General features: G+C 51.6%; 99 protein-coding genes, 7 tRNA genes and 1 other RNA gene (1 of these 107 running past the window's edge). 72 read left to right on the top strand and 35 right to left on the bottom strand.

Annotated elements, in window-relative coordinates:
* Positions 1–1,005, top strand: partial view of a glycosyltransferase family 9 protein gene (locus tag FJ146_02090; GenBank protein MBM4250740.1) — the 3' portion only. The gene continues 306 nt to the left of window position 1, outside the view; 1,005 of the gene's 1,311 nt are visible here — the last part of the coding sequence; its start codon lies beyond the left edge, outside the window; it ends in the stop codon at positions 1,003–1,005.
* Positions 995–1,669 (top strand): hypothetical protein, encoded by a 675-nt coding sequence (locus FJ146_02085; GenBank protein ID MBM4250739.1) that lies wholly within the window; start codon positions 995–997, stop codon positions 1,667–1,669. Before FJ146_02090 ends, FJ146_02085 begins: the two co-directional genes overlap by 11 nt.
* 22 nt (positions 1,670–1,691) lie before the next feature.
* On the opposite strand, the gene FJ146_02080 is transcribed toward FJ146_02085, so the two are convergent.
* From FJ146_02080 to FJ146_02070, 3 genes are read right to left on the bottom strand one after another with little or no spacing between them, the layout of a single operon-like run.
* Positions 1,692–2,264: a DUF962 domain-containing protein gene (locus tag FJ146_02080; protein ID MBM4250738.1), complete on the bottom strand. Its 573-nt coding sequence runs from the start codon at positions 2,262–2,264 to the stop codon at positions 1,692–1,694.
* The gene (locus tag FJ146_02075; protein ID MBM4250737.1) at positions 2,137–2,760 is read right to left on the bottom strand and encodes an elongation factor P hydroxylase; all 624 of its coding nucleotides are present in this window, start codon (positions 2,758–2,760) and stop codon (positions 2,137–2,139) included. The genes FJ146_02080 and FJ146_02075 overlap by 128 nt, the downstream gene beginning before the upstream one ends.
* 30 nt (positions 2,761–2,790) lie before the next feature.
* Positions 2,791–4,092 (bottom strand): mannanase, encoded by a 1,302-nt coding sequence (locus FJ146_02070; protein MBM4250736.1) that lies wholly within the window; start codon positions 4,090–4,092, stop codon positions 2,791–2,793.
* 195 nt (positions 4,093–4,287) lie between these two features.
* On the opposite strand from FJ146_02070, the gene FJ146_02065 reads away from it, so the two are divergent.
* Positions 4,288–6,792, top strand: a complete 2,505-nt coding sequence (locus FJ146_02065; protein ID MBM4250735.1) for a DUF4968 domain-containing protein — start codon at positions 4,288–4,290, stop codon at positions 6,790–6,792.
* On the top strand, positions 6,767–7,774 hold the full coding sequence (locus tag FJ146_02060) for a galactose mutarotase (protein ID MBM4250734.1): 1,008 nt from the start codon (positions 6,767–6,769) through the stop codon (positions 7,772–7,774). The genes FJ146_02065 and FJ146_02060 overlap by 26 nt, the downstream gene beginning before the upstream one ends.
* A 23-nt stretch (positions 7,775–7,797) precedes the next feature.
* Here the strand turns inward: FJ146_02060 and FJ146_02055 are convergent, their stop codons facing one another.
* Both FJ146_02055 and FJ146_02050 read right to left on the bottom strand, forming a co-directional pair.
* Entirely contained in the window at positions 7,798–9,498 is a 1,701-nt protein-coding gene (locus FJ146_02055; protein MBM4250733.1) for a hypothetical protein, read from the bottom strand.
* Positions 9,499–9,774: 276 nt separating this feature from the next.
* Positions 9,775–9,975, bottom strand: coding sequence for a hypothetical protein (locus FJ146_02050; GenBank protein MBM4250732.1), 201 nt, complete (start codon positions 9,973–9,975; stop codon positions 9,775–9,777).
* 249 nt (positions 9,976–10,224) lie between these two features.
* Here FJ146_02050 and FJ146_02045 point away from each other — a divergent pair, with 249 nt between their 5' ends.
* The 3 genes from FJ146_02045 (at position 10,225) to FJ146_02035 (ending at position 12,975) form a co-directional block, all read left to right on the top strand.
* Entirely contained in the window at positions 10,225–11,157 is a 933-nt protein-coding gene (locus FJ146_02045) for a hypothetical protein (protein MBM4250731.1), read from the top strand.
* Positions 11,158–11,352: 195 nt separating this feature from the next.
* On the top strand, positions 11,353–12,189 hold the full coding sequence (locus FJ146_02040; protein MBM4250730.1) for a S1 family peptidase: 837 nt from the start codon (positions 11,353–11,355) through the stop codon (positions 12,187–12,189).
* Between the two features lie 78 nt (positions 12,190–12,267).
* The gene (locus FJ146_02035; protein MBM4250729.1) at positions 12,268–12,975 is read left to right on the top strand and encodes a reverse transcriptase-like protein; all 708 of its coding nucleotides are present in this window, start codon (positions 12,268–12,270) and stop codon (positions 12,973–12,975) included.
* On the opposite strand, the gene FJ146_02030 is transcribed toward FJ146_02035, so the two are convergent.
* The gene (locus FJ146_02030) at positions 12,972–13,631 is read right to left on the bottom strand and encodes an NAAT family transporter (protein MBM4250728.1); all 660 of its coding nucleotides are present in this window, start codon (positions 13,629–13,631) and stop codon (positions 12,972–12,974) included. The two genes, FJ146_02035 and FJ146_02030, sit on opposite strands and share 4 nt — an antisense overlap.
* Positions 13,632–13,776: 145 nt before the next feature.
* On the opposite strand from FJ146_02030, the gene ffs reads away from it, so the two are divergent.
* The 8 genes from ffs (at position 13,777) to ald (ending at position 21,155) form a co-directional block, all read left to right on the top strand.
* Positions 13,777–13,873: signal recognition particle sRNA small type (ffs, locus tag FJ146_02025), an RNA gene on the top strand.
* A 34-nt stretch (positions 13,874–13,907) separates the two neighbouring features.
* A complete protein-coding gene (gene dnaX / locus FJ146_02020) occupies positions 13,908–15,689 on the top strand; it encodes a DNA polymerase III subunit gamma/tau (GenBank protein ID MBM4250727.1) in 1,782 nt (593 codons plus the stop codon).
* 33 nt (positions 15,690–15,722) lie between these two features.
* Entirely contained in the window at positions 15,723–16,304 is a 582-nt protein-coding gene (locus tag FJ146_02015) for a gliding-motility protein MglA (protein MBM4250726.1), read from the top strand.
* The gene (locus tag FJ146_02010) at positions 16,301–16,771 is read left to right on the top strand and encodes a hypothetical protein (GenBank protein ID MBM4250725.1); all 471 of its coding nucleotides are present in this window, start codon (positions 16,301–16,303) and stop codon (positions 16,769–16,771) included. The genes FJ146_02015 and FJ146_02010 overlap by 4 nt, the downstream gene beginning before the upstream one ends.
* A gap of 1 nt (position 16,772) precedes the next feature.
* A complete protein-coding gene (locus FJ146_02005) occupies positions 16,773–17,639 on the top strand; it encodes a hypothetical protein (protein MBM4250724.1) in 867 nt (288 codons plus the stop codon).
* A 54-nt stretch (positions 17,640–17,693) separates the two neighbouring features.
* On the top strand, positions 17,694–19,184 hold the full coding sequence (locus FJ146_02000; protein ID MBM4250723.1) for an ATP-dependent DNA helicase RecQ: 1,491 nt from the start codon (positions 17,694–17,696) through the stop codon (positions 19,182–19,184).
* Entirely contained in the window at positions 19,129–19,965 is an 837-nt protein-coding gene (locus FJ146_01995) for an MBL fold metallo-hydrolase (protein ID MBM4250722.1), read from the top strand. The genes FJ146_02000 and FJ146_01995 overlap by 56 nt, the downstream gene beginning before the upstream one ends.
* 86 nt (positions 19,966–20,051) lie before the next feature.
* Entirely contained in the window at positions 20,052–21,155 is a 1,104-nt protein-coding gene (ald, locus tag FJ146_01990) for an alanine dehydrogenase (protein MBM4250721.1), read from the top strand.
* Positions 21,156–21,206: 51 nt separating this feature from the next.
* Here ald and lgt read toward each other — a convergent pair whose 3' ends face one another.
* Positions 21,207–22,007 (bottom strand): prolipoprotein diacylglyceryl transferase, encoded by an 801-nt coding sequence (lgt, locus tag FJ146_01985; GenBank protein MBM4250720.1) that lies wholly within the window; start codon positions 22,005–22,007, stop codon positions 21,207–21,209.
* Positions 22,008–22,059: 52 nt separating this feature from the next.
* Positions 22,060–25,497 (bottom strand): PAS domain S-box protein, encoded by a 3,438-nt coding sequence (locus FJ146_01980; protein MBM4250719.1) that lies wholly within the window; start codon positions 25,495–25,497, stop codon positions 22,060–22,062.
* Between the two features lie 81 nt (positions 25,498–25,578).
* Here FJ146_01980 and FJ146_01975 point away from each other — a divergent pair, with 81 nt between their 5' ends.
* Positions 25,579–25,923, top strand: a complete 345-nt coding sequence (locus FJ146_01975; protein ID MBM4250718.1) for a DMT family protein — start codon at positions 25,579–25,581, stop codon at positions 25,921–25,923.
* A gap of 19 nt (positions 25,924–25,942) precedes the next feature.
* Here the strand turns inward: FJ146_01975 and FJ146_01970 are convergent, their stop codons facing one another.
* Positions 25,943–26,245, bottom strand: coding sequence for a helix-turn-helix transcriptional regulator (locus tag FJ146_01970; GenBank protein ID MBM4250717.1), 303 nt, complete (start codon positions 26,243–26,245; stop codon positions 25,943–25,945).
* A 189-nt stretch (positions 26,246–26,434) separates the two neighbouring features.
* On the opposite strand from FJ146_01970, the gene FJ146_01965 reads away from it, so the two are divergent.
* Both FJ146_01965 and FJ146_01960 read left to right on the top strand, forming a co-directional pair.
* Complete coding sequence (locus FJ146_01965) at positions 26,435–26,722, top strand: hypothetical protein (protein MBM4250716.1); 288 nt, start codon at positions 26,435–26,437, stop codon at positions 26,720–26,722.
* A 111-nt stretch (positions 26,723–26,833) separates the two neighbouring features.
* Positions 26,834–27,352 carry a hypothetical protein gene (locus tag FJ146_01960; protein ID MBM4250715.1) on the top strand — a complete coding sequence of 173 codons (519 nt, stop codon included), beginning with the start codon at positions 26,834–26,836 and terminating at the stop codon, positions 27,350–27,352.
* Positions 27,353–27,372: 20 nt separating this feature from the next.
* On the opposite strand, the gene FJ146_01955 is transcribed toward FJ146_01960, so the two are convergent.
* Together FJ146_01955 and FJ146_01950 are read right to left on the bottom strand one after the other, a co-directional pair.
* A complete protein-coding gene (locus FJ146_01955; GenBank protein ID MBM4250714.1) occupies positions 27,373–28,158 on the bottom strand; it encodes a hypothetical protein in 786 nt (261 codons plus the stop codon).
* A gap of 1 nt (position 28,159) precedes the next feature.
* The gene (locus FJ146_01950) at positions 28,160–29,122 is read right to left on the bottom strand and encodes a nitronate monooxygenase (protein ID MBM4250713.1); all 963 of its coding nucleotides are present in this window, start codon (positions 29,120–29,122) and stop codon (positions 28,160–28,162) included.
* 114 nt (positions 29,123–29,236) lie between these two features.
* Here FJ146_01950 and FJ146_01945 point away from each other — a divergent pair, with 114 nt between their 5' ends.
* Positions 29,237–30,109, top strand: coding sequence for an SAM-dependent methyltransferase (locus FJ146_01945; protein MBM4250712.1), 873 nt, complete (start codon positions 29,237–29,239; stop codon positions 30,107–30,109).
* Entirely contained in the window at positions 30,079–30,915 is an 837-nt protein-coding gene (locus FJ146_01940; GenBank protein ID MBM4250711.1) for an RNA methyltransferase, read from the top strand. The genes FJ146_01945 and FJ146_01940 overlap by 31 nt, the downstream gene beginning before the upstream one ends.
* Here FJ146_01940 and FJ146_01935 read toward each other — a convergent pair.
* From FJ146_01935 to FJ146_01910, 6 genes are all read right to left on the bottom strand, one after another.
* A complete protein-coding gene (locus tag FJ146_01935; GenBank protein ID MBM4250710.1) occupies positions 30,901–31,899 on the bottom strand; it encodes a trypsin-like serine protease in 999 nt (332 codons plus the stop codon). The two genes, FJ146_01940 and FJ146_01935, sit on opposite strands and share 15 nt — an antisense overlap.
* A 124-nt stretch (positions 31,900–32,023) precedes the next feature.
* Positions 32,024–32,626 (bottom strand): hypothetical protein, encoded by a 603-nt coding sequence (locus FJ146_01930; GenBank protein MBM4250709.1) that lies wholly within the window; start codon positions 32,624–32,626, stop codon positions 32,024–32,026.
* A gap of 63 nt (positions 32,627–32,689) precedes the next feature.
* On the bottom strand, positions 32,690–33,886 hold the full coding sequence (locus tag FJ146_01925) for a class I SAM-dependent RNA methyltransferase (GenBank protein MBM4250708.1): 1,197 nt from the start codon (positions 33,884–33,886) through the stop codon (positions 32,690–32,692).
* Positions 33,883–34,635, bottom strand: coding sequence for an FKBP-type peptidyl-prolyl cis-trans isomerase (locus FJ146_01920; GenBank protein ID MBM4250707.1), 753 nt, complete (start codon positions 34,633–34,635; stop codon positions 33,883–33,885). Before FJ146_01920 ends, FJ146_01925 begins: the two co-directional genes overlap by 4 nt.
* 116 nt (positions 34,636–34,751) lie before the next feature.
* Positions 34,752–35,636: a PKD domain-containing protein gene (locus FJ146_01915; protein MBM4250706.1), complete on the bottom strand. Its 885-nt coding sequence runs from the start codon at positions 35,634–35,636 to the stop codon at positions 34,752–34,754.
* Positions 35,637–35,651: 15 nt separating this feature from the next.
* The gene (locus FJ146_01910) at positions 35,652–37,127 is read right to left on the bottom strand and encodes an OmpA family protein (GenBank protein MBM4250705.1); all 1,476 of its coding nucleotides are present in this window, start codon (positions 37,125–37,127) and stop codon (positions 35,652–35,654) included.
* 437 nt (positions 37,128–37,564) lie between these two features.
* Between FJ146_01910 and FJ146_01905 the strand changes: the two genes are divergently transcribed.
* The 4 genes from FJ146_01905 to FJ146_01890 all read left to right on the top strand — a co-directional run bounded on the left by FJ146_01905 (position 37,565) and on the right by FJ146_01890 (position 42,393).
* Positions 37,565–38,701 carry a class I SAM-dependent methyltransferase gene (locus FJ146_01905; GenBank protein ID MBM4250704.1) on the top strand — a complete coding sequence of 379 codons (1,137 nt, stop codon included), beginning with the start codon at positions 37,565–37,567 and terminating at the stop codon, positions 38,699–38,701.
* A gap of 9 nt (positions 38,702–38,710) precedes the next feature.
* Positions 38,711–39,250: a peptidylprolyl isomerase gene (locus FJ146_01900; GenBank protein ID MBM4250703.1), complete on the top strand. Its 540-nt coding sequence runs from the start codon at positions 38,711–38,713 to the stop codon at positions 39,248–39,250.
* Between the two features lie 167 nt (positions 39,251–39,417).
* Positions 39,418–41,886: an acyl-CoA dehydrogenase gene (locus tag FJ146_01895; protein ID MBM4250702.1), complete on the top strand. Its 2,469-nt coding sequence runs from the start codon at positions 39,418–39,420 to the stop codon at positions 41,884–41,886.
* A gap of 57 nt (positions 41,887–41,943) precedes the next feature.
* Positions 41,944–42,393 carry a hypothetical protein gene (locus tag FJ146_01890; protein MBM4250701.1) on the top strand — a complete coding sequence of 150 codons (450 nt, stop codon included), beginning with the start codon at positions 41,944–41,946 and terminating at the stop codon, positions 42,391–42,393.
* Between the two features lie 21 nt (positions 42,394–42,414).
* Here the strand turns inward: FJ146_01890 and FJ146_01885 are convergent, their stop codons facing one another.
* Both FJ146_01885 and FJ146_01880 read right to left on the bottom strand, forming a co-directional pair.
* Positions 42,415–42,843 (bottom strand): nucleoside deaminase, encoded by a 429-nt coding sequence (locus tag FJ146_01885; GenBank protein ID MBM4250700.1) that lies wholly within the window; start codon positions 42,841–42,843, stop codon positions 42,415–42,417.
* Positions 42,844–42,886: 43 nt separating this feature from the next.
* On the bottom strand, positions 42,887–43,795 hold the full coding sequence (locus tag FJ146_01880; GenBank protein ID MBM4250699.1) for a hypothetical protein: 909 nt from the start codon (positions 43,793–43,795) through the stop codon (positions 42,887–42,889).
* 143 nt (positions 43,796–43,938) lie between these two features.
* Here FJ146_01880 and FJ146_01875 point away from each other — a divergent pair, with 143 nt between their 5' ends.
* From FJ146_01875 to FJ146_01760, 24 genes are all read left to right on the top strand, one after another.
* Entirely contained in the window at positions 43,939–44,598 is a 660-nt protein-coding gene (locus FJ146_01875; protein ID MBM4250698.1) for a hypothetical protein, read from the top strand.
* A 7-nt stretch (positions 44,599–44,605) separates the two neighbouring features.
* The gene (locus tag FJ146_01870) at positions 44,606–46,861 is read left to right on the top strand and encodes a HAMP domain-containing protein (GenBank protein MBM4250697.1); all 2,256 of its coding nucleotides are present in this window, start codon (positions 44,606–44,608) and stop codon (positions 46,859–46,861) included.
* A gap of 31 nt (positions 46,862–46,892) precedes the next feature.
* A complete protein-coding gene (locus FJ146_01865) occupies positions 46,893–48,131 on the top strand; it encodes a DUF4388 domain-containing protein (GenBank protein ID MBM4250696.1) in 1,239 nt (412 codons plus the stop codon).
* A complete protein-coding gene (locus FJ146_01860) occupies positions 48,128–48,958 on the top strand; it encodes an RNA methyltransferase (GenBank protein MBM4250695.1) in 831 nt (276 codons plus the stop codon). Before FJ146_01865 ends, FJ146_01860 begins: the two co-directional genes overlap by 4 nt.
* Before the next feature lie 144 nt (positions 48,959–49,102).
* Positions 49,103–49,178: transfer RNA gene (locus FJ146_01855), tRNA-Thr, on the top strand.
* Positions 49,179–49,214: 36 nt separating this feature from the next.
* A tRNA-Tyr gene (locus FJ146_01850) sits at positions 49,215–49,300 on the top strand.
* 118 nt (positions 49,301–49,418) lie between these two features.
* Positions 49,419–49,495: transfer RNA gene (locus FJ146_01845), tRNA-Gly, on the top strand.
* Positions 49,496–49,541: 46 nt separating this feature from the next.
* Positions 49,542–49,616, top strand: a tRNA-Thr gene (locus tag FJ146_01840).
* Between the two features lie 89 nt (positions 49,617–49,705).
* Positions 49,706–50,902 carry an elongation factor Tu gene (gene tuf / locus FJ146_01835; protein MBM4250694.1) on the top strand — a complete coding sequence of 399 codons (1,197 nt, stop codon included), beginning with the start codon at positions 49,706–49,708 and terminating at the stop codon, positions 50,900–50,902.
* Positions 50,903–50,959: 57 nt separating this feature from the next.
* Positions 50,960–51,035: transfer RNA gene (locus FJ146_01830), tRNA-Trp, on the top strand.
* Positions 51,003–51,440 (top strand): preprotein translocase subunit SecE, encoded by a 438-nt coding sequence (gene secE / locus FJ146_01825; protein ID MBM4250693.1) that lies wholly within the window; start codon positions 51,003–51,005, stop codon positions 51,438–51,440. The genes FJ146_01830 and secE overlap by 33 nt, the downstream gene beginning before the upstream one ends.
* Before the next feature lie 62 nt (positions 51,441–51,502).
* On the top strand, positions 51,503–52,093 hold the full coding sequence (gene nusG / locus FJ146_01820) for a transcription termination/antitermination protein NusG (protein ID MBM4250692.1): 591 nt from the start codon (positions 51,503–51,505) through the stop codon (positions 52,091–52,093).
* A gap of 111 nt (positions 52,094–52,204) precedes the next feature.
* A complete protein-coding gene (gene rplK, locus FJ146_01815; protein ID MBM4250691.1) occupies positions 52,205–52,630 on the top strand; it encodes a 50S ribosomal protein L11 in 426 nt (141 codons plus the stop codon).
* A gap of 106 nt (positions 52,631–52,736) precedes the next feature.
* Entirely contained in the window at positions 52,737–53,432 is a 696-nt protein-coding gene (locus FJ146_01810) for a 50S ribosomal protein L1 (GenBank protein MBM4250690.1), read from the top strand.
* A 38-nt stretch (positions 53,433–53,470) separates the two neighbouring features.
* Positions 53,471–54,001: a 50S ribosomal protein L10 gene (locus FJ146_01805; GenBank protein MBM4250689.1), complete on the top strand. Its 531-nt coding sequence runs from the start codon at positions 53,471–53,473 to the stop codon at positions 53,999–54,001.
* Positions 54,002–54,062: 61 nt separating this feature from the next.
* Positions 54,063–54,440: a 50S ribosomal protein L7/L12 gene (locus FJ146_01800; GenBank protein MBM4250688.1), complete on the top strand. Its 378-nt coding sequence runs from the start codon at positions 54,063–54,065 to the stop codon at positions 54,438–54,440.
* Positions 54,441–54,732: 292 nt separating this feature from the next.
* A complete protein-coding gene (gene rpoB / locus FJ146_01795) occupies positions 54,733–58,878 on the top strand; it encodes a DNA-directed RNA polymerase subunit beta (GenBank protein MBM4250687.1) in 4,146 nt (1,381 codons plus the stop codon).
* Positions 58,879–58,926: 48 nt separating this feature from the next.
* Positions 58,927–63,075, top strand: coding sequence for a DNA-directed RNA polymerase subunit beta' (rpoC, locus tag FJ146_01790; protein ID MBM4250686.1), 4,149 nt, complete (start codon positions 58,927–58,929; stop codon positions 63,073–63,075).
* A gap of 149 nt (positions 63,076–63,224) precedes the next feature.
* Positions 63,225–63,599 (top strand): 30S ribosomal protein S12, encoded by a 375-nt coding sequence (locus FJ146_01785; protein ID MBM4250685.1) that lies wholly within the window; start codon positions 63,225–63,227, stop codon positions 63,597–63,599.
* Positions 63,600–63,615: 16 nt separating this feature from the next.
* Positions 63,616–64,104, top strand: a complete 489-nt coding sequence (gene rpsG / locus FJ146_01780) for a 30S ribosomal protein S7 (protein ID MBM4250684.1) — start codon at positions 63,616–63,618, stop codon at positions 64,102–64,104.
* A 99-nt stretch (positions 64,105–64,203) separates the two neighbouring features.
* On the top strand, positions 64,204–66,303 hold the full coding sequence (gene fusA, locus FJ146_01775; GenBank protein MBM4250683.1) for an elongation factor G: 2,100 nt from the start codon (positions 64,204–64,206) through the stop codon (positions 66,301–66,303).
* A gap of 65 nt (positions 66,304–66,368) precedes the next feature.
* Positions 66,369–66,445, top strand: a tRNA-Val gene (locus FJ146_01770).
* Positions 66,446–66,566: 121 nt separating this feature from the next.
* Positions 66,567–67,775 (top strand): glycosyltransferase, encoded by a 1,209-nt coding sequence (locus FJ146_01765; GenBank protein ID MBM4250682.1) that lies wholly within the window; start codon positions 66,567–66,569, stop codon positions 67,773–67,775.
* Between the two features lie 14 nt (positions 67,776–67,789).
* Entirely contained in the window at positions 67,790–69,274 is a 1,485-nt protein-coding gene (locus FJ146_01760) for a hypothetical protein (GenBank protein MBM4250681.1), read from the top strand.
* On the opposite strand, the gene FJ146_01755 is transcribed toward FJ146_01760, so the two are convergent.
* The 10 genes from FJ146_01755 to FJ146_01710 all read right to left on the bottom strand — a co-directional run bounded on the left by FJ146_01755 (position 69,271) and on the right by FJ146_01710 (position 80,591).
* Complete coding sequence (locus tag FJ146_01755; protein ID MBM4250680.1) at positions 69,271–70,890, bottom strand: hypothetical protein; 1,620 nt, start codon at positions 70,888–70,890, stop codon at positions 69,271–69,273. The two genes, FJ146_01760 and FJ146_01755, sit on opposite strands and share 4 nt — an antisense overlap.
* Positions 70,887–71,294 carry a GNAT family N-acetyltransferase gene (locus tag FJ146_01750; GenBank protein MBM4250679.1) on the bottom strand — a complete coding sequence of 136 codons (408 nt, stop codon included), beginning with the start codon at positions 71,292–71,294 and terminating at the stop codon, positions 70,887–70,889. The genes FJ146_01755 and FJ146_01750 overlap by 4 nt, the downstream gene beginning before the upstream one ends.
* A gap of 4 nt (positions 71,295–71,298) precedes the next feature.
* The gene (locus FJ146_01745) at positions 71,299–73,125 is read right to left on the bottom strand and encodes an alpha/beta fold hydrolase (protein ID MBM4250678.1); all 1,827 of its coding nucleotides are present in this window, start codon (positions 73,123–73,125) and stop codon (positions 71,299–71,301) included.
* Between the two features lie 7 nt (positions 73,126–73,132).
* Positions 73,133–75,658 carry a glycoside hydrolase family 2 protein gene (locus tag FJ146_01740; protein MBM4250677.1) on the bottom strand — a complete coding sequence of 842 codons (2,526 nt, stop codon included), beginning with the start codon at positions 75,656–75,658 and terminating at the stop codon, positions 73,133–73,135.
* Positions 75,655–76,638: a DUF1839 family protein gene (locus tag FJ146_01735; GenBank protein MBM4250676.1), complete on the bottom strand. Its 984-nt coding sequence runs from the start codon at positions 76,636–76,638 to the stop codon at positions 75,655–75,657. The genes FJ146_01740 and FJ146_01735 overlap by 4 nt, the downstream gene beginning before the upstream one ends.
* On the bottom strand, positions 76,635–77,546 hold the full coding sequence (locus tag FJ146_01730; GenBank protein MBM4250675.1) for an amino acid--[acyl-carrier-protein] ligase: 912 nt from the start codon (positions 77,544–77,546) through the stop codon (positions 76,635–76,637). The genes FJ146_01735 and FJ146_01730 overlap by 4 nt, the downstream gene beginning before the upstream one ends.
* A 16-nt stretch (positions 77,547–77,562) precedes the next feature.
* The gene (locus FJ146_01725; protein ID MBM4250674.1) at positions 77,563–78,822 is read right to left on the bottom strand and encodes an acyl-CoA dehydrogenase; all 1,260 of its coding nucleotides are present in this window, start codon (positions 78,820–78,822) and stop codon (positions 77,563–77,565) included.
* Positions 78,767–79,003 carry an acyl carrier protein gene (locus FJ146_01720; GenBank protein MBM4250673.1) on the bottom strand — a complete coding sequence of 79 codons (237 nt, stop codon included), beginning with the start codon at positions 79,001–79,003 and terminating at the stop codon, positions 78,767–78,769. The genes FJ146_01725 and FJ146_01720 overlap by 56 nt, the downstream gene beginning before the upstream one ends.
* Before the next feature lie 47 nt (positions 79,004–79,050).
* Positions 79,051–79,479 (bottom strand): holo-ACP synthase, encoded by a 429-nt coding sequence (locus FJ146_01715; GenBank protein MBM4250672.1) that lies wholly within the window; start codon positions 79,477–79,479, stop codon positions 79,051–79,053.
* A 68-nt stretch (positions 79,480–79,547) separates the two neighbouring features.
* The gene (locus FJ146_01710) at positions 79,548–80,591 is read right to left on the bottom strand and encodes a hypothetical protein (GenBank protein ID MBM4250671.1); all 1,044 of its coding nucleotides are present in this window, start codon (positions 80,589–80,591) and stop codon (positions 79,548–79,550) included.
* 28 nt (positions 80,592–80,619) lie between these two features.
* Here FJ146_01710 and FJ146_01705 point away from each other — a divergent pair, with 28 nt between their 5' ends.
* The 15 genes from FJ146_01705 to FJ146_01635 all read left to right on the top strand — a co-directional run bounded on the left by FJ146_01705 (position 80,620) and on the right by FJ146_01635 (position 101,693).
* Complete coding sequence (locus FJ146_01705) at positions 80,620–81,600, top strand: WecB/TagA/CpsF family glycosyltransferase (protein ID MBM4250670.1); 981 nt, start codon at positions 80,620–80,622, stop codon at positions 81,598–81,600.
* A gap of 71 nt (positions 81,601–81,671) precedes the next feature.
* Complete coding sequence (locus FJ146_01700) at positions 81,672–83,024, top strand: 4Fe-4S dicluster domain-containing protein (protein ID MBM4250669.1); 1,353 nt, start codon at positions 81,672–81,674, stop codon at positions 83,022–83,024.
* Positions 83,021–83,413, top strand: a complete 393-nt coding sequence (locus FJ146_01695; protein MBM4250668.1) for a hypothetical protein — start codon at positions 83,021–83,023, stop codon at positions 83,411–83,413. The genes FJ146_01700 and FJ146_01695 overlap by 4 nt, the downstream gene beginning before the upstream one ends.
* 43 nt (positions 83,414–83,456) lie before the next feature.
* Positions 83,457–84,878 (top strand): hypothetical protein, encoded by a 1,422-nt coding sequence (locus tag FJ146_01690; GenBank protein MBM4250667.1) that lies wholly within the window; start codon positions 83,457–83,459, stop codon positions 84,876–84,878.
* A complete protein-coding gene (locus FJ146_01685) occupies positions 84,875–87,892 on the top strand; it encodes a hypothetical protein (protein MBM4250666.1) in 3,018 nt (1,005 codons plus the stop codon). The genes FJ146_01690 and FJ146_01685 overlap by 4 nt, the downstream gene beginning before the upstream one ends.
* A gap of 123 nt (positions 87,893–88,015) precedes the next feature.
* A complete protein-coding gene (locus tag FJ146_01680) occupies positions 88,016–88,993 on the top strand; it encodes an alpha/beta hydrolase (GenBank protein MBM4250665.1) in 978 nt (325 codons plus the stop codon).
* A 25-nt stretch (positions 88,994–89,018) separates the two neighbouring features.
* The gene (locus tag FJ146_01675; GenBank protein MBM4250664.1) at positions 89,019–91,445 is read left to right on the top strand and encodes a hypothetical protein; all 2,427 of its coding nucleotides are present in this window, start codon (positions 89,019–89,021) and stop codon (positions 91,443–91,445) included.
* A gap of 18 nt (positions 91,446–91,463) precedes the next feature.
* Positions 91,464–91,784: a hypothetical protein gene (locus FJ146_01670; GenBank protein ID MBM4250663.1), complete on the top strand. Its 321-nt coding sequence runs from the start codon at positions 91,464–91,466 to the stop codon at positions 91,782–91,784.
* Positions 91,699–93,903: a (Fe-S)-binding protein gene (locus tag FJ146_01665; protein ID MBM4250662.1), complete on the top strand. Its 2,205-nt coding sequence runs from the start codon at positions 91,699–91,701 to the stop codon at positions 93,901–93,903. Before FJ146_01670 ends, FJ146_01665 begins: the two co-directional genes overlap by 86 nt.
* A gap of 36 nt (positions 93,904–93,939) precedes the next feature.
* Positions 93,940–95,337: an insulinase family protein gene (locus tag FJ146_01660; GenBank protein MBM4250661.1), complete on the top strand. Its 1,398-nt coding sequence runs from the start codon at positions 93,940–93,942 to the stop codon at positions 95,335–95,337.
* A complete protein-coding gene (locus tag FJ146_01655; protein MBM4250660.1) occupies positions 95,327–96,748 on the top strand; it encodes an insulinase family protein in 1,422 nt (473 codons plus the stop codon). Before FJ146_01660 ends, FJ146_01655 begins: the two co-directional genes overlap by 11 nt.
* A gap of 14 nt (positions 96,749–96,762) precedes the next feature.
* On the top strand, positions 96,763–97,452 hold the full coding sequence (locus FJ146_01650; GenBank protein MBM4250659.1) for an ABC transporter ATP-binding protein: 690 nt from the start codon (positions 96,763–96,765) through the stop codon (positions 97,450–97,452).
* Positions 97,449–99,563 carry an ABC transporter permease gene (locus FJ146_01645; protein ID MBM4250658.1) on the top strand — a complete coding sequence of 705 codons (2,115 nt, stop codon included), beginning with the start codon at positions 97,449–97,451 and terminating at the stop codon, positions 99,561–99,563. The genes FJ146_01650 and FJ146_01645 overlap by 4 nt, the downstream gene beginning before the upstream one ends.
* The gene (locus FJ146_01640) at positions 99,563–100,900 is read left to right on the top strand and encodes an ABC transporter permease (protein MBM4250657.1); all 1,338 of its coding nucleotides are present in this window, start codon (positions 99,563–99,565) and stop codon (positions 100,898–100,900) included. The genes FJ146_01645 and FJ146_01640 overlap by 1 nt, the downstream gene beginning before the upstream one ends.
* Positions 100,901–100,916: 16 nt before the next feature.
* Positions 100,917–101,693, top strand: coding sequence for an outer membrane lipoprotein-sorting protein (locus tag FJ146_01635; protein ID MBM4250656.1), 777 nt, complete (start codon positions 100,917–100,919; stop codon positions 101,691–101,693).
* A gap of 1 nt (position 101,694) precedes the next feature.
* On the opposite strand, the gene FJ146_01630 is transcribed toward FJ146_01635, so the two are convergent.
* A complete protein-coding gene (locus tag FJ146_01630) occupies positions 101,695–103,398 on the bottom strand; it encodes a M20/M25/M40 family metallo-hydrolase (protein ID MBM4250655.1) in 1,704 nt (567 codons plus the stop codon).
* Positions 103,395–103,574 carry a hypothetical protein gene (locus FJ146_01625; GenBank protein MBM4250654.1) on the bottom strand — a complete coding sequence of 60 codons (180 nt, stop codon included), beginning with the start codon at positions 103,572–103,574 and terminating at the stop codon, positions 103,395–103,397. The genes FJ146_01630 and FJ146_01625 overlap by 4 nt, the downstream gene beginning before the upstream one ends.
* 107 nt (positions 103,575–103,681) lie before the next feature.
* Here FJ146_01625 and FJ146_01620 point away from each other — a divergent pair, with 107 nt between their 5' ends.
* Positions 103,682–105,094, top strand: a complete 1,413-nt coding sequence (locus FJ146_01620) for a hypothetical protein (protein ID MBM4250653.1) — start codon at positions 103,682–103,684, stop codon at positions 105,092–105,094.
* A 5-nt stretch (positions 105,095–105,099) separates the two neighbouring features.
* On the opposite strand, the gene FJ146_01615 is transcribed toward FJ146_01620, so the two are convergent.
* A complete protein-coding gene (locus FJ146_01615) occupies positions 105,100–106,017 on the bottom strand; it encodes a hypothetical protein (protein ID MBM4250652.1) in 918 nt (305 codons plus the stop codon).
* Positions 106,018–106,274: 257 nt separating this feature from the next.
* Here FJ146_01615 and FJ146_01610 point away from each other — a divergent pair.
* The 4 genes from FJ146_01610 to FJ146_01595 all read left to right on the top strand — a co-directional run bounded on the left by FJ146_01610 (position 106,275) and on the right by FJ146_01595 (position 109,243).
* Positions 106,275–106,364, top strand: a tRNA-Leu gene (locus FJ146_01610).
* 98 nt (positions 106,365–106,462) lie between these two features.
* A complete protein-coding gene (locus tag FJ146_01605) occupies positions 106,463–106,894 on the top strand; it encodes a hypothetical protein (GenBank protein MBM4250651.1) in 432 nt (143 codons plus the stop codon).
* A 9-nt stretch (positions 106,895–106,903) separates the two neighbouring features.
* Complete coding sequence (locus FJ146_01600; protein ID MBM4250650.1) at positions 106,904–108,646, top strand: response regulator; 1,743 nt, start codon at positions 106,904–106,906, stop codon at positions 108,644–108,646.
* Between the two features lie 99 nt (positions 108,647–108,745).
* The gene (locus FJ146_01595) at positions 108,746–109,243 is read left to right on the top strand and encodes a CBS domain-containing protein (GenBank protein MBM4250649.1); all 498 of its coding nucleotides are present in this window, start codon (positions 108,746–108,748) and stop codon (positions 109,241–109,243) included.
* A 32-nt stretch (positions 109,244–109,275) separates the two neighbouring features.
* Here FJ146_01595 and FJ146_01590 read toward each other — a convergent pair whose 3' ends face one another.
* Positions 109,276–110,253 (bottom strand): hypothetical protein, encoded by a 978-nt coding sequence (locus FJ146_01590; GenBank protein ID MBM4250648.1) that lies wholly within the window; start codon positions 110,251–110,253, stop codon positions 109,276–109,278.
* Between the two features lie 101 nt (positions 110,254–110,354).
* Positions 110,355–111,275: a DUF2279 domain-containing protein gene (locus tag FJ146_01585; protein ID MBM4250647.1), complete on the bottom strand. Its 921-nt coding sequence runs from the start codon at positions 111,273–111,275 to the stop codon at positions 110,355–110,357.
* Positions 111,276–112,016: 741 nt separating this feature from the next.
* Here FJ146_01585 and FJ146_01580 point away from each other — a divergent pair.
* The 3 genes from FJ146_01580 to FJ146_01570 all read left to right on the top strand — a co-directional run bounded on the left by FJ146_01580 (position 112,017) and on the right by FJ146_01570 (position 113,278).
* On the top strand, positions 112,017–112,358 hold the full coding sequence (locus FJ146_01580; protein MBM4250646.1) for a hypothetical protein: 342 nt from the start codon (positions 112,017–112,019) through the stop codon (positions 112,356–112,358).
* On the top strand, positions 112,359–112,637 hold the full coding sequence (locus FJ146_01575; GenBank protein ID MBM4250645.1) for a hypothetical protein: 279 nt from the start codon (positions 112,359–112,361) through the stop codon (positions 112,635–112,637). It abuts the gene before it with no gap.
* Between the two features lie 173 nt (positions 112,638–112,810).
* Positions 112,811–113,278 (top strand): hypothetical protein, encoded by a 468-nt coding sequence (locus FJ146_01570; protein ID MBM4250644.1) that lies wholly within the window; start codon positions 112,811–112,813, stop codon positions 113,276–113,278.
* Here FJ146_01570 and FJ146_01565 read toward each other — a convergent pair.
* The gene (locus FJ146_01565) at positions 113,255–114,034 is read right to left on the bottom strand and encodes a sulfite exporter TauE/SafE family protein (protein MBM4250643.1); all 780 of its coding nucleotides are present in this window, start codon (positions 114,032–114,034) and stop codon (positions 113,255–113,257) included. The genes FJ146_01570 and FJ146_01565 overlap by 24 nt on opposite strands.
* Before the next feature lie 145 nt (positions 114,035–114,179).
* Here FJ146_01565 and FJ146_01560 point away from each other — a divergent pair, with 145 nt between their 5' ends.
* Positions 114,180–115,211: a hypothetical protein gene (locus FJ146_01560; GenBank protein MBM4250642.1), complete on the top strand. Its 1,032-nt coding sequence runs from the start codon at positions 114,180–114,182 to the stop codon at positions 115,209–115,211.
* Positions 115,212–115,343: the final 132 nt, after the last annotated feature.

Here is a 115,343-nt window from a genome sequence, read left to right as displayed (position 1 = left end):
GTCTTTGCCATCGATCTTGTGAAAATGCTCTGGCGTGCGCGTCGCCTCGGTATCACTGCTACCGTAGATCTCGAGTTTTTTTCCCGTGGCTCAGCCATTATTTCCTATCTAACAGGTGCAAGATATCGCGTCGGGATGCATAGGTACACGATGGATGGCCCCTATCGCGGCGATTTGATGACACATCGCATCTCATACAATCCCTACTTACACACGGCGGTTACTTACCGAGCTATGGTTGAGGCATTAAGTCACCCGGTAGGTGAGATACCCTGCAACAAACTGGTAGTAACCCCAGAATCAACCAAAAAAGCCATATTTAAGCCTGATCCAGTTGAGATTGCAGAGGTAGAATCACTCCTTGCGGCTAGGATTAGTGAAGGGAGCGGGGTCGGTGGTCCTCGTATCATTTTAAACCCAAACGCTAGCGACCTCATGCCTCTCAGAAAATGGCCGACAGATAGATTCAAAAAATTGGCAGAGCTCATTCTGGAAGATTATCCGGATGCATTGGTCATTTTAACTGGTGCTCCGCGTGAGGCCGCTGCAGCAGAAAAAATCCGCGATGATCTCGGCTCAAAGCGTGTTGTCTCTGTGGCTGGGGCCACGACTATGCGTCAATTGATCACCTTGTTTGCCCTCAGCGATGTACTTGTGACCAACGATAGTGGTCCGGCTCATTTCGCATCAATGACCAAGATTAAAAACATCGTTCTATTTGGTCCAGAAACACCGAAACTATACGGCCCAATTGACGGTAATCCTATGCCCATTTGGGCTGGTTTAGCATGTAGTCCGTGCATCAATGCTCTGAATCATCGCCTCTCACCGTGTAACAATAATACCTGTATGCAGGTGATCTCCGTTGAGGAGGTCATGCAAAAAGTAAGGCAAAGTCTCCACGGCCGTCAGCAACGGGGAGTATCTGTTCACCACGAACCGTCTCTACCCACGGAGCGTTATATTGCTCAGTCAAATCTAGGAGGAAATGCACATGTACTCTAAGTTGTGGCGCGGCACGATAGTTGGATTGGCTTTATGGTCCTGCACTACCCCAGGTAAGGTTCAGGATATAGAAACAAAAGGGTTTCAGGCCAAGGGCAATGCCAGTAGCGGTAAGATCGGCATCAATGAAAAAGACCAGGTCGTCATTCGCGAAAATACATCGGCGCAGGATGACCTAGCGGTCCTCGACATTGCCAATACACACTTGCGTGATGAAGTTGAGCGGGATTTGCACGATCTCAAGGCCTGCGAGGCCCAGCTAAATGACCCCAGACTCGGTGGTAACGGGCAGGCTACAGCCAGTCATGATATCGAGGCTCTCAAGAACGACCCTGAAATTAGCCAAAAAATGGGGCGCGATGAGGACGGTGAACTAAGGGTGGTTCGTGAGCAATCGTTTGACGAGCGACTTAAGTCCGAGAAGAAATATCAAGCAACGCTTAAGCGCATGAAAAAGTTAGCGACCGAGCAGAAAGACTCTTGCCAGAGTCGGCTTGCGGTAGCGCGGGAAAAGCACGGCTTACCCGGTAAGCCGTACAAAGCGGGCGGTTATTTCACCAAGGATGGCACCTGGGTTGAGACGCAGCGGGGCGAAACGAGTCTAGATGATGCGTTTGAGATTCGCGCTAAAGCTAAATCAAAGGGCGCCGCCGCTGAGGACTGAAATAATACCAGTCATTGCTCTTTTAGATTGTGGGTTCGGCATCCACGGCTTGCCGCAGGTCGTTGCGCCAACCGAAAGCGAAGGCAAGCTCCATTGCCAGAAAGAGCGGAGCATTGAATACCTGCATGATGTTGTCAAACAGTGCAGGTTTTTTGCCTTCAAAGTAATGTCCGACGAATTGAATGGCCCATCCGCTGACAAACGTAATCAAAAAGATCCATAAAGCCTCAGCCGCGGGAACCAGGTTTGCCGTGTAATTAGCTAGGTAAAGTGGCAGGGCACTAAATGGAAGTTGCAACACAGCGAGTCCAACATCTAGGCGCAAATAGTACATCATACAGATGCCAAAACCCACTGTGGCCGCTGTAACCGGTACCGGCGATTGCTCAGTGCCAGCCAATTGCCCGATGCTTAGTAATAGGAAAAGTGCATAAACGATCACAGGCACTCCAATAAAGTGAGTAGCCTTATTGCGCCGATCGCGATGATAGTGGGCGTATGATTTCATTAGTTCGGTGATCGGTTTCATGAGGGTAGCTCCAATGATCGTCCAGCTGATAGTTAGTGGGATCCCGCCACTTATTCCCAGTACCATAAAACTCTGCCAGGGTGCTCGCTAGAATCTCTGCGCGCGGCGGGAGACCCATTGCGGCATAGCGACGTGCGGCTGCCATAACATCTTGCTGAAATCGTCGCCAACTCTCATCGACGACGCTGCCACCAAGGGCTAAGTTATCGGCACTGAAATTAAAGATACAACCACTTGCGACGGAAAAGACCCACTCTAGAGCCTGAGGCTTGATTTCTACCCTTGCGAATTCCGACTGTTTTTCTGCCGATCTACCGTCGGGTTCATACCAATAGCCGTAGTCGACTAATGTACGGCGATAGCTACCAGCGATACACCAATGTGCAATTTCATGGAGGGCGCTGGAGAAATACCCATGGGCGAAAATAATTTCGGCTCGGTGCTGCTCACTGGCCGCCGGTTTATAAATCGGTTCATTGTCACCGGCTCTGAGCACGGTGCTCTCAGTCACGGCGAATAACGCGTCAAAGATACTTATCAGATCGGAATAACGATGATGCACTACTGACCGGTCCAGAGGTAAAATTGCGAATCAATGAGTAAGGGAAATGCTAGCTGCATAACTTTTAATGATGGCGATAGTCGTGAGGTCTCTGTCGTAGACGGAGTACCATCCTTGCGGTTCGTGAGGTGGGTCACCGGTGTAAGGTGTCCCAGGACGCCAGAGCCCACCTGGCTCGACGGGACGAGCTTCGCCACTCCAAGCCCAAAAATTTACGCCACTAAGTGCATGGTCTTGCCGGATGTGCTGCAGGGTGGCGTCAAACATAGTTTGGTAATACCGATCGCGCGTTTCCGTGCTGGCAGTTGGCGTGAAGTCGCCAAGGTCGCGTGCAATGCCAAATTCCTCAAATACGGCTGGCTTACCCAGTTTTGCAGCGAGTTCTACATGGTAATCCACATAATCAAGGGCCTTCTTAATCGCACCCTCGTACGACGCGGGATTGCGGGGGTCATACCAACCAAAATTTTGAATCCAAATATGGAAGGTGAGGTAATCGATGCCTGTAATCGCATGAACAATCTCTGGCTTGGTCCTTGTGGTATCTGGGCTGGCTGTTAATCCCTCACTCCCAGTAGTGACGAGATGGTGCGGATCCAGATGTTTAATTCTTGATGCGGTGCGGGTCACCCAACGAACGTAGGCCTCGTAGTGATTCTGTCCACGGGGCTCGTTGGCAAGTTCCCAAGACATAATTGTCGGGTCAAGAGAATAGGGAACGAGAGTTAGGGAATTAATCCTCGATACGATGAGGTCGACGGCGCCGTTATAGAGAGCTACTGCCCGGGGATTCGCATAAAAACGCGCCGCGTAATTCTCAAAGGTGCTCCAGCCAAATTGCTCTGGATAAGGGATTGCTGAGCCCTCGACCCAAGAAACATACTGAGCGAACCCACCGGACCACTGCCAGAAATTACCAAGACACATAATGGCGCGCATGTCGCGCTTGGCCATTTCGACCAGCAGGAAATCCAAACCGGCCAGGAGATTGGGATCGAAAACACCTGGCATGGGTTGTAGTGCGGGAAGCATGCGGAAGGGGGCATTGTTCGGACCTTCACTAGCGGCCATCACGCGGAGATTTTTGACCCCCATGGCTGCCAGGCGATCTAATTCGCGAACTAATCGCGGCCGATCACCGCTAGGACCTGGGCTACCTAGATTGATGCCGTACCACAAATTTGTCCCGAGAAATTGATAGGGCCGGTCACCAACGACAAAATCAGTGCCATTAGTTTTGACAAATTGGGCGGAGGATTTTGCCTGGGTCGGAATTGCCGTGGTTACAAGCACGATTGCAAAAAGAGCCGAGAATAATTGGCTTAGATTCATAGCGCCCCCTTTCTACTAGTGGCAATATGCTAGCAGACTCGGGCTCGTGCTTGCCATGACTTAGTGCCATCAGTTAAAATTCTAAAGATCATCTGATAAATCTCTATTTGCTAAACGCTCTCAGATAGTTACCCTACTAGAATAAACTCGGAAGCCATCACTAAGTTTGTTACCATCAGTCAGGAGGCATGGCCTATGCTAGCGCGACTTAATTATTTCATTGGCGCGGCAGTTTTGGTCAGTGGGGTGCTGGCAGCTCGAGCTGGTACCTCGGAGTTGCCCCGCGAGGCGCAGAACCTCCGGCATCTGGACGTAAGTGGTTACGAACTGAACGGTAGCACGCTGACGATCGCTACTTCCGGTAGCCTCAAAATCCAATTGACTGCAGTTCACGACGACGTCGTCCGCGTTTGGGTCGACCAACACGGCCGCTTTACCAAAGAACCATCGCTCGCTTTGGTGCAGGAGTCTTGGCCTGATCAGCCCATAAAGGTCATTGATCGCGGCACTTATTTGCAGCTACTGACCGCAAAGGTGTCCGTACGCATTCAGAAGAAAGCGATTGGCGTCGATTTTTACCGAGCTGATGATGTCACGCCAATTACGCTTGATGACTCAAGCAAAAGCTTCGAATGGGGTCTAGGGTCGACGCTGTCGATGTATCGTCGGATGGAGCCAAGTGAACACATTTATGGCCTTGGTCAGGACAATACAGAGCATATGGGTACGCTAGATCGTCGGGGCACACGTCGTGACCTGTGGACGGGTCAAAGAATCAATCGCGGCAAAGTAACGGCGGATGTGCCGATTCCCTTCATGCTGAGCACAGGCGGCCAGGGTGGTGGTTACGGTCTCTTTTTTGACAATACCTACCGGACACTTTTTGATTTAGGCAAAACCAATACGGAGCTTTACTCGTGGCAGGCTGCGGGCGGTGAGGCTATCTATTATTTTATATACGGACCGGCCTTTCCTCACATTGTCGACCGCTACACAGAGCTAACAGGTCGTCCCTCGCTACCAAACTTGTGGACACTTGGCTATATGCAGAGCAAGTGCACATTTTACACCTGGGATGAAATTGACGACGCTATGCGGACGCTTAGATCCCGCGAGATTCCTGTAGATAGCATGGCCATCGATTTTGACTGGCCCGAACACCTGCAGAACTTTCGTTGGGCATCTCGTTGGAATGGTGAAAGTACCTGGCGCATCCGTGATTACGGACGTATGGGCGTAAAATTCATGATCTCCCAGTCAGGCCCGATGATTCGCAAGGACAGTAGTAATTATCAAGATGGTCTCCGTAATAATATCTTTGCAACGGATGGCAATGGGCAGACCGTGACCTGTGGCTACTACGGCGGTGATCTCATGGATTTCACGGCGCCAAATATGAAGTCTTGGCTTTGGCCGCAGATTAGCCACTTGCATCGAGACGGAATAAAAGGTTGGTGGCTCGACTTAACAGAGCCCGAGGGGGAACCGGCTGAGACGGTTTATCAAGGTGGTCCGGCAGCTAAGATACATAACGCTTTCTCCATGATCACAAGTAAGACCTACTTCGATATGCTGAAGGCTGCTGATCCCGATACGCGGGTTTTTATCCTGACGCGAACAGGCTCGGCTGGGATTCAGCGATATGGTACGGCCATCTGGACTGGCGATATCTACTCGGATTACGAGACCTTTGCGGCACAGGTGCCTGCGCTCATGAACATGGGCTTGTCCGGAATGCCGCTTTGGTCGAATGATTCCGGTGGATTTTTAGAGGGATACTACAGAAATAGTTTGGAGGCGCACGGCAAGTTATATCAGCGTTGGATGGAATTCTCTGCGTTCGTTCCCATGCCGCGTGCCCACCATGTAGGGCTGTCTTTACCCACGGACTTTGGTCCTGAGGTTGAGGCTAGTAGTAGGCACTACCTCCAGATGCGTTATCGCTTGATGCCGTATTTTTATTCCTATACGTGGGAGGCTCACCGTACCGGTGCACCGATGATTCGGCCTCTCGTCTTCCAATATCAGAACGATCCAAACGTCTATAACCTCAAGGATGAGTTTTTATTTGGGAGAGACCTCCTTGTTGCCCCAGTCGTTACAGAAAACACTAACACGCGTAGCGTATACCTGCCGCACGGCAACTGGTTTGGTTACGAGGATGGCCATGATTACAAAGGCGGTCAATTCTACGAAATAAATGCTCCAGCTGGCAAAATCCCCCTATTTGTCAGATCAGGCGCAATCATTCCGATGGCACCGCCCATGTTGAGTACCGATGAGCGGTCGTGGGATCCTTTGACGATTGACGTCTACCCGGATGGAGAATCAACTTTTACACTTTATGCCGATGACGGTAAGTCAGAAGCCTTTGCGCGACGGAGTGATTTTACCGAGACCTATATTCACAGCGTGTTAAAACCCATGCGTGAAGTTGTGCTTACGATCCAAAATAGCAATACGCGGTTTGTGCCCCACACGTATCTCTCTCAGATACACCTTTGGTCTAGCCCTGGTGGTGTTTCCATTGATCGCTTTCCTCTAGCCCTATTGCCAAGTGCGGATGAGCTAAGCAAGGCCGAACAAGGGGCCTATTGGGCGGAGGCATCGAGAACATTGTACGTTAAATTTAAGCGTGAAGGTGCCCTGCAACATCAGGTTAGAGTGACGTTAAATGGCGAAGATCTCCGACGACGTTAAAGTTTATACATTAAAGCATCCATCCGGGCTTAGGGCGCAAGTCAGCAATCTCGGCGGCATCGTGATGTCACTTCTTGCTCCTGATCGCCACGGCCATTTTGGAAATGTGGTGCTCGGTTATGACAGGATTGAGCATTACGCGGAAAATCCGTGTTATTTAGGTGCAATCTGTGGTCGTTATGCAAATCGCATAGCCAACGGGACATTCACCCTTGAGGGACGTCGTTTTAGATTGGCCACTCACAATCATGGTCATCACCTTCATGGCGGAAATCGAGGCTTCGATCGCATAGTGTGGTTGGTCCAGAAACGTTTAAGTGATACAAAAATTTCGTTTACATATCGAAGTGCTGACGGCGAAGAAGGCTATCCAGGACAACTCACGACCATGGTTAGCTATACACTCACGGATGATTGTGGTTTACAGATTGATTACGAAGCGCGAACAACTGCTACAACAATCGTCAATTTGACTAGCCATTGTTATTTTAACCTCGCAGCTGATCTTATCGCTTGTCCTCAGATTCTTGATCATGAACTTAAAATATACGCTGATAAATTTACCCCGGTTGATGCCACTATGATACCTACCGGGGATATCCAAGAGGTCCGTGGCACGCCCCTAGATTTTCGTGAATTCAAGCCCATCGGACGGAATATTGATGACAATTATCCGCAGCTAACCATGGGAAGTGGCTATGATCACAATTACGTCATACAAGGTGAGTATGGCGTCTTTAGGCTCGCTGCAGAGGTGATCGATCCCCACAGTGGACGCAAGATGCAGATGTGGACGACTGAACCAGGCTTACAGTTTTATAGCGGTAATTTTCTAGACGATGCTTCATTTGGGAAGCACTCCGGATTTTGTTTAGAGGCGCAGCGCTTCCCCGATTCTCCCAATAAACCTCAGTTTCCATCTACCGTCCTGATGCCAGATCAAGTCTACCGCCAGTCCACTTTGTATCGCTTTTCGATTTAATAGTCCTCAAATCAGTATCGATCTTACCATTCTTTGATTGCTTTTAAGTTAGGGCAAACATTTGGGTCAAAAGGTTGATGACCCAAATGTTTCATAACTAGAGGCATGAATCCTACAACATCAGAATTCGAGGGGTCGGCTAGCTGCGCGCGGCAGATGTAGGGTAGGCTTTGCTCTATTTGATCAAGCCTAATATGCGCATAAGCAATCATCATGTAGTAGATGGACACACTTGGCGCTGAGACAGGACTATCAACGATGATGCTTCTCGCTGGCAATACGCGACCTAATTCTGTGATCACATCTTCATAGCGACCGAGCTCATTAAGTACTAGCCCCTTGTTAGCAAGTAAATCCACTTTATCTGGATCAATCCTCTGCGCTGACTGTAAATACTGCAAGGCGTCGAGTCGCCTCTTGTCTTTCATGGCGATAGCAGCCATGCCCGTATAACCGGCGTAGCTATTAGGGTTGGCGGCAACCATGGCCGGAAACATTGCGGAATCGGATTGCCAGCGCGGCAACTGTTTAAGATCAAGAAATACATAGCTTATCAGCACCATGACAGAGCAAATGTTTAATAGATTTGAGTTCACGGAGCTGATCAGCAAACCAGAGGCTATAGAAATACCGGCAGCACAAAGATAGAAGTAGTGATCCGTGACAGTTGATGTGTGTTGGAATGGGAAAGTCACAATGCCTGATGTGGGCAGTGCCATCGCCGCCGCGAACATGCACCACGATAGAAAAGGCCCTCCTAATTTTTTGCGAAAAATCATCAGGACAATTAAGAGAGCAACTATCAAAAGACAACTAAAGATCAATTGCGGATCAGCTAGGGCTACGCTCGGCTTGCGTCCATAATCGTTGGTAAGTCCAATGGGGAGAGCCCACTTTTTGATATAAAAAGCATAGGAATCGAGTGTGACTAGGATGCGTTGCCAAAAGTTTATCTGCGCGAGTTCTCGGTCGGCGATCTCCGTCTGTGCTGCGGTCGTTACGAGAATGGTAGGTACGATCGATAAGAACCAAGGGAACAGGCGGCCGACTCTGGCCCAGGTTATGCCGCCGTTTTGCATCCAAATTAGTCCAAATAAAGCGGCTGGAAAGGCTACGGTCGAGGGCTTGCACAGCATGGCGAAGATAAAGGCGAGCCATGAAGCAATTACGAACCGCCAGCGTCCCGCAGCTTGTAAGTAGAGGGACGTGGCTACCAAAATACCAAAGCCACCGAGTAGATCTCTTAGTCCTGTGATCCATGTCACAGCTTCGATTTGGATAGGGTGGAGTGCGAAGATGAGAGTAGCCAGCGTGGCTGCAATCAAGACACGCCTCTCCGGGTGATCTGCGTGGGCACTTCGCGTGCGGAGACGGCAAGATATCGCGAATTTAGCGATAAAAAATACGATTACACTGTTGACCGTGTGTATCATTACGTTAAGCGCATGAAAATAAATGGGGTAGGGTTTGTCGTCGAGTCGTGTGAGTGCATACCATATAGAGTAAACAGGCGGTAAATACATGCAGAGATAAGGCTTGAGCCAGAACTGCCACCAAAGACCGGGGTGTAACCATCGGTTGTTGACTACATTTTGGTCGTCGTCCCAAGAGAGGAAATCAAAGTTCAGAGTCTCGCCGTAAATTGCCCAAATAGCGCCGCAGATGAACAAAAGGCAGACTAGATTTAAATTCCGAGAGTTTTGCTTTAATGCATCCAGGCTCATCAGGACTCTTCGCTGTATTAAGTAAGAACACAGAGCCAAACAGTTAAGCCTAGTTTAAATCATTTTCGGTGATTTTCGTGGTCTGACTTGCAGTATCAGAGACCGAAGATCCGACAGAGTTAGGCCAAAAGGCAATACGACGCACGCCGTAAATGACATGCCCAAGGCAGAGGCCTGACCGGATGGGACTAATTGACCAACGCGACTACCGAGCGCGATATAGGCTGCCCATGCGGCAGCAGTACCGAGCCTCCGTGCTGGCGACCGCAAGAGGATTCAAGCGTTCTTGATACGGGCAACCCAACTGTAGTTTAGGTCGTGGATCACATCGCTGTCGCTGACAAGTTGAAAGCGGTCTAAGTCCACTTTAATAATCCGCCCAGTCATGACTTCCTGGCCGTTTTTGAGCCGAACTTGGACACGAATTTTGAATGAACTTAGGCTGTTGCAATAATCACGCATCTCTTCGGCGGACATGGCTCCCCCCTTACGAATTCGGTTTGTGTGGCTGGTTTTATAATATTTTTTTAAAATATTCAATTTTTTAATAAATAAATAAATTTTAAAACATAAGCGAATTAAAATTATTTTAATCAATTGAATTGAACGCTGTATAATTATCTAAAAATAATGGGTATTTTGGTCTTTGTATTAATTGCCTAAATATTTTGTGAGCTTTGCCGATACGGCCTGTAATTGGAGGAAAAACGTGATTGGGAGGGGCCTATGATCGGGCTGCGTAACGTCTTAATGGTCAGTATTCTCGGTTTTTTAGGAGCCGTAGGGTGTAGCACCGAGCCCGAATCGGGCGGCGGAGCACCCAAGTCATCAGGTGCCAAGAAGATCGCTAAAAAGACCGACGCTGCCGCAGGCGACGCCACGAAAGAGGCGAAAGATAGTCCGTTCGAGCTAGGCGGCAACACAGGATCGGGCAGCGGGTCCAAGCTCGCAGCTACTCCCAACAGTTGGTGCGCAGCTGCAGGTAAGACGGCGATCGTGAAGAACCCAAAACATGCCGAGCAGTACGCTCAGCTTTGCACAGCGAGTGGAACAGCGACGCAGCGGTTCGTAGATTTACTGAGCCAGCCATACGCTGGCGGTGGCGCTCCGGTCCCAGTGGAACTAACACCGATGGTAACGACAAAAGGCCAGGTGGCGGCCTTTTTTGGTGGTGCACTCAAGATGCCTGTAACGGCAGAAAAGCACTACACGACCCTGGCCCCGAAAGAGGGGGACCTCGAGAACCAGCGCGCCATGGCTAGTTTTCAGGGGCAAACTCCTGGCAACATCGTCATCACGGCGCTGCCCGCAAATGCCGACAGTGGCTGGGATAGGGGCTGGCGTATTGATAAGGATGGCAGCCAAAAGGTCTCAGTCATGACCATTCGAACCACCTATTCAGAGAACGCTGAACACTACAACCTTGGTAACGGGCATTACATGTACGTATCCACTTTGGTTGAGACCAAAAGCACGATCAAGGATTACCAGGTTTTGACCGCGATGATCGACGTAGGCGGGAAGGCGCACACTGTGTCCATTGCTAGCGTGGTCGTCGATGACTACGGGGTACCGGCCACGGCAAAAACTTCGCTCACCGGCACTTTTGCCCGCACGATTCAGTTTCTCTACAACGGGGCGGTTAACGCAGCTAGGTAGTTTGCCGCAGCCATCCCAAAGAAATACTTGTGATCGGCTCGTGGTTTCCGTCTTTTTGGCGGGAGCCTTCGAGCCTCTTGTAATTTTTGGTAGTTTTTGCTTAATTTAGCGAAAAGTAGGAATCGAATCACATTTAACTAGCCAGCCAGCCAAAAGTAGGGTAAAGGGCAGCCGAGAATCCTGGGAGAGCGATCGATGAACAACAATCTGCTTCAGCTCCTTGCCCTAACCTTAGTCGCAGCTTTATACGGTTGCGGGGGGCCAACCGCATCTAAATCAAATGTGAAGGTGACCAACGGTATCAATGCCACTGGAGCTTTTCCGGCTGTCGTGGCTTTGCGCGTCGAGTATGGTCGGATCTCTGGAACCTGTACCGGTACCTTTGTTAATGCGAGTCAGGTGGTAACGGCGGCTCATTGTGTTTACGACCTGGCCACTATGGATGCCCCGGCGTCCGCAGTTAAATTTGTTCGTGAAAAAGCGGACGGCACGGCGGAAGAAGTCGATGCCACAGGTTTTGTGCATCATCCCGATTTCGTCAACAACCCAGCTGTTTTGAACAATCACGATATTGCCGTTATCACGTTCCCCGCTGACGCTGCTCCAGGCGTGGTGTCGTTTCACACTAAACGTCCGATCGTGGGCCAGCAGTTCACAATAGTCGGCTACGGGCTTAACGATTACGATCGTGATCGCTATGGGAATCAGGTCGGATCCGGTGGTGGCATCAAGAGGATGGGGACCAACAAAATCGAGCGCATCAAGAACGGCATGATTGAATTTACCGGTGTGCCGACAGCGAGTGACCTAGAGGTGCCTCAAGGCGAGCACGTGGCCAGTGGATCCGGAGATTCTGGTGGCCCGATGCTGATTGATGGCAAGCTTGTGGCGACGACCTCGGGCGGTGGCTTAGTGTCCCTGCCGAAAGACGGTAAGTTTCGCACTGTCAAAGCCTCGAGCTACGTGGATCTGACCTTGCCGACGAACCACGATTTCTTGAAAGAGTCGTTGACCTCAGCGGCTGGCTGGTGAAACTTTAGGCGCTCGGTAGTTTACCTTTTGGCGACTGGGGGCGCTCCTTTGGATGCACTAAAGCGGGATCTTGAGGGCATCGTCATCTTCACCGACGGGGCATGTTCCGGCAATCCGGGGCCCGGAGGCTGGGCAACTATCGTCGTTTTCCCCGAGGGGCAGGTGGTCGAGCTTGGTGGTGGTGACCACATGACCACTAACAACCAAATGGAGTTGTTAGCAGTGATTCGTGGTCTGGAGTCCGCAAGGGCGACGACACATCCGGTGATTATCTACACCGACTCGACCTACGTCATTCGCGGTATCACGCAGTGGGTGTGGGGCTGGCGTCAGCGTGGGTGGTTAACGGCGGAGGGTCAACCAGTTGCCAATCGTGACCATTGGGAAGAGCTTGTCCGCCTGAGCTCAGCACGTTCTAAGTCGGGTGGAATAGACTGGCGTTATGTCCGAGGACACACAGGAGTTCCAGGCAACGAGCGCGTAGATGAGATCGCAGTTGCTTACACGAAGGGTCAGCGCGTGAATCTCTACCGGGGTCCTCTACTAAAATACGCAGTGGCAATCCATGATGTGCCTGACAACTTTGCATTGCCTGAAATGCGCCCCAAGCAGGCCAAGCAGGCAGCGCACTGTTACCTAAGTTTGGTGGACGGCGTACCGATGCGGCACACCAATTGGGCTGATTGTGAGCGTCGCGTCAAAGGTAAGTCGGGGGCTCGGTTTAAAAAGGCACTCTCCGAAGCCGAAGCAGCGGATATTTTGCGCAGCTGGGGCGTTAGACTCTAGCCACCGCTCCCGGCTACTAGTAGCGGTAGAATGTCCCTAGCTCCGTTGATGACAAACTGGACTCCCATCGCAGTCAGTAGCAGGCCCATGATCCTCGATAGCAGGTTTAGTCCCGTGTTGCCGAGGAGTTTGAACAGATACTTTGCTGCGCGTAGGGTCAAATAAGCTAGAGCTATGCAGGCCGTTATTGCGAGCACTAGTTCCACTTTGCGCATGAGGCCGCTAGCTTTGGTGGCCATCAGGATGACTGTTGAAATGGCGCCTGGTCCAGCGAGTAGAGGCATGGCTAGAGGAAAGACCGTAATATCGTCCTTCTCCAAGCTTTCGTCCTCTTCGTTGGGACTCACTTTACTACGGACTTCATTGACCTGAGCAATACCAACGATCAGGAGCAGGATACCGCCAGCAATTTGGAAGGCCGGTAAGGTAATGCCAAAAAGCTCGAATAACTTTAGCCCCGCAAAGGCCACAACGAGAAGTATGCCCAGGGCTATCGTACTTGCCTTGGCACAAATCTGGCGTCGATGATCGTCGCTGTAGCGCTCAGTGAGGGTCATGTAGACAGGGACTGTGGTCAAAGGATCGATGATGAAAAAGAGGGTGACGAAAGCACCCGCTAAGTAGGCAAACTCACGCTGAATAAGCTCGATGGTCATAGTCCGAGAGTACCGCCACTTGCACGGGTTGGTCCACCCTATAATCGCCAGAAAAGGTCCCTCAGTTAGAATATAAGCAGCCGGTTCTGGACAGCTTCGTTGGGGTGCGATATAACCGGGGCGCTTATCGATAGCCCAGTGTGATAGCCAGATCCTGGGTGACGTTGGCCCACGAACCCCGCCAGGCCCGGAAGGGAGCAACGGTAGAGGTGTCTGATGGGTGCCTAGGTCATCTGGCTATCACACTGGGCTTACGACTCTTACCCGCAGTTAAGGATGGTCTTGGTTGTGAGCTATCAGCCCTTAGCGCGCAAATACCGACCCAAAAGCTTTGCTGAGTTAGTGGGTCAAGAGTCCGTTGCCAGAGCTTTGGCTAACGCGATCGCTATGGAGCGAGAGCCGCACGGCGTGATTTTCACGGGCGTCAGGGGTGTTGGCAAGACGACGGTTGCTCGTCTTTATGCCAAGGCGCTGAATTGCAGTCAGAGGCTTCAGACGGAGCACGGTATCGAGCCGTGTAACACCTGTGAGAGTTGTGTCGCTATCGCTAGGGGCAACCATGAGGACGTGCTGGAGATTGACGGTGCTTCCAACACCGGCGTTAACGACGTCAGAGCCTTGCAGGAAACGGTGGTTTATTTGCCCCAGCGTTCGGCGTTCAAGGTTTATATTATTGACGAAGTGCACATGCTGTCGCAGGCGGCCTTCAATGCATTGCTGAAGACGCTAGAGGAGCCACCATCGCATGTGGTGTTCGTCTTTGCCACTACCGAGATGCATAAAGTTCCTCAGACTATAGTTTCGCGTTGCCAGGCCTTCCACCTCGCTAAACTAGCGACGCCGCGCATAGTGGCAAGGCTGAGGCAAATTGTTGAGTGTGAGGGCATCAGCGCTGAGGAGCGTGCATTGGCCGTGATCGCGCGCGAGGGGCATGGGTCTCTACGCGATGCTCTGACCTTGCTTGATCAGGCTATTGCTCTGGGTGCAGGTAGTGTGGGGCTAGAGGCACTGCGCGGGGTTGTTGTTAACCTGTCATCATCGCCTTACCTGAATCTTCTGACGGCCTTGGTGCAGCGCGATGCTAAGACGGCATTAGCCCTTATCGATCAGATGGATCAAGAGGGAGCGACCTTTTTAAGTGTGGTGGAGGAGACAGCGCATTTGGCGCGTCACGCCTTTGTGCGGCAAGGCCTGGGACAGAATGCTGCTGACATTGCGCAGCTTGGTCTCGATGATGCGGAGTTAGCCAAGTTAGAGTCGATTGTAGTGGCGGCGGCCCCTCTCGACCTCAATAGGATATTTCGCACCCTAGTCAAATGTCGTGATGACCTAGATGGGTCTAGCATGGACCGCTTCATATTCGAGAACTATGTCTGCGAATGGTGCTTTGACCCAGGGTTACCTGAACTGGCTGCGTTGCTGACCCAAACCGCTGCAGCCACTGAAACTACAACAGGTACGGCGGTAGTAAATACAGCTGCGACGCCACGTCAAGCCGCTCCAGCCGCGGTAGTGACGCCGCCTGCTGCAGCTTCAATCAACGCTGTGCAATCGTCACAGTTACCGGCAGGCGAGACGACCTTGGCCGTTAGCCGGCCCGGTGTACCTGGTGCTGCCAGTGCGCCCAGACCTAGGGAATTTCCATCAAGCTGGCGGCAGCTGGTCGATGCTTGGAAGCAAGAGAAGCCCCTTCAGGCACGAAAACTAGAAGAAGTGCACCCACTTGAGTACAGTGCCGCGCGTATTGTCCTTGCTGTTAGTGACCAAAGTTATGCCAGTCGCTCGCTGTTGCAGCGTGACGAGCAGCAAAAGATTCGCGATCAGTTTCGCGAGCTCTTCTCCTTCAATGGTATGCTAGTAATTGAAGCTAAAGGTGCGGAAGCCACTAGCGCAGCGGCCTTACCAGCAACGATCCTGCATGAGCGTGGGATTGAGGCGGAGGGGCGTCGTGCTAAGCTGGTAGAAGATGCAAAGCAGGCGCCGTTCACACGCGATCTTTTAACCGTCTTGGGCGGGCAGCTCGAAGATGTTAGAATTGCCGACAGTGACCGTGCATAGATCTCGTCATGTGGTTGAGCAGGATTAGCGGGTATGGCCTTCACCAATTTTGATACAAAAGAGATCAACTGCAAGATCATCTATTTCGGCCCCCGTGGAGCCGGTAAGACTGAGAATTTGCGGTCGATCTATAAGAACACGGCTAAAGAGGCGCGTAGCGGACTCATCGAGCTCGAGGAGTCTCGCGGTGGGACCAAGTTTTTCGACTTTTTGCCCGTCAGTATGGGCCATGTGAAAGATTTTCATCTCAAGCTCCATCTTTTTACCCTGCCGACTAATCCACTCTACGAATCGGTGAATTCGGTTATACTGAAGGGCGTGGACGGTATTGTTTTTGTCGCTGACTCGCGCGTTGAGCTAATGGCTGAAAATATCCAGAGTCTAGCCGAGACGCGCCGGCTGCTTGCCGACGAGGGTTATAACTTCAGCGACTTAGCCCGCGTGGTGCAATACAACAAACGAGATCTGCAGGATTTGGTGCCACTCGATGTTATGCGGCATGAATTAAATCCTAGTAATTTACCGGATCAAAAAGCGATTGCACGCGATTCGATGGGCACCATGGAGACTTTGCAGGCGATGTCTAAACTAGTCCTGAAGAAGATTGCCCCATGATGCAGCTAACTTGTTCGACAACCAAAGCTGTCTTGCTATGTGCGGTCGAGGACGGATCGGCTGTACTGCGGTGTCCGGTAACTCATTCTTGTCCACCGGGTTTAGTTGTTGACGTACAGCCAATCATCCCGATCAACGTCCAGCTCATCGAACTTGCAGAGACCTTTTTGGGTGCTTCAGTTGCCAGGTATCTTGACATCGAGCAGGCATTTGCCGACCCTGTGGTCGCAATGAAGACCGATGATCCAGAGTTTACCCTGTATTTGGCGCGGTTAAGTCGCGATTCGGGGATTGTTGCTCCCGCCGGTTGGCCGACAATGCCGCAAATTCTTCGCAGCCTGTCTGGGCGTATGCGTGTACCCTATTTGAGAGCCTGGCAAATTCTTGCCGGTGGACTCCAACTCAACACTAAGGCTGTGGATGCAGCCGAGGTTGCGAAGTACTTTGAAGACGATGGGGGAGGGTGAAGTGAAGAGATCTCTGCTGCAAGTTGCCTGTGCATTAAATCTAATCACGGCACCCACCGCCTTCGGCCGGGACATCCAGTGCGATAAACCCCAGAAGTATTGCTACACCAAAGATCAGCGACTCACCGTTGGTGACAAAGTCGGCATCGTCAACGAAGCTGGCGAGCTTGAGGCCGTTGGTGTGGTCAAAGGCGTCGGCATGAAGACAGGGCAGACGCGCGGGATCGAAATCGAACAAGCCTACGGTCCCATCTCTGCCACGAGTGCTGTGGTGCTTTTGTCGGATCATGAGAAGGCCGATTATAAAGATAAGTACCCAGTAGCTCAGGCACCCGCTGCCAATACGCTGGGGCTGTCCGTTGGGTATGCATCGGTGGGGTCAGGGGCTGGCATTCCGGGACAGGAGTTATCCATCCATACTGGTATGCGCCTGAATGACCAATTCGATCTGGTTGGCCGCGTTGGCGTGTTATCGGTTCAGGGTCCAGTGCGGATTTATACAGGTTTGGATTTCACCTCGCCGCAGCTTAACGTTCTAGGGTTCGGTTTGTGGGGTGGGATGCGGTACAAAACCCGTTCCAGTAGGGAATTCTCGCTGCAAACTGAGCTGGGACTCGGACTGATGAGCGCACATGCGACGCTCGGTGAGAGTCGTGAGCTCAACGAAAAGCATCTGCAAGAGACGCGGTTCAAGAATGGTTACAGCCCCTCACTTAGGTGGGGGCTTGCTGGCGTTTACAACCGTAAGTCGTGGCATTTCGATGGTGGCTTTGCCGTCAGTGTGGTGGGACAAGCGGTAGTTAGTTCCCTAGTGGTTGGAGCAACCTATGACTTGACCTATGTCACCGGTAGCGCCACTGAGTCGTAAAACCCGGTTGAGTCATGTTGCGTCGCCGGCATATCTGGGCTTTAATGCCTCCCTATGACCACAGAATGCATCCCGGTATCAGGTCAGAAATCACTGATATCAAAAGACAATTTGTCCAATATTTGGCTGGAGCAGGCTGCTCACACGGCGCGTGCGGTATTTGGCTACGATGGTCTGAGGCCGCACCAGACACAAGTACTCGAGCAGGTGCTAGCCGGCCGCGATTGTCTGGCCGTGCTGCCAACTGGTGCAGGTAAGTCACTATGCTACGGTTTGCCGGCTCACATGCGTCCCGGTTTGGTGTTGGTGATTTCTCCATTAATCGCCTTGATCCGCGATCAGCAGCACAAGTTTGCTGCATCTGGCATTGCCAGCGCTGCCTTAGATAGCCTCCAGTCTATGGAGGAGCGCGCTGCAGTGTGGGAGCGTCTCGAGCGTCGTGAGCTGCAGCTGCTCATAGTTTCGCCGGAACGACTCGCCCGAGCCGACTTTCGCGACCGGTTAAAATCGGAAAACTTACAGTTAGTGGCCGTTGACGAGGCCCATTGTATCAGCCAGTGGGGCGGAAATTTTCGACCTGATTATCGCCTGATCGGGAGTTATTTACGCGATTTTGGTCCGGTGCCAAAGTTGGCCGTGACGGCGACTGCGACGCAAAAGGTGCGTGAGGACATCATCCAGGCCTTAGATTTGAGGTCGCCTGAGGTGGTTTGGGGTGGTTTTGCTCGCGAAAATTTGCGCCTTAAGGTCGTGCGGGCTGATAAGGTCGCCGCGTTGTTTGCGGCCACCTTGCAGGCAGTGCTGGGCGCGGACGGTTCCGGAATTGTCTATACACCCACACGGAAGCAGACGCGTGAGGTATGGCGCATGCTTACATCCGCGGGGATCGCGTCGGCCATGTATCATGGTGGATTATCCGCTTCCTTACGCGATGAGGCGCAACAAGCATTCATGACGGACAAGGTTCGTGTTGTGGTGGCCACGCATGCCTTTGGTTTAGGAATTGACAAGTCCAATATTCGCTTCGTGCACCATGCCGGCATGCCAGGAAGTCTTGAGCAATACGTCCAAGAAATTGGTCGCGCTGGTCGTGATGGTCAGCCGGCTACATGCAGTCTAGTTTTTGGATCCAGGGACTATCATGTACATAAATTCATGATCGATAAGAGCTTCCCTGATCTAGCCATACTCCGCTCCCTCCTGGGGTTGGCGCGCAGTTACTTAGCCGACTCTATGGGCGAGAGCCCAGAGTCCCTTGTGCGCCACCTTTGTCGTGAGTCGGGTCTTGATCAAGCCGATGTGGCGACGGGCCTCGATGTCCTTTGTCGGGAGGGTATCCTCAGTCGGCTACGCACGCGCATGGGCGGATTGGGTGGCTACGATGAGGAGTTGATCGCGGCAGATGGTAGCGGCGATGAGGTTGGCTTTTTTCGCGATTATCCGCTGCGCAAACTGGAGAGTCTGGCTAAACTAGAGGCCATGCGCAGTTATGCCAATCTTGAGACTGGACGCGCAGATTTTCTCGACAGTTATTTTAGAGGTTGAGTCCTTGCAGGCTACCGTGACCATTCTTGGCAGTGGGACCAGCACCGGGGTGCCGGTGATTGGCTGCAATTGTCCGACCTGTAAGAGTGCCGACCCTCGTGATCATCGGTTGCGGTCCTCCCTACTACTGACGACTGCCAGCCAGAACTTGGTGATCGATACGGGTCCTGATTTTCGTATGCAGATGCTGAAAGCAGGCGTCACGAAGCTTAGGGATGTGCTGTACACCCACACCCATGCCGATCATTGCCATGGCTTTGACGATTTGCGGGCATTTTACTTTAGCAGTCGTGAAGCTATCGTTTGCCATGTAGCCAGGCAGCACTGTGGTGAGTTTCGTCAGCGATTTTCTTACGCTTTCGAGGACACTGGCTACCTGGGCACCAAACCCCAGGTGGTGCTGGCCCCGTTTGACAACTCTAGAATTAAAGTTGGCGCGCTCGAAGTCGAGCCCGCTTTTGTGCCTCACGGTCATACCGACACGGCCGTTTTTAAAATTGGTCGCTTTGCTTATGCCACGGATTTCAAGCAGTTTCCCGAAAGTCTGATCAAACAATGGCGGGGTCAGATCGACACTATGGTGGCCAGCGCGATTCGCTATGGGCAGCACCCAACGCACAGCTGTGTCGATGAAACTCTGGCGCTGTTCGATGCTCTTGCCGTCAAAAATGGCTATCTGACTCATATTGCTCATGAATTGCGCCACGCGGTGGATGAGGCTAAGTTGCCGTCCCATGTCCGTATGGCCTATGACGGCCTAGCCATCCAGGTCGAGCTCTAAGGGCAATCTTGGCTACTTGACAGCGAAGGCCAGCCGACATTATCAAGGCGGAGCATAAATGACTCTACCATACAGGGGTGCCCTCAATGATTATCGGCGTGCCAAAGGAAGTTAAGAACCGGGAGAATCGGGTCGCAATCGTGCCAGGTGGCGTAAAGCAGCTGGTGCAGGCCGGCCATCGGGTTCTGATCGAGAAGAATGCTGGCGTTGGCGCTGGTATCCCCGATGAGAAATATAAGGCAGCTGGTGCCGAGATCCTTCCTACCGCAGCAGCGGTTTGGGGTGAGGCTGAAATGATCATCAAGGTTAAAGAGCCGATCGCATCTGAGTACGAACTCATGCGTCCGGACCAAATTCTCTATACCTACTTGCATCTCGCAGCAGTGCCTGAATTGGCGCAAGCTTTAGTGAAGCGCCGCGTATCCGCCATCGCTTACGAAACGATCGAGCTTGAAGATCGCTCGTTACCTCTATTAACGCCGATGAGTGAAGTTGCCGGACGTATGGCCGTGCAAGTTGGTGCGCAGCTCTTGCAGAAGCATAATGGCGGCAAAGGTTTGCTCCTTGGTGGTGTACCGGGCGTTAAGCGCGGCCGTGTTACCATCGTCGGTGGTGGTGTCGTAGGCATCAACTCTGCCAAGATGGCCATTGGTCTGGGTGCAAACGTTACGATACTTGACGTTAGTGCTAAACGTCTTGCCTACCTCGACGATGTATTTGGTAACAACGTCACGACGCTGATGTCTAACCCTGAGAATATCGCCGACGCCGTTGCCGAGTCAGATCTTGTGATCGGTGGTGTGCTCATTACTGGTGCTAAAGCACCGCGCCTTGTAACGCGTGAGATGGTTCGCTCCATGGAACGCGATTCCGCCGTAGTCGACGTAGCTATCGATCAAGGTGGTTGCGTTGAGACTATCCGACCTACCACCCATGACGATCCAGTTTACATCGAGGAAAATGTCCTCCATTACGGTGTGACCAACATCCCCGGGGACGTGCCCAAGACCAGCACCTACGCATTAACCAACGTCACCATTAAGTATGCTCTCGAGATTGCTAACAGAGGCTTCAAAGATGCCCTGGCGCAGTCACAGGCTCTGCGTCACGGCCTCAACGCCTACCAAGGACACATCACCCACAAAGCGGTGGCTGAAGCTCTCGGTATGAAGTTTCAAGCCTACAGCTAATGCGCCAATAAAGTTGCAGCAAGGAAGCACCGCGTACACGGTGCTTTTTTGTTACTTGTTGGTCGAGACAGCATTCCGATTTTGCACATTGGCCATGAGCAAAATGCCGCCGATGATAAACGGAATACTCAGCCATTGACCCATGTTGATGGTCATCCCTGCCTCGAAGGGGACTTGGTCCTCTTTAAAAAACTCGCAAAAAAAGCGCCACGCAAACCCCGAGCTGATGATGAATCCCAAAAGGCGTCCATTGGCGGCAGTGATCTTGGTTCGGTAGTAAAGGAACAAGGAGATCAGACAGAGGACGATATAACCACCGGCCTCATAAAGTTGTGCCGGGTGTCGTGGTATTGGATCGATCAGGTCAAAGATCACTGCCCACGACAGCCCGTCAGCTGGACGCCCAATCATCTCCGAATTACAGAAGTTACCTAGGCGTATACAAAACGCAGTGAAGAGAGAAATCACGCCAACTCGATCCGCTAGCCACAAGAAGGATAGGTCGCGATACTTCCGCGCAAAAAGGATAAGCGCGATGATAACGCCGATGAAGCCACCGTGGCTGGCATAGCCGCCTTTCCAGATCATCGGGATTTCAAGCAGATGCTCGGAGTAATAATCGGGCTGATAAAAGAGCACATGCCCCAGGCGCATGCCAAGCATCATGCCGACCACTACGTAGACGAGTAAGGAGTCAAGAATTTCGACTGGCTTTTTCTCTCTTATAAACATCTGGCGGATGATCGAGTAGCCACCGACTATCCCCAAGGCAAAAAGTAAACTGTACCAGCGAGGAAGTGGGCTGAATGTAAAGACCTCAGGTCTCAGACTCCAATGCAGTGGTTCGGCCATAATTGTCCCTCAGGCAAAATTCAGATTTACCCGAAGCTTAGCATCATGAGGGCTAGCCTGCACTGGTTTGTCGCGCCTTTAGTTTGGCTATTTGCGATACGAGTTCCAGCCGTTGAATAGGTTTTGTCAGGTAACCATCAAAGCCCTGGCTGAGGCAGCGTTCACGGTCCGCCTTCAGGGCATGCGCCGTAAGTGCGACGATGGGGGCGCGGTAGCCGGCTTTCCTGAGAGTGCGTGTGGCTTCGTAACCATCTAGCTCAGGCATTTGGATATCCATTAATACGATGTCGAATGGAGTCGTCAGTGCCTCTGCAATGCCCGCATGACCACTGTTTACCAGTTTGACGCTGGCGCCATGCCGATTGAGGATGCGCCCTATGAGCATTCTATTGTCTGCAGAATCATCAACGACCAATATGCGCATGCCGTCAAGCGTGATTGGCTGCGGCTGATACTGCGCGGGGGCGGGAATCTGGACGGCGGCATCAATACTGCCGGTATCTATTCTAATCTGAAAGGTGCTGCCGTGGTCGACTTCTGTCCTTAGCAGTATGACATCGCCGCCCAAGGCCTGGGCCAAGCGCCTGGATAAAGCAAGGCCGAGACCAGTGCCGCCAAACTTACGCGTAGTTGAGGCGTCAGCTTGTGAGAACGCTTCAAAAAGTTTACCCGTATTTTCGGGTGCAATCCCCGGTCCTGTATCTGTGACTTCGAGTATAAGTTTGCGCGGCTCTTTCTCATTAGTCAGATAAATGCGTAACGACACGGATCCACGTTGCGTGAATTTAACGGCATTGCCAACGATATTGAAGATGATTTGCTTGAGGCGCAGGGCGTCAGTGGTAATAGTCCGAGGAATTTGACCAACAAAACTGCATTTGTAGTCGATGCCTTTTTCCCGTGCTTGCAATTCAAAACCGGCATTGAGGTCGTCGATGAGCGAGACGAGATTTGTCGGTACAATCTCAATCTCTAGTCGACCGGCCTCAATTTTAGAGATGTCTAGAATATCGTTGATGATACTTGAAACTAGCTCACCATTGCGATTGATCGCCTCAACCGATCTGTCTCTCTCTTCGGAACTTAACTCACCTTTGGCAAGTAATTCAGAAAACCCGAGGACGACCCCTAGGGGGGTTCTGATCTCGTGAGACATATTTGCCAAGAAGTTGGTCTTAGTCTGATTGGCCGCTTCGGCATCTTCTTTGGCTTTTAATAAAGCCTCCTCAGTTATTTTTCTTTCACTAATATCTTGGATTGCGCCGACCATTTGGAGAGGCAACTCATTTCTTAGGCCAAACACGGTGTAGCCACGGTCATGCACATAAGCGTAACTCCCATCGTTTCTTTGGAAGCGGTACTGTTCGCTCCAACTTTGATGTTGGCTAGCGATGTGATGGTTGATACTTGCGACCACTTGATCACGATCATCAGGGTGAATTTTCGATTCCCACCACGTCTGGTTCATGATGCTAGTTTGTACATCATAACCAAAAACAGAGGTCACGGCGTCGCTCCACCACCGTGAGTTTGACTCAATTTGCCAGTCCCAAACGACGTCATTGGTAGCCCGAGCCACGTTAATGAATCGTTGGTAGCTCTGTTGGAGACGAGCTTCCGCTAATTTGGCCTCGCTCACATCCATGACAAAGACGAAAAAACCAATCACTTTGCCGTCTTCTAAAATATCGGGAACATAGGTGCCACTGATGTGCCTCAGTAGTCCGTTTTGTTGCATGATGGGCATTTCAAAATGAACGGTATCACCACTTAACGCGCGTTTCATAAATGGCAATAACGCCTTTGCTACCTCAGGACCGTGAAAACCCTCGACTGTTTGGCCAATCATGGACGCTTTATTGATCTGAAACCATGACTCGTAGGTTTTATTGACACTCAAGTATTTGCAGTCGACGCTTATGTAAGCTATCAGAGCCGGAATCGAATCCATGATAAGTTGTAAATGCGCTTCGCGTTGCGAGAGTACTTGCTCCGTCATTTTGCGATCATGAATGTCGGTGGCTACACCAAGCCACTTAGAGTCGTGACCACTGAGTCGGGGCATCAGCCGGGCGCGGCTCAAATGCCAGCGAAATTGCCCGTCATGGCGACGTATGCGCATCTCGCACTCAAAGGATTGACTTGAGTCTCGTATCGCTTGTTGCCACGCGTCTTGCATGATCTTAATGTCAGCCGGGTGCAAGGCATGCTGCCATCCGCTACCCAAGGCTTGCGCCGGAGCCATGCCGGTGTAGTCGGACCAAAATCGGTTGATGTAAACGTTGCCAGCACTAACGGTCGCAGCCCAGACTATTTGGGGTGCTACCTCGGTCAATGTGCGGTAACTGTCTTCACTGGACCTGAGGCGTTCGGCTGTTTGACCTAGCTTTTGTAGTGTCATAACCAAACGTATGATGAGAATCGTAAAGACTATGCCAGCTGTGGCCGTCACAGTTGGAGATGAGGGAGCGGCTTGCGCTCTAAATTCAGGTAGTGAGTAGGTACGAACCGTCCAAGCATTCCCGAAGATTGTTAATGTTGTGGTTTTGGAAAATTGAGAACTGTTCGTATTAAATTGTCTGTGTAATCCATCTTTGATCCGCGAATAAAGCAAATTGGCTTCTAAGGTATTTAGACCATCGTAGACCTCAAACGAGACTGCTTGGTCATGTTTGTATCGTTCCCCGAAGATACCCTGCATCAGATCGATAGCGCGAAAGGGGCTGTAGATAAAACCCTCGAGGGCTGCCTGACGATCTTCCGGTGTATCAATCCGAGCGTCTCTAGCGTATTTAGGGACATAAAGAAGGAGACCTGGTTGTGGATGGAGGTCTGTCTCCTGCACGAGGCGCACCTTGCCACTTAGGGTTAATTGGCCCGTGTCCCGGGCTAATTCCATAGCGCGGCGGCGCACCCCTTCCGTCATCATATCGTAGCCAAATGCTCGCTGGTTGCGCCAATTGAAGGGCTCAATCAGAGTAATTGGGTAATAAAAGTCGCGTGGCGTATGAGGTCTCACAGAGTAATCTGGAAAACCCTGGGTCCTTATCCCGCGAAGGTGAGGCTCAAGTTCGTCGGCAGGGATTTTAACGACAAAGCCAATACCCTGGATGCCTGGGTATAAGGCGTCTAAATCAATACTTTTGACGTAAGTGGCAAATTCTGAGCGAGAGACGCTGCCACTTGCTTCGAGGAATCCACGCGTTTGGATCAGAGCTTGACCGTAACCAGCCATCCGTTCCTGAATGTCTCGTTCGATATCTTTAGCAGCCAGCTCAAACAATGCTGCGCCTTTAGCGGTGGTATCCTGGCGAGCGATGTACGTGGCCGTAACTGTGAGACCGATGGCTAAGGCGACTACCCCCCATCCAATAAGGCTGATGAGTCGATGATCTTTAAGCCGCCATGCTGCTGGCAGTGAACCTAGAGTTGATGTTTCGCCTGACGTCTCCATCACAATTTTGCCAGTGTTAAAGGGGGCCAAATGCAATGCGGTCGACCGGCTATTACCTAACAGTATTAAAGTGTGATTTAAATGATAATGTCATGATCTCATAAATGGGGAGTGGCTATGTTGCAGACCGTGGGTCTTCTCATCATTTCAAATATGTTTATGACGTTTGCTTGGTACGGGCATCTAAAGCATCTAGCGGACCGGCCGCTATGGCTGGTTGTGCTCATAAGCTGGGGGATCGCTTTTTTTGAATACTGCTTCCAAGTCCCAGGAAATCGCATGGGAGCGATGCAGTTCACCCTACCTCAGTTAAAGATCCTGCAGGAGGTGATTACGCTCAGTGTCTTCTGCGTCTTCGCGGCCTACTATATGGGCGTCAAATTGACATGGAATTATGTGTGGGCAGGACTATGTCTAGTTGGCGCCGTGTTTTTTATTTTCCGCGATGGGGCGGTCGGGTGACTCTGGGCTCTTGGGGATTCTAGGTGTCGTCGTGGCCTTTAACGAATTGCTGAAGGAGCTGGATACCCAGCTCAGCGGCCGATTGTTTGGCCTGATCCAAGTATTTTTCGTCGCAGACAAGTTCTGCGATATCTACTTCGAGGCAACCAGCGACCTTGGCCAGAGACTCTATACTCAGATTTCTAGCATTCTGTTCAAGCATAGAGACATAGCGTAGTGAAACGCCCAGGCGACTGGCCATAGCCTCCTGCGTCAGACCTGCGCGTTGACGGCAGCGTTTGATGTTGGCGGACACTCGTCTTCTAATCGCAATAGCCGTCAAGGTGAGTCCTCCTCTTATAATTTTAGGGGTGTGGAGGGGCTTTGGGCAGCGAACGCATTAATTCCAATTTACGAACTTATAAGTTCGAGGTATGGATGCGCTCGGCCTACCTTCAAAAGCCTCCGGGCCACGCCCCCCTAGGGGGGACCTAAAACCCTTTCCGGTGTTGTGCCCCCAGATGAGTCAACAATGAAATTATCTAATGAAATTAATATTTTAAAGGAATTCTCTGCCGTGGAGGGTGCCGTTTCTAAGCTACTTCCCTCGCCCGCACCAGACGACTGTCATGGAGGATTTGAGCTGGTAGGAGGGCGCTGTATCGCTGCCTGTCCTGCGGGCCCCTCTGATGTTATGGGCGCCACGGGTGACTGCATGGCGCCTCAGGTGAATGCTTTCGGCAGCTATTTTGTCTTTATATTTTCAACGGTTATTTGGTTTTATGTCATTTATCGCATGTCATTACATAGACGACTTTAATAAAATATTAAAATAAATTATAAAAAACTTGATAAAATTTTTAAAATGATTTAGAAAAGGATTTCGTTAACCTATAGTTCTACTGCCAACACCTAGCCCAGGACTTGCCCTATGCAACTATCCGCGCGTATTAAGGCTAAGGCATCAGAAGTCATTCGCTTTGCCAAGCAGCTACTCGTTCCCTTCGAGATAGATGATCTTGCGCGGCAGATCCTCATCAAGGATATCGCGCGGCTGCGTCAACGATTTCATGGCCAGATACCAAAGTCACTCACAGCGACTGACGTAGCAGCCCACCTAGAGTTGCATGACGCTAGCATGCGACTCATCAGTGACCACTGCGTCACCGAGGGATTTCATATTTTAAAGGGTGCCGACTTCTTTCAAGTTGTGAAGACGGAGCACGGACGCCGTCATAACATAGCTGTGGTAAAGCACATCCATGCAGCCTTGATTATCTACTGCGAACACTTGCTTGCCGATCTTCGTGGGGACGTGGCTGGATTGCGCGCTGCGCCAGTTGCTGGAGCTGCGCCTATGATCATACACAGCGCACCAAACAGTGTGTCCACGAGGGCAAGGCCATCCACTACAGCCGCGCCACGGCGTCATTTGCACCTAGTGCACTGAGAGCGTGGATGCAGATTAGCCTAGGACTCAAATGACTCCAGTTTGATGTCGGCCTCGGGCACGCCTGCACTCTGTAGATGGCTAACCGTCAAGTCCATGATGGCTTTAGGTCCGCAAGTCATGTATGTGGCATTGCCGTATGTCCCGGCCAAGGCGCAGGCTAGCTTGTCGTCATCTAGGCGTCCGTGCCAATAGCCTTCGCCACTGAGGTCTTCGCGACTGAGAGTGGTGATAATTTTGACGCCAGTGATTTTCTCGAGCGGAGCTAGATCGGCCGCGCAAATGATGTCGGTTTTTGATCTGTGCGAGACTACCAGGGTCATTTGTGTCGGTGCATCGCTCTGTCCCAGTCTCTGGGCATATTCGCGCAACATACTGACAAAAGGTGTTACGCCACTGCCACCGGCAACCATGACCAAATGCTTCTTGTCAGCGCTAGCATCGTAGACAAACTTTCCGATAGGTCCGCGTGCCCTCAAGATATCGCCCACTTTGACGTGGTCGCAGAGCCAGTTGCTAATCTTACCACCGTCGACCCTTTTGACCGTAACGGCACAATGGGGCACCTGACAAGGAGAGCTCGACATAGTGTACGAGCGTACCAGCGGCTTAGTATCGACATGGTCGAAGCGGAACGTCAGGTATTGTCCTGCGATATAGTCAAAGACCCGACCGCCCTCTTCAGCATCCGTTAAAATGAAGGTGTCGGTATCCAGTGTTTCGTGAATGATTTGCTCAACGCGCAGGTTCATCCATCCGCGTTTAACGCGGCGTGCGTGGCCGCTGGCGTCCGTTACCAAAGTCACTTCATACTCCTGTTATTGTATGCGGCAGATGAGCTACTGCCGCTCGGTACTCGGCCTCGAGGCGTTGAACTAAAGCCGCAACCGTCGGAATGTCTTTAATGAGACCAGAGACCTGCCCAATTTCTAATTCACCATCGTCGAGGTCGCCCTCTAAGATGCCGCGCTTAGCCCGGCCCTTTCCAAGAAGCATGGTCAACGCCTCTTTGTCAGCGCACTTTTGCTCAAGAGCACTCACCTGGTCGAAAAATTTATTTTTCAAAAGGCGCACCGGCACCAGTTCTTTCATAGCAAGTATCGTCGAACCAGGTCCTGCATCGACGATCGCCTGCTTAAATTTAGAATGTGCACTTGATTCCACAGTGGCGGCGAAGCGTGAACCGATTTGAACCCCAGCGGCACCGAGTGCTAAGGCTGCCGCAATACCCCGTCCGTCACCGATGCCACCAGCAGCGATGACGGGGATTTTTACGGCATCAACCACTTGCGGGATCAGCACTAAAGTTGTGATCTCGTCGCGTCCGTTGTGGCCGCCGGCTTCGAACCCTTCTGCAACCACCGCATCGCATCCTGCAGCCTCACACTTGCGGGCTAGGTCCGGACTTGAGGTGACATGCACCACCGTAGCACCGCGATCTTTGAGATAGCCGGTCCAGGTTTTAGGGCTGCCGGCCGAGGTAAAAAAGATCCTGACACCAGCGGCAAGAGCGATATCAATCTGCTCCTGAGCTTTGCTGTAAAGTAGGGGGATGTTGACCCCGAGCGGCTTTGAGGTAAGTGCAAGTGCCTTATCGATATGCAGCTTGAGGAGGTCTGGTTGCATGGAGCCAGCACCGATCAGACCGAGGCCGCCGGCCTCAGAAACTGCCGCCGCTAATTTTGCCCCTGACACCCACACCATACCACCTTGCACGATAGGCTTTGAAATTCCAAATAGCTTTGTAATTGCAGGGCTTTGTATACTCATTACCAACTATCCTGGCTGACCATCGCGCGGTGAATTGCCTATATTCGCGCCTAGTGCATTGCTTGTCAAACACCACTAGTGATAACAGTGGCTGGCCTATCACTGGGGAGTCCCATGACCGTCGGTACCTACAAGCTGCTAGACAGTGGAAATTTCCAAAAATTGGAGCAAGTTGGCGCCTTTAAAATAGTGCGACCAGCGGCGCAGGCTGTCTGGCGTCCGCGTTTGCCGGAGGCCGAATGGCGGAGTGCCGATGCGATGTTCACACGGTTCTCAGGTGGTGACGGCCGCTGGGAGCGACGTAATCGTAAGGTCCCGGAGACCTGGTCGATCGCTATGCCGGGTGGAGGCACTTTTCAAATTAAGCTCACCGACTTTGGGCATTTGGGGATCTTCCCCGAGCAGCAAGCTAATTGGTTACAGCTGCGCGACCTGGTGGCGACGCATGCGGTTGAAGGACGGCAAATCAATGTCCTCAACCTATTCGCTTATACAGGTGGTTCAACCCTAGCGTGTGCCGCAGGTGGTGCCCATGTCGTCCACCTGGATGCCTCCAAAACAAGTGTTGCTTGGGCTCGAGAAAATGCCGAGGTCAGTGGACTTGCCGATCGCCCCATCCGGTGGTTGACGGAGGATGTACAAAAATTTGTGGCCCGCGAGCTTCGTCGTGGCTCTAAATATCATGGCATCATCCTGGACCCACCCAGCTACGGCCGTGGACCCAAAGGCGAGGCCTGGAAGATTGAGGAGATGTTGCCGCCATTACTAGACGAATTACGGCAGCTACTCGCTCCTGACTTCGTGTTTGCGCTGCTGAGCTCCCACTCTGCCGGCTACACGCCGTTAGCCCTCACTAATCTATTGGGCGAATTCGCTCATGTTAAAGGGTGCCAATTTCAGGCCGAAGAGATGGTCGTGGTCGACCAATCGGGGCGCGCGCTTCCGAGTGGGGCGACATGCCTACTCACGACAACCGGCGGCGCATGATGGTGATCACGAGTGTTAAAAATCAGCGCATTAGCCAGGTTTTAGATTTAGGTAAGGCGCGGGAACGTAAAGAGTCAGGATATTTTGCACTGGAGGGTGCGCGAGAAATTGAGCGGGCACTCAACTGCGGCTACAAACCGCATACCGTCTTTTGGTGTCGCTCAGTCTTGTCGCCAGCATCCAGTCAGATCTTATCTATGTTACCGTCCGCGGTGGATCGGCTTGAGGTAGCTCCGCAAGTTTACGCCAAGATCGCAGTGCGCGAGTCAAGTGACGGCATGGTCGTCATCTTTGAGCAGAAGCGACATGACTTGCCAACGCTACCGCAGCGACCATTGCGGCTCATTTTAGCCGTCCAGGGATTAGAGAAACCAGGGAATCTTGGTGCCATTTTGCGCTCATCAGATGCTGCGGGAGCTGATGCTCTCTTTTTGGTTGATCAGCAGGTTGATCTCTACAACCCGCTGGTCTTACGCGCTAGCGTCGGTACTGCCTTTGCACAGACAGTCGTTGCGCTCTCGAGTGGCGAACTGAAACGCCTGGCTACCGAGCGCGGATGGCAAATTGTAGCAGCGGCGTTGCATGGATCTGCTGTGCCTTACACTGATATCGACTATACCCGTCCAACGGTAATTTTGCTGGGCACTGAGGCAGTAGGGTTAACCGCGAATTGGCTACATGAGTCAGACAAAGTAGCTCAAATTCCCATGGCAGGTATAGCCGACTCCCTAAACGTTAGTGTCGCGGGGGCTGTGATGCTTTTCGAAGCACGGCGCCAAATTTCCAGTGCCTCATTGACAGGTTGAAATTGGCGAGGCGCTCGGAGATCCGCTCGCTACAGAATCTATGGGAGCAGTGGGGGCACTGAGGCTCCGTGGGACAGTGCCCGGTGCCGGGATGTTGGCTCCGGCCTCATTAGCGAGTTTTATAAGCGCCAAGGTGTTATCTGAGTTGATATCGACGAACACCGAGAAATAGGCTGATTGCTGATCGCTGCTTCTTGGCCTAGATCCACCCACCGATAGGGTGCCGCTTATTTTACCGTTTACGAAGAGAGGGCCACCAGAGTCTCCCATGGAGTCGACGACTTTGCTGCCAAGCACGCGCTCACTTTCGGTCGCGGTGTAGTCACCAACAAAAATGTTTAGCCCATCGTCGCCGTCGACGACATCTATCGAGCCGTAGTGCTTACTAGCATCGTAATCTCGGCCGGCATTTTGATCGTCGAAATAATCGGTCAAACCATACCCTATCGACACAGCTTTGGTGCCCGGGCCAGGCTTGGCCGTGGCGATTTCGGCATAAGCTCTGGCAATCCCGGTTGGGAATAATAATATTGCGGTATCTCTGCCCACGACCTCGCTATTACTGGTGTCGCCTGTCGATCCGATACTACCAAACGTGAAAGCACGCAGAGCCTTGGTAGCCTTTAGTAGCGGATTGCGGGTGAAGTCCAACCTGTCTCCTTGGACGATGGATAGACCACCGTTAGGAGATGCATCTAGACAATGAGCGGCGGTGATGACAGCTGTTGGGCTGATAAAAGTGCCTGTGCACACGCCAACCGACGAGCCACGTAGCCCCACTAATCTTACAACAGTCGGAAACTCTACAGTGTCCAAACCGTTGACGATGTTCAAACAAGACTTTGCCCCGTCATTGTCGGTTGCCTTGGATGACGCACTTGCAGTGCGCGTGGAGCTTACTCGAGGGCTCGACGGCTCGCTACAAGCGAAAGTCGAGACCACAAGCAGCGTTAACGAGGTGGACCTGGCGAGGCGTAAAGACATCTGGCGTACTCCCGGGGATGCATTTAGCCTCTATGTCTGTACGTATCGGTAAATCACCGCATATCTTGAGCTTGAAATTTAACCCTCTGAAACATATCGAGAAATGTGAGCATCGAAAGCAAAGTTATTGAAGCCGTACCAGCTGCTCAACGGCCCTTGCATCGCCGAATCTTAGGTAAGTGGCGACGTCGTTGGGTCCAGCGGTACCCCCAGTGGTTGACTTCAATTGATGGCCTGCCAAGTCGATACGTAGGCGCAAGGAGTTAAATTTGGTTCCGAAATCAATTTTATTTTCCGTCGCATAATGAAACAAGTTGGCGCCAGATCTGCCGAAGAGGTCGCTACCCTGGATATTCGTGAGCTCTCCGCTTACAGTTTCAGAACCAAGGCTGACTGAATAACTGAGCGGTGCATTGACGCGTGGGCCTGAGAAGCGGGCGTCGACATCAAACAGAATCCGGTTAGCGGTCAATGGCCTCGCCTTACCTTCACAGTCCACGAGGGCAATTTCGTACTCGAGATAGTTTCCCGGGGATCCGTTCGCTAGGGTGGGCGTGAGTAATTCCGCTTTGGTGGTACCTGCCGGTCCACATGGATCCGTCGGACTACCGCCAGCTGCTGGACGCAGACTGGAATCACCCTGGGCACTGAACCCGGACTTTTGTTTGCAGGCAGAGCCGACGCACCAAACACAAGTGAGAATTGCGAGGTAAATTGTGCGTAGCATGATCATTCTCCGCTGGAGCGAGGACTTTCTCGCCTATCGGAAAACGATCTAAGAGCTTAAGATTTAGGACTTGCTTGAGTCCTTGGTAACCTGCCTCTTACTGCCGGCATATAAATCGAAAATCAGTAACTTACAAGGGATACTGCCGTTCATAAGTGGGATCCGGCGTGTCGTCTTCAGACCGATAGACTTGTAAGGTGACTCTTCTGCTGCGAGCAAGGCCGCGCGCCACCCAGTAAAGTTACGCTTGAGCGTGTCACCAATCTCTTTGTACAGGGATTCAAGGTCGCTGCGTGAAGCTTTGGCCAAACGTTCGCCGTAAGGTAGATTGGCAACAAGAATTCCCGACGATGCCGGGACTTCTATTTCTTGGAACTTACCGGTGACAAAGCGTATGTGTTTTTCCACACGCGCCTTCAGTGCGTTACGTTTAGCAAGGCCAACGTAGGTCGGAGAAATGTCACTAGCCATGATCACCTGGGCCGGAGCCTCAGTGCGCTCAGCGCGCCCCTCCTCTTGTACTTGACGCCAGAGGTCTTTATTGAAGCTGCGGAGCCATTCAAACTGAAATTGTCCCTTGGGTCGGTGAATCTGTGGCGCCTTTCTTAGCGCAATCATCGCCGCCTCAATGGCGATGGTACCGCTGCCACACATGGGATCTAAGAATGGTTGAGTCCCGTCATATCCGGTCAAGTGCAGTATCGAAGCAGCCAAAGTCTCCTTGATCGGAGCCGGGTGTCCCTCTTGCCTGTAGCCTCGCTTGTGTAGAGCCTTACCAGAGGTATCAAAGCTCAGAACGCACCGGCCGCCAGCTAGAAAGGCGACTATGATAACCTTGGGTTCTTTGAGGTCCACCTTCGGAAGCTGACCCACGCGACGCTGGAACGAGTCCTGGAGACCTTCGCGTACCTTTTTGCTGATGTCGTTGGCACGCATGAATTCGCTGCCGCGATCACCTGGGACTCCTTCGATCAGGAAGGTGCGCTCCACGTTGAATAGGGCGGGCCAGTCTATGCGACGGGCCTGCGAGTAGAGCATCTCCGGCGATTTGGCTGGAAATTCCTTGATGACCTTAAGGATGCGACTTGCGGTCCGCAATCTTAGGTGCGCTTGATAAAATTGCTCTTCGCTAGCTGAGAAGTGGACGGCCCGGTAGGCTGACTCGATGTTACTGACGCCGAGCTGCGTCAGCTCGGCAATCAGTACTTCTTTGGTCTCTTCTGGACAGGTTGCAATGAGCCGAAGCTCACTGGATTTCATTTTTTCTCCGTGGGTGTCCCTGCAGGTGCTGCGGCGGCCGTGGCTTTGGGTTCCACCGACAACAGTTCGACATCAAATATCAAGGTGGCATTTGGTCCAATGAGTGGACCCGCGCCGCGATCACCATACGCAAGTTCAGAGGGAATAAACAGCTGATATTTAGCTCCTGGCTTCATCAATTGCAATGCCTCAGTCCAGCCCTTAATCACGCCGCTGACCGGAAATTTAGCCGGTTGACCGCGTTTGTAGGAACTGTCGAACTCAGTGCCATTAATCAGTGTACCTTTGTAATTAACGGACACGGTGTCATCGGCCTTGGGTGCATCTCCTTTACCCTCGGCGATCACTTTGTACTGCAGGCCGCTCGCCGTCTTCTTGATGCCGGGTTTGCGGAAGTTTTCGGTTAAGTAGTTCTTACCTTCGGTGGCATTTTTCTCACCAGCAGCTTTGCGTTGTGCCTCGGCCTTAGCCCGCAGGTTCTTATCCAGGTCGGCCATGAGCTTCTGGGTCTCTTCCTGAGTCAGAGGAGACTTCTCGCCAGCTAAAGCCTCTTTCAAACCATTAGTCAGCATGTTCAGATCGACTTCAAGGCCATCGCGTTTGAAGTTGCTGCCGATCTGGTACCCGATCACATAACTAACCTTATCCTGATCGGTCTTCAGGGTCGTCGCAGCATGAGCGTGAGTAACTCCCACAGTGGCTACCGTAGCGACAATAAGCGAGGTGTTGAGCAGCGAATAACGAGCCATGGAACAGTGACCTCAAAATTAGTGTGTTATGGGACTGTGATACCATTAACACCCCAATGTAGCAAAGAGGACGCCGAAAGCCAAAAAAAATAAGGCCCTCACGGGCCCCAGTGTATTTACGGGAAAATTGCTGGCCTTTGACCAGGCGATTGGAACGGGGATTGACTGGGCCCCGCAGCTGGTGGCCCCATCGGTATGCCGTAGGTTGGTGTCGGCATACCGACTTCACCGCTAATGACAACCACGCTCACTGAGGCCGTTTTCACGACCTTTCCGTCAGCACTGGTGCATGCTGCCTTAACCAGATACTGTCCGACATCATTGTAGGCATGGGTACCAGAGATACCACTAGCGGTCGCCCCATCGCCAAAGTCCCAGGAGATTGTAAATCCAGCTGGCATGTAGCAGTAGCCCGTGAAGGCGATCGGTTCGGTAGGTTGCGTTAGCATCGGAACGGCTGCAATGGTGAAACCACCATCCTTTTTCGTGCCATCGATGATGGTCATGGTCATGGATGCTGTAGCAGTGAGGTTGTTCTCGTCCGTCACGATCATTGTGATCGGATAATCACCTACAGTTTTGAAGGTGTAGGGGACACTCAAAGCATCACAGCTCCCCGGTGCTCTGAGAGCAGAGAGTGGAATCTCACCCTCCGGTGTTTTGATTGTGTAATCGGCGCGGATGATGCCGGGGTTGGCACAGTTGCTGGTACCCACAAAACTCGGTGAAACGGTATCGTTCGAGGGCTGAACCGTGGTGGCCGAACCCGTGGCCACTGTCGTGACGCTGCCGTTGTTAAAGATCACTTCGACGCGCGCCGTGGGTGCAGCCGGCTGGCCATCTCCGTTGCCGAGGTTTTGCGGCCCTTCGCCGTCGGTCCCAGGTGACCGGACGTGATAGGAAGCCTGGTTACATGCGGTTATTACTTGAGTCGCTGTTACTGGCAGCATGAGGCCAAATACCAGTCCGATGACTTTAGTGTTGGGTAGCATTCTGATCACTGGGAACTCCTCGGGTTATTTGGCCATATCGCGATAGATCGTGAAGGCGACGCGACGATTCAGCTGTCGGCCTTGATAGTTACCGTTGTCGGCAATGGGCATACTTTCGCCGCGCCCGATAGCGATGATCTTATTGGCTGGAAGGTGATGCTTTTCAATTAACCATTTGCGAATCGTGTCGGCGCGTTTTTGGCTGAGCTCGGCATTGTATTTTTCCGACCCAATCGAATCAGTGTGACCTTCGATGACTAAACGCGTGAACACGGGTTTCGTCATCAGATATCCAGCTAATCTTGATAGCGTGTTGTCGGCGCCCCCGACCACTAAAGACGCCGAGTCGTATTCAAATAGCACATCGTGTATGACGATTTTCTCGCGAGGTTTTGGTGGACCGCTAAACGGATCGGCTTTAGCCTGAGTCACCTGGGAAATCGTTTCAAATTTCTGCACTGGCGTAGGTTTGCTCACCTGTCCAATAGCGTAATTGATCCCGCTGTAAATACGCCAGAAGGGCGAGCTGATACCGTTGATGAGTTGCGTGCCGATTCCGAAATGTCCAGCGAGCTGACTAGTAAAATCATGCTTCGCGCCAAATAAGGTCTCTGCTGAAGATGCTTGGCGCCGCGAGGAAGTGTCAACTTCGCTTACCGGAGCGCTGCCGTAAACTTCCCAAATAAACTTTGTCTGAATAGCTGTTACGAGATAACTGATTGCGCCCGAGGCTATGTACTGATCCGGTAGGGGGACGATCGGTGCTGCAGCGGTGATAGTTTCACCAGGTTGCCGCAGACGATAACCAAGGTTAAGACCGAATTTCGCCTTGCCGTAGGTAGTGTGTCCAGCTACTAAGAAATTTGTGGTGGGTCCGGCGTTAGCGCCTGTATATGGATTGTCCTTAATGCGATTGACGTTGGCCATCACCTGAGCGGCTAGACCGGACTCCTGGTCACCGGCAAACTGATATTTACCATGGATACGAATTTCCGTATTACCCATGGCATTGTATTCACCGTGATAACCGGTCGTCGGAGCATTTTGACTAAGCACTTGCGGTGCACTGAGGCCCATTTCTAGCCCCGGTAACAAGCCAACACCGACATGTAAGTCTGCGCTGAGTATAGCATCCGTAAACCGGGTGTGACTTTGCTCGTCATCTGCAAAATACGGTAACGAATTTGCCTGGTCGTTGAGGAACAAGCCGAAGTTCACTATTCCAGGCTCAAGCACCTGACCGGACTCTACGGTGACGAAGTCCAAGCCGGAGGTTGTGGGATTGAAATTCTGGGTGTCTGCCCCAACGACGTTGCCGTAGCTGACACCTGTAAACAAACTAGGCAGAAGCAGTAGTCCTGCAGTGTGAAGGAGATTTCTCCTTTGCCGCGGATGATTAACTCTCCGGGCTTTTTTTATTCGGTTCCGAATCAGCATATTAGCAGCTCCGCTTCTGGGTATTGGAGAGCCATTCACGTTGGTCTGCGACCCAGCTCTCATAGACCCTATCTGCAAACTCAGTGCCAGAAAGTGGGGACAGTGCGGGTGACTAGTAGACTTTCATTTAGTGAGCGTTCGTGACGACAATCTTGACACTATGCTCCTGGGTGCAACGCACGTACTGTAAACAAAAATAAATTTTAATTAGAAATCAGCAGGTTGAGGTCGTTATCCTGTAACGGTATTTCTGCCATGTCTGGCAACGTTCTTGCACTTCCGAGGTGACGCCATTTGTGGCGTTCTCTGCAGTCCTCCCTTAGAGAAAGATCGAGCAACCAGTGCGATTGAGCAACACACATTCATTCCATGGGCGAACGAGTCTTGAGCGAACGAGCCGCAAGAGATCACGTCGACTTCGGGGACTGCGGTCGTTGCTGCCCCTGGTCAAAAGCCCAGCGAATCAGAGCGCCGGGCTTCTCAGGCAGATTTTTAAATCGGTGAGTGGAACTAACACCATCACTACTACTATCAAGGTATGGGCGCCGCGAGACTTGCGGCTACAACAAACTCTTTTCCATGCGAATGTACCGACCTTCATCCTGAGTAACGATCAAAGGTTTTTAGATTGGAATATCGCCTTTGATATGATTTTTGCGGGTGATGACTCGCTTGCACAAGTGCGTCGAGGCGGCCATGTGAAAGAGTGGTACGCCAAACTCGATAATTACCGGCGGGTGCCGAAGCGTACGGAACAATTATACGGAGAGTCGATACTACCTATCACAGACCGTGAACGGGTGACGTTTTTGTCAGCAAAGTACGGCCGTATTGTGTTTTCGCGTATCATGTCGCCAGTTGTCGATCGGGCCACAGGCCGTATTATAGGTTGGACGGTAGTCCTAAACATCAACTCCGTGAACAGAAGACAAGAATTCTTTACCGATCTTTATGCGGCCATCGCGAAAGAAACTCAGATGATACGTCATGCTGCTGCCGTTGACGGCGTCTTGGGACGGTTCCCTGGGCGTCAGCACTTGCTGCACAGTATCTGCGACAGCTTACCAACGCATGGGCGGATTTTGGAGTTAGGCTGTGGCACTGGGGGCCTCAGCGCGATGCTTGCTGTTGAAGGGTTAAAAGTCACCGCCGTAGATGACGATGTGCATCAGTTACGCGTGGCGCGCGAGCGATGCCGTGATTTTCTGAACATCAAATTCGTCCGAGGCTCGGCTAGTCAGTCCGGGAAACTTCCGAGCCATAAATTCGACGGCGTAGTGTTCAACGCCCTGTTGATGGATACTGCAACTATCGTTACGTCTGTCTCTGAATTGTATCGATGCCTAAAACCGAATGGCAACGTCGCAATCATCATGCGCAGTGACCAGGGAACAATCGACGCTCTCTTTGATGCCGTTAAGGGGAGTCTCGAGTCTCAAGGTCGGTTCGAAAACCTGAAGCACCAGTTCAGCCAGGTGGCTAAATTTCAGTCTGCCATAGGCGCTGCCCATAAAATTGGGGAGCTTCCTCGTGAAGCCTTAGTCCTTGAAAAGCTGAGTTTCCTTGGTTTTGCGGTTGACGGGGTTGATCGTGATGCTGATGATGGGCACACGATCGTGATCAAAGCCCGTAAGTAAGGAGACCTCATGTCTGGGAAGAGCAGAAAAAAAGAAGTAGAAAAAGCTCAGGACTCAATTGATTTTTCGAAGTACCGCTACCAACTCGAGCTCGATACCACTCTGGGTACAGTGAAGCTTGATTTCTGGCCTGAAGTGGCGCCCAACCACTGCAAAAATATGCTTGGCCTAGCCATGATCGGGTTCTACGACAACTTGATTTTCCATCGCGTCGTACCGGGCTTCGTGATCCAGGGTGGTTGCCCAAGCGGCACTGGTACCGGGGGACCTGGATATCATGTGGATGCGGAATTCAATGAATCGCCGCACGATCCGGGCGTTCTGTCGATGGCGCGAGCCCAAGACCCCAATTCTGCTGGTAGCCAGTTTTTCCTCTGTCTGGAAAAAGTTCCGTTCCTCGATCGGCAGTACACTGCCTTCGGCAAGACGGCCGATGACGCCAGCTTGGCCGTAGTCCAGTCGATTGGGAAGGTGAAAACAGCTTCGGGAGATCGCCCAGTTAGCGATGTGGTGATTAAATCTGCCAAAGTTTTGTCTAGCCCTCTCTAAAGTCCTCCCTGAGATCAGCCGATAAGCTGGATGACCCCGAGAATTCGGAGTAATATCGGGGTTGTTACCTTCGCTTCCAAGCACCCCCCCCTGCACTCGTGGGGTGCGGATTAGGGAGGTGACCATCTTGCACTCGGTTTAGGCGGTTCGGCCGCTGGGAGGTCATCATGGAAAATCTGCTGGGTTACGGTTGGTTACTCGCTGCTGCTCCGGTCGGAGGCTGGCTCGCAATTGGCGCCTGCGTTCTGACCCTCGGGTTCCTCGGAGCACCATTTGCTCTGTGGACACTGGGCGTTGCCGCGATGATGTGGGTCACAGGCGCACCGGTGCCGGTTTTAGCAGCGGTGTCAGGGGGTCTTATGCTACTTAACCTTCCCCCGATTCGTCGCGTAGCACTTTCGATTCCGATCGCGAAGCTGATGGACCGGTTGAAGCTAATGCCCGTCATTTCTGAGACAGAGCGCGTCGCGCTTGAAGCGGGCACCACGTGGGTGGATGCGGAGCTTTTCTCAGGGCGGCCAAACTACGATCAAATCCGTAATGAGCCGTACGCCAAAATCCCTGCGAGCGAACAGGCTTTCCTCGAAAATCAGGTCAAAACGGTCTGCTCGCTAGCCTCTGACTGGGAGATCTACAAAAACAAGGACCTACCCCCTGCGGTCTGGGACTACCTGAAGAAAGAACGGTTCTTCGGTATGATCGTCCCGAAAGAGTACGGTGGGCTCGGGTTCACTGCGGCCGGACACAGCGAAGTGATTGCTCACTTAGCAACCCACTCCGGGCCGCTGGCCATAACGGTCATGGTGCCTAACTCCCTCGGTCCGGCTGAGCTCCTGGCTCATTACGGTACCGACAAGCAAAAGCAATACTACCTGCCGCGGCTTGCTCGTGGGGACGAGATTCCCTGTTTTGCTTTGACGGAGCCCAATGCGGGGTCCGATGCAGGATCGCTTCAGTCCAGTGCGACTGTATTCCGCGGCGAAGATGGGCATCTCTATCTGCGCCTCAACTGGGATAAGCGTTATATTACCCTTGCTGCGGTTGCCACTCTAGTCGGGCTTGCGGTGCGGCTGTACGACCCGGAAAATCTACTCGGCAAAGGTAAAGACCTCGGAATCACCTGCGTGCTGGTGCCGGCCAATACCAAGGGCGTCGTGCTCGGGCAGCGTCATAACCCCATGGGTGTGCCGTTCTACAACTGCCCGACTTCGGGTAAAGATGTCATCGTGTCGGTTGACCAAATCATTGGCGGGGCCGACGGTGCAGGCCGGGGCTGGCAAATGTTGATGGAATGCTTGGCTGCAGGGCGTGCAGTATCGCTTCCGTCGCAAGCTGCGGGTGGAGCTAAGCTCATGACGCGTCTTGCGAGTGCCTATGCTGTTGTGCGTCGTCAGTTTGGGATCTCTATCGGCCAGTTTGAAGGCATTGAAGAACCACTTGCACGGATTACCGGCATCACATACGCGATGGAAGCTGCGCGCGTATTCACGATTGGTGCGGTGGATGCTGGCAAGAAGCCTGCCGTGGTCTCAGCTATTGCAAAGTACAACCAAACCGAGCTGGGTCGGAAGGTGGTCAACGACACCATGGACGTGCTGGGTGGTGCAGGCATTTCGCGCGGTCCCCGTAACCAAGTAGCGAATGCCTACATCTCCGCCCCCATCAGCATTACCGTCGAAGGCGCCAACATACTGACGCGGACAATGATTATTTTCGGTCAAGGTGCAATCAGGTGCCATCCCTACGCTTACAAAGAAGTAAAAGCACTGATGGACAAGGACTACGCGTCTTTTGACCGCGCTTTCTGGGGTCACGTCGGACATGTAGTACGCAATGCCTGCCGCTCGGTCGTGCTGAGTTTCAGCCGCGGTCGCCTTGCCGCTGCTCCTAGTAGTCCGGTTGCGCGCTATTACCGCAAACTTTCCTGGGCTTCGGCATCGTTTGCCATTATGGCAGATATCGCGATGGGTAGTCTCGGAGGCAGTTTGAAGCTGAAGGAGAAGCTTACAGGTCGCTACGCTGATGTTTTATCATGGATGTATCTGGCGACGGCCATTCTTCGCCGCTATGAGGCTGAGGGCTGTAAGGCAGAACACAGGGTGGCGTTCGAATGGGCGATCCAGTATGCATTCGCCGAAATGCAAAAGGCATTCGACGGCATCTTCAGTAATTTCCAGGTGCCTGGAATCGGTTGGTTCTTCCGCGGTCCCATTGCATTCTGGTCTCGACTGAACCGCCTCGGTTCCATGCCGTCTGATCAGCTCGGTCATGATCTCGCTAAGGCGATTCAGCAGCCAGGAGCCTTCCGTGATGACATGACCCGAGGTATCATCGGAGACCTTCTGCCTGCCAGCAACAATTTGATCGAACATGCGTTCACGTTGTCGCATCTAGCCACTGATGTACTGGCGAAGATTACTAAGGCGGTTAAGGCCGGAAAATTGCCGAAACGTCGCGCCAACCTTTTGGTTAAAGAGGCGCTCGCAGCGCAAGTGATAACGGACAAAGAAGCAGCACTCTTGGAATCGGCTAACACGGCACGGGAAGAGGCGGTCAAAGTTGACTCCTTTACACTTGACGAGTTCCGACCAACTCTGCTCGACTCAGAGGTCAACCGTCGTGGTTTTGGCACCTGAGTTAGTTTGGGTCAAATGAGTCAGCGGTAAGATCACGGCCATGGACACGGAACGAAGATGAAGAAGTTAGGGTGGTGGGGATTAGGCGGTGGTGTCGTGATCTTACTTGCAGCTATCGTGACCGCGGGTCAAATGGGTGAGACCTCTCACGCTTTTGCCCGCGGTTCGGTCGTTATAGGTGAAGAGTTAGTGGCTAGTGCTCGCGGAGTGCAGACACTTTTCATCATTGCGACAGGGCCTGATCGACCGATGCCGTTAGGGGCATTTCGTAAGACTCTGGGGACCGACGCCCAAGGTGAGTTTTATGAGTTTGTGCTGACCAAAGATAACATGCAGCGCATGATGGGCGATGAGCCCTGGCCTGATACCTTCAAACTCAAGGCCAGATTGGATGTCGATGGCACTGCGGGCCCCGATCAGCCTGGAGACTTAGTCGGCGAGGTTTATCCTGTTAGGTTGGGTGACGAAGGTGTAACCATCAAGATCAACCGACTCATAGCCCCGTGACTTGCCGGAGCTGGCAGAGAGTTATCTCCTGGCGCGAAAAAACTCCTTCAATATAGCGCCACAATCCCCGGCTAGAACGCCGCCCTCCACGGGGAGTCGATGGTTTAGTCGCGTGTCCTCGTGAATGCGGTAGAGGCTACCCAGGGCACCAGCCTTAGGGTCAATGGCTCCAAACACGACACGATCGAGTCGCGCTTGATAAATGGCGCCAGCACACATGATGCAAGGCTCAAGGGTAACGTAGAGAGTGCAGCCGCTAAGTCGCCAGCTACTAAGAGCGCGACAGGCAGCTGAAATAGCCTCTGTCTCTGCATGACTAATAGCCTCCTGACGCTCCTCGCGCGTATTGCTACCGCTCGCGATGAGTCGATTCTCATGGACTATCACGGCGCCAACCGGGACTTCACCACGTTGAGCTGCCGCCCTGGCAAGGACCAGCGCTTCTTGCATCCATTTTAGGTCTTCAACTTTAGATTCAATCACTAGATTTCCATCAAACCAAATTAGCTAGACGCGCGTGATCAACACTCGCCAAGTGTTTAGCGATATTACCCAAGCGGCGCAAGCCAAGGTGGGCCATAATATCATCCGGGGCCATTCCCTGGGCGATAAGGTGAGTGACGGCAAAATGCCGCAGTTGCTCGGTGTTAAGGCTCTTGGTGCCGACTTTGTCGCCCAGTTCGTAGACGATGAACTTGAGGCCGTGGCGCGTCATATTGGGCAAGGGGCAGCTGGCGTCTCGTCCCTTAAAAGAGATGAACATCAGCTTTTCTTTTGCCTGAGAAAGCACGGGGTGATTGAGCGTGTGGTATTGCCGCTGGTAGGCGGCAAGTAAGCGGTGGGACTCAGGACCCAGGCGTATCGAACGGGCACGAGAACCTCCGATGTGAAGATAAGCGGTCGCGAGGTCTGTCATGAGATCGGACCACCTTAGGGCGATGATCTCGTTGGCCTTGATCCCCTCGTAGGCAAGCAGCGCAATAATAGCCGCGTCGCGGGTCCCCTTCCAGCTGGGCTGACTTTGGCTCGCGGCCTCCAGTAACCGTGCTATGACTTCGATCTCCAGTCCGCGGCGCAGACGATCATCACGCTGCGGGATGGCAACGGAGTCAAAGGGGCTGGCTTTTACCAGCGATTTGTCGGTTAGAAACCGGAAATACTGCCGAATTCCGATGACGGTGCGGCGCACGGAATTCTCCCGCTCAGTGAGGTCCGCACGCAAATGATCTTGATAGGCCAACAGGGTGCCTGGCTCAATTTGATCCACAGTCAAGCGATGGTTCCGCAAATAATTGACAAACCCGCTAGCATCGCGACAGTAGGATTCGATGGTCGCTGGCTGCTTGCCTCGCGACTTGAGGTGCTCTGCAAATAGGGTGACGCTGTTTTGATCCAGGATCACGGTCGCTCCTCCTTTTGCCAGATCTCAGCCTATCATTTCGTATCCTGACAGCCCTGTGTGGGTAATTCAATGAGAACTGCCATCATCCTTGGCTGCCATGGTAGACTGAAGGCTCGGACTAGATCAATGAGCGAGGCTCCACCGTGAAATCGCGATTCCTGTTTCTAGCGGCCATAGCGAGCTGCACCCAATTGGCCTGGGTGCGTCCAGAGCTTCTTACAAAAGCTAAGCCCGCCGTGGATAGTGGGCGCTTGGACTATTTTGTCCTTAAGATAAACGGACAGTCTGTGCGATTGAAGGATGGCCAGGAAGTCTCAGTCATGCGCGGAGATGAATTAGAGGTGGCAGAGGCCAAGCTGATCTCACCAGAGGTCGCAGTTAAGCAAGTGGATATCATTGGATTTAAAAGTCCCAGTAAAATCGTGGGCGAGGACCGTGGAGTTCGGTTCAGGACCGATCGTCTCAGTTCATGGTATTCAGAGGGGCGACGCGGTGAAGTCTGGTCCATTTTGGCAACGTCACAAGACATCTTACACGGTGCAGCCTTTATCCGTGTTATCGACCCCAGTTTGCGATACGCAGAGATCCGTATAAATCAGCAGCTCAAAATTGTGCGACCAGGCGACGAAGTCACGGTGAAGGCTAGCGACCAATTTAAAGTGGATAGAGTGGTCACTAATCTCGGTGACGATGCGTCGGTGAAAGTGCGGTTTGCCAATCAATCAGTTGACGGAAAATATGAGATTAGGTTTGAACGTGATCGGCGTGTATTCGCGGTGATCCCAGTGACTGTGACGGAGTAACCGCGTCATGGCACCGCGAGCGGCAGCAGAGCGAAGACGGATGGGAGAATTTGCCGCTATCGCACTTATTTCGGTAGTCCTGGTGCTTTTGTCACGGCTAGAGACTAGGCTATTCGGGCTGAGCGAAACCTTCGCCAAAAATCAGGACTTTGTGACCACGGTCGTCTACTTCGGCCTGATCAACTTTAACGTCATCCTCATCCTGACTTTAGGTTTTCTCCTCTTTCGTAACGTTGCCAAGTTGGTAGTCGAGCGCCGCCGCGGAGTCTTCGGAAGCAATCTGCGGACCAAGTTGGTTGCAACCTTGGTATTTTTTGCGTTAGCACCAACCATTCTATTCTTTTACGTATCGGCGCGCTTTATCGTGAATAGTTTCGATGAGTGGTTTTCGGACAAAGTGCGCGCCACAATGGAAGAGACCCGGCAAGTTAGCGAGCGCGTATACAGGCAGGATCAACGGCGCCTTGAGAGTTTGGCTAAAGTCGCAGGGCAGCGGCTGAGATCCGCACTAATTGAGCCGCCGGTCATTGGGGCATATAAACTTACCATACCAGCTCATTTACTGGATGCATTCGATACTCAGTACGGTCTAGATCAGGTGTCCGTTTACGACCGCGGGGGCAAATTATTATGGTCGAGTCGTCCTACAAGCCAGAAGCAAAGTAGTGAAGCGGATCCGTTTGTCACTGAAATTCTTGAGAGGTTTAGCCGTAACCCTGGCATGCAGTCCGCCAGTGCTGTGATCGGTGAATCGCAGCAGGATGTAGTCAAAGGGGTAGCTCCACTGCTGCAAAATCAGACCCGGCGCCTCATCGGATTAGTAGTTGCCGAAACTCGATTCGAAACACAGATGCTTCGGAGCATTGAGGCTGTTCAGAATAGTTTTGCCAATCTCAGGCCTGGGGCGCAGTTAATCAAGTTAAGTTATCTGATTTTGTTAATAGTCATGACCTTATTAGTGCTGTTCTCTGCTGTCTGGCTCGGATTTTATGTCGCTCGTGGTATCACAGATCCGATTCGCGCCTTGGCCGAAGGTACGCGGGAGGTAGCTCTTGGTAATTATGGTGTGGCGTTGGCTGCTCGGACCGAAGATGAGACCGGACAGCTCGTCCGTTCGTTTAACCTGATGACCCATGACTTACAGCGTCATAGGTCGCTAGCCGAGGTGGCACGTAAACAGCTTGTTAGAAGTAACGATGAGCTTGATAGACGACGCAAGTACATGGAGGTGATTCTAAAAAGTATCACCACCGGCGTTATTGCCTTTGACAACAATGGCTGTATCACTGCCGTTAACGATGCAGCTGAACAGATTCTCGGCCTAAATGCCTCAAAATTAATTGGTGTGCCGGTAAGATCGGCTTTTGATGCCGAGCTGTACGCGGCACTTTGGTTGCCTGTTGCAGACGGTCTGTCGTCACACGATCTCTATAGCGCTCAACTTGAAGTAGTGATCGCTGGCCGTCCACAGACACTCCTTTTGGATGGTGCCCGTATTGCTGATGAGGCTGGTGTAGATTTGGGGATTGTCGTCATTTTTGATGATGCAACAGAGAAAGTCAAATTGCAGCGGATTGCTGCATGGCGGGAGGTCGCCAGACGCATTGCTCATGAGATCAAAAACCCTGTGACACCAATTAAGTTGAGCGCTCAGCGGTTACTACGGCGCTTCCATGAAAAATTTGCTGGTGAAGATTTGGAGGTTTTTGAATCGTGTTTGCAAACGATTCTGAAACAGGTGGATTCGCTGCGTGATTTGGTCAATGAATTCTCGAAGTTTTCCAGGCTGCCTCAAGTACAACTGCAAATGGCGTACATTAACACAGTCATAGCTGATGTTGCTGGTCTATACAAAATGAGTTACCCCACGATCAATTTTGATACTCAGGGACTTGGGCAAATCCCTAATTTTCCGATTGATACAGATCAGATGAACCGCGTTTTTGTGAACCTTGTCGAGAATGCGATCGCCGCTATTCCTGATGATCGTCCCCAACCGAAGATCAGTTTCAAATCATCAATGTTGGATGATTTAAGCACAGTACGGATCGAAGTTATGGATAATGGTGCCGGTATTCCGCATCAGTTTCGTGATCGGGTAATGGAGCCTTATTTTTCGACCAAAGATGGTGGTACGGGCCTAGGTTTAGCGATTGTTGCACAGATTATAACGGATCATGGTGGTTATCTAAGATTACTCGACAATGAGCCTTGTGGTACGCGTATCGTCATTGAACTGCCGACTGGTGGGACATTGGTATAGGAAAAGTTCAGATCGCAAAAAAGGGGAACGTATGGACGGAGTAAACCTGACAGTCGAGAGACAGAACGACGCACTGTTGATTGCGGGATTTCCCGAAGCTACAGAACAATCGCCCTGGCGCGCGGAACTGCTTGATGAAAATCGCATACTATTGCGTTCGGATGACATGTTACAAAACGCGAATAAGCAAAACCGCGGCACTGCAAGTCTCAGTGTCTTTGTCATGCGCGATTTTTTAATCGGTCTCGCGCAGTCAGGTTTCAGTGGTGTCGTTGCTGTGGACACTGGATTTGGCGTAAAAAGGCTCTTTCTGAACGATGGTAAATTGGTGTTTGCTGGTTCGAACCTGATCGATGACCGACTTGGTGAGGTGCTGTTTCGTGAGTCTAAGATCTCCCTAGATGATCTGACATCATCAGCCGCTGAGGTGACCAAAGTTAGAAAGTTTGGTCAGGTTCTCGTCTCAAGCAGTATACTTACTAAAGTGGATCTCTGGGATGCACTGAAGCTCCAAGTGCGTCAAATCCTCAGATCGATATTTATGTCTGATCAGCTATTTTGTGAAATCCATCCCGTTGCCGCGCCACCCAGCACGGAAGTTGTGTTTGCCGAAAGCTTCGCGCAGTTGGTACAAGAGGCTTTCAGCTATGGCGCGGCATACCGTGCGTTCCTTTCGAGGCTGCGGGCAGAGACAGAAGTTGCACTGCAATCAAGCGTGGAAACATTGCAACTGACATATCCAGCTGGAACATTTTACGGTGATATTATCTCTCTGATCGCGCAAGAACGCAGCGTGCAGACCCTTCTAGATCAGTCTAAGCTCATTGACGCTTACACAGTTGGGGCGTTGATGCATCTAGTGAATTCTGGCATCTGCAAAATCATTCCCGACAACGATCCTTTACCCAAAATGTCACCGACAATGGCAGCGCTGAAGAATACGCTCGACAGCTACGCCTTCGTCTTGCAGTCCTTGCGCAAAGTGTTTACCACTGCGCAAAAGGATTTCCCTATTGCGGATTTACGTAATTTCATTGAACGGTTGAATGATACGAGTATACAGACATTCTTCGTGGACGATCTGGGTAATCTCGAGCGCGATTGCGTGATTTCGATTATAAGCCAGTCGCAGGATAGTCTAGATCGGTTGCAGGTCGTGGTGAACAGAATCGAAAGCGTCATTCAATTCATGCTGCAAATAACCGGTGACCATTTGGACTTTAAAGCTGCGCAAGCCATTAGACATGAACTGCGGACGGGAAATACATGAAGACTGCAAAAGTGGGTAAACGTGACACCGGTTCACGGCGTAGCCGTCGCCACCAGGGAAGCGGCTCTGCAGCGCGAGATGATGCTAAGGCCGATCCCTTTGCGCCGCGGGAATTTCACGTCGATGGAGAATCAGCGATTGGTGAATACGCCCGTTTTGCACCAGGTAGTATTAAAGAGATTCTATATGTCGAGCGTGCTAAACTGCAGGCCGAACAATTGAAACAAAAGTACGCGCTACCCGTACCGCTGAGGCAGCGCATCATCGAGAGGGATATGCCACAGGCTGCTCCCTTATCCGCACTTGTTCAATTTCAGGCTAAAACTTTTAACGGTTTAGTCGAGCGTTTAAAACCGCGGAAAAAAGATGTGATTATCGCGCTCGATCATGTGACCGATCCTCGTAATTTGGGCGCGATCATTAGAAGCGCGGCCTTTTTCGGGGTCAAAGAGGTTCTAGTTCCAGAGCGCCGTCAGGTTCTGCTTACGCAAGCATCAGTTAACACCGCCCAAGGGGGGTTTGCGTTAACCGACCTGGTCATTACTGTGAATCTAAACCGGGCATTGAGCGCGCTCAAAGACGAGGGCTATTGGATCATCGGAGCCGCTATGGGGGGCGAGGAGTTCCGCACGCTAGCCTCCACTTATGAAAAAGTTGTGCTGGTACTTGGGGCCGAAGATACCGGACTTTCCAAACAAGTTACGGACTCTTGTGACCGATTGGCCGCTATTCCGAGCCTGGGCTCAGGGCTCGAATCCTTGAATGTCTCTGTTGCGGCCGGTATTTTTTTGTGTGAATTTACAAGGGTCGGAGCGGCAACGCCTTGACACCAGTGTCGAACCTATAGTATCCAATTGTCTCGACTAACCGGGGAACCTCTTGAATCCATTGGCTAATTCCATTGGGGTCAAATTGCCAACTGGGAAAGTCAGGTAGTGGTAGTTTGGTTATGGCGGTGGAGATCACGGCTCGCTGGCGTAGCTCAATTGGTAGAGCAGCTGATTTGTAATCAGCAGGTTGCGGGTTCAAGTCCCTTCGCCAGCTCCAGACGTCACTTCAGTAACGTGTCCAGTGTTTCGATGTGGAGGGTTGCCCGAGCGGCCAATGGGGGCGGGCTGTAAACCCGTTGACTTACGTCTTCGAAGGTTCGAATCCTTCACCCTCCACCACCTCCCATCTGATCGTCGCGATGAGGGGTTGAGAGAATAAGCATGATGTCTTTCTTAGGCCTCGCTGCAAATTCTCATTTCATATTCTGGCAAATCAGCTAGGATGCGGCGGTACAGGGCGGGAGTAGCTCAGCTGGCTAGAGCATTAGCCTTCCAAGCTAAGGGTCGCGGGTTCGAATCCCGTTTCCCGCTCCATTACAAGTGTGTTAGCAGATGGTGTCTATAAGTTAGGTGAGAGCAAGCCCGGGTGGCTCAGTGGTAGAGCACGTCCTTGGTAAGGACGGGGTCGTGGGTTCAATTCCCATCCCGGGCTCCATCAAACGACCAAGTGATCTGCCGCAGAGTAGATCAGTGGAAATTTAAAAAGAAAGTTTCGAGGCGCGTACGCCATAGCGGGAGGAACAGATGGCTAAGGAAAAGTTTGAACGTAAAAAACCACACGTTAACGTCGGTACTATCGGTCACGTCGACCACGGTAAGACCACGCTGACCGCGGCGATCACCAAAGTTATGGCACTGAAGTACGGCGGCTCGTTCATGGCGTACGATCAAATCGACAAGGCGCCGGAAGAGAAGGCTCGTGGTATCACGATCTCGACCGCCCACGTTGAGTACGAATCTGCGACGCGCCACTACGCGCACGTAGACTGCCCCGGTCACGCCGACTACGTTAAGAACATGATCACCGGTGCTGCTCAGATGGACGGCGCTATCCTCGTCGTTAGCGCTGCTGACGGCCCGATGCCCCAGACACGTGAGCACATTCTGCTCGCTCGTCAGGTCGGCGTGCCAAAGATTGTCGTCTTCATGAACAAATGTGACATGGTTGACGATCCTGAGCTTCTCGACCTCGTTGAGATGGAAGTTCGCGAGCTTCTCAACCAGTACAAGTTCCCAGGTGACGACACCCCGATCGTGAAGGGCTCGGCTTTGAAAGCTCTTGAAGCCAGCACTGCCGAAGACGACTGGGCGAAAAAAGTTGTCGAACTTATCGATAACTGCGACCAGTGGATCCCAATCCCTGAGCGTCCAGTTGACCAACCGTTCCTCATGCCAATCGAGGACGTTTTCTCGATTTCCGGTCGCGGTACAGTAGTTACTGGCCGTATCGAGCGCGGTATGGTTAAAGTCAACGAAGAACTTGAAATCGTGGGCATTCGTGACACTCAAAAGACCGTATGTACGGGCGTTGAGATGTTCCGTAAGATCCTCGACCAAGGTCAGGCTGGTGACAACGTGGGCGTACTGCTCCGCGGTACCAAGCGTGAAGACGTTGAGCGCGGCCAAGTCTTGGCTAAGCCAGGCACGATCAAACCTCACAAGAAGTTCAAAGCTTCTGTTTACATTCTCACCAAAGAAGAAGGCGGCCGCCACACCCCATTCTTCAAGAACTACCGTCCCCAGTTCTACTTCCGTACAACTGACGTGACTGGTACCATCACCCTGCCGGCTAACGTCGAGATGGTGATGCCTGGTGACAACGTGAACATGGATGTTGAATTACTGACCCCGATCGCCATGGACAAAGAGCTTCGCTTCGCTATCCGCGAAGGTGGCCGTACCGTTGGTGCCGGCGTTGTAGCTGAGATTATTACTGAGTAAGTAGTTTTAAACCGGGGCGTGAGCCCCGGTTTTTTTGGTTTGCTGACATAAAGTTACAGGCGAGTAGCTCCAATGGTAGAGCGGCGGATTCCAAATCCGCATGTTGTGGGTTCGAATCCCTCCTCGCCTGCCACCTTCATCCAGACTGAGGACTAATCCCGTGGCGAAAGACGATGCTTTTTGGTTGAATGCGGCCTATATCGTGTTTTTGCTTCTCACTGCCTACGTCACGTTCAAGGCGGCGGAGACGATTGGTATTCAGACAGGATGGCTTGAGCGGTTTGAGTGGTTTCACTACGCAGCCTACCTTGTGAGTGGTGCTGCAGGTGTGGGTGCGGCATGGGCTTTGAGGGCCGACCCTGCACGCAATGAGTATTTCCTTGCAGCGATCGGGGAATTACGTAAAGTTGCATGGCCAAGCTGGCCAGATACAAAACGCATGACTCTAGTGGTCTGTATAGTAGTCGGTATTTTTGCGGTCATAGTCGGTGTTTTCGATTTCTTTTGGTCGTGGACATTGAAGCATTTAATTGCATAACACGGCGGGGATTGCCCCTAGCTTGGTTTGATATGGTGAGTGTAATGAGCGATGAATCTAACATGACGGGGCAAGACGGCACAGTTGCAGTGCCAGTCGCAGCTAAGAATCCAAAATTCAAGTGGTATGTGGTACATACCTACTCGATGTTTGAAGAAAAAGCCAAGTCCACCTTGCTTGAGCGCATCAAACTCAACAAGATGGAAGAAAAATTTGGCGAGATCGTAGTGCCTAAGACTGCTCAGGAAACTGTCCTGAAGAGCGGCAAGAAAAAGAAAGTCGAGCGCAACGCGTTTCCGGGGTACATCATCGTTGAGATGGAGATGACCGAGGAAACTAACCATTTAGTGCGCGATACTCCGAAGATCACGGGATTTGTGGGAAATGTTCGGAATCCTAGACCCATTACGGATCAGGAAGTTCTGCGTCTCACCTCACCTGAAACCATCAAAGAGCAGACGAAGCAACAGGCTTCGACGCAAACCTTTGAGAAGGGTGAGTCCGTTAAGGTTATTGATGGCGCCTTTACCAACTTCGACGGCATCGTCGAAGCCGTGCAGGCGGATAAGATGAAGTTACGAATTTTAGTAAGTATTTTCGGAAGAGAAACCCCAGTAGAGCTGGACTACGGTCAGGTACAAAAATTGAGCTAAAGCGCTCAATAATAGTTAATGACCGCTTGACTTCAGATTGTGGTTTCCGTATAAAGCGTGTCTTCCGTTTTCCAGGTTTCTCGGCTACCAGTTATTGGTAAGGAGTTGAAGGTGGCAAAGAAGATCGTCGGCTATATCAAGCTGCAAATCCCAGCCGGCAAAGCCAATCCAGCGCCCCCGGTAGGGCCAGCGTTAGGCCAGCGTGGCGTCAACATTATGGCGTTCACTAAAGAGTTTAATGCGCGGACTCAGAAGCAAATTGGCTCTATTCTGCCGACCATTATTACGGTCTACGCAGATAAGTCTTTTTCCTTCATCACCAAGAGTCCGCCCGCATCTGACCTGCTCAAAAAAGCAGCTAAGATCGAAAAGGGTTCGCAGACCCCGAGTAAGGCAACATGTGGCTCGGTAACCCTCGCTCAAGTTAAAGAAATTGCGGCAATCAAGATGAAAGATCTTAATTGCTACGATGAAGCTGCAGCTGTGAAGATTATCTCTGGCTCTGCCCGCAGCATGGGGTTAGAGGTTCAAGGCTAATCCGGTGATTTGGTGTATCTAGGTTTTGGTTAAACGCCTCATTTGAGGCCGACATAGTAGGAGAGTAGCCCTTGAGGTTACTCGCTTGAACTACGGAGAATAGACAATGGCTAAACGTGGTAAAAAATACCGCGCGGCGCAGAGCGCTGTGGATCCTGTAAAGCAATATTCCCTGTCTGAGGCCGTCGGTCTCGTCAAGAAAACCACCTTCTGCAAATTCGATGCTACCCTTGATCTCGTCGTCAACTTGGGTGTAGATCCGCGGCAGGCTGATCAAAACGTACGTGGCGCAGTGCCGCTCCCTCATGGGCTAGGCAAGAGTGTGCGCATTATCGTGTTTGCTAAGGGTGAGAAAGCAACTCAAGCAAAGGTCGAGGGTGTCGTAGAGGTTGGTGGCGATGATCTAGCAGCCAAGATTCAAGGTGGCTGGATGGATTTCGATCAAGTTATCGCTACCCCGGACATGATGGGTGTGGTTGGTAAACTAGGTAAAGTGCTAGGTCCCCGTGGCCTGATGCCTAACCCAAAACTTGGTACCGTTACCTTCGATGTTTTGAAGGCAGTCAACGAGCTAAAAGCTGGCCGTACGGAATACCGTGTCGACAAAGCCGGTATTGTTCATTGTCCAGTCGGCAAAGTCAGCTTCGATGAAGATAAACTGGTGGAAAATGCCAAGGCTGTGTTGGACGCGCTTGTGAAAGCTAAGCCAGCAACAGCGAAGGGTACATACGTACAGCGTATCGGTTTGTCGTCAACGATGAGTCCTGGTGTCAAAGTTGACCCGGCTCCGTTCCGTCTCTAATTAGTCTCATGTCCTAAGGTAGGTGAGGGTATAACGCCATGGCAATGACAAAAGCTCGCAAGCATCAGCTTAAGGGCGAAATAGCTGAGCGTCTCAAGAAGGCTAACGCCGCAATTGTTGCAGAGTACCGTGGATTGACAGTGGCAGAGCTCACTGAATTACGGGTGAAGTTGCGCGAGTCCAACTCTGAATTCCGGGTTGTGAAGAACCGTGTAACCAAGGTAGCGATTCGCGAAGAAGCTGAAAACGTAGGGGCTATCTCTGGGTCTCTAAAGGGTCCTGTTGGGCTAGTAATTATTTACGGTGATCCGGCCCAGGCTGCCAAGTCTGTACTGGAGTTTGCAAAAGATAAAGAGAACTTCAAAGTTACCAGCGGAGTACTAGACGGCAAAGGCGTGTCTGCCGCTGACCTGAAGGCGATCTCTGAGTTGCCGACGATGGACGTTCTGCTAGCGCGCCTAGTTGGCACGCTAGTGGCACCACATCGTGGTCTGCTTGGTGTTCTAAACGGTGTTCCACGTCAGTTGGTGCAAGTCATCAACGCGATCAAGGATAAGAAAGCTAACTAATAGGTAAATGTATACCGCTTCGGATCGCGACGGGCGCCGAAGGTTGAGGAGGGAGTACGGTATGTCGAGCGTGACAAAAGAACAGGTGATCACATTCTTGGAAAACCTGACGCTGCTTGAAGCAGCTGAGCTGGTTAAGGAACTTGAAGACAAGTTCGGCGTGAGTGCAGCGGCTCCAGTAGCTGTTGCAGTCGCCCCTGGAGCAGCAGCAGCTCCAGTTGAAGAGCAAACTGAGTTCACCGTCGTTCTAGCTAACTCTGGCGACAAAAAGATCAACGTGATCAAAGAGATCCGTACGATCACTGGTCTAGGCTTGAAAGAAGCTAAAGACCTGGTTGAAGGCGCGCCAAAGACTGTTAAAGAAGGCGTTTCGAAAGAAGAAGCCGCTAAGATCAAGAAAGTGCTTGAAGAAGCTGGTGCTAAAGTCGAGCTTAAATAAGTTCGGATTAGCATTATCTGAGAAGGCTTCATTTGAAGTTTGGCAGTTAGAACCGCCTTTGGTGGCCGACTGCGTCAATGCCGAGTGTCTATGGACCCTGACGGGATTGATGCGTGTCGCCGCCTAGGCGGGGCTTAATTTTGTGTCATGGATATTATCTGTTGACATTTGTCAAGCCTATGGAAATGATTAGCCAGTTTGCGAATCTTGCAGTGCGACCTGAAGCGTGCCTATGTCACAGCTAGGCGGCGTGACTAGAGCCCGCTTTCCCTTGGATCTTTAGGAGAGCCCTATGACCTCCCTGGCAGCATCCTTTACGCGGCCAAGGAAGAATTTTGCCAAAATTCCTCCTGCTGTCGAAATCCCTTACCTGATTGAAGTCCAACGTAACAGCTACGAACAATTCCTGCAGATGGCAGTAGATCCCGACAAGCGCAAGAACGTCGGGCTCGAAGGCGTGTTCCGGTCGGTATTCCCGATTCAGGACTTCCAGGAGACTGCGTCCGTTGAGTTCGTGAGCTACGCGTTCGAGGAGCCCAAGTACACTGTGGACGAGTGTCGCCAGCGAGGGATGAGCTTTGCGGCTCCCTTGAAGGTAGTCATCCGTCTGGTTGTCTGGGACGTCGACAAGGACTCAGGGGTGAAGACGATCCGCGATGTCAAGGAGCAAGAGGTCTACTTCGGTGAGATCCCCCTGATGACTGATTCGGGTACGTTCATCATCAACGGGACCGAGCGGGTTGTTGTGTCCCAGCTGCATCGTTCAGCCGGTGTATTCTTCGACCATGACAAAGGCCGCAACAGTGCGACCGGGAAACTACTCTACACCGCCCGGATTATTCCGTACCGTGGTAGCTGGATGGATTTCGAGTTTGACTCGAAGGACATTCTGCACGTTCGGATCGATCGGCGGCGTAAATTGCATGCCACGACGCTGCTCAAGGCGCTTGGCTTCACGGAAGCGCAGCTTCTCGATTACTTCTACGAGAAGGAGCGGATTCGGGTACGTGAGGGCAAATTTGAGAAGAAATTGAACTTCGAGTTGTTGCGCGGTCAACGTGCTTCGGCGGACATCAAAGATCCGGACTCGGATAAGATTTATGTCAAAAAGAATCGTCGGATTACCCAAGGGATGATCCGTCAGATGCAGCAGGCAGGTCTTGAATATCAGGTCCTGACGGTTGATGATATGGTGGGCAAAGTTCTTGCCGCAGATGTTAAGGATCGCGACGGCAATGTAATCATTCCGTTGAACGCTGACCTTGACAAAGAGCTGATCAAGGAGATCATTTCACGCGGTGTGGACGAGATCGATATCTTGTTCATGGACCAGGTGAACGCTGATGCCTCGTTCAGGAATACCTTGGTGAGCGACCGTGGTGTTCAGACGCAAGATGCTGCGATTCTGGAGATTTATAAGCGCCTACGGCCAGGTGATCCACCAACTATCGAGCCGGCGCGCGCTCTTTTCGACAATCTATTCTTCAACTCCGATCGCTACGATTTGAGTACGGTAGGTCGTTTGAAACTGAACGAGCGTCTTGGCCTAGATCTGCCCCTAGAGCAGAGAACTCTGACTAAAGACGACATTCTTAAGACCGTTGGCTACCTGCTGCGGTTGAAGAACGGTAACGGCGAAATTGACGACATTGACCACTTAGGCAATCGTCGTGTGCGCGCTGTGGGCGAGCTTCTCGAGAATCAATACCGTATCGGTCTGTTGCGTATTGAGCGCGCCATTCGTGAGCGTCTCCAATTGCAGGATGTGGACACGTTATTGCCGCACGATTTTATCAATAACAAGCCTGCTTCAGCTGTGGTGAAGGAATTCTTCGGGTCTTCTCAGCTGAGCCAGTTCATGGATCAGACAAACCCGCTTTCTGAGGTAACTCACAAGCGGCGCTTGTCAGCGCTTGGACCAGGCGGTCTGTCGCGTGAGCGCGCGGGCTTTGAAGTGCGGGACGTTCACCCGACTCACTATGGCCGCATCTGCCCAGTAGAAACGCCTGAAGGTCCTAACATCGGTCTTATTTCGTCGCTGGCTAGCTATGCGCGTGTCAACGACTACGGCTTTATCGAGACACCATACAAAAACCTCCGGGCGGAAGATGGTGCTCCCACCGTGCGTTATTACTCTGCGTCGGAAGAGCATCGCGATCACGTGATTGCACAGGCTGCGTTGCCGGATGCACATAAACCCGACGAGTTAGTCGGTGTCCGTCGTCAAGGTGAAAGTGAAATCGCACGGGCAGAAGAAGCTGACCTGATGGACGTGTCGACCAATCAGTTGGTGTCGGTCGCTGCGTCGCTCATTCCGTTCCTTCAGAATGACGATGCTAACAGGGCCCTGATGGGTTCGAACATGCAACGGCAAGCTGTGCCTCTGCTGAAGACCCGGGCGCCGTTAATTGGTACCGGTCTCGAGCTGACGGTTGCCCGTGACTCCGGTGCTGCTGTCGTCGCTAAGCGCGACGGTACTGTAGTGTCCGTGGATGCGGACCGTATCGTCATCAAGACGAACGAAGACGATCCTGAGGCGCTCACTGAGGTCGGCGCGGACGTTGATATCTACAATTTGCAGAAGTACAAGCGATCCAACTTAGATACCTGCATCAATCAACGTCCAATCGTGCAAAAGGGTGAAGTTGTCCGCCGTGGCGATATCATCGCCGATGGTTTCGGTATCGAAACTGGGGAGTTGGCCTTGGGTCAGAACGTCGTCGTGGCGTTCATGCCCTGGAGTGGTTACAACTTCGAGGACTCCATCTTGATCTCTGAAAAGGTGGTCAAAGAGGACCAGTTTACCTCGATTCACATTCAAGAATTTGAATGTATCTCTCGTGACACCAAGTTAGGTCAGGAAGAGATCACAAGTGATATCCCGAACGTAGGTGAAGATGCGCTGCGCAATTTGGACGAGGCGGGGATTATCCGCATCGGCGCAGAGGTTCAGCCAAATGACATTCTCGTTGGGAAGATCACTCCGAAAGGTGAGACCCAGCTGACTCCAGAAGAGAAGCTACTGCGTGCCATTTTCGGCGAGAAAGCCGGTGACGTACGTGACACTTCTCTGAGAGTACCTCCAGGTGTGGTTGGTACGGTCATCGGTGCGAAGGTTTTCGCTCGAGCCGGGGCGGACAAAGATGTCCGTTCCACACAGATTGAAGAAGCTGAGATTCAAAAGCTACGGAAAGACGAGACTGACCGTATCAACATCATTAAGGACTCCGCTATCCGTAAGATGGCGCGGATCTCCGGCGGCGACGCGCTCGCTGCTGACGTGAAGGCTAAAGATGGTGCTGATGTTGTGGTTAAGAAGGGCACCGTAGTCGACTTGAACTTCTTAGAAGGTCTCGACTACGTACTTTGGGAGCAACTAAGCCTCAAGAGTGCGGAAAAGAACGGTCTGTTGCGTAAGGCTCTAGACAACCTACGTGATAAGATCAACCTTATCCGCTTCATGACGGAAGAGCAGATCAAGAAGATCAAGAAGGGGGATGAACTTCCTCCTGGTGTGATCAAAATGGTCAAAGTTTACATCGCCATCAAGCGTAAGCTGCAGGTTGGCGACAAGATGGCAGGCCGTCACGGCAACAAGGGTGTAGTATCCCGGATTCTACCGGAAGAAGACATGCCTTTCTTGGAGAACGGCCGGCCGGTGGACGTGGTGTTAAACCCGCTGGGTGTACCTTCGCGGATGAACATCGGTCAGATTCTTGAGACCCACTTAGGGTGGGCTGCTAAAGGGATTGGTGAGCGGCTCAATGAGATGCTCGAGGCCACCTTCGACCGTAAGGCGGTTGAGGAATATATTCTCAAGATCTGGGATGATGCGGAAGTGAAAGCTTTCGTTAAGTCCGCAACTGACGATCAGCTCAAGACATTTATTCGGAAGTACCGTGAAGGTGTGCACTTCGCCAATCCCGTGTTCGACGGCGCTAACGAAGCCGAGATCAAGAGTCATTTGCGACTCGCTGGTCTCAGCGAAGACGGGCAGGTCGATTTATACGACGGTCGTACCGGTAGCAAGTTTGATAACAGAGTGACCGTAGGTGTCATGTATGTGCTCAAGCTTCATCACTTGGTTGATGAGAAGATTCACGCTCGTTCGATTGGACCTTACTCACTTGTCACCCAGCAGCCGTTGGGTGGTAAGGCTCAGTTCGGTGGTCAGCGTCTTGGAGAGATGGAAGTGTGGGCGATGGAAGCCTACGGTGCAGCCCATACCCTTCAAGAGTTCCTGACAGTCAAGTCCGACGACTTGCTTGGTCGTACACGTATGTACGAATCGATTGTCAAGGGTCAGAACGCGATGACTCCGGGCTTGCCAGAAAGCTTTAACGTATTGGTGAAAGAGCTTCAGAGCCTAGGCCTAGACGTTAACCTGATCCGTGATGACGGGCAGGAGACTGGTATCGATGGGCTACAGCAGCAGTAACTCGGTGTTTTTTTTGCTACAGGTCCCTCAGTTTAGAGGAGTCGTGATTTGAAAGACTTACTTAATTTTTTCGATAAGCCGACCGATCCACTTAGCTTTAATGCTATTAAGATCTCGCTTGCCTCACCAGAGAAGATTCGGAGCTGGTCGTACGGTGAAGTGAAAAAGCCGGAGACAATCAACTACCGTACGTTCAAACCAGAGCGTGACGGCCTGTTCTGTGCCAAGATTTTTGGACCCGTTCGGGATTTCGAGTGTATTTGCGGCAAGTACAAACGCATGAAGCACCGCGGTATCGTCTGCGACAAGTGCGGCGTGGAAGTTATCCACTCGAAGGTACGGCGCGAGCGTCTCGGTCACATAAACTTGGCTACGCCTGTAGCTCACATCTGGTTTTTGAAGTCTTTGCCTTCACGTATCGGAGCGATGCTTGACATTACACTGAAGGACGTCGAGCGTATCCTTTACAGCGAATCCTACGTGGTTCTGGATCCGGGTAACAGTGATGTAACCAAGCTCAAGCCGGGTCAGGTGTTGTCGGAGGAGGACTATGAAGTTGCTCTCATCGATCACGGGAACGGGGCTTTCCGAGTCGGTGTTGGTGCAGAGGCGATTCTCGAGCTACTGTCCCAAGTGCGGATCGAAGATCTGGCTGAGGATCTACGACGCGACCTGCGTGACTGCAAAGCAGAGGCCACACGCAAAAAGCTGCAGAAACGCCTGAAGGTAGTCGAGGCCTTCAACCAACAAGATGCTACTGGCAACTTTTTGGCGAAGCCTCAGTGGATGATGCTTTCGGTAATCCCAGTATTGCCGCCTGATCTTCGTCCTTTAGTACCACTGGACGGGGGACGTTTCGCGACCTCCGATTTAAACGACCTGTACCGTCGCGTGATCAATCGGAACAACCGATTGCTGCGCTTGATTGAGTTGAACGCTCCCGAGATCATCATTCGGAACGAGAAGCGAATGCTGCAGGAAGCAGTTGACGCTCTCTTTGATAACGGTCGCCGTGGTAAGGTGTTCACCGGTCCTAACAAGCGCCCGCTGCGTTCCCTTTCCGATATGCTCAAAGGTAAGCAAGGCCGTTTCCGCCAAAACTTACTCGGTAAACGTGTAGACTACTCAGGTCGTTCCGTAATCGTGGTTGGTCCCGATCTGAGGCTGCATCAGTGTGGTCTGCCGAAGAAGATGGCGATCGAGCTCTTCAAGCCATTTCTGTATAACAAACTCGAAGAACACGGCATCGTATCGACGATTAAGAGCGCAAAGAAGCTGGTAGAGAAAGAACGACCAGAGGTCTGGGATTCTCTTGAGGAAGTGACCAAGGAGCACCCGGTACTACTGAACCGTGCACCAACCCTTCACAGGCTTGGTATTCAGGCTTTCGAGCCGGTACTCATCGAAGGTAAGGCGATTCAGCTACACCCGTTGGTCTGCTTTGCATTCAATGCTGACTTTGACGGTGACCAGATGGCTGTGCACATTCCGCTGTCCGTTGAGGCGCAGCTGGAAGCACGAGTGCTGATGATGTCGACCAATAACATTTTGTCGCCAGCATCCGGTAACCCCGTCATTGTTCCGACGCAGGATATCGTATTAGGTATTTACTACCTGACGCGTGAGGACATTGGTGCACCAGGCGCAGGTAAGATCTTTGGTAGCGTTGAGGAAGTTCGTGCTGCTTATGATCATGACGCCGTCGGCCTGCAAGCACCTATCTCGGTCCGTTTGCGTGGAAGCCGTGTGACCACTACAGTCGGCAGGGCGCTGTTGGCAGAGATTTTGCCGGACGAGATTCCGTTCGACATGATCAACAAGCCACTTGGTAAGAAAGAGCTTGCACGGCTCGTCAACGAAACTTTCCGCCGTTGTGGTCCTAAGCGGACCGTGCTGGTTGCTGACGCACTGCGTGCTACCGGTTACCGCTACTCGACTAAGGCAGGTCTGTCGATTGCGATCGGCGACATGGTTGTTCCTCAAATCAAGCAGAAATTGCTCGATGAGGCCTACGAAGAAGTCAAAAAGATCAAGGAGCAGTACTCCGAAGGTCTCTTGACCGAGGGCGAGCGCTACAACAAAGTTATCGATATCTGGGCGAAAGTGACCGAAGGTATCGCCGGAGAGATGTTTAAGAATATCTCTACCATGTCGCGCACTGACCACAAGGGTGCCGAGCAGCGCGTACCAAGTAACAACTCGATTTACATGATGGCTGACTCCGGTGCACGGGGCTCGGCGCAGCAGATTCGGCAGCTCGCAGGTATGCGCGGTTTGATGGCTAAGCCATCAGGTGAGATCATCGAGACGCCGATTACTTCGAACTTCCGTGAGGGTCTATCGGTTCTCGAGTACTTTACCTCGACTCACGGTGCTCGTAAGGGTCTAGCCGATACCGCATTGAAAACCGCTTCGTCAGGATATCTGACGCGCCGTCTCGTGGACGTTGCTCAGGATGCAATCATCTCCGAGTATGACTGTAAGACGGAAGAAGGCTTGATGTTGGTGCCGCTACGTGAGGGTAACGACATTAAGGAGTCTCTTGGTAAGCGGTCTTTAGGCCGGGTGACCCTCGAGGAAATCCGTCGTCCAAGCGACGGTCAAGTTCTCGTCCGCAAGAGCGAGTTGATCAACGAAGCATTGGCGGAAGCGATCGACAAAGCGGGCGTGGAGTCCGTGCGGGTCCGTTCGACCTTGACCTGCGAAAGCCGCGTTGGGGCGTGTGCCAAGTGCTACGGTCGTGACCTAGCTACTGGTCATTTAGTGAACGTGGGTGAGGCGGTTGGTGTAATCGCTGCACAGTCCATTGGTGAACCAGGTACGCAGCTAACCATGCGTACCTTCCACTTCGGTGGTGCTGTAAGCCATACAGTTGAGACCAGTGCGCAAGCGAGTCGCTTCTCAGGTACTGTGAAGTTCGTCGATCTGCGTTGCGTCACAAATCGTGAAGGCCATCTGGTGGTGCTCACGCGACAAGGTGAGATCCAGGTCGTCGGTGATGATGGCGCCGTCAAAGAGAAATATCCTATTATTTACGGCTCCACCCTGTCCGTTAAAGACGGGGACCGCGTAGCTGCTGGTGACAAGCTAGCAGTTTGGGATCCGTTTACCGTACCAATCATTGCGGAAGTGGCCGGTAGCGTTCGCTTTACCGATCTTCGTGAGGGTACCTCTCTCGAAGAGCGCGTTGACGAAGTTACTTTCCAAACGCAGCGGGTGGTCACGGAATTCCGCAGTGGAGACCTCAAGCCACGTCTTGAGATCGTCGATGACAGCGGCACGACCGTGAAGGTTTCCACCAAGAAGGATGCTGTCTACAACCTGCCTGCCGGTGCTATTGTGGTGCAAGCAGACCACTCCGTTGTTCACCCGGGTGACATTCTGGCGAAGATCCCACGCGAGACAACGAAGACCAAGGATATTACCGGTGGTCTACCGCGAGTTGCTGAGCTCTTCGAAGCTCGGAAACCTAAGGACCTTGCGATCATGGCCGACCGTGATGGACACATTAGCTTTGGTAACGACACCAAGGGTAAACGCAAGTTGGTCTTGACGGATGATGCTGGTGATTTCAAAGAGTATCTGATTCCCAAGGGCAAACACGTTGTCGTCACCGACGGTGACTACGTCCGGAAGGGCGAGCTTCTAGTTGACGGTCAGGTCAACCCACACGAGATTTTGGAAGTCCTTGGTAGGGTTGCTTTGGCTAAGTTCTTAGTTGATAACATCCAGGAAGTGTACCGTCTGCAAGGCGTAGAGATTAACGATAAGCACATCGAAGTGATCGTCCGTCAGATGGTCCGCCGCGTGAAGATCGCGGATCCGGGTGATACCAAGTTCTTACCTGGCGAGCAGGTTGATCGTCATGAACTCATTGATGTCAACGCCACCATGCGTGAGCAAGGTAAGGCGGAAGCCACAGCCGAGTCACTGTTGCTAGGTATTACGAAGGCGTCGCTGTCCACGGAGAGCTTCATTTCCGCCGCTTCGTTCCAGGAAACTACCAAAGTGTTGACCGAAGCTTCGATCAACAGCAAAGTCGACTTCCTGCGCGGGCTAAAGGAAAACGTCATCATGGGACGTCTCATTCCTGCGGGTACCGGGGCAAAAGTGTACCGGGATCTGAAGGCAGAGGTGGGTACCAGCCGTCGTCTTCCGGCCGGCACTGCACCGCTAGAGCAGTCAGCTGCTCAGTAATGTGCAATTGTGATGCGAAGAGTGTGTGTCTGTAAGGTTTTGGGGTTGCCAGGTGCGGCCCCTTCTGGTAGCTATACTTGCCGCGAACATCCAGTGAATCTCGGAACTAGCGGTAACATGCTGATTTGATTAGAAAAAGGTTGGATTACATGCCTACAATTGGCCAGATCATCAAAAAAGGGCGCAGCAAGCTCAAGATTAAGAGTAAGTCGCCTGCTCTCACCGGTAGCCCTATGCGTCGCGGTGTTTGCGTGCGCGTCTACACCACGACCCCCAAGAAGCCAAACTCCGCTCTACGGAAAGTGGCTCGGGTTCGTCTTACTAATGGCATCGAAGTAACTTCATACATCGGTGGTGAAGGTCACAACTTACAAGAGCACAGCGTTGTTATGGTACGCGGTGGTCGGGTTAAGGACTTGCCAGGTGTGCGTTACCACATCATCAGGGGTACTCTTGACACCAGTGGTGTCGCCAACCGTAAGCAGAGCCGCAGCAAATACGGCGCTAAACGTCCGAAGGCATAACAGGGAGATAGTATAAATGGCACGTCGCCGCGAAATTCCGAAACGCGAGATCCTCCCGGATCCGAAGTATAAAGATGTTTTAGTCGCCAAGTTCGTCAATTGCATGATGAAGCACGGCAAAAAGTCCGCCGCAGAGAAGGCATTCTACGGCGCGATCGACATTCTTGATGGCAAGGGCAATCAGGCTATTGCTCCTTACAAGAATGGAGTCGATGTCTTCCGCGCAGCCGTTGAGAATGCGCGGCCTCTCGTCGAAGTTAAGTCTCGTCGGGTTGGTGGTTCCAACTACCAGGTGCCAGTCGAGGTACGGCCAGAGCGTCGTCAAGCGCTGGCAATTCGTTGGCTGATCGAGTTCTCCCGTGGCCGTCCTGGTCGCAGCATGGGTGAGCGTCTGGCTAGTGAGTTGCTCGATGCCGCCAACAAGCGTGGTGCTACCATCAAGCGTCGTGAAGACGTACACAAGATGGCCGATGCCAACAAAGCGTTCGCGCACTACCGTTGGTGATTCTAGTTTAGTTTGTGTAGGGGCGGCCTTTATAGCCGCCCCTTTGCTTTTGTGTATTTTGCGGAATTGGTAAGATCCTGTCTTAATGGGATGGTGGTGATGGCTCCGAAGAAAACAGATTTGGCTGCATTTCGTAACATTGGCATCATGGCCCACATTGATGCCGGCAAAACGACGACCACCGAGCGGATCTTGTATTATACGGGCAAGATCCACAAGATCGGGGAGGTTCACGAGGGCAGTGCCACGATGGACTGGATGATTCAGGAGCAGGAGCGCGGGATCACCATTACTTCCGCCGCTATCACGTGCTACTGGAAGAATCATCGTATCAACATCATTGATACTCCGGGTCACGTGGATTTCACTGTGGAAGTGGAACGTTCTCTGCGTGTGCTTGACGGTGCCGTCGCGGTATTCGACGGCGTCCACGGTGTTGAACCGCAGTCAGAGACCGTTTGGCGTCAGGCCAATAAGTACCAAGTCGCGCGGATCGCATTTATCAATAAGTTAGATCGTGTTGGCGCCGACTTCCAAGCGAGTGTTGATTCGATTAGAGAGCGTCTCGCGGCAAATCCGCTGATTTTCCAATTGCCGATCGGACGTGAGGAAAACTTTGCCGGATTGGTTGACCTTATCAGTCGTAAGGCCATGGTGTGGGGCGAGGAGGATGACAGTAAGGGGCAGAAGTACGACGTGATCCCCGTTCCCCCGGATATGGTGGACGATGTTGAATTGGCTCGGGAGCAGCTCATTGAGACCATTGCAGGTACGGATGAAGCCCTAACCGAAAAGTATCTTGAGGGAGCCGAGATTAGCGAAGCGGAGCTTTGGGCTGCAGCGCGACGCGCAACCATTGGCTTCAAATTTGTGCCAGTATTTGGGGGATCTGCTTTCAAGAATAAGGGTATTCAGCCACTGCTTGATGCGGTCGTAGCTCTACTGCCGTCGCCGCTTGATTTGCCTGACGTGGAGGGCCTGTCAGCCGATGACAAGGAATTGGCGATCAGTCGTAAACGCACTCCGGACGAGCCAATGTCTGGATTGGTTTTTAAGATCGTCAGTGATCCATTTGTCGGTCAGTTAGCCTATGCTCGCATATACTCAGGCACCATTGAGGTTGGAACTACCGTCTACAACGCTAGAACGCACAAGCGCGAGCGTGTCGCCAAGATTCTGACAATGCACGCCAACCAAAGGGAAGAGGTGCAGCAGGCCAGTGCAGGCGAGATCGTAGCGCTAGCTGGCCTAAAAATGGTTGCTACAGGGGATACCATTTGTGAACAGAAAGCACCGATACGTTACGAATCGGTACAGTTCCCTGCACCCGTGATTGCGGTCGCCATTGAGCCAAAAAGCGCTGCCGACAGTGATAAACTTTCCAAGTCACTTGAGCGCTTGGCGGTTGAGGATCCAACATTCCGCGTGTCTCAGGATGCCGAAACGGCGCAGACCTTGATAAGCGGCATGGGCGAACTTCATCTGGAGATCATAGTTGATCGCCTCAAGCGGGAGTTTCGCGTCGATGCCAATGTGGGTGCGCCGCAGGTATCGTACCGGGAGTCTATCGCTGGTCACGCTAATGCCGAGGAAGTTTTTGAGCGCGAGACTGCTGGACTTCATCAATATGCCGGTGTGCGGATTGAGGTTAGCGCGCTTGAGGGCGAAGCAGCCCAGGGGGGGCTCTTGTTCGAAAATAAAGCTCCGGCTCACGAGGTCCCAGCAGCGTTCGTTAAGGGCGTCCGTATGGGGCTTGAGGAGAGCATGCAGGCGGGCCCTATCGCAGGATTCCCAGTCATTGGGGTCAAAGCGGTGTTGAAAGGCGGCATCTATCAGGAAAACGTCTCCGACGAAATTGCCTTCAAAATTGCCGCGGCATCCGCTCTGCGCGCGGCACTGCGTAAGGCTCAGCCGCGCCTTTTAGAGCCGGTTATGGCTATCGAAGTGTTGGTACCTGATAATTATCTGTCAAACATCATCACTGACCTCAATAGTCGTCATGCACGCGTGAACAACGTTACCGTTCGTGGTCATTTACAGGTCGTCGAGGCGTCAGCGCCGCTAGCGGAGATGTTTGGATATTCGACGCAGCTACGCTCAATTTCTCAAGGACGTGCGACCTATACCATGCGTTTCTCGCACTACGATCCAGTTTCTAAACAGACGCTTGAACGTATCACGGGCGGTTACTCTTCTTGACAGACGCCTCACTCATCGGTAAAAAACTCGTCTCGGCATTATTCGATGTCCGAGATGGATTTTATGCGGGTATAGCTCAGTTGGTTAGAGCGCTACGTTGACATCGTAGAGGTCCGCCGTTCAAGTCGGCGTACCCGTACCATCCTCCTCTCAATTCCTGAATAATCGACTGAAATCACTGCGATAAATTAGACCGCCCTCAATTTTATCAGGCATGCACCGATGTTCTTTTTGGGATCATCGCGCGAAGGGCCTGAACAAACTTGGAATTTTACTCAGTAAGCTGGCTAAACTTGGTGAGCATTGCCGTTCTTGTGGCGATGAGTCCTTATATTCTTTTCCTGGGTATTTCTGGGTTTATCACTCTGGGGCGCCGCAGACCTCAACCAGAAATCGAGTCCAAGCAGGCTGCTGTGACATTTGCTGTTGTCATCCCGGCTCACAATGAGGGGCTTTCCATTGGTCGCACCATCGCGTCTTTGCAGCGGGTCGAGTATCCCGCCGATAGACTACAGATCATTGTCGTTGCCGATAATTGCGACGATGACACGGCGATGATTGCCAGATCTGCTGGGGTTTTTGTCTTAGAGCGACGCGATGAAAAACGTCGCAGTAAGGGCCATGCTCTCGCAGATGTTTTACCGCGTATCCTTGGGGACCAAAAGTTTACCGCGGTGCAGGCGGTTGTGGTTGTCGATGCCGATACGTTAGTCGACCCTCAGGCCTTGCGCGCACTACAAGCCCCGCTCCTAGGCGGAGGGCGCTGGATACAGGGACTTGATGTCGTTGCTAACGAAATGGAGAGCTGGCGGACCAAACTAATGGCCTTCGGCTTCGCTTTGTTCAATGGCACATTCCAGATCGGAACCCAATTCATTACAGGGAGCGCTCATCTCCGCGGCAATGGCATGTGCTTTAGCCGCGAGGCACTGGAAAGAGTCCCGTGGCAGGCGGGTGGCCTGGCTGAAGATCTCGAGTTTAGTTGGCGGTTACGTTTAGCAGGCGAAAGCGTTCAGTTTATTCCAACTGCTATATTCCGCGCCGAAATGCCTATATCCGGGCGGGTATCGGTGAGTCAGCGGAGGCGCTGGGAAAAGGGTCGTCACGGCCTTTGGGCTCAACTAAGAAAACCGATACTGCAGGCAAATGCTCCTAAAACCAGAAAAATTCTCTGGGCCATTGATCTCACAATGCCATCATTCACGACGATCGTAGCGTGGTATCTGGTGAGTGTGATGGCATTTGTTGCTAGCGGTTTTGGTGTTGCGAGTCTTAGTCGTATAGCTAACGCAATCCTGCTAGCCAGCTATGGTTTGTTTTTGGGAGTCTACGTTCTCAGCCCGTTTCTCAGGTTCGGCCTGCCCTGGGCGACACTCACGGCATTGGTTCAGCTCCCCTATTACGCCTTGTGGCGTACCGTCATTGCACTTGGACGTGCTCCGCGTCGGTGGGTACGAACGGAGCGAAGGTAATATAAGGTAAGAATATGTCTGAACCGCCTCCCACCGCTGTAGGTGTACAAACGCCAAACTCAGGGCATGAAGTTGACCTGGGAACGCAGGCGATTAAAACGATGTCGCATTTAGGGTTGGCGGCCCTTTTTTCCATGGCGATGGGTTTAGTGATTCGGCTGATACTTCCCCGCGCTATTGGTCGCGATGCTCTGGGAGTGCTGTACTTTGCAGAGTCATTTAGCGCCATGTTTTTTACTGTGCTGCCCCTTGGCGTTACGGCTTACATAGTGCGCGAGATACCTTTAAATCATGGAAAAATTAGCCGAATTCTACCGACGCTTTTACCTGCTACGGCGCTGTGGGGCGTATGCATTTGGCTGATCATGCTCGTGGCCCTGTGGTTCACCGGAGCCGAACTCGATGCGCTTTATTGCTGTGCTGCTATGGGCGTGTTTAACGGCTGTGCGAGTCTCCAACGCGCTATACTGCGGCGAAGCTATGTGGCAATCGGTGACTCAGCACAAATGGCTAGGCAGGAGATGGCGGTCAGAATTGCACTCATCTTCATGATTTTTGGCTGTCTATGGCTCAGGACTTCGGTGGTCGTACTTGCAACCGCCTACGCAACTTCAGAGCTACTTGGCGTAAGCTTCTTAGTTTGGCGGTCCAAGCGCCTGGGATATCTTAGTGGGAGATTTGACATCGTCCTGCTGCGTCAAATAGTCACACAGTCGCTGCCGTTTTTTGCCGTAGGTGCGATGGTCGAGATTTACGGTAACGTCAATACGACGATGCTGAACTTTATAGCCGGTAATTCCGAAGTCGCCTACTTTGGGGCAGCCGATCGGTTGAAAGGAATGGCACTTTTGCTAGTACCCGTGATGCAGGCCGGTCTGCAACCAGCCTTATCTAAAGCCTGGCACCAGAGTAAAGAGCAGTTTACCCGACTTGTAAAGCATGCTGTGCGTTTACTCGTGGTCCTTTCGATGCCCCTTACCTTGGGCCTTATGATACTCCCCGACATGATTGCGGATACGATTTTTGGCAGTGAGTATCGTGCAAGCTACAGAGCTATCTGTTATCTTGCTCCCGTACTGAGTTTGACCTATCTCAACGTGCTACTTGGTTCGTGTCTGAATATCATTAGTGACGGGCGCAAATTTGTCGTAGTCACTGGCTTTAGTTTGCTACTTAACATTGGTCTCAATTTACAGCTCGCTCCATTTTGTATGAAACTTTGGGGTGAGGGTGGTGCCGCCGCCGGATCTGCCCTAGCTACTGTAGTTGCGGAGCTTTTTGTCGTTGTTGCGATACAGCATATCTTTCCAGTCGCAATTGATTTTTCGCGTGTCGCAAAGATGATCCTCGCCAGTGCCGCACCGTGTCTGTTGGCAGGAATATACTTCGATGTAATTCAACAGATCGCTGTTGGCTGGCGCATCGTCGTGGTTGGGATTACACCTGTCTATGGCATTATTGTGAGTAAGCTTGCCGACATCAAAGCCCACTCCGATTAGAGCCGCATTTCGATCATGTTAACGCTAAGTTTGGGGACTGTGATAAGTCCGGACTTAGCTGTCGCAACGCTATTCTCGCGGATCCCTTGCGGGTACTGTTCTGTATAGGAGAAGTGGCGAATTGTTGGCGATGACTTTTTAGAGGTGGTGACGAGGCGGATTTGGCAATCGTCCGTCAACGACTTGTTCAGCACCGCCAAAGTATAGAGCCGGCGGTCTGGATCAAATGCTGTGAATACTGCAACTTCATCATTTATCAAGCTGGATTTTGCGACGTAAATAGGGGCAAAGGATGCACCAAGTCCGTCGTAGTTGCGAAATATTTTGAATGCGAAGTAGGCGGGGGAATTTTCTTTGGGAATAGTCCAGTAGTTGGCAGCCCAAAGGCCTTCGCGAGCGAAGACTCCTAGAGTCTCGGCCAAGGCAATTGCACCGCTTATATCGTCTTCGGCGCCAAAATTATATTCACCGATCGCAAGTTTCAAGCCAGGGCTAATATGGTCGATGAGCTCCTTTAGTCGGGGTATGAAGTAGATTTTGTCATTAATCCAAGATTCATCCTGGTAGCTTCGATCCCAAAGCGACCGTACCGAGCGTATCCTCTTTTTACGAATCGCCTCATTGGTTGAGGGTTGTTGCCTTATCTCTTCGTTGGCTGGGTAGAAATGGACGTCGACTACATCCAGTAGCTTCATCCCACTACTTTGCTCTTCACGTTTCACAGCTGCTAAAAACCATTCAAGAAAAGGCTTCCCACCGTGCCTGTCACGATCTGTGAATTTACGGAACTGGCTCCATGATCCGCGTTCGTCGAATGCGGATTGTTGTATTGCGAGAAAGCCCCAAAGCGCGGGACCGATGATGACTGCGGCTGGATCAGATTTTCTTACTGCGGTCGCAGTTGCCAAAAACTTTGTCAGCACCTCATCGTAAGTAGCGGGTGTCGGATGAGCGTCACGATGAGTTTCGTGCCACAGCATGGGTTCGTTACCGATAATGTAACGGTGCGGGAGATTCCCAAATCGAGTCTTGAGGAAGCTTACGAGATTTGTCGTCCATGACGATGTTACGGGCGTGAGAGCACGGTTTGGATCGGCGATAATCTTCTCGCCGTTATTCGCCCTGATACCGTTTCCAAAGCCGTTACGACTATCGACCTGCTTGCCATAGACAGTCTCGGGGAAGCTTCCCGAGTGTGCATCCTTGGCTACCCACCCCATCGTAGGTATCACCACAGCTGAGGCTACCCCATGCAACTGATTTTCGCTCATAAAGCGCGCGAGCAGACCAGGTTTCTCTGCCTTAAAATTTGTGAAGTACCAGTCGGATCCGGTGTTCCAAGTATCCAGTTGCCAATTGAACACTTCGGCCATATTGCCGCCGAAGCGCAGGTAGGTGGGCCGTAGTGACCAGATACTGCTAGCAGTATGGGCTTCACCCATGTAGGTTCCGAGTCCGTAAATAAGGGGACTGATGGCATGATCGAATTTTTCAGGCAACCCAAGTTGGATGTCAAAAGTGCGACAGAGACCCGTACCGCTAGCAAGGCTCCACAAAGAGGCAAGCTGCAAGCTACGCTTCCCGAGTACGCGCCACCAAGTACGATACTTGTTCATGGTATCGTCTCGTCAGCACGCAGAATAAATCCGTCACCTCGATTAAATCCAATCTTCGGGTAATACGCGACTGCTGCCGGTGCTGAGAATAGGTAGATTGTAGCCTTGCCACCTAGGCTTTGTGTCTGACGGATGAGTTCTTTGCCGATGCCTTTATGTTGGTAAGCCACGTCAACAGCTAGATCTGAGAGATAGGTGCAAAAAGCAAAATCACTGAGACTTCGGGCAAGGCCGACAAGTTTAGTCCCGTCCCAGGCTGAGACGATTAAATTTGCGTGACGCATCATCTGTTGCATGCACTGTCGATCATCAACAGGTCGTCGCAGTCCCAGGGTCGAGGCCTTGTAGAGAGCTATGACTTCTGACAAGTCTATCGAGCTATTTGATTTGTAGGTGATGTTCATAGATTTATCTGCCAAAGCGATGGTGCAGGTGATCTGCGATCATGGTTACCAGGTGAGATTGAGACCATAGTGGTGTAAAAGTGTGATCAGCCCCTGGAATGATTTCAAGGCGGAATAGGGGCCTCTGGCGCATCAGACCAGCATTCTTGTGCATGTGTTCTTCCATCAAATCGATGCCACCTTCAGCTGCGTCAAAGATCATGAAGATGGTTACACCTCTTCCTTCGAGATCAAGAAAGCTCTGGCCGATAGGCGATACCGACGGTTCATGTCTTAAAGCCCAGGCGAGGCTAGCACGCCACTGATGCGTCGCGCGTTGGAGAACTCGACTACCTAAGGTTGAAGCAATGCCGCCAAAATCAATCTCTCGTCGCAAAAGTCGCCGCCACGTAGAGGGTCTAGTGGCTGCGGCAAGATAAAATCTCGTTGATTTATAAGTCGATCGACGCTCGGGTCTAGCGACAGAGTCTCCCTCTCGCCAATGATAAGTTAGAGGATTGATCATCAGTAGCCCTTGAGCGCGCCGGTCTAAAAGAGCTGTTTGATAAGAAAAGTATGCCCCGGAGCATAAGCCTGCGAGTATGAAACTAGGGGCGCCATGATCTTGTTCACAGAAGTTCATGAGGCTGACTAGTGCTCCGACACCACTTGTGGCATAGATATCGTTTTCGCTGCTACCAGGTGGATTAAGACTGTCTCCTGTGCCGGGACGATCGTAACGAATCACGCGAAATCCTAGAGCACACCAAGTCCTTGCCATAGTAACGCAGAGACGATGATTGCCCACGCGATGGTTGGCACCAGTGTTCGAAATCAAAATGGTAGGCAAATTGTGATCAGGTTCGGTGATAGCGGTGGTTAAGATCGCCGTCACTCCATGGAGCACAAAGACGCGCTCAGAGATCTCCTGACCTTGAGAAACAAATGTCACTTTGCTCGTCATGGCGGTCGGGGTTATAGGAAGGGCTGTCTGAAAATCTGGGTAGGTTCCGCACGCCCACGATGCCACCTTTGTCCAGAGTTCTTCTGGCACCTGGGCATCGTAGGCGTCATCTGTGAGCAGTGATGCGAATCCGGAATCCTCGATAGTTTTAGTGGTAACTCCGTCTGCAGTGAGTGAAGCGGCTAGTTTATTCTCAGAGCTTGGAAGATCCGCTCGCGATACAAGTAGACATTGATTAACGCGACACGATCCGGGATAAGACAAGTCAATCTTTGACAGTTCATGTTTAGTTTCATCCGTTAGGGGGTAACCGACTACCTCCGAAATTACGGTGTGACCGCTGTTATCAGTCGCTACATTCTTCATGCCGGCAAAGGCAACTAGCTCTCGTGTATATTTACGACCGTTGATCACTGGGCTTAGCATGATTAGGCCGTCAACCCGACAGCGTTTAGACGCCAGTGCCGCAATCGTTGCTCCTAAGCGCAGCCCTATGAGCATCACCTGGTCGCAACGTGATGCCCGACGAACCTCGGTAACTGCATGGCAGGTACTCTGGATCCAGGCTTCCAGTCGTCCTGGGTCGCTAGCAAGGCCAGTTGAATCCCCGGTGCCGTGATAGTCAAACCGCAGTGTGTGAAATCCATGAGATGCCATCAGTGCGCCCAGTTTTCTCAACGATCTGTGCACGACCATATACTCGTGGCCAAAGGGAGCGCAGATAACTGCCGCCACAGATCTTTGAGGCTCACTTGCCATGTGATGCCAGCCAAAAAGTGGACTATCACTGGGCCCAAACCAGGTTGGACGACCGAAGGCGCGCTCAAAGTCGGCCGCGTATTGGTTTTTCGACGGATCACGTTCATTGATGATCGTTGATGAGTGCATGGGTCTCTTAGCTATTAGGGCGGATAGTCAATGAATGTGTTGCGTTCAATGACGAGATTTGACCTTCCACCGCAGATTGATCTTGATCCAATTCCAGTTGAATGACTCGGGGTGAGTTCGGGTAGAGATGAAAGTCGTTATCGGACACTTTACAATGAGGTAATTCTAGATGCAGATACTGGATAAAACTTTGCGCCATTAGGTGCATGTGCCAATGACGGTCATCGACTTTTTGTAGGGTGTACGTAAGGTCTAAATGAGACGCTTTTGGTAAATCGTAGCCTGCCGGAAAATGAAAGCATTCCGCTATCAAATGTTGGGAGGTAGATTCCTTCCAGGTGGCCCTTACGACGTTATGGGCCGGGGGGCCGAAACGGTATGCATAGCTCGCATCATTGAAGTGGTCAGTTATCGCAGCACCGCGAAGCTTGAGGCTAGAGCGTCCCTCGCAGGTTAGATTAGAGGTATAACGGCCTACACTGACACTGTCTGCATTGAGAAATTCGATTGCGAGTTCGCCGGTGACTTGCTCTGGTGATTCGTTAATGACGTGAAGATCTAGTCCGTTTAGGCCTTCGTCAATGAAAAATATGGTGATTGGCGCCATGGCTCGCCGCAGGAAGTGATAGGCGGCTTTGGGTCTGCAGTTGGCGTCAATGACTCCCCAGCCAGGACCGGGCCAAAGGTCCTTTAGCCACCAAACAATAGATCCCGAGCAACTAGATCCCACGCGGCGCCATTCCTGAATCGTTCGGAGCATGACCTCGCCCGAAGTGATACGACTCAGGAATAGGTACCGATCTAGATTTGCGTAGCGTAGATGTAGCGGGTCAACACCGAACAGCAGCTTTAAATAATGGTCTCGGACATCATCAAAGTCCCAGCTGGCGCCACTATCACGAGGTACTCTTTCCTTCCACCTAGGATGAGTTGGGGGAGTCTCACCGTGCTTAAGCCACGAATCGATGGTCGTAGCATCCGGGACGTTGGCAAAGCCGAGGCATTCAGCTGCAAACTTAACCGAGGCTAGTCGTGCATCCATGAGAGGACGTAGATAAGCTCCGACTCCGTAGTAATGAGAGATGGATTGGTCGGTCTCAAAAGGCAAATCGCCACCGGACGGACTCGACGGGACATAGATTGCATCGGGTCTAATGGTTTTTACCAGAGCGGGTAGCTCACGGGCAAAGAAGGAGGGGCGCCACATAGCGCGTGGCAGGCCTAGCATCGCTGTTTGCTGCTCGATATCACTGTTGCCGCAGAGGATAGTAATGCAAGGGCTAAGAGTGGTCATATTTAGAAAAGTTGTGACCTCACTCGCAGCGCTACTGCGAAAGGTATCGTCCTGGAATGGATAATCTAAATTTGAAAACATGAAATCTTGCCAGATGAGTATGCCTAAGCGATCGCACTCCTGATAAAAGTCAGGAGTCTCGTACACCATTGATCCAACCAATCGGAGCATATTCATGCCCGCATCTTTGGCGGCTCCGAGCATGATTTGCATGGTTTTTTTATCACTTGCGTAGTTGATCGGATCAATCGGAGTCCAACAAGCACCGCGGCAGTAGATTGGTTCGCCGTTTAATATAACGCGAAAGTTACCCTCGCGTTGATCGACTTCCAAATGGCGAAATCCGGTCGTGCCAATGTCCAGCGCGCGTGGATTGCCGTTATAGTTATAAGTCACACGGAGCTGAAATAATTTGGGCTCACCGTGCGTGTGCGGCCACCAGAAATCCTGTGACTGGATGACAATGGAGCAAGATAATTCATAGCTATGATCTTTGAGATCCGAAACGGTCATAGCATAGGATCTATCATCAATGGCGAGGTACGCTTGATCCAAACGTCCTTGACGAAGTAGCAATAACTGCAGTCTGATTGTCAAAACTATATGGCCCTGACTTGGATTGAAAAATTGCTTTGCCTCGATGATTTCGTGGGCTACGGACATATTTGCTGTAATCGAAATGCCACGCCATGGTCCGGTAGGCGGTGTGGGTGGTGACCATCCTGGGATTCGGCCTAGGAGGGTCCTGCGAATCCACCTCAATTGCTGGTTTTCGACAAGGCGTGTGCGCCATTTGGGACGTGGTAGCTTCCGCTCCAAAGCTTCATCGACAGCACGGAATCGGATATAGAGAGTGCCATCTTTGACCAACGGTGTTGCATCGACGGTCTGCGGCAGAAACATGTTGTCGGAGGCTAAGATGACAGTGTCGTTCCAAAAGACTTCAGCGATGGTAGCGAGGCCGGCGAAGTTAAATTGGACGCGATCGCCCTCAGGGAGTCTTACGCGGCAACGGTACCAATATTCATGCTCATCATACCGTGTCGCACCATAATTGAAAATCCCGCTAGCTCTCTCGGATCCCGCGACAGTGCCGGGCACAATAGCTTTGTGCCACACGGGTGACAATTCTAGTAATTGGTTGGGATTCGTGACGACACTAGGCGTTACCCATGTGTATTCCCACCCATCGTTTAGATGTTGCACAAAGTCAAAATCATTAGGTGTAGTTACCGTCATGCATTGAGCTCGTGACCTAAAGTGCACATGATCGCGTCCCAAGAGGCCGCCATGTCACCAAGCAGACCACTAAAATCAGAAGATTTGCCTGTATTGACAGCGCGTGCTGATTTCAGCATGAGTGATTTAGCTGCTTGTGATAGGGCCTCACATTGCTCTGGCATGTTACCGCAATTGAGCTGACCTTGTGCGCCTAGCCACCGGAGATAGTATCCTCCGAGTTCGAACGCGGAACCTATTTGTCTCAGAGTGGCGAAAGCATAGCTATGAAAAGTTGCCAAACCGGCTGCTTTCAACCATTGCACATCACTCTCGTAACGAGTTGCAAATGCTACTAGCGGATTTGCCAGCGGACGACGGGCGTAATGTTTACATAGAAGCTGGCGAGAGCAGGCGGCTAGTTCCTTTGAGGTCAGTCCAGAGAGCCTGTCAATTCGGGCAAACTCGGCGAGAAATGGCATATGGTTTGAATCATTCGGTTGATCTAGGCGAAATGTCTTGACGAAATCTTCATCGCGGAGTTCGTAGTAGGAAGCATTGTGAAAGTAACCCATGACCTTGCCAACTAAGTCGATAGACTGGATGCCTATCGTGGTCTTTGTGTGTTTGGTACGGTAATCGGTGCCGGCGGTGTCAGGTAAGAAGTAGGCATCGGTTTCAATGAGGACGAGACGGCGACGCTGTATTTGCCCAATACAATGATCCAACAATGAATTCCAGACATTGAGTTCCTGTATGTCGATACCATACAGCTGATGAAGATCTTCGTGAGGTGGTTTATAGAAAGTCCATTGATCGCCCTCGAAGTCGATCGCAAATACCATGGGAAGCATCGCCGTCGGATCTAAATTCAGGGCGTGAATAATCTCGATCCATACATCGATGTAGCAGTTTGTTTCGGGCCAGGATTTCTCGCTCCGATGCAAAGAATGTTGCTGATAGGTAGTCGCGTCGATAGGACCAATGCAGGAAATTTTCATGTCCAGAGAACCTCGCGCACAGATTTCGGCCAGGCGCCAGGACTCATGCCATGAGTCCTAAATAGGGCCATCACTACGCGCTCTAGTCCAAACCCAAGGCATGCAGTCTCAGCGATTTGACCGTCGACAGTCTTGATACCGAAGGTGCTGCCAAATTTGTCCTGATGGTAATTAAACGAACATACGGCAGTGGGCTTTTCCTGAGAAATGACGGGGACTACGACTTCAAATTTAAGCTTTTGTTCCTTCTGATTGGCCGCGAGCATGCGTCCTCCGCGACCAAAAAAAGGATCAGCAGCGACCTCTGCCTTGGCAGGTAACCCCAGTGAAAGCAGTAATTCTAGCCCGCGTTGCAGCCAGAGATCGCGCCAAGGCACAACGACATCACTAGGGCCAAGACGGATAAATTCACGCACACGAAATGCCATCATCCGAGTGGGCTCGTCTGATGGCTCATGTCTAAAAGCCCATCCCACCAAATCCACCAGCGCCCCGTCTTTCGGTAGCGTTCCAGTGTAGGTGGGATAGACGGGATAACAGGCTGCCGGTGTAAGGCAAACGTCCGTCATAGTCTGGAGATCAGACCATGGTTTTCCTTGTGCTATCCTGGAGTTTAACTCTCGATGCCCGGCATCGTCGCCAGTGAAGCTGAATACCGTTCCGCCTAGGTGAGGGAATGATTCTAGAAACAAACTTTTCTCTAAGACCTGCCGATCGATGCACGGTGGAAAATGCATCTTGCGTGCGCGATCTGGAGCAGCGATCCTGCTGACCAGGCGTTCGAACCGGTCGAGTACATCTTCGAACACAGGTCCGCGTCCAAACACTCCCTTGACGCCAACTGGAATAATATGACCAGCTTGCACGAGCGCATCAAATAGACCCTTAGCTGTGAATGCCTGTGACATAGCAAGTATCTCCTGATCAATCACCCTTGAGAATCATAAGCATGTTGGCATTTGAGTTAAGTATGCGATCATTTCCGACCATCAGAGCGGCAGCATGTGCGTCTCTCAGGATGCGTCCCATGGCGAATTTGGAGTCGTTTTTGTAGCCAGCGACACCACAAATTTGAAGTGCCTTATTGGCAATATCGACGATAAGTTGTGAGCCAGAAAGTTTAAGGTTATTCATCCGAACGGCATATCCGATGGTTGAGAGCTCGTCGTATCTTGTCGGATCTGCGTTGATACTCTCGTATTCGGTAAGAAGATAACGATACGAGGTTCGCAGGAGCTGTATACTCGGAGCCAATTCAGCCATGCGGAGTGCCGTAGGCGGTAGGCTGCCCGGATTCGATCTAGCTTGCTGTTTGATGAAGCTTTTGACCCGCGTCATTGAGGCAACGGCGTTACCAACCCAAGTCGCGGCCCACAATAGGTGAGAGACCGGTACCATGGTACGAGCAGAAATAGTCGCGAACGGGGTGCTCATGATTTGAGAAGTGAGCCCTTTGCCCGTCAGTTTAAAGGGCGCGCTCCCGGTTCCGCGCATACCCATGGGGTTCCAGTTGCCAGTTTGTTCCATGGTGAATTGCCCCTTGGCAAGTAACACCAGCGATTGATCGCTACTTGGAGCTGTCGGAGAGGTCCTTGCAGTCACTAGTAGGTCGTCGGCCTGAGCTCCGTAGGATGACGTCGTGGAGTTCTTGTTTAAGGTGAATTCATCGCCATTTACATCGACGGCACAAACACTCGACCGCATATCGCCACCGACTCCGACCTCTGACGTTACAGACCCGATTAGGTGTTGATTTTGTGTGAGTTGAGCGAGATATGCCTTGAGATGTCTGTCATCGTGACAATGATGCACCAAGCAAGCTACTTGAATCTGATGCATGGCAAAAACCATGGCCGTGGCACTGCAGTGTTTTCCTAGCTCCTCGCACATAAATGCGAGCTCATTCAGTGATGCCCCATGGCCACCCAAACTCTGGGGAACATAGCAACTGAGCAGGCGATGCGCTCTTAGTTGCGTGACCGCTTCGTGGGGAAAGCGAGCATCGGCGTCAACTTGATCAGCAAAATTCGCCGCCGTACCCGCACCGACAGTACGCGCAAGTTCCACCAAGGGTGAATGTGAGGGTAAGACCAAAGTTAGGTCTCCAGGTTGGCAGGTTTTTGGCGAGTCAGTTCTTAATCTGATTAATCGCGCTCGTAATAGAGGCAATACTCTCAAAAACACTGCGTTTTAACATATGGTCTGGAAATTCGACATCAAACTCTCCTTCGAGAGCTAGCATGACGTTAACACTGGCATGTGACGTCATTCCCGACTGGTAAAGATCAGTGGTTTCAGCCAGTGAATTGGCATCAACTGCGAGACGTCCATGATCCTTTAGAATCTTTCGAATCTTATCTTGCATGGCAGTAAACTCCTCGCTTGGATAAAAATAAATCTTAAGATCGATGATCAGATTTGAGTCGCTAATACTAACGCGGAGGCATATTGGTGTTCATGAGCAAGCGAGAGCGAAAGCGAGATAATACTTTGTTTCTCTGCCATGGCCTTGGCTTCTCGATGCAAAATTAGATCGGCCGCACCAGTGGGGTCGCGCCGGACCTCTATCGATTGCCAAGGTAGAAGTTGATCCCGCGCCGGTTTAAGTAACTTCATCACAGATTCTTTGGCTGCAATGCGGGCGGCTAGGCTGGTGTAGGAATAACTACCATCCTTGTGCATGCAGTCGAGAATCTCGTTGTCAGTAAAAATAAATTTTAAATACCGTTCACCAAACTGATGGTGAGACGAGGCAACATCCGGCACGAAAACCAGATCGTTGCCGATGGCAGGCATTACACCCAGGCGAGAAATTAGTCTTTTTATGATTGTTAGTAGCATGAGATGTGAGGGTAATCCGCGGGACTAGTGAGAGATACTTCAATACTAGCACGACCTTAAATCATGTGTCATGAGAGTGGGTTCCAGCCACTGATAGCTCTCAGTAACGGCGCCACTGCTGCAGTCGGATCGAGAAAGTGCGCGTTAGCCATGCGGGCCTCCTGACGCATCTTCCTCAGTAGATGCAGATCTTTTGGTAACATTGTGAGTTTTTCGAGAAGATTATCTTTTGTAAAAAAAATGGCAGTGCTTTGGTCGACGAAGGTAAATCCGCGTGATCCAACCTCGGTAGTCAGTATGGGTAAGTCAAAATCGATAAATTCTGCAACTTTAATGCTAGTTCCGGAGCCATAGAAGATAGGATTGATACCCCAATCCGCAACATGAAAATATGGTTCTATGTCACAAACCGGACCTGTGGTTAAGAATTGCCCAAGTCTGTGCTGGCCCGTTGCGACACTGCCTACAACTAGAATCATGATGCGCTCTTTTCGTAGAAAAGACTCGTGCTTAATGCTGAAATTCCTTAGGAAATCCATTCCCTCGATGTTGGGACCATAACGACTTGCCGGGAAGATCAGAACGGTTGCATCATCATTAATTCCAAGATCCTGACGCATAGTACTGGTCTGCTTTTTGGGAGGGGGATTCTGATTTTTGGGTTTGATGCTGTTTGGAATATGTATAAATTCTTTATTAGGAAAAGCTGCGGAAAATACTGTGACTTCGTCTAGTGATGCACAAGCCACCAAGGCGACACCAGCGATAGCGGTATACTCAAGTTTTCGGACGCTTTCGGAGAGTTTGCTATCCCTCCCATCTTTGGTGCGAAAAAGCTGATGCTCGATATTGTGGCTGTTTAAGATTTGCAGTCTACGGTGTGCGCGTAGGGCGGCAAATGTATAGGGGAAATCATGGATGATTATCTCTGATTGGGCAATCCACAGATTGAGCGTCGTATCAGGTTGCTCGATAAGCTCCTTTGCCCATAGGGGTGGGAGACCAAGCTTATAGGCAACCATAGCCTTCGCCCACAAGGTGAAAGGCCTGCAAACAAATTCATACAAGTTGGCGCTGATGGTTGCCTCGGTTTCGCCCGTAAACCTTAGCATGTCGCGTTTGCGCCCAATTAGCGAATAAATGCGCACATGGTGGCCGGCTTTTGCAAGCTCGAGTGCAATCGATGCTGTCCGCTGCTGGCCACCAGAAACAACGGGAAAAATTTGCAAAGCTGATATGATGAGGATATTGGCCACGTGGTGGATCCTGAGGCGGAACGAGTATGGTGTCCATATTGTATCATGCAAAACAAAACTTTATTTTGGGGGCAATTTTATGCAGCGGGTCAACCTAGCCTCGCTCTCCTTTGATCCCCTGAACCTGGATCAGGCTGTACAGAGAATTATTGAACTTGCAGTCATTGGTGCGGGCGATTGTCGTCTTGTCGTGACGCCAAATGTCGATCACGTCTTGAGGTGTCGCAGGTCGAGTAGTCTGGCGGCAATATATCGTGGTGCCGTGCTCTCACTGGCCGACGGTATGCCTATAGTTTGGTTGTCACGCCTACAAGGTAAACCGCTTCCCGAACGCGTCACGGGTGCCGATCTGTTGCCCGCACTTGCAGTCGCTGCAGCTCGCGCCAATCTTTCCATTTTCCTTTTTGGGGGGCCACCTGGGGCTGCGGAGGCAGCAGCCGATCAGTTGCGTTCACGGGCCGCCGCTTTAAAGGTCGGCTACTATGCCCCACCATACGGATTTGAAAGTGATCTAGATGAAAACGGACGCGCAATCGCCGAAATTAATGCGCTGAAGCCGGATATTTTGTTCGTCGGTTTAGGTAGTCCTAAGCAAGAAGTTTGGATCGCAAAATATGCTAAGGACCTTCACGTCGATGTTGCTCTTGGGGTCGGTGCAGCTATTGAGTTCGCTGCTGGAAGACTAAAAAGAGCGCCAAAATGGATGCAGAATTGGGGGCTTGAATGGATATACCGGATTCTGAAAGATCCGCGGCGTCTATTCTGGCGTTATGCATCTAATGTCGCGTTTTTAGTCGTGATCATCGATGAGCTTAGGCAATTCGCAAGACAAAAATTTAGATCAAAATCACCGAATAAGACCTAGGTTCCAGATCATACAGTATAATAAGAAGTGCTGCGCCCTGCCTGCCGTGGTCGATCTAGGACCTTCATTACATGAGCACATGGAATACAATTTCAGTTATCGGCGCTAAGTTGCTTACGCCGCTTGGTCTGCTGTTGCTCGCTGGTGTCGCATTCGTCAGTATCAGACGACGGCGCAAACTGTACGCAGACGGAGCCGAAGCCTACAAATCAAGCGTGGAAAATGATCTCATTGAACCAACCACATTACATCCGGAAATCGATGCGACCCGGTGCACGGGATGTACAGCGTGTGTGAAGGCCTGCCCTGAAGGCGAAATACTTAAGGTCATTAATCACAAAGCAGTCTTGGTGCAGCCCAACATGTGTGTGGGGCACGGTGAGTGCGAAATCGCCTGTCCCTTTGGGGCCATCGATTTAGTTTTTGGCACCAAGCGTCGCGGTATGGATCTGCCGCGCATTACGAGCAACTACGAGACCAATGTTAAGGGCGTCTATATCGCCGGCGAGCTGGGGGGTATGGGTCTAATTAGAAATGCCGTTAGACAAGGACGCACCGCCGCCATGCATGCACTGGCAAAACTGCCGGGAAACGCGCGAGCTGATTTTGATCTCGTGATCGTGGGCGCTGGCACCGCTGGATTAGCGGCATCACTGGCTGCGACTCAGGCTCGGGCCAATTACCTATGTATTGAACAAAATAGTGTAGGTGGAACGATATATAACTTTCCTCGTCAAAAAATCGTGATGACGCAACCCGCAGACCTACCCTTGGTGGGCACTATGGAATTTCCCAACAATAAAGTCTCCAAAGAGGAGCTATTGCAATACTGGACGCACCTCCGGAGACGGTACTCACTAAGGATCAAAGAGGGGTGTAAATTCGAGGGTTTTTCGAAATATGGAGAGATCTTCCAGGTCAAGACATCTCTAGGGTCATTGACGGCAAAAAAGGTCATTCTTGCCACAGGTGTCCGAGGTACACCGAGGAGACTGAACGTTCCGGGCGAGAATTTACCGAAGGTCACCTACAACCTTTTGGAACCAGAGCAGTACCAGAAACAAGATATTGCGGTCATCGGTGGTGGTAATGCCGCATTGGAGGCAGCGGTTCAACTAGCACAGCCAAGGCTACGCAATCGTGTGTCGCTGATTGTCAGATCGCGTCAGTTCAACAGGGCAAATCAGGAAAACATTGACAACGTAAACGCGCTAGCACTCCATGGTCAGATCTGGGTGATTTTCGAGAGTCAAGTAAAGTCCATTCATCAAAGTCACATCATAGTCAATCATGGCGGCAGTCCGATAAAAATGAATAATTCTTTCGTATTTATCTTCGCCGGAAGTGAAGTTCCTAAGGAATTTCTCGCATCTCTTGGCGTGAAGATGGATAAAAAATTCGGTGAGAGGTTGAGAAAGACATGAAGCAGCTTTTGCCGTTTCTTACGTATTTTTTTGCTTTTGGGTGTGTTCCGAGAACTCCGACTATTGGTGATCAACAAGCGGTGAGACCATCATTCGAGCACGGTGCGTTTCTCGCCGATAACACATGTTCTACCTGTCATATTTCCCAGCGACCGGCTCCAATTGATGACGAGGTTCATGGCGGTGGAGGTGAGTGTCAGGAGTGTCATGTACCAAAAGATGATCGGTCGGGTTGGGTGCCGGTCAATAGCTACGACCATGATCCTAAACCATCGTCATGTAATAAATGTCACGCCTATAGACGACCAGCAGAACCTCATCCACAAAAGGTAGATTGCGTTGGTTGTCATAACACCAAAAGTTTCTCAAAACTGGGGACGGCTGAGTAATGCTTCCCACTGATCTCTTGAGCTCGAGCTTCAAAAGTAACAAATGAAACGATGGCTGCGAAATATTCTGATAATTTTGTCGATGCTGGCAGCACCGGTAGCTACTGCTTATGATTACTCTGCGCGCTTCAATCTCGGCTTATACTCGATAAAAGAGGATTTAAAGAATACCGGCATTGCTCCCGTGGCAAACGACCGGTTTCTGGGTATAGGACGCGCTTATGTCGATGTGACTAACCTCACGGGTAGTGGGCTCGAATTTACAGTAGATCTGCGGAACCAGTATGATCCCTTTGGTCGTATCGAACCCGCATTAGGACGAATGGCCGCCAGTAATGATGTGCAGCTTAGACAATTGGTTCTTCGGTCCCCTGCGACGAGAACCGGTGTTTTCTGGTCTATTGGACGCTTTGTTGCTGCCGATGCTGTGGTACTGGGGAATGACGGGGCTGAGGCCGGTTTGCGACTTAATCAGTCAACACGTTTGGCGCTGTTTGGTGGTCTCTATCCAGAGCATCGAGGTGGAAGGTCTCTTAAAATCGGTCTCGAAGAGCGGCAGATAGGTGGCTATGCGGTATACGAGGAAAGCTCCAAGAGTGGTGAAAGTAACACCTATGCGTCGACTAGTTTGGTTGGCCGCAAATCGCTGGAAGGGGTTGGATCCTTTGATAATCCTGCAGTACGGCGTGGTGGCAGCATTCTGGTTGGTAACGAAACTGCCCCCACAGAAGCGGATGCCGCCAGTAACTACATGTTTTGGTATGCAAATGCATTCCGTCAAAGAGCAAGTGGGCAACGTCTAACCTACATATCGCACATCATAGTTCAGCCCTCAGTACAGGTGCGGAATCTCTGGGCCTCACTTTATCAGCCTTGGACATCCCGTCTATCTGGCTCGGCCAATTTGTTTCACCTGGATCTGCGGAGCTATCAGCAGTTTCGAGATCTTCTAGACCGGTTACCTATCAGTGGATACAGTCAATTAGGGGGTGACCTGCGCTACAAGCTTTCTAATCAGTTTGCTATTGTGGGTGATACTTCGTACGGACGTCGTGATGTCGACGGAAAGAATCAGTACGGCCTAGGTGGGCGCATCGTGACCACAGGGCTATTGAATAGTCACTTGACGGCATTTGCTGGGGCTGGTTTCAAGCGCAATTTTCTCAGCCAGGATTCAATACTTCGCAGCGGCGCTACGTATTATTGGCGGGAAAGTTCAGTCTCGGCTTCAATCCAGTATACAGCGCAGAGTATCGACAGACGTAGCTCATTGCACCCCTTAGTCGTTGATACAGATATGAGCATGCTACTGACACGGGATCTGATCGGCAGTGTCGTCTTAGAGGCGGCGCAGGATGAACAGGCGTCGGTATATAGCGCACTTTTGTCGATTGGTTATAGAATAAACACCAGGCAGGCAACCCCTATCCGCGATGAAACACCCAAGCTAGAGCGTATCCTTTGAGACTATTGCTTCTGAAATTTCTACTTCTGATAGCAGCGACAGCTGGTCCTGCGGCGCAGCTTCGAGCAGCTGACACGTCTGGGGAGGGCCTCATAAATTCGCTGCTAGCGCCTGGTCCACTGATGGAGGGGCACAAGGAGTGGGAGCACGGTGGGTGCCTTAAATGTCATGATGCCGGAAAAGGTGTGCCCGATAGTAAGTGTCTCGACTGTCACAAGGAGATCAAAAAATCGATTGACCGTAAAACGGGCTTTCACGCTCTGGCCAAGGGAACCTGTGTCTCCTGTCACTCAGATCATAAGGGGCGCAACTACAATGCGGTAGCGTTTAAGCAGAAGGGGTTTGATCACCGGCGTACTGGGTTCCCCCTAAACGGCGGACATGCCGGTGTCGACTGCGTGAAGTGCCACACAGAAAAACGAACGGAAAAACCGGTTTTCCGCAATGACACGCGATTTTTTGGTACCGATTCATCGTGTGTTAGCTGTCATAAAAAAGATGACATACACAGCTTCCCGCCAAAATGGGCGGTTAAGGACTGTAATACTTGCCATAATGACAAGTCGTGGAAGCAGGCGACCTATTTCGATCATAAAAAGGAAACCGGCTATGCTTTGATTGGCGCCCATAGCAAAGTGAGTTGTGCCGAATGTCATAATCCCAAGGGCAAAGGTGGACCTGCCAAGTATGACTTTCCTGAACTCTCCCGTCTGGGTTGTCGGACTTGCCATGCCGATTTTCACAAAGATAATTTAGCTGGCAAATTCCGCGGCGGTGCATGTGAGAGTTGCCATAACCAGGATCGTTGGCAGATTACCCATTTCAATCACGATATCACGGGATTTGTCCTAAAAGGGGCCCACGCTAAAGAGCCGTGCCAAGCCTGTCACAAACAAAGTGGTGGAGCAACTAAGCTTAAGGACTTCAATTTTACTGGTTTAAGTCAGCAGTGTTCGAGTTGTCACCAAGATTACCATGGGTTCAGGAGTGAAAGTTCACCTAAGCTAGGACAGCTGACTCAATGCCAGACCTGCCATAACGATGTGGCGTGGAAGTCAGCTGTTAAATTCAATCACAATGTAGACACTACTTACCCTCTAACGGGAAAGCATATTGGAGTGGCCTGCTTTGAGTGCCATAAACCATTAGCTGGTGGAGCTGTTCCCAATACACCGAGGGATTACCAGTTTCCGGAAATGGTCACAAAAACCTGCGAGACCTGTCATAAGAGTCCGCACGATCCGGCTGAGAATCCGGTGTTTAAGACCAGTAAGTGTACGGCTTGTCACAATACCAACGATTGGAAGAGTCTGAATCAGAAGCAGGGCGATGGTTTCAATCACAATACGATGACTCGCTTTCCCCTCACTGGCAGTCATGTCCCCGTTCGCTGTAACGACTGTCATTTGCGGGATGGCAAACAAGTTTATAGATTTCCAACGGAGAAGGTTCAGTTCTGCGTCGAGTGCCATAAATATCCGCATAAAGATCAGTTCAAACCAAAATATCAGCAGCAATCCTGCGCGGAATGTCATAACAGCAACAAGTTTAAAGATATTTTTGACTATAACCACGACAAAACTGACTACAAGCTAGTTGATTCTCATCAAAAAATTGCGCGGCAGTGTGTCAAGTGTCACATCCCTACCAATAAAATGTTGCCTGTGAAGCCGCCTCACCCTGCGGGTAAGTATATTTTTGGTCACGAGCGGGAGGGATACTGTATCGAATGCCACAAAAACGTCCACAAAGGGCAATTCGATGAATCTACCGATAATGACACTTGTGGCCGCTGTCACAATGCAAAAAAGTTCGATGATCTAAGCCCGTTTAACCACAGTATTACAAAATTCAAGATAAATGGCGCTCACACCAAGATAAAGAATGACTGTGTTGAGTGTCACTATAAGACAAAGAAAATGCTTCCGACTAAGCCGCCCAAACCAGCTGGCAAGTACATGTTTGATCATGAGGAAACCGGATTCTGCGAAAGTTGTCATGCTAATGTGCACAAAGACCAGTTCAGTTCCAAGTTTGCCAATAAGGCTTGCCGCGAGTGTCACACCACGGAAGATTTTGCCAAGCGTCTGCCGTTTAACCATAGTTTAACGGACTTTCAAATCATCGGCGCGCACGTGGCCATTAAAGAGGATTGCGCTCAGTGTCATACAAAGACGAATAAGTTTCTTCCGACCAAGCCACCAAAGCCAGCATCATTGTATCAAATGGGGCATCAATCTACTGGTTTCTGCGAGGTGTGTCACGCCAACCCGCATCGTGACCAGTTTCATCAAAAGTTCTCCCAAGAACCATGTCGGGCGTGCCACAGCCAGGTGCATTTCTATAGTCAAATTAAGTTTGATCACAATAAGTCGCGGTACCCTCTCAAAGGCAAGCATACGAGCGTGAAGTGTGCCGAATGTCATAAGCCAACTACTAAAAAGTTTCCTGAGCCATCAAAACACAAAAAGGGTCAATTCATATTTACCGATCTGACGACTAAAGATTGCGCGCTGTGTCACGAGGATCCCCATAAGGGCCGGTTTGGTAAACAGTGTTCCCAGTGCCACGTGGCGACGGGGTGGGAAAAAACTGGCGACTTTCACAAAGACTTTGTGTTGTCGGGGACTCACTATCTACTCGAATGCAGCGAGTGTCACAAAGATGGACGAAAACTCACCGGCATCGGTGGCGACTGTAAGGTGTGTCACCAGAAAGACGATGCCCACCTTGGTATGCTGCCTGCCTGCGGCGAGTGTCATTCTCAACATTTCTGGAATGTTAACCGCTATCGACACTCAATGACATCGTTCCCGTTGCGTGGCGCGCATCGTTTAGTTGCCTGTACCGAGTGTCATGCCAATAATGTTTACTTAGGGAAGTCGACAGATTGCGCTAGCTGCCATTTACAGGATGCTCTGCGGGTAGTTTTCCCCGATCACAAGCTCCCTGGATTTGAGCGATGTGAGAGCTGCCATAATGAGTTCTCATTTAGTGGTGGGCGAAGCCGCTAATATGAGCGTTTATGATTAATATCGGTGAGTGATATGCCTGGAAAAACAGTCACCAATCTGGTAACCTTTAGCTAAGAATCACTGGGTCTCTTGCTGGCTAACTAAACGACTAGGTTTCGCGCTGTGGAACAGGCCTCGGCCCCTGAAAATTCCAATACAGAGCGGGCGATCGCCTCCGCCCTACCGCCGTTTCCCGTTGGCGACGAGACCACAGATAATCCCGAGCACATTATTCATCTCCCAGTAGACCATTACGGGACTACCGTCTACGTGCGATCGCTCGCACAAAAGAATCTTGATAAGCCTCCGTTGGTCTTAGTCCATGACCTAGGCGAGCATGGTGATTGCTATCATCAAGCGGCGCAAAGCTTTTTTAGTCAAGGCTACTCAGTTTATACCTATGACTGGCGTGGCCATGGGCGCTCAGGATGGCAGCTAGGTCACGCTCCTAGTTTCGCCGTATTAGTTCAGGATCTGTTGCAAGTCGTCGCCTGGGCGCGCCACCGAGCCGGAGGGCAGGGTCCGGTCATTATTGGGCAGGGCGTGGGTGCGCTCATGGTGATGGAGTTCACTAAGCGGTTCCCAGCCTTTTGCTCTGGAGCGGTGCTTAGTGCGCCCTGTCTAGAGCTGCAATCGGCTGTTGGGGGATTGCAGGCCCTTATTTTGCGGTTACTGGCCGATGTATTGCCGACCGCAAGGGTCTGGCAACCCTTTGTGCCGCGTTTTACAAGTGGGCGTGTCAATCGCCGCCCAATGAGTCGAGAGGACGGCGAGCTCAATACAAGATTTTCAGGAATAACTGCGGCTCTGGCTAGCGAAGTTATTCTGGCAATGAAAAGAGCTGAGACGCGGTTTATCGAATTCGACGGATCCGTGCTAATACTGTGTCCCGAACAAGATCAAATTTGCTCCTATCAGCATTTGAAAAAATCCGCGGCGCTTCACGGCGACCATAATGTTCAGATTTTGGATTTAAAGAATACCACTCATGGTGTGCTGACTGAGGCTGATGATACGCGCGAAGACGTCGTGGCGCTCATCTTGGGGTGGCTCGGACGCGTCGTAGTGCGTCGGCGAGAACCGTCGGTAGAGTTTACTTAAACCGTGCGGCGGCAAAGGAATCCTGGTGGAGACACTTAATGAGGCGATTGATCAGCGTAATCGAATTAAGTGGCAGTTTGCGCTTTTAAATCGCTTGATCAGCCTCGCTGCCGCGATATCGCTGGCTGGCGTAGTTATGGCAAGTTGGTCCTTAGTTAAGCCAGGCGCTGAAGGGGAGCAGGTGGTTCTTGGTCTGGTTGCGGGTTGCCTGGTGCTGATCCTGCGCCGGTCCGCTTTCGTTTGGCAAGAGGCCACGGTACCTGAATTTTGTTTGTACCTTGATATGCGTTACGGTAGCGACTTGAAAATCCCTCTGCGCGTGGCCGCCGCGGACGCCGATCTGGCGGTCCCATGGCAAGAGGTGATACGCCGCGACTTTATGGCGTTTCGCCGGGCGGAATGGCGGCGGCTTTTGATCGCCGCAAGTGGACTTGTTGTTCCTATAACCCTCGCGGTACTACTGGTGCCCCGCGCGGCTCCGAGTCTCAAAGTTGCGTTGCGACAGGTGTCTCAAGCAGTTGACAGTTTGCAGCAGAGTGCGACTTTGACTATCCTCCAGGGTGCCGCAAACGATCCAACTGAGAGGATTTGGCAACTAGCTTCAGGCAAGACCGTCGCTTTGGAGCTGTTGGCAACAAATTTGATTGAGTTAAAGGTACATGCTGGCGGCGTTGAAGCTCCGGTCATCGAGTTGCGTCGCACCGTGGCGTCATCTGCGGATGCAGGGGCTATATTCCAGACATTCCAAATGTCGTCAGTTCGCAGTGCTGGTGGGGGAGACGTTAATAATCTTTTTATCACGTCGTTTGCTGTTTCCGAGGATGTGCAGCTTTTTCTACCTAATCTCAACCGCAACACACCACTGGCAAGTCTCAAGGTGCGGCAGCTTCCCGTTCCGAAGGTTGACCTACAGGTGGCCGGCCAAATCGAGGATCCGTGGCCAGATGATCAACCGCTCCCTTTGCGTATCAAGGTGCACGGAGAAAATCCGCTGCAGACCGTACACCTTCTCATAAAAAACGAACAGAAAGTGGCCAAAGAGCTGGTTGCTAATGTTATGACCGAGGATAAATTCGAGTTATCAACAGACTACCGCATCATTTTGGAAACCTATGTAGATAACGATATAGCGGACATTGAAATTGTCGCCGAAGCAGTAGATCGTGCCCTACCGACACCACTGACAGGGCGCAGTGAACCCTTGAGACTTCATGTAGCAAGTGCCTATGGGCGTTATCGTAAAGCACTTGGGACCTTGCGTGAGTTGAAGGCCCAGGTCGACGGTATGGCGGGTAAGCAGCTTGCGACGATCCCGCCCGAGGCAGTAAATCTTGCAAAAAAAGCCGTCGATGAATCCGAGAGGTCGCCTTTTTTCGACGGTCTAGATCGGATGCAGATGCGCAGATTTGCAACTTTGGCGGAGGAATTAGGAGCGGACCCTGAGGCTGACAAGTTATTTGAACTCAGCCAGTCTCTAAATGATTTTTTATTTGAGCATGAAATTCTCGATGATCGAGAGCGTGACCGCGACTTCTTTGTGGCTGCCCGTGCCCTTTCGCATCAACTTGAGACACCTATGGCACGGCGGCCTTTGGCCCTCGCGACGGTTATTGGACGCATGCAAAATTTTCTCGGGGGGCGTGAGGAACGATGGCGCTTGCGTGTGGCGCGGCTTGGGCCAGATTTTGTGCCACCAACCTGGCCGCGTATCAGCGGTCAGAGGCCTTTTCATAAGTCCATGAATCAAATACAGAGCCTCGACAAGAAGGCTACTGCCGCGGCGCAGAGCGAGCAATTGACGGTTTTGTCCCGCACGGTCACTGAGTACCGCAGCTGGCTCCAGGAACTTGAGGCGTTGGAAGATAAGATGCGTGAGGAGGATGATAAATCGAGGCAGCAGGGTTTGGCTTCGGCGCGCGATACTCTCAAGGAGCTGCAAAAGGTCCAAGGCGAAATTTCCACCGAATTAGACCGAGCTAGCGAGCGCGAGCAGGATCAACTGAGCGATCAATGGCCGGGCACTCGATCCAAGCAGAATGCCAATTTGAAGGGTACACGCGCACTCGAGGGACAACTCAAAAATTTGTCGCCCAATGCCGCTACGCGTATTCAAGCTGCCGCCGAGGCCATGGAGCAAGTGATCGAAGCCGGTGGTGCCGCCGATTACCGCTCTGCTGAGGCCGGCGCTGACCTGGCGGGTCGGTTACTTAGGCAGGCTGATAGCGCTGCCCAGCAGTCACAGCAGAAGCGTCGCAACCGCGGGCGTCGACGCCGCGTTACAGGGGACAACTACTACGGCCAGTCAATTGTCGGCGGGGATCTTGAGATCAAACGTGAATACCAGGTCGATCGACGCTACCGAGAAGACATCCTGGAAGAGGTCCAAACATCCCAATATGACGATGAAAATCGCGCTCTTCTAGAGAATTATCTGCGCCATGTGATACGGTAGCGGCACTCAGGGAGTGCCATGAATCTCAGAATGCCGGCCGAGCGGCTCACGCAACTAATTCAGTCTTTCGCCCAAACGGCGTTAACCTCGCGCCAGGTAGCTAAGCGTCTCAATGCACTGTTTGCGTCGCGCTACCTGGAGCTCAAGGGAGAGTGGGTCAGACGATGCCGGTCAGCAGCCAAAGGCGAACGCCTGGCACTCACTGATGTGCGCTACGAGCAGCTAGTCAGGGAACTCACCGATATAAAGTTCCATGCGGTGCGGGCTCATGTCGAATACGAGACCCATGCCATGCTGTTCAAAGCCAGACAAAGCCTCCGGCCTTTACGTCGCCGCTAGCGCTCTGCAGCCGCGTCCCCGAGCGCCAGTACCGCTGGTCGGCCTCGATAAGTTGTGGTATTTTGGGGTTTTGCGTTGCATGGATTATCAGGAGATGATTGTGGCTCTGCTTCCCAATTTGATCTTTGCTGTACTTCTGTTCGGTGCTCTTGGTTATCTGGCTGTCAATCTGCGACGTATTTGGCAGACCATACACGTCGGTGCGGGCGTTGATGACGTCAGGACGGATCGGGTAGCTGAGCGGATCCTTGGCATGCTCCGTGGTGGTTTTTTACAGCCCAAGATGCTCAAAGATTTCTGGCCCGCGATCATGCATTTCATGATCTTCCTTGGTTTTGTTGTAGTCACGATCGGTACGGGAGAGACGCTGATCCACGGTATCTTCGATGCTTTCTCGTTTCGCCTATTCTTAGGTGACGGTGAGTTCTATAATGCCTACCTCTGGACCCAGGATATCGGCAACGCCGTAGTCGCGTTTGCCATAGTGTGGGCTTACGGGCGTCGCTTGATCCTTAAGCCATGGCGGCTGTCTCAACTTGAAAAACCGTCACGGGTTGACGCTTATTTAGTACTGGGTTTCATACTTGCTCTTGTGGTGACCTCCCTAGTTTACATGGGAGCTAAGACCTTCGTAGAGGGGGACGGTGGACTTCCAGCGGGACCCTTGGCAGTCTCACGGTCTTTCGCCGGTGCTGTAGGCGGGCTTTTCGGCATAAGCAGTGGCGAAGGTTGGGCCGTTTTTTCAAAAAGCGTATGGTGGCTCCATTGCCTCACGCTTTTCTCCTTCATGTTTTTCTTGCCGTCGTCTAAACATCAGCATTTTATTTGGGTTTGGCCGACTATGTTTCTGCGCAGCTTAGGTGCGCGCGGTAGAATCAAATCGATGGAGTTCGACGAGAATGCTGAAAGCTTCGGCATCGGCAAGGTCAAAGACTTCACTTGGAAGCAGTTATTAGACGGCATCACTTGCGTCGAGTGTGGGCGTTGTACGGCTCAGTGCCCGGCTACCAATACCGGCAAGCCACTTGATCCGCGCCTGATCATGAAGCACCTTAAGAAGGCTGTTGCCGAGGTGGCTGCGGGTACCCCTGAGGATCAAAGGACGCCTCTGATCGGTGAGCAGGGAGCCATCGTGACTCCAGATGAACTCTGGTCATGTACCACCTGCGGCGCGTGTATGGAGGCGTGTCCTCTATATATCGAGCACATCCCCTCTATTGTTGGTATGCGGCGCTATCTCACATTAACTGAGGGTGCATTCCCGGCAGAGCTCGCTAACACGTTTAAGAGTCTGGAAACTAGCTCATCCCCTTGGGCAATGGATCCGTCGACCCGCGGCGACTGGGCCAAGGGGCAAAATATCACCACCATGGCTGAAAAGAGCGATGTCGAATATCTATTCTGGGTGGGATGTGCCGGATCTTACGACGAGCGCTACAAAAAAGTGTCTCGCTCGATCGCGAAGATCATGCAGACCGCCGGGGTTAGCTTCTCGATTCTTGGGACCGAGGAGCAGTGCAACGGTGACACTGCACGACGTCTTGGTAACGAATACCTAGCGCGGATGCAAATTGAAGCCAACGTTGAGACCTTCAAACGTTACCAAGTGAAAAAAGTGGTCACGGGATGCCCGCACTGTTTCAACACCTTGAAGAACGAGTATCCAGATTTTGGCGTCAACGTCGATGTCGTCCATCACAGTGAATTGATCTCAGATCTAAGCAAGCAGGGTAAAATCAAAGCTCAGCAGGTGCCGTCGGAGCTGTCACAGGTGACGTATCACGATTCCTGTTACCTTGGGCGTCATAACGAGGTTTATGAAGAGCCACGTGATGCACTGAAAGCCTTGCCAAAGGTTGAACTCAAAGAGATGCCGCGGCATAAAGAGCAAGGCTTCTGCTGTGGGGCCGGTGGTGGCCGCATGTGGTTAGAAGAACACCATGGTACGCGTATCAATATCAATAGGGCCAAAGAAGCAATAGCCACCGGTGCGAGTACAGTGGCAACGGCGTGTCCGTTCTGTATGACGATGCTTACCGATGGAGTCAAAGCCGAAGGCAAAGGTGATGCAGTGGTGGTGAAAGACATAGCGGAGATCGTTGCAGAGACTTTGAACTAAGTAAATCCGGACTGATCAGACGCATGGAGGTGGCTGATGTGGCGGTTGATTGCACTATTGTTGACCCTCAGTGGTTCGCAAGCCTTGGCCAAGGAGGTCAAAAGCTACACGACTCACACCCTAAGTACCGGTCTGCCGGTTATCGGTTTTGAGTCACATAAAGTACCGCTGGTTACGATTGTTCTTGCTGCTAAGGCGGGAGCGATGACCGAGTCTGAACAAACGAACGGTCTTACCCATCTTTGGGAACATATGTTTTTTAAGGGGAACGCTCGACTCCCCGACCAAGAGGCGTTTAATAAGCGGATTCGTCAGCTCGGCATTAGCTACAATGGCGATACATCTGCCGAGAAGGTGCGTTACTTCATCACATTGCCGTCGGTCTTTCTTGAAGACGGTTTGCAATTCATGGCCGACGCTATCGCCACTCCGCTACTCGAACAGAAAGAGATGGAGCGGGAGCGTCGGGTGGTGCTGAACGAATACGAGCGTAATGCCGCGCAGCCGTCATTCGACTACAGCAATCTCATGCGTAACATCATTTACGGCAAACTGGGTTATCGTCGCGATCCTCTGGGACTCCGACCCATAATTGCTAATGCCAGTCGTGATCAGTTACTCGCTATCAAGGATCAAGTGTTTGTGCCTGCAAATTGCTCCCTACTTGTAGGTGGTGACTTTAACCCAGATGACTTAGCCAAGTTGGCTGAAAAACATTTCTCCCAGTGGAAAACCCCGGACGGCTGGAAGCCGCTTGAGCATCCAGAGTTTCAGCCATTTCCGACGACCACTAGCTTTGTCATGACAAGGCCTATCGTGCAGAATGCGCGTGTGCAATTCACCTTCAAGGGTCCTAAGGTCTCGCAGCAAGCTGAAGAGACCTATGCGCTCGATGTATTGGCCAATCTGCTAGAGCATCGTAACGGGCGTTTTTACCATAAGTTTGTCGATTCGGGTCTAACTTATGGAGCCGGTTTAGGTTACTTCACGCAGGCTCAGGCCGGTGAAGTTGATTTTTATGCGATGAGTACGTCGTCGCGCGTACAAGAAGTTCAGAAGTTGCTGATTGATGAAATCAAACTGTGGTCTAAGCCTGGATATTTCACGGTCCCACAACTAAATGACGTTAAACGCAAGATGACTATAGCCCGCAAGCGAGAACAGAACGCGCCCACAGAGTTTATTAAAGAGTTGGCTTTCTGGTGGGCCGTTACGGGTATGAGTTACTATGATGGATATCTTGACGGCATCCAAAAAGTGACCATTGCCGATGTTCAGAGAGTGGTGAAGACCTGGCTTGAGGGTAAGTCCTATGTACAGGGTGTTCTACTGTCGCCAGAAGATGCAAAGGCCGTCGGTCTTCAAGACAACACAGCACCGTTAGCCGCAAAATATCTCGACATGTACAAACAATCCGGAGCCGATGGGGCTTAGGAGGAAGTTCATGAATAGCCGTCTTAATTTCTGTCAGCTAGGGGCCTTTTTTACAGCGACAGTCTGGATGCTCGTGTCTTTGCCTACGGCATCGGCATTGGCTGTAAATCAACTTGTTGCCGATGAGTCCATCAACTTGCAGAAGTCCATGACTAGCAAGCATCATTTGCGCAACGGCTTGCCGGTAATCGTACGCAGTATCCCTGACTCAGATATTGTGCATTTGTCGGTAAACTTTGCGTCTGGACTAAAAGACCTGCCACCGGGCCGTAAAGTATTAAACGAGTGGATGTGGGGTGTCATGCCTCTAGCCGCTAGGGGCTATCCGAAGAAGAAAGTGTACGAGATCAGCGAAAAGTTCAGCCTTGAAATGGCGTGTGGTGGAGGCATTGAAACCTCTACCTGTGCCGTTGGCTCATTGAACGAATACTGGACGCAGACCTTGCAGTTAGCCGCTGCCGTCATTAAGGATCCAGCATTCACCAAAGAAGACGTAGAGCTTACCAGACAGCGCATCGAAGCGCAGTTAAAGGACCTTCCCAGTGATCCCGGTGATTATGTTAACGAGGTGGTAAATTCCGTCTTTTATCCCGTTGGCCACCCCTACCGCTTGAATCATGATGAGGCACTCCAAGAACTCAAGAAACTTGGGCGTCAGGATTTAGTACAGTTTCATCGTTCGCTGCTGAGTCCCGACAACATGGCTATTGTGGTTGTCACCTCAATGCCGGCTGTCAAAGTCGTTGCCGATTTAGATAAAGTATTCGGCGCCATCAAAACGAAACGGGTGAAGCACGTATATCCCAAGATGCCGCAGTTTGTTGAGAATCAGGCGTATTCCCTATCGGATAGGGAATTGCCGACTGCCTATATAAGGATAAAGTTTAACGCACCAGGAATTCGCGAGGGCAGTGCCACAGCCTTGCGTCTACTTTTTGAAATTTTGAGTGAGGAACTAGGCGAAGAAATCCGAACCAAGAGGTCGCTCTCCTACGCGGTCCATGCATTCCTCATCGATTACAGTCTCGGGATTGGCGTGATCAATGCTTCGACATCTAAGCCGGAGGAAACACTCAAGGCCATTCGCGAGGTTGTCGATAGAGTAAAGGCAAAAGACTATTCCGCGGAAGAGCTTCTCGAATACAAACGCGGGTTTGTTACGAGCTATTATCTGACGCAAGAGACTCATGCGGCCATGGCAGCGACCCTTGGGGCGTCGGAGTTCTTTTTTGGCGATGCCAATGAATATTATGATATGCCTCGACAGTTAGAACGGGTAACGCCAGCGGAGATTAAGTCCCTGGCACAGAAATGGCTGACTAATTTTCGGGTCGGTGTGATCGCAGGACGGAATCAGTTTAAAGACGAGTGGGCTCGTGAGCTCATTCAGTCCACAGCTAGTAAAAGCTAGTAAGGAAGGTACTCATGACAGCTGTAGTTCAGATCGCGGGGGTTGAAAAAGTGTACCCCCTCGGTAAGACTGAGGTGCGTGCGCTTTCGGGTATCGACATCGCGATAGATGAAGGTGAGTTTACGACCATTGCTGGGCCCTCCGGCTGTGGTAAATCCACTTTACTCAACCTTATTGGCTGTATGGATGTCCCTACCAAAGGTGAGGTATTTATCGAGGGGCAGCCTATAGCTAAGTTAGCGGACCGCGATCTCACGCGGTTGCGCCTCGAAAAGCTCGGCTTCATTTTCCAGAGTTTTAACCTCATCCCTGTGCTGACAGTATTCCAAAACATTGAGTTTCCTCTCCTGTTGCAGGGGCGTTGGTCACGATCCGAGCGTCAGGAGAAGGTGGCGGCACTGTTAGCCGAAGTTGATCTTGTCAGACAACAGAACCAACGATCGAGTGAGCTCTCTGGTGGTCAAAGGCAGCGCGTTGCTATTGCTCGGGCGCTCGTCACCAACCCGCGCATCGTCTTAGCTGACGAACCTACGGCTAACCTGGATTCTGCTACAGGTGAGCGTATCATTGAGCTCATGAAAAACATAAATAAGACGCACAAGACAACCTTTATTTTCTCGACTCATGACCCGCAAGTGATGCGTCAAGCAGGGCGTATCATTCGGCTCAAAGATGGTCATGTCGTGCCGGAGCAAAGATCGTGACTTCAGATCTGGCACAGTTTCGCCTCATTGGTGCGGTGGCCTTGCGAAATCTTTGGCTTGACCGTCTGCGTACCTTCATCATCGGTGGGCTCATTGCCGCTGGTGCTTTCTTGGCAGTGATTGGACTGTCGCTTTTGCTCGACGTTCAGGCATCTATGCGGGCCAGCATTACCCAGAGTATCGCCGGTGATCTGCAGATATACGCGGCCAAAGCCAAAGATAAACTCGCCCTTTTTGGTGGCGGTGGATTTATGGGAAGGGCTGACATAGGCAGCTTGCCCGACTTTTCACCGTATAAAGATGCTGTACTCAGTCATCCAAACGTTGCCGCCTTTGTCCCCATGGGCCTAGATATGGCGGTATTAAGTCGAGGTAACGAACTCGACGACGCTATTGATGCACTTCGGGTTGCCCTTAAAGGGGGAGATCAGGGAATCATCACCGGTCGTATTGAGCAGATCAGATTCCAGCTGGAACAGGTCAAGCTAGAGCTTGCAGCCAGGCGACTTTTGTCAGCGGATCAAGCGGAGCTCGAGCAACAAGAAAAAGACTTAGCGCGTGCTTTGGCCCCGGATTTTTTGGCGCCCGGGACACCGCTAACCGAAGAGCAGCTGCAGTTCCTGGAGACCAAGATCGCTCCCCTCTCGGGCGAGAAACTGCCGACTTACCTTCAGTATATAGGTACAGACATAGCGATCTATCGGGCCAACTTTCCCAAATTTCGCGTGATCGAAGGCACAGTCCTAGAGCCAGGGCAACGTGGCATCATGCTAAGTCGCAAGGTGCGTGAAGAGCTTCTTAAGAATGGTGTAGCTAAGCTTTTTGATAAGCTTCACAAGCGCATCGTTAAACGCGGCGCCAGGATTGCCGGCGATGAGGAAAATCAGAGATTTGCTGTCGATCTGAGTAAGCAGTACCAACAAATACTGTCTTATTTGGACCGTGCTAATGCTGAGGATCTGAGTGCTAAGCTGAGCGCGCGCGGCATTAGTGATCAAAGCCCTGACCTACTCCAGCGACTGAGTAGGCAAATTAGCGCCTTTCTGACCGTGGACGATGATAACTTCCTAGAGCGCTATCAATGGTTTTACGAGCACATAGCACCCAAGATCAAACTGTATGAAGTATACCCGGGACAGACGATTACCGTCCGGAACTATACGCGTAGTGGCTACATCAAGACGCTACCTTTAAAGGTATATGGCATCTATAATTTTGACGGTCTTGAGGACTCCGATCTAGCCGGTGTTTTAAATATCATGGACTTGGTGAGCTTTCGTGAGCTTTACGGTCAAATGACAGAGGCATCGCGGAAGGAACTTGAGGCGATGCGCGCTCAAGTCGGTCTCAAAGAAGTCCAGGCCGAGGATGCTGAGGCGGCTTTATTTGGTGAAGCCGGAACTGCCTCCGGGGCAGCAGTCGAGACAACAATGGGTCAGGCCCTTAATGGGCTGGATGCTTCACAAGTAGTATTGGTCAAACCTACTTTGGCCGATAGCTTTGACCCAGCAGAGGTGCAGAGCGGTCTTGCCCTAAACGCTGCGATTAGGCTTAAGGATCCGTCACAGCAGGCGCGTACTGAAGCGGAACTGGGAGCCGACCTTGAGAAAAAGGGTTTTAAATTAAACATCGTCGACTGGCAACAGGCCTCGGGTATTGTGGGACAATTCGTCAATATCGTCGGCGGTACCTTGGTCTTTGCCCTGGTCGTTATTTTTTTGGTAGCGTTTGTCATCATCAACAATTCGATTATCGTGGGTACTTTAAACAGAACCCGTGAGATCGGGACGATGCGAGCTATTGGTGCTCAGCGTTCCTTTATCGTCGCTCTCTTCTTGGCTGAGACAGGGATTACGGGGATGTTTGGAGCGTTCGGTGGGGCGGCGTTGGCAGTGGTCGCAGTGGTAGCGGCAAGCCGGAAGGGCATTCCTGCTGCCAATGATGTCGTGACCTTTATCTTCTCTGGTCCTCGCCTCTATCCCGTGGTGCACTGGCAAGTCGTAACCCTGGTCCCACTTTTGATCACACTATTTGCAACTCTGGCCTCTGTATATGCTGCGAGACACGCAGCTAAAGTGCAGCCAGCCGATGCAACTCAGGAGAAAGAGTAATGGTGACGATCTTTAGGATCGCCTTCCGTAACCTGCTGCAGGCTCGTCGGAGAACACTTTTGCTGGGGTTGGCGATTGCGTTAGTGGCAGCTCTTTTTCTCACACTGCGCGTGGTATCGGGTTCGGTCGCTGAGCGGATGATTGAATCGGCGACCACACTCTCTGCCGGTCACGTTAATATAGGTGGCTTTTTCAAAGCGCGTAAGAAGGGTTCTGACCCCCTTATCAGCGACAGGGCTGGGGTAAAAGAAGCCGTGCGTAAGTCGGTTCCTGAGGCAACCACGGTTATCGACCGTCATCGTGGATGGGGTAGGTTGGTCGGGCCGCAATCGTCATTTAATGTAGGCGTCAGCGGGATCGAGTACGCCGATGAGACCCGCTTTTTTCAAGCGCTGCAACTGGCACCTGAATCATCTTATAAAGAGGGTGGCAGGGATCAACCTCTCGGTAATTTTACTGACCTTCAGAAACCCAATACAGTCCTAATATTTGCTGCTCAGGCCAAAAAGCTAGGTGTCACCATTGGCGACAACATCACCATGGTGGTGGAAGGAGCAAAGGCTAATACCGTTGATTTAACGGTGGTGGCCATCGCAGCCGATATCGGATTTATGAGTAATTGGAATATATTTGTCCCGCGGCGCACCGTGCTTGATCTTTATCGCATTCAGGACAACAGCACCGGGGTCGTTATGGTCTACTTACCAGACCCAGATCGCGCCACAGCCGTGATGGAGCGGCTGCGCCAGGATCTTACTAAATCCGGGTTCACCGTGATGGATCATGATCCTCGGCCGTTTTTCTTTAAGTTTGATAAAGTCTCCGGCGAAGATTGGCTCGGTCAGCGCCTTGATCTAACAATCTGGAGTGATGAAATTTCTTTTGTGCTTTGGGTGACGCGGGCCCTCGATCTTGTCTCGTTTTTTGTCGTCGCCATTCTCGCGATGATCATAGTCGGAGGCATCGTCAACGCGATGTGGATGGCGGTGAGGGAGCGGACCAAAGAGATTGGCACGATGCGTGCCATTGGCGCGCCAAAGACCCTGATCGTGGAGATGTTTGTGGCTGAGGCTTGCCTACTCGGCGTGATGGCAGCGACGATAGGTGCGTGCTTAGGTGTCGGTGGTATTTTGTTGGTAAATGTGCTGAAAATACCTGTCACTAGCGAGGGCGTTCGTCTCTTTTTGATGACCAATACGCTTAAATTTTCAGTCCATGCGACTCAGTTTTTATCGACTCTCATTCTGTTTGCTGCTGTGACGGGCTTTGCTTCGTTATATCCTGCGCTGAAAGCTGCCGGACTACGTCCCGTAGAGGCATTGATGAGTGGCAAGTAGTCAGAGGAGAAACATCATGAAGCTACGGTATTGGTTCCTAGGCTTAGCATTCTCCAACCTCTCAACCCCGGTGGCTCTGGCTATTGCTGACCAAGAGGTGCGCGAGCTTGTAAAACTTGTCGACACGCGGCAGCGTAACGTCGGTGACTACGCCTCCGTGGTGTTTATCGATCAGAAGACCAAAGACGGCGCTACCAAGGCATTCGAGGCCCGCGTCTACAGGCGGGATGCTGATGAGAAGCTGATGATCCTCTTTACCAAGCCTAAAGCTGAAGCTGGTAAGGGCTATCTACGACTCGAGAAGAACTTATTTTTGTATGAGCCAGCACTCGGAAAATGGGAGCGTCAGACGGAGCGTGCTTCGATCGCTGGGACCAATAGCCGTCGCGACGACTTTGACCAATCGCGTTTAGCTGACGAATACGATGCTGCGTTCGTGGCTGACGAAAATCTCGGCAAGTTCAAAGTATATCATCTCAAGCTCAATGCTAAGCCTGGCATCGATGTTGCTAGTCCTATAGTCGAGCTCTGGATTGATCAGAACGAAAAAAACGTTATGAAAAGGCAGGAGTTTGCCTTGTCAGGCAAGTTACTGCGTACCAGCTATTACCCCAGCTGGCAAAAGATGTTTAGTAAGTCCAAGGGGGCAGAAGTCTACATGCCCAAAGAGATTCGTGTATTTGACGAAGTAGACAAAGGTAATGCGACTACTGTCGCCTTGCGCGAGGTTAAGTTGGAGCCACTGGACGCCAATATGTTTACCAAGGCCTGGCTCGAGTCGCAGAGTCGTTAACCTACTTTTTATCCAGTCTCACTGAGCGCTGCGCCACTAAACGCTCATTGGCATCGTAGCCGAAAACGGAAAGGTGAATGCCGTTGCGGATGATTATATCTTTGCCGATATTAAAGATTGTACGAGCAGCCTTGGTAGTGCCGGAGTTACTTCCTAGCGACTCTTTAAAACAGGTCATCGTACCTGCTTGATGGGTTTCGCAGAGCTCGATCGTCTTGATCGCCGATCCACCCGCCACGAACAAGTTATACTGATCGGATTTGCTGCCATTATTGACGGCCAGGAATAGATCCTTGGCAAGTGAACTGCGCATTGCCTTAAGGTCAGTTTCGTAGCCAGACTCAGCTGATGTGAGACCCGCATGGTGGGCCAGCAGCACTAGTCCACTTTGGACAAATCTAACGGAAAGATTCAGGTTGTTAAGCGTCTCTGTGGTATCCCGCGTGCTATGGAGTGCCAGGTTGTAGTTTATGGGGTTTTCGAATGGAAATACGGCATTGAAACCGGAGGCAGTCCACGACACATGATCGGACTGTCCAGCCTTCAGGGTGCCCTCGACCACATTACCACCCATATAAGAATTAATTAGAGTCTTGAGTGAACGCCTAAGCACTGCTCTCGTCGCGTTAGTTACGAGGTAAATCGTATCGGATGCTGGATCGCTGGCCCAAGCGTCCATGTCGTACTGCATCATCGCTACAACCTGGCGCTGCGCCTTTTGGTAGCTTTCAGCAATTTCCGAGCTACCGATGAGTCCTACTTCTTCTGCGCCATAGGCGTGAAGCTCAATCGTGCGTTGAAACTGAGCTCCACTGGCGGCGATCCGCCGTACAATTTCGATGAGAGTCGCGATGCCGCTAGCGTCATCGTCGGCACCCGGTGCTGGACTTTGTTCGCCACCGCTATTGATACTATCGAGATGAGCGCCAATGATGACTACCGGTCCAGATGCCTGCGGATCATCCCTGCCAGGGATGGTTACGATGACGGAATTTTGGCTACTTCCGGCATGCGGGATCAGGCGGACGCTGAGACCACTGATGCGACTGGCAGCCGCTGCTTCAAACATACCTTTGATCGCGACCGGAGCGTTTAAACCACTTGCCGTTGTATGGAATCGAGTGCCTAGGCCCTCAAGTGCCTGGATGGATGCCTGTAAGGAACTTTTGACGGTGGTTACATTGACGGCGACGAAATCTGCAACCGCTTGTCGTTTTACAGATTCGATAAACACCGGGGCTATGAAGGAGCTAGGTGGCGCATAATTATCAAGTAGCCTCAGGCGCTGTAGCATGCCGCAGCCGTGGGCTCCAGCATGAGCGGCTTCGGCAAGTTTAGTCTCTTGCTCCTGATTTAAAATCTCAATCAAGGCAAATCCCGCATCAACTGCGGAAGGAGGAGCATAGGCAAGAGTGCTTTCTGATGCTGCCAAAGAGTTTGAAAGGGCGCCACTTTCGGGCAGATTTACGATCACTAATTTACGGTCCTGCGCCCATCTTTTGAATTCATTGGGTTCTTGGTTTTGTTCATTAGCGGTGAGAGACATGCCGTGGCCCGACCAAATGGTGGTGGCAGCTGACGCAGCGCCGTCTGTAATCCGGAGTATATGGCGCAAATCTGAGCGCACAAACCTCTGACCACCTTGTTGCCCACAATGCGAAGCAAAAAAAACGGCAAGAGCGAGGTAAAAGTAGTGGTTTTTCATTCTTGGATCACCTCGAAAGATGAAGCAGACCAATCAGAAGACCCGTCCCAGTCCGATGGCGGTTGAGCCGTTGATGCAACTGGTTCCGGGGTGGCACTCTTTTTGTCGCGGCGGCAGTCGGGCAGTGCCATCACCGCGAGACCAATGAGGATAGAAATTTTGGCACCGTATTTCATGGGGAGCGAGATCCTTAGTTGGTGTCTTTTGTTGCTATGGTAACATGGGGGCTTAAACCTATGTAGCATCTGATCCCACAAAGTTAACTGGTGAGCAAGGAGCGGCGATGCTGTTTGGCCTGACTCTGATTACGAGTGCTGTAATGGCGACATCTGCTTTGGCGGTTGATGATCGCGATCAGGAGATTTTTGGGGCACCTGAGGCGACACCGGCCGAGATGGTTGCGCCGCGTGTGGTTGCGACTTCCGATGGCCAAAAAGGTATGGCACAACGCTTAGCTGATACCTTACAAATCGGTGGGCGTCTCGAAGTCAGGCTGGACAGTGTCAACCGTGAAGCCACAAGAGCAGCCGACAGTGAACTCACGCGTCTCAAACAGGCTGACTTGTATTTTGATACGCGACCAAACACCAACCTACGCTCCTTTTTGCGGTTGCGTTTATCTGAGGGTGGATCCAACGGTGGCACCCCAGGTGTGACGTCTGACGGTGGCCTGCTCAATGATGTGTGTGTCAGCGGCTGTGTGCGATCTGATATCGATGAAATGTGGCTCAAATGGGATATTGCCCAGAAGATTTTTGTGACCTACGGCAAGCAGCACGTGCGATGGGGTAGTGGGCGTCTTTGGAATCCTAGCGACTTTACGTCGATTCGCGTGGTTGATCCCTTAGCGCTTTTTGACCGTCGCCTCGGGGTCGACATGCTACGTGTGCATCTTCCATTTGAGCGTCAAGGCTATAACCTATATGCCGTTCTACTCTATCCTAATGCAAAACGTGTAGATCAATTATCGGGCGCTTTACGCGGCGAATTTGCTTTCGGTGGTATCGGGGAATTAGCCCTAAGCCTACAGACCGCAGCCCATGCTCCCCTGAGGGCAGCAATCGATCTTTCAGTGGGTCTAGGTCCCGTCGACATCCATACCGAAACGGTGGTTACCAAACGGCACAGCCAGACTCTATACAAAGGGAAGATTAGTCCCGCGACCGGAGAACTTCCAACACCTTACCGGGATAACGAAAAATGGTTTGTGCAATCTCTTTGGGGTATGGACCGGACGATCAAATATAGTGCGGACGATGTCATCACAATCGGTGCTGAGTACTTCTATAATCAGTTTGGTTATGATCAAAGAGATTTGGAGCTATATTCCATGGTCAATGGTCAGTCGCCCGGACTTTATGCGGGTAGGCGCTATCTGGCTATCTACATGAATTTGCCCAATCCTGGATCCCTCACCGATATCAGTTTCTTTCTCAATAGCCTGAGCAACCTTAGTGACGAAACGCATTTAGTGCGTCTAACCAGTAGTATCAGGATCCATAAGGAAGCCGACCTTCAAGCCTATGTCAGCCGGTGCTTTGGTGACTATGGGGAGTTTTGTTTTCGGATTACCGACTCACTAAGGGCTTTAGGATCCAGCGATCAGGCTCCGCCTGCTGTGAAGCAGGTGGTGCAGAGTCTGCCCAATAAGCGCAATCTGACCACCGCTGGCGTCGGCTTGGTGGTAAAATTCTAGGCAAGTTAATCGGCCCGGAGACCACCGACGAATTTACTTGGTGATACCTCTTCGTTCCAGGTGTCTACTGGATACCTTGATAGTTGGAATACGTAATTTCCAGGATCTTTTGCGAGCTGATCGAAGAATTGGTAGCCACTCTCATTGGCGTGCATGTCTCCGTACGAAACGACACCGGTCGAGCGCGCCCCAAAAAATCCAAAACCGCCACCAACAGTGCAGACCCAGCAAAAGCGTCCGTAAATCTCATCGTAGCGTTTATGATCGCTCGTGGGTAGAGCGTCATCACCTTCCATATATTGACCAAAAGCCCATCGCTCTTGAGGGCCGGCCAGCATGCCCTGTTGTTCAGCCTGATAGTACCACCAGCCCTGCTCCATGAAGTGGCCGATTTTATCGATACCGATCAGTATGCCATTTAGCCGGACCACGGGGGCGATGCTATGATCAGCCGTGAACGCAGTCTTATGCGCGGGAAACTTACCATCGAGCAAGTCGACCGGATTTTTGTTGTATCTGGAATCAGCATACTTGAGTGCCAGGATTTCATTTTTCAGAGAATCGAGACGCTTCATGAGGTGAAACTCGGTCTTCGTGAACTTGGAAATTTCAAGACTCAGGTTGCCGATACTGACACCAATTCCCGAGCCGGGCTGGGGCGTTGAGCTGCGATGAGCAAACTCTTCAAGGAATTCGGTCGTTAGTTCTGGAGTCCACGGTGCCTTGTCTGGATTGACCGATGCGCGCGATTCATTAAGGACTGTATTGATGTAGCCCTCCACCTTGGACGTTACATCAACTAGCTCACGCGAGCGTTCGGTCTCGCGGTCGTCAGTCTCTTGCTTGAGGGCACTATGGGCTGCCGTGCGCACGGTTCCGCAGGCCGCTAAGTTAATGGTCAGAGCTAGGTAAGTTAGGCGCATAATCCACTCCAGGGGACGATCACTCAGAGACACCATCATCTGATCTCGGAGCAAAACAAGGGCCAACCAGGATTAAGTGACTGTATTTGCTAATATTCCAATAATTTTGGTGGCCTACAGATTTACCGCGGAAGACCTGGTGTCAAATGACTGGGCAGCCGCCTGTCGTCCGCCCAGACACCTAAGCGCACTGATGAGCGCATCCAATATTGGCTAATAGGGCTCAGTGTGTTACCACAATGTCTCACGCCATTTAGGCCCGCGTGGTGAAATTGGTAGACACACAGGACTTAAAATCCTGTGCTTCCGTAAGGGGCGTGCCGGTTCGATTCCGGCCGCGGGCACCATAAATTAAAATCAATATATATAGATAGTTAAGAGGCAATTCGTGGCTGGATCCGAGCGGCATTTAAAGCCGCGAGGGACTTGGTACGATGAATAGGACATGAGTAGTTCACCTGCCAACAATCCGTCTAAATCTAGCTCGGGCTCGGGTCAGGGGCGTGGCTCCGGCGAAATAGGGCCGTGCTACCACTGTGATGCTAAGTCTAGCTCGAATACCTACTGCGAGATCTGGCGCAGTTGGACCTGTAGTTCTTGTCTTGGGAAATTTCACAAGGTTCATCATAAATCCTGCGCTCATGAAGTCGATAAAAAAGGACTATTCACCAAACGCATTCAACTTTACTTCACCATCCAGGTCACGCGGTACGACGGTAAGATTGTGCCGCTTCAATGTCGCTTAGGCGAAAAAATGGAGATGGAAGAACATTGGATGGGTACCTATATTTTCGGCAGTGGCAGTATGATTTTAGTCAGTGAAACTAGAGCCGAGATCAACGACAAGATCTTGGCTGGACTGCGGTCAGTCAGGTAGGGGACGCCCATGAAGGCCTACATCATTTCGCGCGATAAGATGTCATCCGAGGTGCTTGAGCGAGTCCTGAACGAGGATGATTTCGTCGGTATTAAGACGCTACCTCCAACCACCGAATCCGTACAGTCCTTGCGCGATGCCGATGTTGCTACCGTTCTATTTTGGGATTTGGATGCCAAGGAGTCACCGAATCTAGTCAAGTCCTGTCCGGTACACGTGTCCGTGGTGTTTTTTGGGTCCCATGAGAGCATCAAAGCGGTTGGTGACGGTGTCCGCTATGCGCTGCGCAAGCCGTTTTCCAAACTTCAGGTGCGCCAGGTGCTACAGAGCTCCTTATTAGCAGGAGTCAAGCTTCACGCCAAATCTCAAAAGAATCCCGATGAACAGAGCGCCGACAGTATCAAAAAACGATGGCAAACAGGGCTCGCATCGATCAATGTGCGGCGCAATGAGCTTATCCAAATGCTCAAGGCGACGCCTGAGCAGTTGCGTGTACTCGTGCAAAAGCGCGGTAGCGATCTGGCGGGAGAAAACCGCAAACTGCCGGCTGCTGCCTTCCCGATGAGTCATGCCCTAGTGGTTGATCCGAGCGAGCAAAATCTGCGGCAAATGCTCCATAGCTTTGCCGCTAAATGTGTCCTGCAGGCTGACACTTCAGCGGATGGGATGGCGGGGTGGCAGCAACTTCAAGATGGTCATTACGATGTATTAGTGCTGCGATGGGAGTCGCCTGAATTAAACGGGCTGTCGTTTTACAACAAACTCCGCACCAACGAACGGTTTCGCTACCTACCCGTGGTAGTCTTGTCGTCCAAAGTTCAAACTCAGGATTTTCGCCTACTCGACGAGGATCTGGCCGTATCGCTATTACCGCTCCCGATCTCTGATAAAGCTCTGAGTGGTGCTCTTAGCCAGGTGGTCAGTAATGCTGTGCTTAGTCGCGAGTTTATCAACGATCTGACCAAAGTCATTGTCGATATCCAAAGTGTTTCTGATGCAGCCGGCAAAGAGATATTACTGCCCAAGGGTCAGGCTTATGACCAGGTCGTAGCCAACGCACTGAAGCTGGTGGGCGATCGGCTACTCGATGAGCACAATTTTGAGGGTGCTGAGTGGGCTTACTCGGCGGCGTGGCGTCTCGGTGATAGACGGCTTTCGCTGGTGACTGGCTACGGTAAGGCCTGCCTTTATCAAGGTAGAAGTGATGATGCTTTGAAGCTGATATCAGTAGCAGATGCAATTGCTCCAAAGTCAGTGGAGCGTCTGTGTCTACTCGGTGAGATTGAGCTTGGACGCCGCCACTACGGTGATGCGAAGCTGCAGTTTGGTAAGGCCCTTGTGATTGATCCTGACTCGAGACGTGCCGAAGCTGGTATCAAAGTGGCGGAGGCTCTGGAGAGTTTCGAGAAAAGTGGCGAAGCTAAAGCACCGACAGATAATTTTGCCGCCTATCTAAACATGATCGGAATCACGCTGTCGCGCGCCGGCAAAACAACGGATGCTGCAAGTTATTACGAAGCAGCCATGAATTTTGTCCACAAACCTGACCAACAGGCTAAGTTGTGGTTCAATTTAGGGATCTGTTACCTGAGGGCGCGTCGCCCTGGTGACGCCAAGGTAGCCCTTGAGCATGCCATCAAGCTATCTGACGGTAAGATGACCAAAGCGCAGAAATTCTTGGCTATTGCGAGTGAGGCGACGGCCAAAGGGTCCGTCGCTAGCGATGCGGCATTTGATTTCGAAGTGATTTGATACGCGCACCAGTGTCCGCATGTGAGGTTAATTGAACCTCTCGCCAGTTGGTGTTAAGGTTAGGATGCTGAGCTGGTTCAGCGGCTTGAGAGGTCCATCATGCGTGAGCAAACAGTTGGTGATCTTGCCCTGCCGTTAAAGAACTTTCAGGAAGTGCTGCACTCAGACTCTCTGCGTCATGCGGCCCATGCCTTACGTGCCAATCATGGTTTGCCTTTGGTTGTCATGCGTCATGGTGCAGCGGTCGGTGTCGTCACCGAGCGTGAGCTGATTCTGCGGGGCTTGCAGGCAGAGGGGGCGGGCCTCAGTGTTAGTCTCCATGTATCCGATGTGATGGCTCCAGTGCACGTGACGATTACCGAGGACACGACATTGGCCGAGGTTTTAGAAGCATTCGCTGGTGGTGTCCCAGCCTTGCCCATGATGCGTCAAGGTCAAGTAGTCGGTGTGATTAGAGCCCAAGATCTAGTGCGGTTGCTGGCGCCTAATGAGGCGCAGCCAGGGATCTTAGATCGTGCTACCACCGAGACAAAGGTTGCTCTGAGCTCCCCCATTTGGCAGGAGCTTTTGTATATGCTGGCCGAGGCTGGTATCTGAGGTCGCTGTCCGCCCGAGGACATTGCCACCCATCAACGCCCTCGTACTTTACAGCTTTTACTCTGTTCCCATCCCCAGCCGTCGCCATCGGGATCGCTGTTGTTAGTGGTGCAGTAGGGAAATTTAGCCTGGGAATATGTATCCACCCACACATCGCCGCCCAAAACAGCGGGATCGACAGTTCCAGAGGTCTTGGTGGGCGCACACCCTGACAGATTGCTGGCATTGGGGCCATCACAGTGTGGTATTGACGCTTCGGGCTTATTTGTTGGCGCCTGCTGCGTATGCTGTTGCGGTTCTTGTTGTGGCGGCTGCTGTTGTGGCTGCTGCTGGGGTTGTGATTGCACTTGGGAGAGACTTTGCTGACGGGTCGCTAGCGACCCATAAAACAGCGAATCCCATGACCGCGTTGCGCCACTCTTTATGCCGAATTTCGCGCGAATATCATCGCGTTGATAAACGGATTTCATATCCTGAATATAGGAATTCAAATTAGCCGTGTTATACCCAAGGTGCTTTCTGACACCGGTATGTAAACTGGCGTCACTTCCGTGTTGACGGCAATCTTGACCGTTACTAGCCTTGCAGCCAATGTTGCGTAGTCCTGTTAGCGCATTACAGGTATAACCATCGGGATTAAAGTCATGCGGGTTACAGGTGAGACCAACTGCTTTAGCGTCCATGCGGCGACTTTGCGTCAAACCGCAACACGGATCACTTGCATTACCCCATGGCTCGCAGGACTTGTTGGGGTTCCAAGACGACTCACGTACGGCTGATCCCGCGACGATCAGATAGCATTCCTCCTTGGATATCCCTAAATCCGCAGCACCAAGCGGATGATCGCAGGCGTTCTTGATGGCGGTATACGTCGCGCTCGGCATATTGCCAAGGTCCCACGAGGCGCCGTCGGCTTTTATGGTCGACCCTGGATTCAGCGTTTTAGTCGTTTTACAACCAAAGATAACAACACTTCCGGCTACAATGAGAGCTGATGGCCACGTCTTCATAGGTCTCTACCCTGATCTATAGGTCAAATTTTACAGTGGTGTTGAGATCTAAGAATACACCTGAATCCATGCGTTGACCATCGCCGCCACAAGGCTGACCGCTAATAAAAATAGTTGAGTCCAAACCGAACGCCGTATTTATGTTGATCAAGATCGTAGGTCAAACCGCCAAAGGTAAATGGCAGTTTGAAGTATCTAAGCAGCGATGATGCTACGCGCATACTGCCATCTTTGTTGATGGTGGCGTCCAGGATCTCTGAGGCATTCATTCCTAAGCTAAGGCCGATGATGCGTTGTTTAAGTGGCCGCTCGCGGTCGTAGCCACGCGTCATGTAATTTAGGCTTAGGATGTATCGGTCTAGGGTCTCGCTGTTGGTGATGTTAAAGAGGCGTCGCACACCTTTGAGGCGCGCGTCTAAGTGATACACGGAGCCATTATAGTCATTATCAATCGAGGGCCAGTCGACCTTGCCATCCAGTTTTTCCCGCGACGGCAGGTAGGTCCAACTAAAGCCAAAGGCCTCATCTACGGCCGGATATTTGAGGAGGGAGGCGCTGACCAGGGCTCCCACAACATTGGCGATGAGGTCCTCCGGCGCATACTTAAAGGTGGTGTAGCCATCAGCCACCTCCATGAGCGATCTGATCGCGGTCGTCGCCACGAATGCCCTCAAAAGCGCCGTTTTAGGATCAAAGCCGTGATCCTCGTAAATCTGGTCAATCACACGCAGGAGCACATAGTCCGTGTAGGCATGACCAATTTTGTCAGCGCCTCCAGCGTAGGTGTCTGGTCCAAACCAGCCCTCGCGCAGCACCGTAAATTTACCGGTGTAGTTTTCCTGATACTTCCAGGAAATCGCGCCACCAACACCGAGTCCAAGTCCCAGCCCAAACACGTAAAGATCCGCTATGTGGTCTGGTTGATGCAAGAGCTCAGCGTCAGCGCGCGCAGGGCAAATGATCAAGAGGATCGCGAGCAGGGCGGTTACAATAACTGGAGGCGTATTTGGTCTCTTAAACATTATAATGAAAAATCACCTAAAATACCGAAAAAGTGCTCATTTTTGCCCGCTAAAATGCCGAAAACCTGTTCAATCACCGCTAGAGGTTATCATGAAATCGTCGCGATGGGAGCGATGCCTTTATCTGGCTGCAGTGCTTGGCTGCAGTAGGCGGAATTCAGGATTTAGCGGCGTCGCTGGCGGAGGGAGTTCTGGGGCCATTAATTTCGAAGTGAGTTGTTCCAGTAAGCCACTGATCTGTATCCATCGTGAGGGAGACTGGAATCCCAACGATACGCGTACTGGGGGGAGCAGCAGCAGTGATAGCAATCGCTGTCCGAAGGGAGCCGTCACTGTCCAGAATCTAGTTACAACTAGTAAGTTGGGAGGGCCCGTTACTCCCCGATCCTTTCCACGTTGGATAGGACAAATAACCCTAGCGAGTGCAAATTACTCTGAGTTGATTTCTTGTTACAACGACGGGTTTGGGTTTGGAAAAGCGGATTTCTTTAGCTTGGGCCCGGGAGAGGTCCGCAGTAGCAAGGCAGGCGGACCCGGGCGGCAATAACGCGAGAAAACATTTACACAAAAGTCCTAGCATGCACGCCAATGTGTCAGATACCTCTGAGCTAAGTGCGCGCCAGCAAAAGACCATTTAACCGTTCAAATCTTTTCTTAAAGTTGCGGCGTCATTTTGCCGAAAAAGTCGTATTACATTGATAGGAGAGCAACCACAGGAGCATATAGCGAGTGTCCCGCCCTATGAAACGATTCGATAGAACAACCTATATCGCGGCGGTGAGCCTAAGCTTGCTATCGATAACCATCTCGGGATGTTCAGGTCAGAGCAGCTCTTTTGGGGGATCTTCAGGCAGGCGAAATGCCGCCGCTCAGAACCCAGCGGTCCCAGCGTCACCGGCCAATCCGCCGTCGCCAAATACTGACGCCATGTTTGATACGCTCACCAAAGTAGGGATAAGCTTTGAAGATGGTGGGACCGTTGGGCAAGGTACCGACAAAGACTTTAACGATGCTGTGCTGTGTTTTAGCGGCAAATTTGCCGTAAATATGACAAAACGGAGCGTAGTCTCAAATATCGACTAAATGGTAGTAGCCAAGTTTTCGCGGCGCGCTGCCTGCAAGAACTATATGCGCATCAATGCTGTAGATCCCCATGGCCAGACCACCTTTGCCAAGGACGTAACGACCGCGGATGGAACTGAGGCGCAAGTGTCGATCGAGTTCAAAAAGGGCGATACGCTAAAAGTTTTTCTGCTTGCTGGAGCAGGCTGTAATAATGCCGGCAAGACCATCGGATTAGAAAACCCTGACTGGGCTGCAGTAGCTCCCGACGCGTGTCGCACTTCTGATGGCGCACAGTAATCTAGCGACACTTGGATCAACGATCGAAAAGATCGCGATAACGACGGAGACTGCGGTCAAGCGTGTCAGATAGCTCAAACATTGTAATGAAAAATCGAATAAAATGCGGAAAGAAGCCTCAACTTTAACGACTAACATGCCGATGAGCTTGGTAATCAGTAGTAGAGGTCACCATGACATCGTCGCGATGGGCTTTGTGTCTTTATCTGGCTGCAGTGCTTGGCTGCAGTAACCAAAATTCAGGCTTTAGTGCCGTCGCTGGTGGGGCGGGGACAGGGACAGTTAATTTTGCGGTCACTTGTCCTAGTAAGCCTCTGATCTGTATCACTCGCATCGGAGACTGGGATCCCAATGCGGCAAACAACCATGAGAGCATGAGCGGGGACCAATCTACGAATACGAATCGTCGTTGCCGAAAGGAAGCTGTCACGGTCGAGAATCTAACTGCGTCTAATAAGTCGACCCCAAGTAGTTCTTTTCGCCACTGGGAAGGTCAAATAAGCTTACCCGCTGCTAACTACATGGAGTTGGTGAATTGTCACGATGGCGGGTCGGGATCAATAGGGCCTTTTAGTTTAGGACCTGGTGAGGCCCGCCGTGGGCAGACTGGTCCAGTATCAGGCTGGGCAACAGGCAAGTAGATCGTATCCGATCTTAGCTAGAAGGATCGCAAGCCCAATCAGAAACATCGGACGGATGATGGCGTTGCCGCGCAGAATTACGAGCTTAGAGCCAATCCAGTTGCCAGCAATGCCGCACAATGCCGCTGGAACCCCGAGCGCTAAACTAACCTCGCCATGAAGAGTAAACATGGCGAGGGCCGCCATATTGGTCGCAAGGTTTACGACCTTGGTGTTGCCGTTAGCCCGCGCGAAATCATACTTGAGCGCCCAAGCGAATAAGAGAATCAGAAAACTGCCGGTACCGGGGCCAAAAAACCCATCATAAAAACCAACCAAAAGTCCGCCGCACAAGATCCAAAACCAGCGGACATGGCCCGTAACCTGTTGTGTGGCCTGCTCTAGTCCGATACGCGATTTTTGCAGTGTGATAAAGGCAACGAAAGGTATGGCGACGAGTAAGACGTAGCGCAGGAATGCGGGGTCAACCGTGAGCACCGTACGCGTACCAATCATGGCACCTAAGACGGCACAAGCTGCGCTCGGCAGGGCCACTCGCAAATCCACCATGCCATGTTTTAGGTACCGTGCGGTTGCTAGAGCCGTGCCAAAACAGGCTGAGAACTTATTTGTGCCGAGTGCCAGATGCGGCGGTACACCGGCAGCCAAATAGGCCGGCACCGATAAAAGTCCGCCGCCACCGGCAATAGCGTCGACCACACCCGCTAAGAAAACGGCGGGCAAGATGACAGCGTAGGTGCTGGGTAAGATAACCATCTCGTGATCCCGTCTCTTTAACTGCGATATCTTCGTTAAATACAGTCAACGCATTGTAAAGACTGCCGCAAAAAAACTGTCAAGTTTTTGCCTAAAAGTTCCGATAAGAATACTAAGACACAAGCAAGTTTTAGAGGGCAACGCAATGAATATCGGTAAAAAATTGGCTCTTAGGAGCGTATTATTTACGTTTATTGCATGGATTTTGACAAGTTGTGGTGGTGCCACGGACAGCGACCTGGCGACCCTGGGGCTGACCGGTGCGGCTGCTGATATCGCTGGGATGATAGCCGCTGCTGAGCAGTCAGACACATTCAAGGCAAAATTTATAAAGGCTACTGGACAGAAAATAGCAGCCTTTTCGGTAACCATGTCCGGTAATCTGAATGATGGGCAGTTCGTGTTTGAGGGCGTGACTTACGGCAAACTTAAGTCAGCGCTCAAGGATCGTGCGCCGGACTTTTCCACGCTGAAGTCACTCGACAAAACCTTTGGATCGACGCGCACCATGTTTGCCGCCCATGGACTGAGCGGCAAGATTCGGCCAGATGAGCTGAAAGCTTTCGTCAAGGTTGCCACGGCTGGGATGCAGTCTCTCAAGAAAGACTTTAAGGGATCCCTGATCAAGAACCGTGACATAACCACCCGGACCATAGCTGGTGCCATGCGCGTCAGTCTGGCTCTTGACCTGATAGGCCCAAAAGTGGCGAAAAAAGTGGCTCTTGCTCTGGCTGATGACGAAGAGGATCTGGAGAATACATCCTCGTCGAGCGCGTCGAGCGACACCTACGGTGTCTGTGGTGCCTACAGCGAAGATGTAGAAAACAAGAATTGGTTATGTTTCGCAGACGAGATTGGTGGCGCAATCGGCTACTACGCTGACGCTAGCAAATCTATGTGGCAAGACTGCTGTGCGCCAGAGCGAAAATTTAAGGTGTGCGACGACAAGCATGCTCCGAGTGAGGGTGGTAGCTGGGGCTGGATCCCTGACCCTACTGACCCAACCGGCCAAAAGGGCGAATCATGTCATCGTTCGTTCCGGACCCCAGGTAGCACGATCAAGAAATTTTGCGAAACCACAGTCGTAGATGTCGACTCGTGGCAGTGTAGTGGTGACGGAGAGGAAGAAAAAAAGACGAAAAAACTCGATACTGCCAATGCCAATGCTGATGATTGATATTATTTGAACAAATGATCGCCGCAATCCGCCTTATTTATGGGGCGGTCAAGGCGATCCACTAAGGTTTCGCGTTAGCGAATACCGCCGCTAAATCCGTTTGTATAAGTAAATTGCATCGAATATTATCCC

The organism is Deltaproteobacteria bacterium, from assembly GCA_016874735.1.
GTDB lineage: Bacteria > Bdellovibrionota_B > Oligoflexia > Oligoflexales > CAIYRB01 > CAIYRB01.
The sequence above is the reverse complement of the archived record's forward strand: the minus strand, read 5'-3'. Positions and strand labels throughout refer to the sequence as shown.

What these genes read in the sequence shown, in the direction of transcription:
- FJ146_02085 (MBM4250739.1), top strand. Translation starts at nt 995, where the DNA reads ATGTACTCTAAGTTGTGGCGCGGCACGATAGTTGGATTGGCTTTATGG.
- FJ146_02080 (MBM4250738.1), bottom strand. Translation starts at nt 2,264, where the DNA reads ATGGTACTGGGAATAAGTGGCGGGATCCCACTAACTATCAGCTGGACG.
- FJ146_02070 (MBM4250736.1), bottom strand. Translation starts at nt 4,092, where the DNA reads ATGAATCTAAGCCAATTATTCTCGGCTCTTTTTGCAATCGTGCTTGTA.
- FJ146_02065 (MBM4250735.1), top strand. Translation starts at nt 4,288, where the DNA reads ATGCTAGCGCGACTTAATTATTTCATTGGCGCGGCAGTTTTGGTCAGT.
- FJ146_02060 (MBM4250734.1), top strand. Translation starts at nt 6,767, where the DNA reads ATGGCGAAGATCTCCGACGACGTTAAAGTTTATACATTAAAGCATCCA.
- FJ146_02055 (MBM4250733.1), bottom strand. Translation starts at nt 9,498, where the DNA reads ATGAGCCTGGATGCATTAAAGCAAAACTCTCGGAATTTAAATCTAGTC.
- FJ146_02050 (MBM4250732.1), bottom strand. Translation starts at nt 9,975, where the DNA reads ATGTCCGCCGAAGAGATGCGTGATTATTGCAACAGCCTAAGTTCATTC.
- FJ146_02045 (MBM4250731.1), top strand. Translation starts at nt 10,225, where the DNA reads ATGATCGGGCTGCGTAACGTCTTAATGGTCAGTATTCTCGGTTTTTTA.
- FJ146_02040 (MBM4250730.1), top strand. Translation starts at nt 11,353, where the DNA reads ATGAACAACAATCTGCTTCAGCTCCTTGCCCTAACCTTAGTCGCAGCT.
- FJ146_02030 (MBM4250728.1), bottom strand. Translation starts at nt 13,631, where the DNA reads ATGACCATCGAGCTTATTCAGCGTGAGTTTGCCTACTTAGCGGGTGCT.
- dnaX (MBM4250727.1), top strand. Translation starts at nt 13,908, where the DNA reads ATGGTCTTGGTTGTGAGCTATCAGCCCTTAGCGCGCAAATACCGACCC.
- FJ146_02015 (MBM4250726.1), top strand. Translation starts at nt 15,723, where the DNA reads ATGGCCTTCACCAATTTTGATACAAAAGAGATCAACTGCAAGATCATC.
- FJ146_02010 (MBM4250725.1), top strand. Translation starts at nt 16,301, where the DNA reads ATGATGCAGCTAACTTGTTCGACAACCAAAGCTGTCTTGCTATGTGCG.
- FJ146_02000 (MBM4250723.1), top strand. Translation starts at nt 17,694, where the DNA reads ATGACCACAGAATGCATCCCGGTATCAGGTCAGAAATCACTGATATCA.
- FJ146_01995 (MBM4250722.1), top strand. Translation starts at nt 19,129, where the DNA reads ATGCCAATCTTGAGACTGGACGCGCAGATTTTCTCGACAGTTATTTTA.
- ald (MBM4250721.1), top strand. Translation starts at nt 20,052, where the DNA reads ATGATTATCGGCGTGCCAAAGGAAGTTAAGAACCGGGAGAATCGGGTC.
- lgt (MBM4250720.1), bottom strand. Translation starts at nt 22,007, where the DNA reads ATGGCCGAACCACTGCATTGGAGTCTGAGACCTGAGGTCTTTACATTC.
- FJ146_01975 (MBM4250718.1), top strand. Translation starts at nt 25,579, where the DNA reads ATGTTGCAGACCGTGGGTCTTCTCATCATTTCAAATATGTTTATGACG.
- FJ146_01965 (MBM4250716.1), top strand. Translation starts at nt 26,435, where the DNA reads ATGAAATTATCTAATGAAATTAATATTTTAAAGGAATTCTCTGCCGTG.
- FJ146_01960 (MBM4250715.1), top strand. Translation starts at nt 26,834, where the DNA reads ATGCAACTATCCGCGCGTATTAAGGCTAAGGCATCAGAAGTCATTCGC.
- FJ146_01950 (MBM4250713.1), bottom strand. Translation starts at nt 29,122, where the DNA reads ATGAGTATACAAAGCCCTGCAATTACAAAGCTATTTGGAATTTCAAAG.
- FJ146_01945 (MBM4250712.1), top strand. Translation starts at nt 29,237, where the DNA reads ATGACCGTCGGTACCTACAAGCTGCTAGACAGTGGAAATTTCCAAAAA.
- FJ146_01940 (MBM4250711.1), top strand. Translation starts at nt 30,079, where the DNA reads ATGCCTACTCACGACAACCGGCGGCGCATGATGGTGATCACGAGTGTT.
- FJ146_01935 (MBM4250710.1), bottom strand. Translation starts at nt 31,899, where the DNA reads ATGTCTTTACGCCTCGCCAGGTCCACCTCGTTAACGCTGCTTGTGGTC.
- FJ146_01930 (MBM4250709.1), bottom strand. Translation starts at nt 32,626, where the DNA reads ATGCTACGCACAATTTACCTCGCAATTCTCACTTGTGTTTGGTGCGTC.
- FJ146_01925 (MBM4250708.1), bottom strand. Translation starts at nt 33,886, where the DNA reads ATGAAATCCAGTGAGCTTCGGCTCATTGCAACCTGTCCAGAAGAGACC.
- FJ146_01920 (MBM4250707.1), bottom strand. Translation starts at nt 34,635, where the DNA reads ATGGCTCGTTATTCGCTGCTCAACACCTCGCTTATTGTCGCTACGGTA.
- FJ146_01910 (MBM4250705.1), bottom strand. Translation starts at nt 37,127, where the DNA reads ATGAGAGCTGGGTCGCAGACCAACGTGAATGGCTCTCCAATACCCAGA.
- FJ146_01900 (MBM4250703.1), top strand. Translation starts at nt 38,711, where the DNA reads ATGTCTGGGAAGAGCAGAAAAAAAGAAGTAGAAAAAGCTCAGGACTCA.
- FJ146_01895 (MBM4250702.1), top strand. Translation starts at nt 39,418, where the DNA reads ATGGAAAATCTGCTGGGTTACGGTTGGTTACTCGCTGCTGCTCCGGTC.
- FJ146_01890 (MBM4250701.1), top strand. Translation starts at nt 41,944, where the DNA reads ATGAAGAAGTTAGGGTGGTGGGGATTAGGCGGTGGTGTCGTGATCTTA.
- FJ146_01885 (MBM4250700.1), bottom strand. Translation starts at nt 42,843, where the DNA reads ATGCAAGAAGCGCTGGTCCTTGCCAGGGCGGCAGCTCAACGTGGTGAA.
- FJ146_01870 (MBM4250697.1), top strand. Translation starts at nt 44,606, where the DNA reads ATGGCACCGCGAGCGGCAGCAGAGCGAAGACGGATGGGAGAATTTGCC.
- FJ146_01865 (MBM4250696.1), top strand. Translation starts at nt 46,893, where the DNA reads ATGGACGGAGTAAACCTGACAGTCGAGAGACAGAACGACGCACTGTTG.
- FJ146_01860 (MBM4250695.1), top strand. Translation starts at nt 48,128, where the DNA reads ATGAAGACTGCAAAAGTGGGTAAACGTGACACCGGTTCACGGCGTAGC.
- tuf (MBM4250694.1), top strand. Translation starts at nt 49,706, where the DNA reads ATGGCTAAGGAAAAGTTTGAACGTAAAAAACCACACGTTAACGTCGGT.
- secE (MBM4250693.1), top strand. Translation starts at nt 51,003, where the DNA reads ATGTTGTGGGTTCGAATCCCTCCTCGCCTGCCACCTTCATCCAGACTG.
- nusG (MBM4250692.1), top strand. Translation starts at nt 51,503, where the DNA reads ATGACGGGGCAAGACGGCACAGTTGCAGTGCCAGTCGCAGCTAAGAAT.
- FJ146_01810 (MBM4250690.1), top strand. Translation starts at nt 52,737, where the DNA reads ATGGCTAAACGTGGTAAAAAATACCGCGCGGCGCAGAGCGCTGTGGAT.
- FJ146_01805 (MBM4250689.1), top strand. Translation starts at nt 53,471, where the DNA reads ATGGCAATGACAAAAGCTCGCAAGCATCAGCTTAAGGGCGAAATAGCT.
- FJ146_01800 (MBM4250688.1), top strand. Translation starts at nt 54,063, where the DNA reads ATGTCGAGCGTGACAAAAGAACAGGTGATCACATTCTTGGAAAACCTG.
- rpoB (MBM4250687.1), top strand. Translation starts at nt 54,733, where the DNA reads ATGACCTCCCTGGCAGCATCCTTTACGCGGCCAAGGAAGAATTTTGCC.
- FJ146_01785 (MBM4250685.1), top strand. Translation starts at nt 63,225, where the DNA reads ATGCCTACAATTGGCCAGATCATCAAAAAAGGGCGCAGCAAGCTCAAG.
- rpsG (MBM4250684.1), top strand. Translation starts at nt 63,616, where the DNA reads ATGGCACGTCGCCGCGAAATTCCGAAACGCGAGATCCTCCCGGATCCG.
- fusA (MBM4250683.1), top strand. Translation starts at nt 64,204, where the DNA reads ATGGCTCCGAAGAAAACAGATTTGGCTGCATTTCGTAACATTGGCATC.
- FJ146_01760 (MBM4250681.1), top strand. Translation starts at nt 67,790, where the DNA reads ATGTCTGAACCGCCTCCCACCGCTGTAGGTGTACAAACGCCAAACTCA.
- FJ146_01755 (MBM4250680.1), bottom strand. Translation starts at nt 70,890, where the DNA reads ATGAACAAGTATCGTACTTGGTGGCGCGTACTCGGGAAGCGTAGCTTG.
- FJ146_01750 (MBM4250679.1), bottom strand. Translation starts at nt 71,294, where the DNA reads ATGAACATCACCTACAAATCAAATAGCTCGATAGACTTGTCAGAAGTC.
- FJ146_01745 (MBM4250678.1), bottom strand. Translation starts at nt 73,125, where the DNA reads ATGCACTCATCAACGATCATCAATGAACGTGATCCGTCGAAAAACCAA.
- FJ146_01740 (MBM4250677.1), bottom strand. Translation starts at nt 75,658, where the DNA reads ATGACGGTAACTACACCTAATGATTTTGACTTTGTGCAACATCTAAAC.
- FJ146_01735 (MBM4250676.1), bottom strand. Translation starts at nt 76,638, where the DNA reads ATGAAAATTTCCTGCATTGGTCCTATCGACGCGACTACCTATCAGCAA.
- FJ146_01730 (MBM4250675.1), bottom strand. Translation starts at nt 77,546, where the DNA reads ATGTCACAGGCATTCACAGCTAAGGGTCTATTTGATGCGCTCGTGCAA.
- FJ146_01720 (MBM4250673.1), bottom strand. Translation starts at nt 79,003, where the DNA reads ATGCAAGATAAGATTCGAAAGATTCTAAAGGATCATGGACGTCTCGCA.
- FJ146_01715 (MBM4250672.1), bottom strand. Translation starts at nt 79,479, where the DNA reads ATGCTACTAACAATCATAAAAAGACTAATTTCTCGCCTGGGTGTAATG.
- FJ146_01710 (MBM4250671.1), bottom strand. Translation starts at nt 80,591, where the DNA reads ATGCTAAGGTTTACGGGCGAAACCGAGGCAACCATCAGCGCCAACTTG.
- FJ146_01705 (MBM4250670.1), top strand. Translation starts at nt 80,620, where the DNA reads ATGCGCACATGGTGGCCGGCTTTTGCAAGCTCGAGTGCAATCGATGCT.
- FJ146_01700 (MBM4250669.1), top strand. Translation starts at nt 81,672, where the DNA reads ATGAGCACATGGAATACAATTTCAGTTATCGGCGCTAAGTTGCTTACG.
- FJ146_01695 (MBM4250668.1), top strand. Translation starts at nt 83,021, where the DNA reads ATGAAGCAGCTTTTGCCGTTTCTTACGTATTTTTTTGCTTTTGGGTGT.
- FJ146_01690 (MBM4250667.1), top strand. Translation starts at nt 83,457, where the DNA reads ATGAAACGATGGCTGCGAAATATTCTGATAATTTTGTCGATGCTGGCA.
- FJ146_01670 (MBM4250663.1), top strand. Translation starts at nt 91,464, where the DNA reads ATGAATCTCAGAATGCCGGCCGAGCGGCTCACGCAACTAATTCAGTCT.
- FJ146_01665 (MBM4250662.1), top strand. Translation starts at nt 91,699, where the DNA reads ATGCGGTGCGGGCTCATGTCGAATACGAGACCCATGCCATGCTGTTCA.
- FJ146_01660 (MBM4250661.1), top strand. Translation starts at nt 93,940, where the DNA reads ATGTGGCGGTTGATTGCACTATTGTTGACCCTCAGTGGTTCGCAAGCC.
- FJ146_01655 (MBM4250660.1), top strand. Translation starts at nt 95,327, where the DNA reads ATGGGGCTTAGGAGGAAGTTCATGAATAGCCGTCTTAATTTCTGTCAG.
- FJ146_01650 (MBM4250659.1), top strand. Translation starts at nt 96,763, where the DNA reads ATGACAGCTGTAGTTCAGATCGCGGGGGTTGAAAAAGTGTACCCCCTC.
- FJ146_01640 (MBM4250657.1), top strand. Translation starts at nt 99,563, where the DNA reads ATGGTGACGATCTTTAGGATCGCCTTCCGTAACCTGCTGCAGGCTCGT.
- FJ146_01635 (MBM4250656.1), top strand. Translation starts at nt 100,917, where the DNA reads ATGAAGCTACGGTATTGGTTCCTAGGCTTAGCATTCTCCAACCTCTCA.
- FJ146_01630 (MBM4250655.1), bottom strand. Translation starts at nt 103,398, where the DNA reads ATGAAAAACCACTACTTTTACCTCGCTCTTGCCGTTTTTTTTGCTTCG.
- FJ146_01625 (MBM4250654.1), bottom strand. Translation starts at nt 103,574, where the DNA reads ATGAAATACGGTGCCAAAATTTCTATCCTCATTGGTCTCGCGGTGATG.
- FJ146_01620 (MBM4250653.1), top strand. Translation starts at nt 103,682, where the DNA reads ATGCTGTTTGGCCTGACTCTGATTACGAGTGCTGTAATGGCGACATCT.
- FJ146_01615 (MBM4250652.1), bottom strand. Translation starts at nt 106,017, where the DNA reads ATGCGCCTAACTTACCTAGCTCTGACCATTAACTTAGCGGCCTGCGGA.
- FJ146_01605 (MBM4250651.1), top strand. Translation starts at nt 106,463, where the DNA reads ATGAGTAGTTCACCTGCCAACAATCCGTCTAAATCTAGCTCGGGCTCG.
- FJ146_01600 (MBM4250650.1), top strand. Translation starts at nt 106,904, where the DNA reads ATGAAGGCCTACATCATTTCGCGCGATAAGATGTCATCCGAGGTGCTT.
- FJ146_01595 (MBM4250649.1), top strand. Translation starts at nt 108,746, where the DNA reads ATGCGTGAGCAAACAGTTGGTGATCTTGCCCTGCCGTTAAAGAACTTT.
- FJ146_01590 (MBM4250648.1), bottom strand. Translation starts at nt 110,253, where the DNA reads ATGAAGACGTGGCCATCAGCTCTCATTGTAGCCGGAAGTGTTGTTATC.
- FJ146_01585 (MBM4250647.1), bottom strand. Translation starts at nt 111,275, where the DNA reads ATGTTTAAGAGACCAAATACGCCTCCAGTTATTGTAACCGCCCTGCTC.
- FJ146_01580 (MBM4250646.1), top strand. Translation starts at nt 112,017, where the DNA reads ATGAAACGATTCGATAGAACAACCTATATCGCGGCGGTGAGCCTAAGC.
- FJ146_01575 (MBM4250645.1), top strand. Translation starts at nt 112,359, where the DNA reads ATGGTAGTAGCCAAGTTTTCGCGGCGCGCTGCCTGCAAGAACTATATG.
- FJ146_01570 (MBM4250644.1), top strand. Translation starts at nt 112,811, where the DNA reads ATGACATCGTCGCGATGGGCTTTGTGTCTTTATCTGGCTGCAGTGCTT.
- FJ146_01565 (MBM4250643.1), bottom strand. Translation starts at nt 114,034, where the DNA reads ATGGTTATCTTACCCAGCACCTACGCTGTCATCTTGCCCGCCGTTTTC.
- FJ146_01560 (MBM4250642.1), top strand. Translation starts at nt 114,180, where the DNA reads ATGAATATCGGTAAAAAATTGGCTCTTAGGAGCGTATTATTTACGTTT.